Raw genomic sequence first — 114692 nt, 5'->3', positions numbered from 1 at the left:
GGGTGATGCACTGGATGCCGAGGGCCTTGGCGGCCTCCTTCGCGGCGGCAACGGTGTCGTCCTCGGCGGAAAGGCGGACCACTGCGCCCGCGACGGCGAACCCCTGCTGCTGCAAAATGCGGACCGCTGCCCGGCAGCCTCTGCCACTGCCGAGGCCCACCAAGACTTTATCCTGCTCTTCGTAGGTATCGAACCCGTTTCCGGGCAAAAATGTGTCGCTCATCGTCCTTGTCTCCCTCCGTGTGCTTGGCTCTGGGCCACGGCCAGTTGGTCGCAGCGCTCATTCTCCGGGTGGCCGGCGTGGCCCTTGACCCAGACGTAGGTGATCTTGTGGCGGGCTTCCTGCTCCAGCGCCTGTTCCCACAGGTCGGGGTTCAGGGCAGGGGAGCCATCGGATTTTTTCCAGCCCCGGCGCTTCCACCCTTTCGCCCAGCCCTTCTCCAGCCCGTTGATGACATACTGGCTGTCCGAGCAAAGGCGGACTTCGCAGGGCTCCTTGAGCTGGCGCAGCGCTTCGATGAAGGCCGTCAGCTCCATGCGGTTGTTGGTGGTGGAATCGTCCCCGCCGGAAAGCTCCTTTTCGTAGACCTTGCCGTGAAAGCGGTAGCGCAGCACCGCGCCCCAGCCGCCGGGGCCGGGGTTGCCGCTGCATGCGCCGTCGGTATAAACTTCAACTTGTTTCATGGGCTTCTCCTGAATGTGTGATACCTCTATTTAGAACTGTTTTTCCGTTTCTGTCAAGAGGGACACGCATAATTCGGCCCGGCACAGCCCAACCTTGGAATTGACAAAAAGGGTGAGAAATACTATACTGTTTGTAACAAAATGCGTATAGGGGCGCGCCGGAGGGGTGCGCTCAGGTGGCTGCACAGCCGCGCCGCGGTCGCATCGAACAGATGGACTGACTGGCTGCACAAGGCTTTGCAGCACCGACCCGGCAGTGTGAAAAACACGCTGGAATGCTGAATTCTATACGATGGTTTCGATGGAGGCGGCTGAGCTAGCCCGCTTCTTCAACAGGACAGGCCGCCCGGAAAAATGGGCGTGCCTGCGTTTTGTGATTGATTTTTTGGAGGTACGAATGGCACAGGCAAAAGAACAGAGTCAGGCAATGGCTCAGAGCAGAAACAACAACGCGAGCGAATCCACCGGCGAAAAGCGGCCCCGCACCCGCCGGCCTTATTATCAGCGGCGTCCCCGCCGCCCTCAGCAGCCCAAGGAGGCCGCTGTGCCCATCCACATCTACCCGCTGGGCGGCCTCGGTGAAGTGGGCAAGAACATGACCGTTTACGAGTGCTGCGGCGATATGATCATCGTGGACTGCGGCCTTGTCTTCCCGGACAGCGACATGTACGGCGTGGATCTGGTCATCCCGGACTTCGCCTTCGTGGTGCAGAATAAGGATAAGATCAAGGGTCTGCTCATCACCCACGGCCATGAGGACCACATCGGCAGCATCCCCTATCTGCTGCAGAAGTTCGACCTGCCCATCTACGGCACCCGCCTGACCTGCGGCCTGATCCGGAACAAGCTGGAAGAGTTCGGCCTTGCGGGCAAGACCAAGTTCGTGGAGATCACCCCGAAGCAGAAGATCAAGCTGGGCTGCTTCACCGTGGAACCCATCCATGTGAACCACTCCATCCCGGATTCGGTGGCCTTTGCCATCGACAGCCCCGCCGGCACCATCATCCAGACCGGCGACTTCAAGATCGATTATACCCCGCTGGCCTGCGGCGTCACCGATCTGACCACCCTTTCCGAGTACGGCCAGAAGGGCGTGCTGGCCCTGCTGAGCGACTCCACCAATGCGGAGCGCCCCGGCTTTACCGCCACCGAGCAGAAGGTGGCCGCCGGTGTGCGGAACCTGTTTGCCCGCGCCCGGAACAAGCGGATCATCATCGCGACCTTTGCGTCCAACATCTACCGTGTCCAGCAGATCATTGATCTGGCGGTGGAGGATGGCCGCAAGGTGGCCTTCAGCGGCCGCAGCATGGTCAACAACACGGCCATGGCGCAGGAGCTGGGCTATATGCACATCCCGGAGGGCACCCTCATCAGCGTGGAAGAGCTGAACCAGTACCCGCCGGAGCAGGTGGTCCTCATCACCACCGGCAGTCAGGGCGAGCCGCTGAGCGCCCTCTCCCGCATGGCATCCTGCAGCCACCGTCAGGTCCGCGTGGGCCCCGGTGACTTCATCATCATCTCCGCCAACCCCATCCCCGGCAACGAGAAGAGCGTGACCAAGATCGTCAACGGTCTGCTGCTGCTGGGCGCGGAAGTCATCTACGAGAGCATGTACGACGTCCACGTTTCGGGCCACGCCTGTCAGGAAGAGCAGAAGCTGATGCTCACCCTGACCAGACCCAAGTATTTCCTGCCGGTGCACGGCGAGTACAAGCAGTTGAAAAAGCACGCTTTGACCGCCGCCAGCCTCGGCATCCCCACCAGCAACATCCTCATTGCGGAGAACGGCTCCAACGTCATCCTGACCAAGGATGAGATCAAGCTGGGCGAGCCGGTCACCGCCGGTGCCGTCATGGTGGACGGCCTCGGTGTCGGCGATGTGGGCAATGTGGTCCTGCGGGACCGCAAGCACCTGTCCGAGGATGGTCTGGTCATCATCGTCGCCACCGTGGACAGCAAGACCGGCAAGGTGCTGGCAGGGCCGGACCTCGTCAGCCGCGGCTTCGTCTATGTGCGGGAGAACGAGAGCCTGATGGACGGTGCCCAGAGCATCGTCGAAAACGCGCTGGACCGCTGCGTGGACGAACACGTCCGCGACTGGAACAGCGTCAAGACCCGTGTGCGCGAGGCGCTGAGCAGCTATATCTACCGCCGCACCAAGCGCAGCCCGATGATCCTCCCCATTCTGATGGAGGTCTGACAAAGGCCGCCGGAGCGCGGCGGCAGATCAGGAGGCAGAAAATTTGATGAAACAAAAACCGAGATGGACTCTTGAAATGCTGACCGGTGCGCTGGCCGTCCTCTGCGCCTTGCTGACCTTGGTGCTGCTGGTTTACCGCCCGGCATGCTGGCCGGTGCTGGCTGTGCTGGTGGTGCTGTGGGGCATCGGTATGTGGGTGTTCCGCTGCCGGCTGCGCAACTGGCTGGCACGCTGGGTGGCGGGCGGAAGCTTCGAGAACTCCAAGACCCAATACAGCCTTGAATCCCTGTCCCAGCCGGCGGCGGTGCTCTCCGGCGAGACGGTGCTGTGGTACAACGCCGAATTCCGCCAGCGGCTGCTGGGCGGCGAGGATCGCTTGGCCAGCCGGGCGCAGAAGCTGCTGCCGGGGCTGGACCTCCAGCTCTGCCGGGAAAAGACCGGCCAGCAGCTCAACTTGGCGGACGGGGTGTGGAGCGTCCACAGCTCCACCGTGCCGGGCCAAAGCGAGAGCGTGACCCTGCTGGTCTTCAACGAGGAGACTGCGCTGCGCCGGGTGGAGGCTGAATACAAGGCCAGCCGCCCCGGCTATATGGTCTTCCTCGTGGACGGCTACGACGACGTTTTCAGCGATATGCTGGACAGCGAGCGTGCCCGCCTTTTGGAGGGCATCAACCGGGTGCTGGAAGAGATGATCGGCCGGGGCAGCGGCTTTCTGCGCCGAGTGGCCAGCGGCCGGTATATCGCCGTGGTGGAAGAGCGCCATCTGGAGCAGTATGCCAAGCGCGGCTACGATGTGCTGGATAAGATCCGCGCCCTCGACCCCAGCGTGAACCTCTCCATCTCCATCGGCATCGGCCGCGGGGCAAAGACCCTGCGGGAAGCGCAGGACATGGCCGTTCAGGCGCTGGATATGGCGCAGGGGCGCGGCGGCGACCAAGCCGCCGAGATGACCCCGGACGGCTTTACCTTCTACGGCGGCGTCAGCCACGGTGTTGAAAAGCGGAGCAAGGTCCGCAGCCGCATCGTGGCCGATCAACTGGTCAAACTCATCAAGGAGGCCGACCATGTGGTCATCATGGGCCACCGGATGAGCGACCTCGACGCCATCGGCGCGGCGGAGGGCGTGCTGCGCATCTGCAAGATCTGTGATGTCCCCGCCGTCATCGCGGTCCGCCGGGATGCGACGCTGGCGGGCAGCCTCATCGATGCCCTTGTGAAAGCGGGGCAGGAGGATGACTTCATCGACCCCAAGGGCGCTTTGCCCATCATCTCGAAAAAGACGCTCTGCATCGTGGTCGATACATACCAGACCGGCCTTGTGGAGAGCAAGGAGATCCTAGAAAAATGCGGCAAGATCGCCGTCATCGACCACCACCGCAAGGGCGTGGGCTATATCGAGGACGCGGCGCTGGTCTGCCACGAGCCCTATTCCTCCTCGGCCAGTGAGCTGGTCACGGAGCTGCTGCAATACGTGGGCACCCGCGACGACAAGCCCAACCGGGTGGAGGCCGAGGGCCTTCTCTCCGGCATCATGCTGGACACCCGCGACTTCACCCTGCACACCGGTGTGCGCACCTTTGAAGCCGCGGCGGCCCTCCGCCGCTACGGCGCGGAGACCGAGCGGGTCCGCCAGCTCTTCGATGTGACCATGGTGGAGTACAACACCAAGGCCGCGCTGGTGGAAGCTGCCCAGATGTACAAGAGCTGCGCCATCTCGGTGAGCGGCGAAGTTGCCCCCGAAGCCCGCGTGGCCGTGGCACAGGCCGCCAACGACCTGCTGACCATTCAGGGCGTGGATGCCAGCTTCGTGGCCGTTCAGGTGGGCGGCGGCGTGAACATCTCGGCCCGCAGTCTGGGGGCTGTGAATGTGCAGGTCATTATGGAATCCTTGGGCGGCGGCGGCCATCAGACCATGGCGGCGGCTCAGCTCAAGCACATCACCCCGGAGGCGGCGCGGGCACGCATCCAGACCGCCATCGACCAATACCGCGCGGCGCAGAAAAAGAGTGTGCCGGATACAGAAACCAAAAAATAAAAAGCGAGGAACGCTGATATGAAACAGTATGATTACCTGATCGTCGGTGCCGGTCTGTACGGCGCAGTGTTTGCCCACGAGGCCAAGAAGGCGGGCAAGCGCTGCCTCGTCATCGATAAACGAGATCACATCGCGGGTAACATCTACACGGAGCCGGTGGAGGGCATCAATGTCCACCGCTACGGTGCCCACATTTTCCACACCAACAACAAGGCGGTGTGGCAGTATGTGAGCCAGTTCGCGGAGTTCAACCGCTACACCAACAGCCCGGTGGCCAACTACCACGGCGAGATCTACAACATGCCCTTCAACATGAACACTTTCAACAAGATGTGGGGCGTGGTCACCCCGGCCGAAGCCAAGGCAAAGATCGAGCAGCAGAAGGCCGAAGCCGGCATCACGGAGCCGAAAAACCTCGAAGAACAGGCCATCAGCCTTGTGGGCACCGACATCTACGAGAAGCTGGTCAAGGGCTACACCGGCAAGCAGTGGGGCCGCCCCTGCACCGAGCTGCCCGCCTTCATCATCAAGCGTCTGCCCGTCCGCTTTACCTACGACAACAACTACTTCAACGCCCTCTATCAGGGCATCCCCAACGGCGGCTACACCGCCATGGTGGAAAAGATGCTGGACGGCGTGGAAGTCCGCCTGAATGTGGACTATCTGGCCGAGAAGGAGCAGCTGGACAAACTGGCCGACAAGGTCGTTTACACCGGCCCGGTGGACGCCTATTTCGGCTACAAGCTGGGGGCTTTGCAGTACCGCAGCGTCCGGTTCGAGACGGAAGTCCTCGACACCGACAACTATCAGGGCAACGCCGTCGTGAACTACACCGACGCCGAGACCCCCTACACCCGCATCATCGAGCACAAGCACTTCGAGTTCGGCACCCAGCCCAAGACGGTCATCAGCCGGGAGTACAGCGCCGAGTGGAAGAAGGGCGACGAGCCGTATTATCCCGTCAATGACGAGAAGAACGGTGCCCTCTACGCCGAGTACAAGAAGCTGGCCGACGCCGAACCGGGGGTCATCTTCGGCGGCCGTCTGGGCGAGTACAAGTACTACGACATGGATAAGGTCATCGAGGTGGCTCTGTCCGTGGCGGAAAAGGAACTGGCGTAAGTTGACGGAAGCGCTTAATTGCTGTATACTAAAACCATAAACTGCACCGGATTTCCGGTGAGAAGTGAGGGATACTATCATGAAAGTGATTCTGAAGCAGGACGTCAAGGGCATTGGCAAGAAGGACGAGATCCACGAGGTCTCCGACGGCTACGCCCGCAACTTTCTGTTCCCGCGCAAGCTGGCCGCTGTGGCCGACGCCAGCGCGGTGAATATCGCACGCGGCAAGGAGGCTGCTGCGGATTTCCATGAGGCCGAGAATGTGGCTGCTGCGCAGACGCTGGCCGCAAAGATCAACGGCAAGACCGTGACCATCAAGGCCAAGGGCGGCGCATCCGGCCGTCTGCACGGCAAGGTCACCGGCAAGGAAGTCGCCGAGGCGCTGGCTCAGCTGGCTGGTGCTCCCATCGACAAGAAGAAGATCGAGCTGGAGACCAAGGACATCAAGGACGCGGGCGTGTTCAACGCCAAGGTGCGTCTGCATGTCGGCGTCGTGGCTTCCTTCAAGATCATGGTGGAAGTCGAACAGGCCTGATTCTGGCTGCCTGTCAGCGCCCCCTCAAGGCAGGGGGCGCTTTTTGGGTTTTAAGAGGAAAACGATATCATGCCGAACGAACGACATTACAACGAACTGAATCTCGAAAGTGTGGGCATCAACCTGCCCTACAACATGCAGGCGGAGCAGAGCGTTCTGGGCGCGGTGCTGCTCAAGCCCGACGTCCTGACCGATCTGGTGGAGATCATCCGCCCGGAGATGTTCTACACCCGCCAGAACGCGCAGATCTACTCCGAAATGCTGCGCCTGTTCACCAGCGACCAGACCATCGACTTCGTCACCCTGCTGGACGCCGTCATCTCCGACGGCGTTTTCCCCAGCGCGGACGAGGCCAAGGTCTACCTGACCGGCCTTGCCGAGACGGTGCCCAGCATCTCCAACGTCAAGGCCTATGCCCAGATCGTGAACGAAAAATATCTGGTGCGGCAGCTCATGGGGGTAGCAAAGGATATTTTGCAGGACGCGGGGGACGAACCGGACGCCGACCTTTTGCTGGAAAACGCCGAGCAGCGCATTTATGAGATCCGCTCCGGCCGGGATTCCAGCGCTCTGACGCCCCTTTCTTCCAGCATGGTGGAAACGCTGACCAATTTGCAGAAGATCAGCGGCCCCGACGCCGACAAGTACAAGGGCATCCCCACCGGCTTCCGGCTGCTGGACACCGTCCTCACCGGCCTTGGCCGCGGCGACCTCATCATTCTGGCCGCCCGTCCCGGCATGGGCAAAACCAGCTTTGCACTGAACATCGCCACCCGCGTGGCCATGCAGCAGAAGGTGCCTGTGGCGATCTTCAGCCTCGAAATGACCAAGGAGCAGTTGACCAACCGCATTCTGTCCGCTGAGGCGGGCATCGACAGCCAAGCGTTCCGCACCGGTGCCCTCCGCGCTGAGGACTGGGAGTATCTGGCCCTCGCCACCGAGAAGCTCCACGATGCGCCCATCTATATGGACGACACTTCCGGTATCACCATCACCGAGATGAAGGCGAAGATCCGCCGGGTCAATCAGGACCCCACCCGCCCAAATGTGGGCCTCATCGTCATCGACTACTTGCAGTTGATGACCACCGGCCAGCGCAGCGAGAACCGCGTGCAGGAGATCAGCTCCATTACCCGAAACCTCAAGATCATGGCCAAGGAAATGAATGTGCCCATCATCGCCCTTTCCCAGCTCTCCCGTGCCGTGGAAAAGCAGGGCAACAACTCCTCCCACCGGCCCCAGTTGTCCGACCTGCGTGACTCCGGCTCCATCGAGCAGGACGCCGACTGCGTCCTGTTCCTCTACCGCGATTCCTACTACGCCAGCCAGAACCCCGACGGCGGCGAGGTGGACGCTGACACCGCCGAGTGCATCGTGGCGAAGAACCGCCACGGCGAGACCAGCACGGTGCCGCTGGGCTGGGATGGCGCCCATACCCGCTTCATGGATGTGGATTTTAAACGCTGATGAAACAAATTTTGAAAAAAGTTCGCACCTTTGCGCAGGAAAACGAGCTATTTGATCCGGGGCAGAAGCTCTGCGCCGCCGTCTCCGGCGGGGCCGACAGCATGGCGCTGCTGCGCATTTTGCTGGAATTGCAGCCGGAGTTCGGTTATCAGTTGACGGCGTGCCATGTGAACCACGGGCTGCGGGGCGCGTCCGCCGACCGGGACGAAGCCTTCGTCCGGGGGGAGTGCGGGCGGCTGGGCGTGCCGCTGCGGGTGTTTCACCCGGCGGACGTCGGCTTTGCCGTGCCGCCCCACGCCGGGGAGGACTGGGCCCGGAAACTGCGCTGCGCCTGTTTTGACGCCCTGCACGCCGAAGGGATAACCACCGTTGCTGCCGCCCATACTGCTACTGACCAAGCGGAAACGCTGCTGTTCCGGCTGGCGCGGGGCACCGGGCTCCACGGCGCGGCGGGCATCCGGCCAAAGCGGGAGGGTTTTTGCCACCCGCTGCTGTGCCTGACCCGCGGGGAGACAGAACGCTTCTGCACCGGCTGCGGCCAGCGCTGGGTGGAGGACGAGACCAACGACTCCGACGCCTACGCCCGGAACCGGCTGCGCCATGGGGCCCTCCCGGCGCTGCGGAGCGCCAACGCCGCCGCCGAGGAAAATCTTGCCCGCTTCTGCGAAAAGGCCGCCCGTGCGGACGCCTACTTCGCCCAAAAGGCGGAGGTCCTGCTGGAGGACGCCGAGGCCCTGCTGCCCCAACGGCTCCCGGCGGGGGCAGTGTACGCAATGCAAAAAGAAGAACCTGTCTGGGCGCTGGGACCCCTCCAAGAGGCGGACCCGCTGCTCTTGGAAGCGGCGCTGCACCGCTTGGTGAGCCCGGTGCGGGACGCCGAGGAAAAGTATGTCCGGCTGCTCTGCACCCTTGTAGAGCAGGGGAGCGGGGCCGTCCAACTGACCGAAGCGGTCCGCTTCTGGGCGGGCGGCGGCGTACTCTGGGTGGAGGAAGCAGTGGAAAAAGACCCTCTGCCGGAGGCCGGTGTGACCGCGCTGCCCCTTCCGTTTTCGCCTGAAAAAGCGCTGGAACTCCGGCTTCCGGGCGGCTGGATGCTGGAAACCCGGCGGATTCCGGGCGGTTTTCCAGAAAAAACACAGGGTGTTCATAAAAAAGACTTAAAAAATCAGGCGGATTATGCTAAAATAACAATGTTATATTCTGCGCTCGTATTGCGGCACCGCAGGCCGGGGGATACCTTCTGCCCGGCGGGGCGGGGCGTGCGCAAGGAGCTGCGCAAATGGATGAATGAAACGGGCATCCCGCCCGAAGAACGGGATCGTCTGCCGCTGCTTGCGGCGGGGAGCGAGGTCGTGTGGGTCTGCGGTGCAGGGTTCGCCGACGGGCTGGCTCCCACGGCGGACAGCGAAGTTGTCTTGCAGATGGAAGCGCAAAAAATGGAGGAAGAACAATGAGCATGCACGATGATATCGAGAAGGTTCTGGTCAGCGAGGAACAGCTGAAGGCCAAGGTGGCTGAGCTGGGTGCCCAGATCAGCAAAGACTATGAGGGCAGGAACCTCGTCCTCGTTTCCATCCTGAAGGGTTCGGTGGTCTTTATGGCCGACCTGATGCGTGCCGTGAGCATTCCGTGCAGCATCGACTTCATGGTGGTGTCCAGCTACGGCGGCAGCAACACCACCTCCAGCGGCCTCGTCAAGATCATCAAGGACCTCGACGGCGACCTCACCGGCAAAGATGTGCTGATCGTGGAGGACATCCTCGATACCGGCATCACCCTGTCCAATCTGGTGCCGATGCTCAAGATGCGCAACCCGAAGTCTGTCAAGATCTGCACCATCCTCGACAAGCCCAGCCGCCGCAAGGCCGACATCCAGCCCGATTACGAGGGCTTCCAAGTGCCGGACGAGTTCGTGGTGGGCTATGGTCTGGACTACGACGAAAAATACCGCAATCTGCCTTATGTCGGCGTGCTCAAGCCCGCTGTCTACGAAAAATAAGTAAGAAACAGAACTGGAGTTGATCCCTTTTGCAACCGAAACGACCTCGCTTTAACCCCCTGATCCTCGCGCTGGCCCTTGCGGCAGTGCTGATGATCTGGTCGGTGCTGGGCACCAGTGACAGCAGCACCAGCGGCTCGACCATGAGCTACTCCACTGTGGTGCACTACTTTGAACACAATCAGGTCACGGATTTCACCCTTGACCGGAATACCAGCATCATCACCCTGACGCTGAAAGAGGGCGACCTCGCCCTGCCGGATACCTCGGCGGCCAGCACCGCACAGGCCACTGGCGGCTTGCTCAGCGGTATGTTCTCCACTTCCTCGTCGGCCTCGGTCGGCGCGGTGAAGAACGACGACGGCACCGTGACCGTCCGTTATAAGCTGCCCTACGCCTACGTCTTCATCGAGAACGTGGATCAGTATATCGCGTCCTACGACGCGGTCAACCCCGACGCCCCGATGACCTACGACTACACCACCCTCAAGGAATCGATCCCTTGGATGGAGATCCTGTTCTACCTCGGTATGCTGGGGTGCACCGGCTTTTTGCTCTTCTCCATGATGCGGGGCGGTGCCGGTGGCGGCGGCATCATGAATGTCGGCAAAGCCAAGGTCAAGGACGAGCACGAGAACAAGAAGACCGCCACCTTCGCCGATGTGGCCGGTGAGGACGAGGAGAAGGAAGAGCTGAAGGAAGTCGTCGAGTTCCTCAAGAGCCCGGACAAGTTCAACTCCCTCGGTGCCCGCATCCCCCACGGCGTTCTGCTGGTGGGCCCTCCGGGTACCGGTAAGACCCTGCTGGCCCGCGCCTGTGCCGGTGAGGCGGGCGTGCCCTTCTACTCCATCTCCGGCTCGGATTTCGTGGAAATGTACGTGGGTGTCGGCGCCTCCCGTGTGCGCGACCTCTTCGACAAAGCCAAAAAGACCATGCCCTGCATCATCTTCATTGATGAGATCGACGCGGTGGGCCGCCAGCGCGGTGCCGGCCTCGGCGGCGGCCACGATGAACGGGAGCAGACCCTGAACCAGCTCCTCGTTGAGATGGACGGCTTTGAGGCCAACGACGGCGTCATCGTCATGGCGGCAACCAACCGTGCCGACATCCTCGATAAGGCCCTGCTCCGCCCCGGCCGCTTCGACCGTCAGGTCTATGTCGGTCTGCCGGACGTCAAGGGCCGCGAGGAGATCCTGAAGGTCCACACCAAGAACAAGCCCCTCGCCCCGGATGTGTCGCTGAAGGTCATTGCCCAGCGCACCGCCGGTTTTGCGGGTGCAGACCTTGAAAACCTTGTGAACGAGGCCGCCCTGCTGGCTGCCCGCCGCAGCCGCAAGGCCATCACGATGGAGGACATCGAGGAAGCATCCATGAAGGTCATGGCCGGCCCCGAAAAGAAGAGCCGTGTGGTGACCCCCGAAGAGAAAAAGCTCACGGCCTACCACGAGGCCGGTCACGCCGTGGCGGGCTTCTACTGCAAGCACCACCCCCGCGTGCATGAGATCACCATCATCCCCCGCGGTCAGGCGGGCGGATACACCATGTATCTGCCGGAAAAAGATCGCAGCTATGTGACCAAGGGCGAGATGTTCGAGGACATCGTGTCCAGCTTGGGCGGCCGTGTGGCCGAGCAGCTGATCTTGGAGGATATCTCCACCGGCGCCTCCAACGACCTGCAGCAAGCCACCAACATCGCCCGCCAGATGATCACCAAGTACGGCTTCTCCGAGCGGCTGGGCCCCGTGGTCTACGGCACCTCGCAGGAGGAGACCTTCCTTGGCCGCGATTTCGGTCAGGGCAAGGGCTACAGCGAGACCACCGCTGCCGAGATCGACAGCGAGATGCGGGATATCATCGACGAGGCGTACGAGACCTGCCGCCGCACCCTGACGGAGCACATCGACCAGCTGCATGCGCTGGCCAAGGCTCTGATGGAGCGCGAAAAGCTCAACGAGCAGGAGTTCAATACCGTGATGGCGGGCGGCACCCTGCCCCCCCGTGACGGCGACGAGCAGCCCAAGGCCGAGCCCGCAGCCCCGGTGGAAACGGCAGAACCCGCAGAACAGGCGGAAGCTGCGGAAAAGGCCGAGGATGCGACGCTGGGCGAAGTGTTTCAACCGGAGCAGGACGCTCCGGAGAAGCCAGAAGGCAATGAATAACCACGAAGGGAGCGAGTGTTGTGGAGGAAAATTTTGATCCGGTCGCCCGGACGCGGGCGAATTACTACACTCCCGGCAGCCCGGTGCAGTTCGTCTGCGTGGAGCTGCTCAAGGGCGAGGTCAGCGGCGACCACGCGGTCTGCCTGACCTTCAAGAACATTTCCCGTGTGACCTTGACCGCACTGGAGATCCACTTCAAGTGCAAGGGCGTGGATGGCGTCATCCTCTGTGAGGATCAGTTCGAGTACCGCGATATCGAGGTCAAGCCCGGCGAAAGCTTCGGCATGGACGATGCAGTGTTCGTGACCCAGAAGGCCATCACCAGCGTGGATGTGTCCTTGAAAAACGTATACAGCGGCAAAAAGGTCGTGCATCTGGACGCCATCAAGCGGGTCCGGCTGCCCGCCCCGCGCCGCCTGAGTCCCGAACTGCAGAAGGCGCTGGAAGCCCGGATGAACCGGCAGGGCATGAAGTATATGCCGCAGGTCTTCGAGAACGGCTGGTACTGCGCCTGTGGCTCCTTCCACCCGAAGGAGGAGGACACCGTTTACTGCAGCGAGTGCGGCTGCGACCGCATCCTGCTGCAGAACGCGCTGAACACCCTGCTGCAGCCGGAAAAGAAGGAACCTGCCCCGGCGGCTGAACCGGTGTGCCCGGCCCAGAGCGAAGCGGACGAGCGCACCCGTGTCATCGGGGCAGACCCGGTGCCGCCCGCCGCGCCCGTGCGGCCCGCTGCCCCCGTGCAGGAAGAGCCGACCCGCGTGGTCAGCAGCTTCAAGGCCGAGCCGGAGGCGGAGGCTACCCGTGTGATGCCCACCCCGAAGCTGGAAAAGCCCGCCTCCTTTGAGCCGGTGTTGGATCGCGCAGCCGACGACGAGGGCACCCGCGTCATCCCCTCCACCCGGAAGGAGCCGGTGCGCCCCGCCGAACCGGAGGACTACGAGGAGGATGAACCGAACGACGCCCGCGACAGCGTGGCCGAAACGCTCATCCGCTGGGTCCCGCCGCTGACGGCCATCGTCTGCGCCGCCATCGCACTGTGGGGCTTTGTGTACTATCAGTTTATGATGTAAGGGAAACCCGCTAAAGAGCATCTGCAACATGTAAGTGCAGATGCTTTTTTGATAAAGGAGTAAAAAGAATGCCAGACGAAACCTTACAGGCGGCTTTTGAAATCAAAACGACCTGCGATGAGATCAGCCGCAAGCTGCTGCGCTGGCACTGGGAGAAAAAGCCCGGTGCCCACAGCCTGAATGCGCTGCTGGAGCATATCGCCCAGCGCCAGCAGGAGAGCCCGGAATATTACGAGCGGATGCCTGACCTTTCGGGCAAAACAAGCTGGTCCCAGCTGGACACTACCCTCTGTATGCGGGTGCTGCTGGACCCGGAAAAGGACGCCGCCCGCCCGCTGGACCTGCTGGGCAACACCGAGCACCCCGGCGCGGCCCGCCGCGCGTGCAACGCCGTGCGCACGGCCCGCAACGAGGCTGCTCACGCCTCGGACCGCACCGCCGGGACACAGGCGGCCATCCTCTTCAACGAGGCCGTGGAGGCGCTGGAAGAGGGCTACGCGGGCACAGCTCTGCGCACCACGGAGCTGGAGCAGTATTACCGGATGGCCGAAGACTTTCTGGACCGCTGCGGCGCGAAAAAGCCCCTTGCAAGCGCGGCACCGGAAGGGCAGAAGGCTGCCCCGCGCAGCGCGAGACCCCGCAGCGAGGGGCAGCGCAAAACTTCTGGTTCCGGCAGCACGAGCCGGAGCCGCAGCGCTTCGAATGGACGGCGGAACACCGGCGGCGCGGGCCGCAAGGACGCCAACAGCCGCCGCAAGGGGAGCGGCAAGCGCACAAAAAAGCCCCGCACCAATTACGCGGTGCTGGGCTTGCTGGCGGTGCTGCTGGCCGTGGGGCTGCTGCTGCGCTGGTTTGGGATGAAAGGCTGAGGAAAAACAATGAAGCAAAAACTGATTTTTCTGGATATTGACGGCACGTTGCTGCCGCCGGGCGAAATGATCGTCCCGGAAAGCGCGGTGGACGCCATCCATCGCGCCCGCGCCAACGGCCACAAGGTCTTCCTCTGCACCGGGCGGAACCTGCGGATGACCCAGCCGCTCTTCCATTACGGTTTCGATGGCTTTGTCTGCTCAGCGGGCGGCTATGTGGGCTGCGATGGGAAGATCTTGGTGGATATCCCCATGGAGCCGGAACAGGTCAGCGGCTTGCGAGCCGCGCTGGAACGCGCCGGGGCCGAATGTACGCTGGAAGTGCGGGACGAGACCTACGGCGGCATCAAGATGATCGAGCGGTTCGCCAACCTCTTCCCCAAAACGCCGGGCAAGGTCAACAGTGAGGCCGAGCGCTGGCGCAAAATGATGGAGTTCGGCATGACCATCTGCCCCATCGAGAAGTACCACGGCGAACCGGTGTATAAAATCGTCTTCATTGCGCCGAACGAGGAGTGCCTTACCGAGGTCAAGCGGCAGTACGAGAGCCAGTTCGTCTTCTGCGAATCCCGCCTCGGCGACGAGGGCGGCGGCATCGTGAACGGCGAGCTCATCAACCGCAAGTTCGATAAGGGCACCGGCATCAAGGCCATCTGCAGCTTCCTCGGCTGTTCGCTAGCCGACACCATCGGCTTCGGCGACAGCGACAACGACCTGCAGATGACCGACGTTGTGGGCATCAGCGTCTGCATGGCCAACGGCTCCGACCACCTGAAACAGTGCTGCGACCGCATCTGCCCCGCCGTCTCCGAGGACGGTGTCGCCAAGGAATTCGCGGAGCTGGGGTTGATCTGAAGAACAAGATCCGAGAAACAAAAAATGGAGTGATTCCGGCAGGAATCACTCCATTTTTGCAGTTTGATGGGTTAGTAGTGCAGCTCGTCCGCAGTCAAACCTTCCAGTACAGGCAGCATGGCGGCGGCCTCGGCCTTAGCGGCGGGGAGGTCCATATCGCGGTAGTTGCCGCACTCCACCTCGCTGGCACCGGGGACGGCACCCTCAAAGGCGGCCATGAAGCGGAAGGATTCCACGATCAGCGCCAGCGCCTCGGCGGGGGTCAGGCCCCGCGTCAGCAGGTAGAAGCCGGTGCGGCAGCCCATAGGGCCGACGTAGATGACGCCGTCCTTGTAGGCGCTGTTCCGCGCGTAGGTGGCGAACAGGTGCTCCAGCGTGTGCGCGGCACCGGTGGAAAGGTAATCGCCGTGGTTCGGTTTCTTCATCCGAATGTCCCAAGTCAGCACGTCACCGTCCTGACGGCTCAGGTACATGCCGCGGTCGAGCTTGGTGTGGTCTACGCAAAAGCTTGCGATCCGTTCCATCTCGCTCACCTCTTACGCCTGAAGGCGCTGGACGCTGCCGTGTGCGCAGTCCACCGCGATGTCCAGACCGTCGCGGATGTGGCTGCAAGCGCCGACGGCACCCACGATAGTGGGCTTGAGCAGGGCCTTGCCGGCAATGGCGGCGTGGCTGTTCAGGCCGGCTTCCTCGACCACCAGAGCGGCGGCGTCGCGGACGTACTCCAGCATCTCGTTGGTGGTGGAGGGAACGACCAGAACCATGCCGGGCTTGAACTTGGCGCGGATCTCGTCCAGCGTGCGGCAGACGCAAGCCTTGCCGGAAGCGCTGGTCAGAGCGGCGCTCTCGCGGCCCACGCCCACACCGGTGGACAGGCAGTTGCCGACCATGTGGATCTTGATCATGTTGGTGGTGCCGGAAACGCCCACGGGGACGCCGGCGGTGACGACGGCCAGCTCACCGTTGTGGAGGTAGCCGTTCTTCTGGGCCAGTGCGGTGGACATCTCGATCAGCTCGTCGGTGCTGCGGGCGGGGCCCATCAGCAGGGAGGTGATGCCCCAGCTCAGGGAGAGCTGACGCTGCACCTGCTCGTCCATGACGCAGGCGATGATGGGCTGGGTGGGGCGGTACTTGCTCAGCAGGCGGGCCGTGTTGCCGGACTCGGACACGGTGACGATGGCGGCGGCGTTGACGTCCTTGGCGGTCAGGCAGGCGGCGTGAGCCGTTGCGTCGCTGACGCTGATCTGGCCGTGGGCCTCCTTGAAGCGCTCGTCACGGTAGTGGGGCTCGTTCTCGGTGCGCTCGGCGATGGCGGACATGGTCTTCAGGGCCTCGACCGGGTATGCGCCCGCAGCGGTCTCGCCGGAGAGCATGATGGCAGAGGTGCCGTCATAGATGGCGTTGGCCACGTCGGAGATCTCGGCGCGGGTGGGGCGGGGGTTGACCATCATGCTGTCCAGCATCTGCGTGGCGGTCACGATGGGCTTGCCGAAGGAGAAGGAGCGGTCGATGATGCTCTTCTGGATGCCGGGCAGCTCGGTGAAGTCGATCTCGACGCCCAGATCGCCGCGGGCCACCATGACGGCGTCGGCGGCAGCGAGGATGCTGTCGATGTTGTTGACGCCCTCGCGGTTCTCGATCTTGGCGATGATGCGGATGTTGGAGTCGTACTCGTTCAGCAGGTTGCGGATGTCGTAGACGTCCTGTGCGGTGCGCACGAAGGAAGCGGCGATGAAGTCAAAGCCGTTCTGGATGCCGAAGATGATGTCCTCGCGATCCTTCTGGCTCAGGTACGGCATGGACAGGTGGACACCGGGGACATTGACGCCCTTCTTGGTCTTGATCTTGCCGTTGTTCAGCACGGTGCAGGTGATGTCGGTGTCGGTGACCTTCTCGATGCGCAGCATGATCAGGCCGTCGTCCAGCATGATGGTGCCGCCCTCGTGGACATCCTGCGGCAGGTCCTTATAGGTAATGGAGCAGATCTCCTTGGTGCCCTCCACCTCGCGGGTGGTCAGGGTAAAGGTCTGGCCGGCTTCCAGCATCTCGACGCCGTTCTTGAACTCCTTCAGGCGGATCTCCGGGCCCTTGGTGTCCAGCAGGGCGGCGACGGGCTTGCCCAGCTCCTCGCGCAGAGCCTTCAGCTTGGCCAGACGGCCGCCGTGCTCCTCGTAAGAGCCGTGGGAAAAGTTAAAACGGGCCACGTTCATGCCGTTGGCGATCAGGTCGCGCAGGACGTCGCCTTTGTCGGTGGAAGGGCCAAGGGTGCAGATGATCTTCGTTTTTCTCATTTCAGTACCTCCAACTTTCTCAATACTACTCTCTATCTTAACGCAGCAGCCCAAACGGCTGCATTTGGCAAAGGACGGGATCCCCGGCCTTTTGCCGCGGCGAAAGACGCCTTGGTGGCTTTGGTTCAAAACCACACCACTCTATATTATAAACGGTTGGATACAATAGGGCAAGAGGAAGATTGCAAAGATTTGGTTAAAATTTCGTAAGGTGCTGCAGCGCGGGGAAAGCCCTTGCATCCGGGGGAAGATTTGCTTATAATGGAGCCAGAAATAAGTCTCACTTTCCCGTGGGACACCGACAAAGACGAAATGGAGAACCATCTATGGAAAAACGTGTCTTTCTGATCGTTCTGGACAGCTTTGGCATCGGCGCAGAGCCGGACGCCCCCGCTTTTGGCGATGCGGGCACCAACACCCTCGGCGCAATCGCGAAGCACCCGAATTTCAACTGCCCCAACCTGCAAAAGCTGGGCCTGTTCAACATCGACGGCGTGACGACGGGGGAGAAGTCCGACGCTCCGGTGGGTGCCTTTGCCCGGCTGCAGGAGCAGAGCATGGGCAAGGATACCACCATCGGCCATTGGGAGATCGCCGGTGTCGTCAGCCCGAAACCGCTGCCCACCTTCCCGAATGGCTTCCCGGAGGAGCTGATCCATGCGTTCGAGGAAAAGACCGGCCACAAGGTGCTCTGCAACAAGCCCTATTCCGGCACGCAGGTGCTCAAGGACTACGGTGAACAGGCGATGCAGGAGAACGCCCTCATCGTCTACACCAGCGCCGACAGCGTCTTCCAAGTGGCGGCCAACGAGGAGCTGGTGCCGGTACACGAGTTGTACCGCTACTGCGAGATCGCCCGCGAGATGCTGAAAGGCGAGTACGGCGTGGGCCGCGTCATCGCCCGGCCCTTCCTCGGCCGCACGGCGGATACCTTCTACCGCACCACCAACCGCCACGACCTGAGCCTGAAGCCGCCCCGCGCCACCATGCTGGACCTGCTGAAAGATGCGGGCAGGGACGTCATCGCCGTGGGCAAGATCTTCGACATCTTCGACGGCGAGGGCGTGACGGAAAAGATCAAAACCACCGGCAACACCAACGGCATCGCCTTCACCAAGGCGCTGCAGACCCGCGATTTTGAGGGCCTCGCCTTTGTGAACCTCGTGGATTTCGACATGCTCTACGGCCACCGCCGCGACGTGGCAGGCTATGCCGCCGCCGCCACCGAGTTCGACCGCTTCCTCGCCGACTTCGTCCCCGGTATGCGGGAGGGCGATCTGCTGATGATCACTGCCGACCACGGCTGCGACCCCTCCTATACCAAGACCACCGACCACACCCGTGAGTATGTGCCTTACCTGATCTGCGGCAAGGGCGTCAAGCCCGGCGTGGACCTCGGCACCAAGCGCTGCTTCGGCACCATCGCCCACACCATCTGCGATTACCTCGGCGTGGATGCCTCCACCCTCGACGGCCAGAGCATTCTGCCGGAAATCCTGAAGTAAAAGTCACAGAATGGCAACAAAATCCACGAAAATGCTTGAAGTGTGGCTTCCATTGTGGTAGACTGATTCTTGCCTGTCCGTGAGGAAAGAGCAGATCAGCTCTTTGTGGGCGGGCAAATGTAGGATTGGAACAAACAAAGGAGTTCATACAATGAAACTGAATCGTGCGATGGGCGTTGCACTGGCTGCTGCTGTGCTGGCCCTGTCCATGGCGGGCTGCTCCGGCAGCGCCTCCTCTACCACTGCTTCTTCCGCTGCTGCATCCTCCGAGGCTGCCTCTTCTGTGGCCGCTTCCGAGAGCGCTTCCAGCGAAGCCGCTGCGGCCAGCGTGGTCAGCACCGAGCAGATGGAAGTGAACGGCAAGACCTACGACGCCGACTGCTACGGCGAGTTCACCCTCTCCAACGGCGATACCATGAAGCTGTGGAAGCTGAATGGCGCTTACGAGGACCTGAGCGCTGAGCCCATGAAGGGCATGGTCGAGGAGTTCCCCATCGAGGCTGAGGAGAACACCGTGTATGTGGCAGACGTGACCTCCAACGGCGAGACCACCCGCCAGTATCTGCGTGCCGACAAGGTCGGCCGCAACGGCACCGCTTCCGTCAAGACCTTCGAGCTGGGCGACGCGGAATAAACGAATCTAAGGCGAAAAAAATTCCCGAACCAAACGGTTCGGGAATTTTTTGTTGCGGCTATTTACTGCCCGGAGCTGGAACCAAACAGGGCATCCAGCACGGTGGAAGCGGCCTGATGGAGGGAGGAAGCCGCCTGTTCCACTTGCTCCTGCGTAGGCAGGGAGATGGACGGTGCCTCGGTGGAACCGTCGCCAGAATCGCTCTCGGCGGGGGCCTCCTCCGCCGGGGCTTCGGTGGAAGCGGATTGCTCACCGTCAGCCGGGGGTTCCGGGGTCGTTTCCGCGGGGGGCTCGTCGGCGGGCACTTCCTCCTCCGGGATGCTCTCCGCCGGTTCCTCCACGATCACGCTGTCGGCCGGGGTCTCCGGCACGGAAACGGCGGCGTTGGGGTCGGCGGTCGGGGTGTGGACGTCGGTCTTCTCTGGGGTCTGCTGGGTGTCGCTGACGGTACCCTCGCCGCCCAGAACAGAGGCAATCAGCTCCTTGGCCTTGCTGACGGAGCTTTCATCGGGCTTCATGACGTAGAGGCTCTGGCCCTTGGCGGAGTAGCACTGGCTGCTCTTGCCGCTGGAACCGGTCACGGAGCAACTCTCGATGTCCCAGTTGGCGAGGTCCCCCAGCTGCATCCGGACCAGCGCGGAGATCTGCTCCTGCGAAAGGCTGGTCACGAAGCAGTTGGAAACGGCGTCCATCAGCTTGGAAAAACTCATCAGAACGGTGGGGGACTTGAGCTTGTTCGCCATGGCGTCGATGACCTTCATCTGGTTGATGCCGCGCTGGATGTCGCCGGAAGCGAAAGCGTGGCGCTCCCGCGCAAAGGCCAGCGCGCTCTTGCCGTCCAGATGGTTCCAGCCCTCGGCGAAGGTGGTGGGGTCATAGTAGCCGGGGCTGCCCACCGAGGTAAAGGCCTGATCGGAGTAGACGTCCACGCCGCCTACGGCATCGATGATGCTGATGAAGCCCGAAAAGTCGATGCGGATGTAGTGGTCCACTTGGATGCCGTACAGGTTGCCCAGCGTGGCCATGCTGGTCTCCACACCGTACAGGCCGGCATGGGTCAGCTTATCCTTGCTGTCAGTGCCCGCCAGATCCACGTAGTAATCGCGGGGAGTGTTGATGAGGGCGACCCGCTTGGTGGTGGGGTTGACCACAGCGAGGATGTTCACGTCACTGCGGGCTTTTTCGGTCAGCTCACCGCGGTTGTCCACGCCGCTGAGGTAGAGCACAAAAGGCTCCTTGGTGATCTTGTTGGCCTCTGCGCCGGAGATCAGGCCGGAGGTGACGTTATCCAACGCGGCAAGGCCCTGCTGCGCCCAGACGCAGCCGACGGCCAGCATGGCGCACAGAAAGACCGAGAACACGCGGGAAACGGTGCCGGGGGCCTTGTATTCCTGACAGCGCTTGACCAGCAGCCAGAACAGCACCAGCAGCGCCGCAATGATGACGAGGTAGAGGGTGGGCAGCATCTGGGTGCGGCAGAGTTGGATGAACGCCGCCACGCTGAGGATGGCTTGTACGATCAGCAAAACGGAACCTCGCTTCGGGGGCTTGTAGTCATTTCCGGAAGAGCGGCGGGGCGGCTGCGGGGCCGGGGCGCTGCTCTTTTTCGGGGGCTTCTTGGCGGGCGGAGGCGGCGTCGGCTGGGCCGTTTCGGGCGCAAAGAACGCCGAGCTGTCTACCACCACCGTTTTGTCCGGGTCGTTCCGGGCACCCCGGTGCACATGCCGGGAAGTATCTTTTTCATCGAACATCGAAAAACTCCTTTCGACTGGTCCCTCAGGACAGCGGGACGATGGTCAGCACCGCACGGGCGGGCAGACAGGTGGCCGACTGATCCTCTGCCGAGAGCCAGCCGTAGCCTTCGCAGATGTGGTCGGGGCAGGGCGAGTCTACAAAGCGGGCCGCGCCGTCCTTGACCTCGATGTGGACGGTGTAGGTACCGGTGTCCACGTCATACGTCGCATCCTTGTCCAGAGAAAACTTCTGCACGGTGTTGGCGTCGCCGTAGATCAGCTCCGCCTCCAAAGTGCTGCCGGGGGTGGTGTGGGCGGCACGCAGGGCGAACAGAATGCCCGCAGCGGCCAGAATCACCGCGGCAAAGATCAGGTTGACGAAAAGTTTGGAATGTTGTTTCATGGGTCATCCTTCGTGGGGGAAAAGTTGTTCCAGCTCGGCCAGCCAGAGCGCCGCCGCCGCGTCGCTGGGCATCCGCCAGTCGCCGCGGGGGGAGAGGGTCACGCTGCCGATCTTGGGGCCGTCGGGGAGGCAGCTGCGCTTGAACTGCTGGGCGAAGAACCGCCAGTAGAAATTGCGCAGCCACTTGTACAGCACTTCGTCCGGGTACTCGGCACGGCCCGCAAAGGCCGCCTTGGCCAAGCGGAAGATCTTCGCCGGGCCGAAGCCGAAGCGGAGCACGTAATAAAGGTAAAAGTCGTGCAGCTCATAGGGGCCCACGAGATCCTCCGTCTTCTGCGCGATCTCGCCGTCCTTGGCGGGGAGCAGTTCGGGGGAAACGGGGGTGTCGAGGATGTCCAGCAGGACGTTCTTGAGCTCTGCTGTGGCGGCAATGTCGGCTTCGTACCGGACGAGATGGCGCACCAGCGTTTTGGGTACGCCTGCGTTCACGCCGTACATGCTCATGTGGTCGCCGTTGTAGGTGGCCCAGCCCAGCGCCAGTTCGGAAAGGTCGCCGGTGCCCACCACGAGGCCGCCGGTGCGGTTGGCAGTGTCCATCAGCTCCAGTGTCCGGACGCGGGCCTGACCGTTCTCGAACGTCACGTCCAGCACGCTTTCATCCTGCCCGATGTCGGCAAAATGGCTGTGGACGGTGTTGGCGATGTCGATTTCGGTGAAGCTGACGTGCAGTTCGTCGCACAAAATTTCCGCATTGCTGCGGGTGCGCTTGGTGGTGCCGAAGCAGGGCATGGTCACGGCCAGCACATCGGTGGTGGGGCGGCCCAGCTGCTTCATGGCGCGGACGGCCACCAGCAAAGCAAGGCAGCTGTCCAGCCCGCCGGAGATGCCGATGACCGCCGTTTTGGCGTGGGCGTGTTCCAGCCGCTTGGCAAGGCCGTCGGCCTGCATCTTCAGGATCAGTTCGCAGCGCTCGGCGCGGCGCTTGGGGTCGCCGGGGACGAAGGGGGTGGGGTCCACCCAGCGGGTCAGCACGGCGTCGGCGGGGGTCAGGCTGAACTCCACCGTCACATAGCCGTCGGCAGAGGGCTCAAAGCTGGTGTTGCGGGCCCGCTCGGCCTCCAGCCGCTGACAATCCAGCTCGGTCTCGGCGCGGCCGCCCGCGAAGGGAGCCGCCTCGGCCAGCAGGGTGCCGTTTTCAGCAATGAGGTCGTGGCCCGCAAAGACCATGTCCTGCGTGCTCTCGCCGTGCCCGGCGGAAGCGTACAGGTAACCGCAGAGCAGACGGGCGGACTGGTTCTCCACCAATGCTCGGCGGTATTCCGCCTTGCCGACGGTCTCGTCGCTGGCCGAAAGGTTCGCGATGACGGTGGCCCCGGCGAGGGCGTGGAAGGTGGAGGGCGGCAGAGCGCTCCACAGATCCTCGCAGATCTCGACGCCCAACACGAAGCTCGGCATCTCCCGGCAGCGGAAGAGCAGCGAGGTGCCGAAGGGCACCTGCTGGCCGCAGACCGTGATGGTCTCCACCTCGGTGGAGCCGGGGGTGAACTGGCGCTTTTCGTAGAACTCGCCGTAGTTGGGCAGGTAGGTCTTGGGCACAAGACCCAGCAGCTGCCCGCGGCAGAGGACGGCAGCGCAGTTGTACAGCTTGCCCCGCGCCAGCAGCGGCAGCCCCACCAGCGCCACCACGTCCAGCTCCCGGCTGGCGTCCAAGATCGTCTGCAAGCCGGTCAGCGCACCCTGCTGCAAGGTGCGCTGCAAAAACAGGTCGCCGCAGGTGTAGCCGGTCAGGCAGAACTCCGGGAAGACCGCGAGCTTGACCCCGCGCCCGGCAGCCTCGCGCAGCTGCTGGATGATCTGGGCGGTGTTATAGGTGCAGTCCGCCACCCGCAGTGCGGGCGAGAGAGCTGCTGCTTTCAAAAATCCATCTTTCATCGGAGGATTTCACATCCTGTCTGTTGTGTTTGGCCACGGCGGACAGATGGGCCGCTGTGGTGCACATAGTATACCACACTCTGCGCCAAACGAAAAGTGACAGAGCGGTAAAAATTGCGTGAATAAAGCGGGAGCAAACAAAAAGAGCCGCCGCAGACAGGCTGCGGCAGCTCCGAACGAACACAAAATGGAAAACGAGATAGACCGTAAGCCGGGTTCTGTATTAAACGACGATCTGTCTCGACCTGCCATTGCTGACAGGCTCATGCCACCATCGGGACACGCGAGCAGCGCTATCCGTCCCATATAGGTGTTGCTTCCGGTAGGGTTTACAAAGCCGCATCGTCACCGGTGCGCTGGTGAGCTCTTACCTCGCCCTTTCATCCTTACCGCATTGCTGCGGCGGTTTCCTTTCTGTTGCACTTTCCCTGAGGTCGCCCTCGGCTGCCGTTAGCAGTTACCGTGCTCTGTGAGGCCCGGACTTTCCTCAGGGCGGTCAAAGCCGCCCCGCCGCCGTATGTTCCACTCGTTTTCCGTCCCTCATGATACCATAAAAAAACAAGAATTGCAAGTACAGCCGAAATTTGATATAATAAACTTATCTATCGCGTGCAATTTTTGGGGGGAGGGAAGAACGGATGAAGCTGATCTTTTCCGTCCCGCCCGAAGCGGATGGCGCGCTGCTGCGCAATTTTCTGCGGATGTGTGCCGTCTCCACCGAGCTTGCCCGCGCGGTGAAATTCCACGGCAGCGGCTTTTTTGCGGAGGGGGAACCCATCCTTGCCAACCGCCGGGTGGCCGCCGGGCAGGACATCTCCTTCGAGCTGCCCGAAGACGGCGCGGGCGTGGCCCCCCAGCCAGAGATCCCGGTGAAGGTCGTCTACGAGGATGCGTTCGCCATCGTGCTGGAAAAGCCGCCCCACCTTGCGGTGCACCCCACGCTGAACTACCCGCTGGGTACGCTGGCCAACGGCTATGCTGCCTTGATGGAAGCGCGGGGCGAAAGCCCGGTCTTCCGCCCGGTGAACCGGATCGACAAAGACACCAGCGGCCTTGTGCTGGCGGCGAAGAATGCCTACGCGGCCCCGCTGCTGGCCCGGAATGTGGAAAAGCGCTACGACGCCATCGCAGAAGGGGAGCTTCCCCTCGGCGAAGGGGTCATCGACGCCCCCATCGGCCGACAGGCGGAGAGCATCATCGGCCGGTGCGTGACGCCGGAGGGCAAGCCCAGCCGCACGGAGTATACCGTATTAGAAGCGGATCACGGCCTCAGCCTTGCCGCCTGTGTACCGGTGACGGGCCGGACCCATCAAATTCGGGTCCACTTCGCCTCCATCGGGCACCCGCTGGCCGGGGATGACCTCTACGGCGGCAGCCGGGAGAAGATCGGGCGTCAGGCGCTCCACTGCGCAAGCCAGACCTTCCGGGTGCCGCGGCATACCGTGACGCCGGAGGGCATCCGGGTGCAGGTGCCCGGCCGGGACGAGGCGTGGCAGACCGTCACCGTCGAAAGCCCGCTGCCGCCGGATATGAAGGCCCTTCTGGGATAAAAATCCTTTTCAAATATGAAAAGGAAGTGAAAAGTCCGTGAAAGGTCTGCCCAAATTCTGTGAGGAACCTTGTTTCGGTGCGGACAGAGTGTATAATAAGACTGAATGAGTCATTTTTGGACTTGATTTTTGATCCTTGTCAGGAAGGAGCAACCCCTTTTGATCGACGAAAAGACAAATGAACCGCGGCAGGAGACCCCGTCAGCGCCGCCGGTGAAGCACAAGCGGACGCTGCGCTCGTTGTGGGCCCAGCTCCAGTGCAGCCGGCTGCTGCGGAGACACCACTTCCGCCGCAAGACACAGCACCGCATGAACAACCTGTCGCAGAAGCTGCGGGGGAGCGCCATGGTGCTGACGGTGGGCGAAGAGCTTTACGCACTGGGCTTTGCTGCCGAATATACGCTGGTGCGTGTGGGCCGCGGCCTTGCCGCCGGGTGGCTGTGGCTGTGGCACGGCATCTGCGATGTGCTGCATGAGGTGGCCGTCACCGCTTTCCCCGGCGCGGCCCAGATGTTCCGGGAGCTGTTCGGCCCCATTCTGCTCTTCTTCCGGGGCATCGGCTCTTTGCTGGTGCACGCCTACGATGTCCGGAAAAAGCAGGGCTTCGGCGCGGCGCTCAAGGCCAGCGCCCACTACTTTGCCAGCGGCATCCGGCGCAACCGCGAATTGCTGCCCCGGATGGCCATGTACATCCTGCCGGTCTGTATGCTGGCGGTGTTCTTGTCCGTCTTCAACCACACCATCCGCCAGCCCTATGCGCTGGCGGTGCAGGTCAACGGCCAGACCGTCGGCTATGTGGCCAACGAAACGGTCTTCAACCTCGCCCGTGACGACGTGATGCAGCGTATCAATTACGCGGGCACCGATAAGACCGATTGGACCATTGAGCCGACCTACACCATCTCCATCGCCCATCAGGTGATGGACGAGAGCGAGACCGCCGACGCCATTCTGAAGAGCGCCAGCGACGAGATCAGCGAGGGCACGGCCCTGTATCTGGACGGCGAGCTCACCGCAGTCTGCTCCGATGGCGACGCGCTGCGCACCTACCTGAACAATATGGTCAGCCCCTACGAAGAGGAGTACAAGGACGACGAGAACGTGACGGTCGGCTTCAACAAGACCGTCACGCTGGAAGACGGCATCTACTTCAACGACAGCTTCGAGGATGACAACTCCATCGAGGATCTGATCTCCGGTGTCCGCCAGCAGGAACAGACCTACACGGTCCAGACCGGCGACACCCTGTGGTCCATCGCCCAGAAAAATGACCTGACCTTCCGCGAACTGTGTGCCCTGAACACCAACTTCAAGGGGGCACCCCTGACCGAGACATCGAACATTCAGGAAGGCGATACCCTCATCGTGACCAAGGAAGAAGCGACGCTGGAGGTGCGGATCACCAAGGTGGAGGCCCGGCAGGAGGAGATCCCCTTCAGCACCGAGACCACTAAGTCCAGCGATTATACCAAGGGCACCACCAAGACCCTGCAGGAGGGCGAGAACGGCATCCGCCTCGTGACGCTGCAGAATGTTTATGATACCAACGGCACCCTGCTGGAGCAGACGGTCCTCTCGACCCAGACCATCAAGGAGGCCGTGAACAAGAAGGTCGTCGTCGGCACCAAGAAGGTGACCAACAAAACCCAGTACATTACCGGCAGCGGCCAGTTCATCTGGCCTGTACCCAACTACCGCTACTGCTCGCGCTGGTACGGCAGCGGCCACAAGGGCGTGGATATCTGCGCCCCGGCGGGCACGCCCATCTACGCCTCCGCCGGCGGCACCGTCACCAAGGCGGGCTACAATAAGGCGGGCGCGGGCACCGGCTACGGCTACTCGGTCATCATCAGCCACTCCGGCGGCTACACCACGGTCTATGCGCACTGCCTGTCCCTGACCGTCAGTGCGGGCCAGAGCGTCCGCCAAGGCCAGCTCATCGGCTATGTGGGCAGCACTGGCCGTTCCAGCGGCAACCACTGCCACTTTGAGATCCGTCGCAGCGGTTCCTATCTGGCCCCACAGAATTTCTTCCCCGGTAAGAAATAAAAATAAAATAAAGGAGATCAAGACTATGGCAACCCCTCACATCAGCGCTGAAAAAGGCGACTTCGCAAAAACCGTTCTGATGCCCGGCGATCCGCTGCGGGCAAAATTCATTGCAGACACCTTCCTCAAGGATGTCCGTCAGGTCACGGCTGTCCGCGGGATGCTGGGCTTTACCGGCACCTATGAGGGCCACCCCATCAGCGTGATGGGCAGCGGCATGGGGATGCCCTCCATCGGCATCTACTCCTACGAGTTGTTCAAGTTCTACGATGTGGATAACATCATCCGCATCGGCTCTGCGGGCAGCTACACCGACAAGGCCAAGCTCTTTGACGTTGTGCTGGCCACCGGTGCCGTCAGCGAGTCCAACTATGCCCGCGTCCAGAGCGGCTTCGAGGGGGACATCACCCTGCCCAGCGAGAGCCTGAACGAGAAGCTCCGCGCTTCCGCCGCAAAGCAGGGCATCCCTCTCATCGAGGGCAGCATCCACTCCTCCGATGTCTTCTACCGCCAGCCCTCCGACGCAAAGCCGACCTATTGGGAAAAGCTGCGGGACGAGCGCGGCTGCCTCTGCGTGGAGATGGAGAGCTACGCCCTCTTCGCCAATGCACAGGTTCTGGGCAAGAACGCCGCCTGCCTGCTGACCATCTCCGACAGCTTCGTCTCCCCGGAGATCACCACCGCCGAGCAGCGTCAGAACAGCTTCACCAGTATGATGAAGGTCGCCTTGGGGGCAGAATACTGATTATGGTTTGAAAAGAAAGAGGGGACGGCTACCACACGGCAGCTGCCCCCTCTTTTCAGGTGTCATCATAATGTCCGAAGCAGGACGCGATGATGATATTTCCGTCCTGCTCCTTATAAACGATTCGGTGCGTGTCGTCGATTCGGCGACTCCACCAGCCGCTCAAATCGCCCTTTAAGGCTTCGGGTTTGCCGATGCCCTCATAGGTGTTCCGTTGAATATCCTTTAGGAGGGCATTGATCCGCTTCAGCAGCTTTTTGTCTCGTGTCTGCCAAAGACAATAATCTTCCCACGCTTCCTCTTCCCAAAGCAATCTCATTTAATCTACCTCGATCAAGTCGTGCTCGGTGAGCTTGGCCTTACCGGTGTCGATGTCGTGCACGATCTGACGCAGGTGATTGATGTTGCTCTCTGCGTAGAACGGGTCAGCAGAGACCTCAAATGGAATGCGGTGCTCGCGCGAGACCTTTTTCGCAAAAATCGTGAAAGCAGTCGTCATGGAAAGCCCCATCTCAGCACAGACTTCCTCCATGTTGCGTTTCAGGTCTGGGTCCATCCGGAAGTTCACATTGACTGCATTTGCCATTCTAATACACCTCTTTCTTGATTCTATTATATGCGTCTGTAATGAAAAATGCAAGAACTTTCATTACATAATAAATGAATAACGAGAAATCTCTTGAAGAATTTGAGAACACGCCGTATAATTGAAGTGCAAAAGAGGGGATGAAAGATGAACGACTTTCAACCAAATCAGGATATCCGCCTTGTACCTTATTACCCAGCCTATGAAATTGCCCTTCCGTGGTATCAGGACGCAGAACTGTGCCATCATGTAGATAATCAGAATCGCATTTATGACCTGTCTATCCTGAAAAATATGTACCAGTATCTGAGTAGTCATGGTGATTTGTTCTACATTGAATATAAGGGCATTCTGTGCGGAGATGTATGCTTGCAGACAAGCGGAGAAATTTCGATTGTGGTCTGCAAAGGGTATCAGAATCGGCACATTGGGAGAACAGTGATTGGAAAGATTCTTGCACTGGCAAAAGAGAAGAAGTATCCGCGATGCTATGCAGAAATTTATTCTTTCAACAAGCAGTCCCGCAAAATGTTTGAAAGTATAGGATTTGTTCAGAAAGACGCAGAAACGTTTGTTTATACTTTAGAATGAAAAGGAGGCCCCTATGACCAATCTGACTTTAGACGAAAAGAAAGAGCTGATCCGAATGGCGCTGAAGGCCCGCGAGGGAGCCTATGTGCCGTATTCCGATTTTATGGTGGGCGCGGCGCTGCGGGCCGAGGATGGCCGCATCTTCACCGGCTGCAACGTGGAGAATGCCGCCTTCACCCCCACCAGCTGTGCCGAGCGCACGGCGCTGTTCAAGGCCGTCAGCGAGGGCGTGACCAAGTTTACCGATATCGCCATCGTGGGTGCCCGCCGGGGCGAGGTGAACAAGCAGATCACCTCCCCCTGCGGCGTCTGCCGTCAGGCACTGTTCGAGTTCGGCGGGCCGGAGCTGAACGTCATCATGGCGAAGACGCCGGACGACTTCATCGAGCGCAGCATGGACGAGCTGCTGCCCTTCGGCTTCGGGCCCTCCAATGTGGCGGGCAACAAGGCCGTGGAAGAATAACGGCCCCGGAAGCGGGAAAACACGCGAAATTGGCTAAAAGGTATTACTTTTACGCGAATTTTACAAAAAATCTGTAAAGATTTTGTAATCGGAATTTCCTTGCTTTCCTCACATCTCCCGGCTATACTTGAACCAGTAAATGTGCGAGTGTGCACATTTGGTCGTAAAACGAAAGTTTTTGTACACATAAAAGGAGATTTTACTTATGATGATTTCTCGTCGTAACTTTATGGCTGTGGCTGGTGCCGCTGCCGCTGCTGCTGCTCTGACCGCTTGCGGCGGTTCTTCCTCTTCCACCAGCACCGCTTCTTCTGCTGCTGCATCCTCTTCCGCTGCATCTGCAGCCGGCTCTGAGGCTGCTGGCAAGATCGTAAAGGTCGCTCTGACCTGCGATACCGGCACCATCGATGACGAGAGCTTCAATCAGGCTTGCTGGAGCGCCGTCTCTGCCTACATGGGCGATGACTGCCAGTACTACATCCCCGAAGCAGACGCTTCCGATGAGGACCGCGAGACCATGATCCGTCAGGCTGTCAACGATGGCGCTGAGGTCATCGTCTGCGTCGGCTACCTGTACGGCGCTTCTCTGGCATGGGCTGCTGAGCAGTATCCCGATGTCAAGTTCATCGCCATCGATGTGACGCAGGGCGATATCGGCACCGACAGCATCCCCACCAACTGCTACTGCATCACCTTCAAGGAGGAGCAGGCAGGTTATTTGGCTGGTTACGCCATCACGAAGGACGGCAAGACCAAGCTGGGCTTCCTCGGCGGCATGGCTGTTCCCGCAGTTATCCGTTACGGTTATGGCTTCGTGCAGGGCGCTGACGCTGCTGCTCAGGAGCTGGGCCAGAACATCGAGGTCAACTACTTCTACGGCGGCCAGTTCTACGGCGACGCAAACATCACCTCCCGTATGGAGGGCTGGTACTCCAACGGCACGCAGGTTGTCTTCGCTTGCGGCGGCGGCATCTACACCTCCGCTGTCGAGGCTGCTCTGAAGAACAACGGCTACGTCATCGGTGTTGACGTTGACCAGAACTACATCGGCGTCAACGGCGTGGCAGATGGTTCCTACGCTTACAACCCGTTCATCACCTCTGCTATGAAGGGCCTGTCCGCTGCTGTCGAGACCGCTCTGTCCGACATCGAGGCTGGCGAGTGGGGCGAGATCTCCGGTTCCAACGGCAACTTCGGTCTGGAAGACGGCGACTACATTGGTCTGCCCACCGATGAGGACAGCTGGAACTTCGACACCTTCACCGTGGAGGACTATGAGTCCCTCAAGGAGAAGATCGCTTCCGGCGAGATCACTGTTGACAACAGCTCCGACGACGCTACCAAGCCCACCGTCAGCGAGTTCACCACCGTCAACTACATCCAGTAATTGCTCCTATAAAACCCCAAAGGAGGGGCACCCCGCATGGGTGCCCCTCCTTTTTTTGCAGCCCTTGATCGAAAGATGACTTCGGAAAAAACTGGAGAAGTTGCACAAAAGTCATACTTTTGATATGGTGATTCCTTAAAAATTCAAAAAGAAGTGTGCAAAACGGCAAAAATACGGTATAATGGGAGATAGAATAGTATAGGTGTCGAACCGGCACGAAAGGAGAGTGAGCAGATTGGCAGAGGATTTTGTGATCGAGATGCTCCACATTACCAAGGAATTCCCCGGTATCAAGGCAAACGATGATATCACCCTGCAGCTGCGCAAAGGCGAGGTACACGCCCTGTTGGGCGAAAACGGTGCGGGCAAAAGTACGCTGATGAGCGTTCTGTTTGGCCTGTATCAGCCGGAGGAGGGCAAGATCCTCAAAAACGGCAAGGAGGTCGCCATCCGCAACCCCAACGACGCAAACGCACTGGGCATCGGCATGGTGCACCAGCACTTCAAGCTGGTGGAGTGCTTCAGCGTTCTGGACAACATCATTCTGGGCGTGGAACCCAATAAGCTGGGCTTTTTGCAGAAGGCCGAGGCCCGCAAGAAGGTCATGGCGCTGAGCGAGAAGTACGGCCTCCGTGTGGACCCGGATGCGCTCATCAGCGATATCTCGGTCGGTATGCAGCAGCGCGTTGAGATCCTGAAGATGCTCTACCGCGACAACGAGATCCTGATTTTCGACGAACCCACCGCCGTCCTGACCCCGCAGGAGATCGACGAGTTGATGGAGATCATGCGCGGGTTCAAGAAGGAGGGCAAGTCCATCCTCTTCATCACCCACAAGCTCAACGAGATCATGGCGGTCGCCGACCGCTGCACCGTCCTGCGCAAGGGCAAGTATATGGGAACCGTGGATATCAAGGACACCACCAAGGAGGAGCTCTCCCGCATGATGGTCGGCCGTGATGTCCAGCTTCAGGTCGATAAAAAGCCCGCAAAGCCGGGCAAGGTGGTGCTGGACGTGGAGAACGTCACCATGCAAAGCCCCCAGCACAAGAAGGATGCCGTCAGGAACGTCTCGTTCCAAGTCCACGCCGGGGAGATCGTCTGCTTGGCCGGTATCGAGGGCAACGGCCAGACCGAGTTCATCTATGGCCTGACCGGCCTCGAAAAGATCAACGGCGGCAAGATCATGCTGGACGGCAAGGACATCACCAGTGAGAGCATCCGCCAGCGCTCCAAGGACGGCATGAGCCATATCCCCGAAGACCGCCACAAGCACGGTCTGGTGCTGGATTACAGCCTTGAGAACAACATCGTGCTCCAGCGCTACTGGCAGCCGGAGTTCCAGAAGAACGGCTTCATCCGCAGCGATAAGGTGCGCGAGTATTCCGATCGGCTGATCCAGCAGTACGACGTGCGCAGCGGTCAGGGCAGCTCCACCATCGTGCGCAGCATGTCCGGCGGCAACCAGCAGAAGGCCATCATCGCCCGTGAGATCGATAAGGATCCCACGCTCTTGGTCGCTGTCCAGCCCACCCGCGGCTTGGATGTGGGTGCGATCGAATACATCCACCGTCAGATCGTGGCGGAGCGCGACAAGGGCAAGGCTGTCCTTCTGGTCAGCTTGGAGCTGGACGAAGTTATGAACCTGTCCGACCGCATCCTTGTCATGTATGAGGGTGAGATCGTGGGCGAATTTGATCCCAAGACCACCACGGTGCAGGAGCTGGGCCTCTACATGGCCGGCGCCCGCAAACAGGGAAAAGGGGAGTAAGCAGGAATGAAGAACAACAAACTTTCCCACAGAGTCCTCCAGAGTTCCATCACCAGCGTTCTGGCGGCACTGCTGTGTATCGTGATCGGCATGGCCGTCGGCTTCCTTGTGCTGCTGGCCATCAACCCGGCCCACGCATGGGGCGACGGCTTTGTCCGCATCCTCAAGGGCGGCTTCTATGATGCCCCCTACGGCGTCGGCAAGATGCTGGCCAATGCCGCGCCGCTCGTCATGACCGGCCTTTCCGTGGGCTTTGCCTTCAAGACCGGCCTGTTCAACATCGGTGCGGCCGGCCAGTATACGCTGGGCGCTTACGGTGCCCTCTACTGCGCTATCATGCTCAAGCTGCCTTGGTTCGTCTGCCTGTTGGTGGCGGCCATTCTGGGCGGCATCTGGGGCGCGATCCCCGGCTTCTTCAAGGCCTACTTCAACATCAACGAGGTCATCACCTCCATCATGTTCAACTGGATCGGCCTGTACCTCGTCAATGAGCTGGTCTACCAGAACGGCACCGGCCCCATGTACGACGTGCGCAACACCCGCACCCTGAATCTGGGCAAGAGCGCGGACTACGCCCAGTCCATCATCCCGGACTTCGGCCTGAACAAGCTGTTCCAGACCAACAGCACTACCATTGCCATCTTCTTGGCGGCCATCGTGGCCGTCCTGATCTGGGTCGTGCTGAACAAGACCACCTTCGGCTATGAGCTGAAGGCCGTCGGTCTGAACAAGAGCGCAGCCCGCTACGCCGGCATCAACGAGAAGAAGAACATCATCCTCTCCATGGCCATCGCCGGTGCGCTGTCCGGCTTCGGCGCGGGCCTGTTCTACCTGTCCAACGTGGGCCAGTGGAACCCGCTGAACTCCACCAGCCTCCCGGCCATGGGCTTCAACGGCATCTCCGTTGCCCTGCTGGCAAGCTCCAACCCCATCGGCACCATCTTCTCGGCCATCTTCATCTCCCACATCTCGGTGGGCGGCACCTTCCTTTCCACCAAGTATTACCCCACGGAGATCGCCGACCTCATCAGCGGTATCATCATCTATCTGTGCGCATTCTCGATGCTCTTCCGCGGCAAGATCCAGAAGATGCTGTTCAAGAACGCGGACAAGACCAACGTAAATGCAGAGCCTGCCCCGGCGGAAAAGGCCAACGCAAAGAAGGAGGGCAAGTAAGATGCTGCTTTTGATCAAATATACCCTGCTGTATGGCATCGTCCTGATGCTGGTGGCACTGGGCGGTATGTTCAGTGAGCACTCCGGCATCATCAATATCGCGCTGGAAGGCATCATGGTCATCGGCGGCGTGGCGGGTGTCCTCACCCTGACCATGCTTCCCTCCAGCATGTCCCCGGCGCTGGTGGTCCTCATCTCCATCCTTGTGGCGGCGCTGGCCGGTGTGGTCTACAGCTTGCTGCTGGCCTTCGCCTCCATCAACCTGAAGGCAGACCAGACCATCGGCGGCACGGCACTGAACCTGCTGGCGACCGCCATTGCAGTCGTCATCGCCAAATATTTCAGCGACAGCGGCAGCGCCAAGCTGAACTATTCCAATAAGGCGTTCCTGTTCAGCATCGGCGGTTTGGAGCTGAGCGTCTTTGTCCCGCTGGGCATCGTCCTGCTCGTCATCAGCTATATCGTGCTGTATAAGACCCGCTTCGGTCTGCGGCTGCGTGCCTGCGGCGAGCACCCGCAGGCAGCGGACTCCGTGGGCATCAACGTCTACAAGATGCGCTATGCGGGCGTGCTGATCTCCGGTGCGCTGGGTGCCATCGGCGGCATGGCCTACATCGTGCCTCCGGTCCAGACGTGGAACTTCGAAGTCGGCGTGGCCGGTGCGGGCTTCCTCGCCATGGCCGTTATGATCTTCGGCCAGTGGAAACCCTTCAACATCTGCGCGGCGGCAATGTTCTTCGCCGTCTTCAAGAGTCTGGCCAACATCGCCGACTCCACCTTCCTTGCGCAGTTCCATTGGTCCAGCAACATCTATAACATGATGCCGTTCATCGCTTCGATGATCATTCTGGCCTTCACCTCCAAGAACAGCATGGCCCCCAAGGCCGAGGGCATCCCTTACGACAAGGGTTCCCGCTGATTCGGACGCAAGGTTTACCGGGCGCAGCTGCTTTCGGGCGGCTGCGCCCGTTTTCGTGTAAAACGTCTAAAATGTGCCTTGATTTTGTGCCAAGATTTGATATACTGGAACCAGAAACTAGGAAAACAGGAGCGTGACTTTATGCGTATTTATGACCTGATCGCGAAAAAGCGGGACGGCGGCACCCACACCCGTGAGGAGCTGGAAGCCATCGTCAACGGGTTCGTCAGCGGGGAAGTGGCCGATTACCAGATGGCCGCTTGGATGATGGCCGTCTACCTGCGCGGCATGACCGACGCGGAGACCGCCGAGCTGACCGACGTGATGGCCCACAGCGGCGTCATGGTGGATCTTTCGCCCATCCCCGGCATCAAGGTGGACAAGCACTCCACCGGCGGCGTCGGCGATAAGACCACCCTCGTCATCGCGCCCGTGGTGGCGGCGTGCGGCGTGAAGATCGCCAAGATGAGCGGCCGCGGCCTCGGCCACACCGGCGGCACCATCGACAAGATGGAGAGCGTGCCCGGCACCCGGACCGCCCTCTCGCAGGAGGATTTCTTCGCGCAGGTGAACAAGATCGGCCTGTCGGTCATCGGCCAGAGCGAGGGCATCGCCGTGGCGGATAAAAAGATGTACGCCCTGCGGGACGTGACGGCCACCGTCAGCTGCATCCCGCTCATCGCGTCGTCCATCATGTCCAAGAAGCTGGCCTCCGGCTCGGACGCCATCCTGCTGGATGTCACCACCGGCACCGGTGCCTTCATGAAGACCGTGGATCAGAGCATTGAGCTGGCCAAGCTCATGGTCTCCATCGGCACCCACCACGGCCGCCGGGTGGCCGCCATGATCACCGATATGGACACCCCGCTGGGCCGCAACATCGGCAACAGCCTTGAGGTGATGGAGAGCATGGAGGTGCTCAAGGGCAAAGGCCCCGCCGACCTGACCGAGGTCTGCCTCCAACTGGCGACGAATATGCTGGTGCTGGCCGATAAGGGCACCCCCGCCGCGTGCCGCGCCATGGCCGAGGCCGTCATCGCAGACGGCTCCGCCTTCGCCAAGTGTAAGGAGATGTTCGCGGCGCAGGGCGGCGATACCCGCGTGCTGGACGACTACAGCCTCTTCGAAAAGCCCGCTGCCAGCTATGAGCTGCTGGCCGAGCAGGACGGCTACATCGTCGCCAATGACGCCGAGAAGATCGGCTCCGCCAGCGTCCTGCTGGGTGCCGGCCGCCAGAAGAAGGGCGACCCGCTGGACTTTGCCGCCGGCATCACCCTGCACAAAAAGCGCGGCGACTACGTCCACAAGGGCGAAAGCCTCGCCACCTTCTACGGCGCAGCGGAGAAGTTCGCCGCCGCCGCCGAAGAGTACCGCAGCGGCCTCGTCTACGGTCCCGAAAAGCCCGACGAAGCCCCGCTGGTCTACGCCCTCGTCACAAAAGACGGTGTGGAACGGTATTAAGAGATCAAACAAAAGGCAGGGCCGGGATTTTTCGGCTCTGCCTTTTGTGTCAGTTCTGCTTTTGTACGATCAGCCCACTGAGGGCAACGGCAAGCCCCAGAAGAACGAGTCCGGCCCCGGCCTGCCCGAAAATGTCCCCGATTGCACCCACGAGCGGGCTGGCGGGAATCATCAGCAGACTGTAGGCTATGTTGTCCATGCTGATGAGAGTGGCCCGCTGGTCACTGGGGATGGCATCGTTCAACAGTCGGTTCTCGTGCAGGAGCCAGGCACCCAATACGCCTTCGGCCAGCATACAACCCAAAATGCCCACCAGTGCAGGCGCGGCACCCACGCAGAGGCATCCGATGCCGCAGAGCAGGGCACAGAGGGTATAAAACCGCCGGAAACTGTGCAGGTGGATTCGACGACCCCATTCCGTACCCAGCATAGCAGCCAGATTGCTGAACAGTAACGGAAGAAACAGCAGCGAAGTGGGATATCCCAGTTCTACCAGACGCTGTTGAAAGAACATGATGCTCAGATAGTTGGAGCCGCTGATGACGGCGCTGGACAGAATGAGTCTCCCGACTGACGGGCAGGAGCGGAGGACCCGCAGACTGTCCTGGATCAGCTGAGCAAATTGGGCGGGCAGCTCCCGCAGAGGATGCTGCTTCCGGCTGGCCTGCGTTTCGGTGACGATGGGTTCCTCTAAACGTGTGATGGCAAGGGCAGAAATGCTCTCAAAAGCGGCGCTCAGAAGATAAAATCCGGAAAAGCCCAGAAATTTGTGCAGAAGACTGGTCAGTGAACCGAGGGCATTGGTAACATTTGTGATCTGGTACTCATTGGCCGATACTTGAATGTAATCTTGTTCGCGGCCCGCTTGCTTCAAGCTGTCGTAGGTCAGTGCAGAACTGGTGCCGGAGAACAGGGCGTTGGACAGTGCGTTCAACGCCATAGCAAGGCAGATGACAAACAGGTTCGGGGCAAAGGCTATCAATAAGTTGTAGGCCACGACCAGGACACCGCCCAAGACGAGGGCGCGCTTACGGCCGAACAGGTCAGCGGCCATCCCGCTGGGAATCTCGGCCAGCAGACTGACCGTATAATAGATGCTTTTGGCAAGACCGATCTCCAGCAGTGAGAAGCCCCGCGCGGCCAGCAGGGCCACCCAGACCGCATCCGTGATGCGCAGGCCGGAGAAAAAATCGGAAAGATAAATACAACGGAGCTGTCTTTTCAGGTTGAGCGGATGGTTCATGGGAACACCCTTTCTATTGAACAAATCGATTTCAAAATAGAAAGTGCGCCTTTTTGATGATCCTTCGTACAACCTCTCAGTCTCGCTCACGCTCGACGGCTCTCCTGGTAGGAGAGTCTCTGGCGAAACCGGACACGCGGTGTGGACTGCCAAGGCCTCTCCTACAAGGAGAGGTGGCAATGCGAAGCATTGACGGAGAGGTTGTATCAAAACTGCGTTTGGAAAAGAAAAAACGCACAGCAAAGCTGTGCAGCACAAAATTCATGCTCCACGCTTTGCTGGAAGAAATATCTGCCAATGAGGACAAGGCCCGCACGTTCACGCAAAAAAGACCTGTGTGTTCCGCAGGGCCTACCCGGTATGCCAATGACTTCCCCTTCGGGGGAGCTGGCTACACAGCAGACGGAGAGGGATATCCCCTAAAAATGGGCGCACTTCGAGCCGGAAACGCTTAATCTACGACGCGGGATTTCGAGTAAACCGCGCAGCAGTTCCGACCATTCAGGTGCACCCTCCTTCCAGTAAATCGTTGAATCGACTATACCACATTTCCACACAAAATGCAAGAACGGTTGGAAAACCTCAGAAAACCGCATAAACAGTGGAACTATCCGTCGAACTGTGCTATACTAAAACTGTATTTTCGCTTGGCAATACACTTCCCACAGGGGAAGAAAAAGAAAGGATTTTTTTCTATGAGGATCATTCTGGTGGGCGGCGGCAAGGTCGGCACAGCGCTGGCGCGGCAGCTCAGCGAGGAAGACCACAGCGTGACGGTCATCGACACGAACAAGGCCCGCGTGGAGCACCTGAGCGAGTCGTATGACGTGATGGGCATCGTAGGCAACGGTTCGTCCATCACCACCCTGTCCGAAGCCGGAATCGAAGAAGCCGATGTGTTCATCGCGGTCACCGGTTCCGACGAGCTGAACCTGCTGTGCTGCATGTTCGCGAAGAAGGCGGGCCACTGCCACGCCATCGCCCGCGTGCGCAACCCGTCCTACAGTCACGAGCTGGACTTCATCAAAAAGCAGATCGGCATCTCGGCCATCATCAACCCGGAGATGGCGGCGGCGCGGGAAATTTCCCACCTGCTGCGGTTCCCCGGCGCAAGCAAGATCGATACCTTTGCGGGGGGCCGCGTCCGGCTGATCAAGTTCACCCTGACCGACCAGCAGGAGCTGGACGGCACGGCCATCCACGAGATCCCCACCCGGCTCAAGAGCGATATCCTCGTCTGCGCCGTCGAGCGGGCGGGGGACGTCATCATCCCCAACGGCAACTTCGTGCTGCGCAGCGGCGATCAGGTCACCTTCCTTGCCACGCAGGAAAAGGCCCACGAGTTCTTCCAGCGCATCCATCTGGCGGTCCGCCCGGTGCGCAATGCGCTGATCGTGGGTGGCGGTGCCATCGGCTTCTACCTCAGTCAGGAGCTGCTGGAAAACCATGTCCGCGTCCGCATCGTGGAGCGGGACCCGGAGCGCTGCAATGTGCTGGCCGAGTCCCTGCCGGAAGCACAGATCCTGTGCGAGGATGGCTCGAACCGCGAGTTTCTGCTCTCTGAGGGGTTGGAGTCTACCGAAGCCTTCGTGGCTCTGACCAACATCGACGAGGAGAACGTTCTGCTGACCCTGTTTGCCAAAAAGCACTCCCACGGCAAGCTGGTCACCAAGGTCAACCGGCTGGAGTTCGACGACATTCTGGCCGGGCTGGATCTGGGCAGCATCGTCTACCCTAAGTACATGACCTGCGATTACATCGTGCAGTATGTCCGTGCCTTGCAGAATGAAGCGGGCAGCAACATCAAGACTCTGTACCGCATTCTGGACGACCGTGTGGAAGCGCTGGAATTCACGGTCCACGAGGAGAGCCGGGCCACCGGTGTGCCGCTGAGCCGTCTGCACCTGAAAAAGAATACCCTGCTGTGCTGCATCACCCGCGGCAATGAGATCAAGATCCCCCGCGGCGGCGACCAGATCCAAGTGGGCGACAGCGTCATCGTCGTCACGCTGGAGCATGGTCTGCACGATCTGCGGGACATCGTGGAAGAGTGACGGAGGCGCAGCATGAATTATGCGATCGTTTTACGGCTGCTGAGCTACATCCTGCTGACGGAGGGCGCTCTGCTGCTGCTGCCCGCCGTCGCCAGCCTGTGCTACGGCGAGTGGTTCGTGATGGGCGTGTTCCTGTTCACGGCGGCCCTCAGCGCGCTGGCGGGGGCGTTGTTCCACCGCGTCAAGGCCAAGAGCCAGATCTTCTATATGCGGGAAGGCTTTGTGACCACGGCGCTGTGCTGGCTGCTCATCAGTGTGGTGGGTGCCGTGCCCTTTGTGCTGACCGGCTGCATCCCGAACCCGGTGGATGCGCTGTTTGAGACCGTTTCCGGCTTTACCACCACCGGCGCGTCCATCCTGCCCGCTGTGGCGGACCTGCCCAAGGGCATTCTGTTCTGGCGCAGCTTCACCCACTGGGTCGGCGGCATGGGCGTTTTGGTGTTTCTGCTGTCCCTGCTGCCCCTGACCGGCGGTTCCCACGTCAACCTGATGAAGGCGGAAAGCCCCGGCCCGCAGGTGGATAAGCTGGTGCCCAAGGTCCAGTCCACCGCCAAGATTTTGTACGGCATCTATCTTGCCCTGACCGTGATCGAGTTCATCTTCCTGCTGTTTGGCCGGATGTCGGTCTTCGATGCCATGCTTACGGCTTTCGGCACGGCGGGCACCGGCGGCTTCGGCTTCCTCAATGACAGCTTCGCCAGCTTTTCGCCCTACATCCAGTGGGTCGTGACCATTTTCATGATCCTCTTCGGCGTCAACTTCAACGCCTACTTCCTGCTGCTGATGCGCCGGTTCCGCCGCGCCGCAGCCAGCGAGGAAGTGCGGGCCTACTTCCTCATCATCGCGGTGGCGGTGGGCATCATCACCTGCAACATCTACAGCATGTACAACGGCCTCGGCGAGGCGCTGCGCCATGCGGCCTTCCAAGTGGGTTCCATCATCACGACCACCGGCTTTTCCAGCTGCGATTTTGACCTCTGGCCGACCCTTTCCAAGGAGATCCTCGTGATGCTGATGTTTGTGGGTGCCTGTGCGGGCAGCACGGGCGGCGGCATAAAGGTCAGCCGCCTCCTGCTGCTGGGCAAGAGCCTGAAAAAGGAGCTGAAACAGGCGCTCCACCCGCAGGTGGTGGCCCCGGTCCGGATGGACGGCAAGCTGGTCAACCACGAGACCATCCGTGCAACGAATGTCTATGTGGCGGCCTACATCTTCATTTTTGCGGCGTCGTTCCTCCTCATCAGCCTTGACGGCTTCGATATGGTGACGAACTTCACCGCCATTGCCGCAACGCTGAACAATATCGGCCCCGGCCTGAATCAGGTCGGCCCCATGATGAATTTCGGCGGCTACTCGAACCCCGCCAAGCTCGTCATGATCTTCGACATGCTCGCGGGCCGCTTGGAAATTTTCCCCATGCTCGTTTTGTTCCTGCCCGATACATGGCGGAGGTTCTGATGAAAATGGGTTGAATTCGACTGTGGTTCGTGATATACTGAAGGCGTAGAAGAGGTGATTTTCATGAGCGTTCGGGAACAACTGAATCAATTGACGGCAACGCTGCCGGATTACAAGCTGGCTTATGTGCTGGCTTATGTTCAAGGGCTGGTTGCAGAGGACATGGCGGAAAAAGAAGATGATGCTTACTGCGAACAGCTTTTGAAAGACTACCAAAATGACCCTGACCCGCACAAGACAGATACGATTCCGCTGGAGCAGCTTGCGCGGGAATTGGGAGTTGCGCTATGAAGTATCAAATAGTCATCGAAAAACGGGCAGCTAAATTTATCCGGAAGCAGCAGCCTACACAACAAAAAAGAATCCTTGCTGCATTGGCGCAGTTGCCGTTTGCAGGTGATATTAAACCAATGGCGGGACAGAGCGGTTTCTATCGGCTGCGCGTTGGGGACTATCGTATTTTGTATACCGTGGAAGAGGAAATCATCACAGTTCGCGTAACGGACGCTGGGAACCGCGGAGATGTTTACAAGTAAGAAAAAGGACTGTCGTTCGTTTTGAGCGGCAGTCCTTTTTTATGCAAAATTATTCTATGATATCCTTCCGAAGAAGAGTCCTTCGGTGAGGTTCACGAAAACCTCCGGTTGTTTCAGAACATGCTGTTTCCCGTTGTAGAAGACGGTTTCGTTATTGGCGGCCACGACAAGTTCCGAGCCGTTCTTTTGATGAAATATGTAAGTGACAAGCGGTGCGGAATCATCTTCGGATTTGACGAAAATGTTATATTTCAGTAGATTCAGCATGGCGGTGCACCTTTTAAGGTCGTCTGAGTCGGAAATTTCTTTTGCGTCCGGGGACAAACTGGAATAAGTAATGGTGACGGATTCGACCTGTTCATCAATGGGAAGAAAAATCAACCAGCAGCCGTCCACGGCGATTTTGATGCCAGTTACGAGGAACATCGTTGCAAGGATGGAAAGCAGAAATTTGCCGACTGCTTTGAGCAATTTATTCATAGTACACCCCGTTCATTCGGAAGGCCGATCGGCGGACGGACATTTATCATTCTGGAAAGATCACTTTTTCCGAAAATATTTGATAAATGCCAGCGTCCCGGTAACAAAAAAGACAAGTTGTGCCGTATTGAGCGCGACGGTAAGAAAAACACTCACACTGACAAGGGACATACGATAATTCCTTTCTTTTATGCTCTTACTCTGATGCGATATCGTCCAAAACTTGCTTTACCTCTTCAAGAAACGCTTCCTCGCCGAGGGTGTTGACCTTGAAGAAAACAGCCTGACTGCCGCCGGCGGTGATAGCCGAAAGGCGGAGGGGACTGTCACTGTTCTGGAACAAGGTCAGCGTCAGGCTGAGGCGATTGCCGCCCATCATGCTGTAGCGCTCGAACACCCGGACGCTGCACCGGGCGGAACCTTCGCGGAAGTCGCTGGAAGCTTCGAGATTCGCCGACCAACTGCCGCTTACGATCTCCTGCTCCAAGCGGTGAAGAAGTGCATCGAAGTTCTGATTGCGGATGGTACGTTCCAAAATTGCCATAGCGGTTCCTCCTGTATAACAAAATCCCGTCGTCCTTTTACTTGGAATACGAAGGAACGGCGGGAAAAATTGCAGGGAAGCGGCGGAGTTTTTCAGAACGTCAGTTCGGCCTTTTCCTGTGCGCGGTATTGCAGAGCTTCCAGCAGGGCGTCCTCGTCGAGGAGGGCTTTTCCGGCGAGGTCGGCGACGGTGCGGGCCACCCGGAGGATGCGGTCGTGGGCGCGGGCGGAAAGGCCCAGCGTGTCGTAGGAGGTGCGGAGGAGCTGCTCGGCACCGGGGGTCATCCGGCAGACGCGGCGCACCTGCCCGGCGGTGAGCTGGGCGTTGCAGCGGACACCTTCGTAGCCGGGGGCGGCGTAGCGCTTGGCCTGAACTTGGCGGGCGCGCAGCACCTGCTGGCGCAGTGCGGCGCTGCTCTCGGAGGGGGAAGCCGCGTGGAGTTCGTCAAAGGCGATGGGGTCCATCTCGACGCAGAGGTCGATGCGGTCCAGCAGCGGGCCGGAAACCCGGCTGCGGTACTGCCGCACGGCGCTGGGCGAGCAGGTGCAGGGATGGGTCGGGTGGCCGTAATAGCCGCACTTGCAGGGGTTCATGGCCGCGACCAATTGGAACCGGCTGGGGTAGGTGGCGCTGCCCGCCGCGCGGCTGACCGTGATCTGGCCGTCCTCCAGCGGCTGCCGCAGCACTTCGAGACTTTCGCGGGAAAATTCCGGCAGTTCGTCCAAAAACAGAACGCCGCAGTCGGCAAGGCTGCACTCGCCGGGGCGGAAGGTGGCGCCGCCGCCCGCCAGCGAAACGGCGCTGGCGGAGTGATGGGGGCTGCGGAAGGGGCGGCTCGTGATAAGCCCGCGCCCCTTGGGCAGCTGCCCGGCGATGGAATAGATCTTCGTCGTCTCCACGGCCTCGTCCCGGCTCAGCGGCGGCAGGATGCCGGGCAGACGCTTGGCCAGCATGGATTTGCCGGTGCCGGGTGCGCCGATCAACAGCACATTGTGGCCGCCTGCCGCCGCGATGACCATGGCCCGGCGGGCGAGGGGCTGCCCCATGACGTCCGCGAAATCGGGGGCGCTGTTCCAACTGTCGGCGGGGTCGAAGGGGAGGGGAACCGTCGGAACGATGGGCGTGACTCCGCGCAGTGCGTCCACCACCTCCCGCGCGGTGCGGGCCGGGTAGACCTTCATGGCAGTGCCGCCCGCCTCGGCGGCTTCGGCGGCGTTTTCGGCGGGGACGTAGAGGGCTTTGATGCCGTCTGCCGCCGCGGCCAGCGCCATAGGAAGCACACCGGACACTGGCCGCAGGGCCCCATCCAGCGCCAGTTCGCCGAGGAAGGCGGTATCGGCGGGCAGCGCCTCCAACTGGCCGGAGGAAGCCAGCACGGCCAGCAGCAGGGGCAGGTCGTAAACCGGGCCGGTCTTGCGGACGTCAGCGGGGGCCAGATTGACCGTGATGTGGCGGTCCGGCCACTTGAAGCCCAGATTTTTGACGGCGGCACGGACGCGGTCGCCGCTTTCGCGCACGGCGGAGTCCGGCAGACCCACCAGCGAAAAGGCGGGCAGCCCGCCGGATACATCCGCCTCGACCGCAACAGCAAAGCCGTTCAGGCCGTTCAGACCGTAGCTTTTCAGGACAGAGTACATAAAATCTCCTTGCAGCACTCCCTGTTGGAGGCATTTTTGTTTTTTGCGGTTAAGAAGCGGCTAAGATTCTGGAAAATCTGCATTTCGACAGATTTCCATCTTGCTTTTCATTATAGTTTGGGGTATTGATAAAGTCAATGTGTGAAATCAATAGGAGGGAAGAAGTATGATCGTTAAGGAATCCTGTCGGTATGTCCGCTCTTACTCAGAGCTGGAAGGGTTGCAGCGGGCCCATACCCTGTGCTATTCTGCCCGCCGCACCGAAACGGGCATCGTGCTGGAATTGGCACTGGAAGAGGGCGGCGTGCGCTCGGCTCACAGGGCGCTGTGCCCCTCGGAAAATTTCCCACGGGCCATGCGGCTGATGAAATACCTGTACGAAAACGGCGTCGGGGCGGAGCAGTGGCTCGATGTGCTGAGCGACTACGGCCAGCAGTTCGTCAAACTGCCCACATTAAAAACGACCCAGACAGCCCAAATTGCGGAACCGGGCTGCCGATTTGTGGCATTTGTATGATTTGTGCGGCAAAACTTCTTACATAATATGGAATTGACACAGCCCGGACAAGAGTTTATAGTATAAGTAGGTTTGGAAAAACTACCCTTTGGCAAAATCAATAAAGGTAAGGTGTGCAATATGTATCTGGATGAATATAAGCGCTGGCTGGCAGCGGATCTTGAGGACGCTGACCTGAAGCCCGAACTGGCGAAGATCGAGGGGAATGATGAGGAGATCAAGGACCGCTTTGCGGTGGCGCTGAAGTTTGGCACCGCTGGTCTGCGCGGCGTTCTGGGCGCCGGCACCAACCGGATGAACATTTACGTTGTCCGTCAGGCAACGCAGGGTCTGGCAAACTGGGTCAAGACGCAGGGCGGCAGCCAGACCGTCGCCATCAGCTACGACAGCCGCTTGAAGAGCGACATCTTCGCAAAGACCGCCGCCGGTGTTCTGGCCGCCAACGGCATCAAGGTCCGCATCTATGACGCCCTGATGCCCGTGCCCGCCCTGAGCTTTGCCACCCGTTACTACGAGTGCAACGCCGGCATCATGGTCACGGCTTCCCACAACCCTGCCAAGTACAACGGCTACAAGGCCTACGGCCCGGACGGCTGCCAGATGACCGATGACGCCGCCGCCATCGTCTACGACGAGATCCAGAAGACCGATGTGCTGACCGGGGCCAAGTACATCTCCTTCGCCGAGGGCGTGGAGAACGGCCTGATCCGCTTTGTGGGCGACGACTGCAAGAAGGCCCTGTATGACGCCATCGAGGCCCGTCAGGTGCGGCCCGGCCTGTGCAAGACCGCTGGCCTGAAGCTGGTCTACAGCCCGCTGAACGGCTCCGGCCTCGTGCCCGTCACCCATGTGCTGAACGACATGGGCATCACCGATATCACCATCGTGCCGGAGCAGGAGTACCCCAACGGCTACTTCACCACCTGCTCCTACCCGAACCCTGAAATCTTCGCCGCCCTGAAGCTGGGCCTCGACCTCGCCACCGAGACCGGTGCCGACCTGATGCTGGCCACCGACCCCGACGCCGACCGTGTGGGCATCGCCATGAAGTGCCCGGACGGCAGCTATGAGCTGGTCTCCGGCAACGAGATGGGCGTTCTGCTGCTGGATTACATCTGCGCAGGCCGCATCGAGAAGGGTACCATGCCGAAGAATCCCGTGGCCGTCAAGTCCATCGTTTCCACCCCGCTGGCCGACGCTGTGGCCAAGCACTACGGCGTGGAGATGCGCAACGTGCTGACCGGCTTCAAGTGGATCGGCGACCAGATCGCCAATCTGGAAGCAGCCGGAGAAGTGGACCGCTTCATCTTCGGCTTCGAGGAGAGCTACGGCTATCTGGCCGGCCCCTATGTCCGCGATAAGGACGCCGTCATCGGCTCCATGCTGATCTGCGAGATGGCCGCTTACTACCGCAGCATCGGTTCCTCCATCAAGCAGCGTCTGGAAGAGATCTATGCTCAGTACGGCCGCTACCTGAACAAGGTGGACAGCTTCGAGTTCCCCGGCCTGACCGGCATGGAGAAGATGGCTTCCATCATGCAGAAGCTGCGTGACGAGCCGCTGACCGAGCTGGCTGGCCACAAGGTCGTCAAGGTCACCGACTACAAGAAGCCCGAAGAGACCGGTCTGCCCGCGGCCAACGTCCTGATCTACACGCTGGAGAACGGTGCCACCGTCGTGGTCCGCCCCTCCGGCACCGAGCCGAAAATCAAGACCTACTTCACCACGCTGGGCAAGGATCTGGCCGAAGCACAGGCCCAGAAGGATGCACTGGCTGCTGCCATTGAGCCCATCCTGAAGTAAACGAAATCCATCAAGAGGAGCTGTTGAATGACTCCTTCCCACATCGCCTGCGCGAGGCCCCCTCCCAGAGGGGGCTGGCACAGCAGCGTTGTGACGGGGGGAGTGGTTCGGCAGCTCCATTTTTATTGCTCTGCGTGGTTGCAGTTTGTGGCGCAATACGTTATAATATTCAATGTATCAGTCTGCGCTTTGCAATGGGCGCAGAAAAACGGAAGACAGGTAGGTGTCAGAAGTGAAAAAACGTGTGACGGCGGTTCTGGTGGCCGCAGGTTCCTCCACCCGGATGGGGTTCGACAAGCTCAGCTTTGATCTGGGCGGGGAGACGGTGGTGCAGCGGAGCATCCGCGCCTTTGCCGAATGCCCCCTCGTGGACGAGATCGTGCTGGTGGCGGGCAAAAACCGGGAGTTTCTGGAGCAGCAGGCGGCCGCGTGCCAAAAGCCGGTGCAGGTCGTGCCCGGCGGGGCGACCCGCGCCGAGAGCGCGAAGAACGGCGTGCTGGCGGCGAGCGGCGAGATCGTGGCCGTCCACGATGCGGCCCGCCCCTTTGTGAGCGAGGCGGTCATCGAAGCCGCGCTGAACGCTGCCGCCCTGTGCGGGGCCGCGGCCCCGGCGGTGCCGGTGAAGGATACCGTCAAAACGGCAAAGCGGGGCGACGGCAAGACCGTGCCGGAAGGCTGCAGCGTCACCGAAACGCCCGACCGCAGCACCCTGTATGCGGTGCAGACGCCCCAGTGCTTCGACCGGGCCGCTTACCTCGCCGCGCTGGACGAACTGGACGAAGAAAAGGCCCGCCTCGTCACCGACGATTGCAGCCTGTTTGAGCTGACCGGCCGCCCGGTGCAGCTGACGCAGGGCGACTACGCCAACCTGAAGATCACCACGCGGGAGGATCTGCCCCGCCCGGAACAGAAAGAAGGAACAAATATGCGCATTGGTCATGGTTACGATGTACACCGCCTTGTGGAGGGCCGCAAGCTGATCCTTGGCGGCGTGGAAGTGCCCTTTGAAAAGGGTCTGCTGGGCCATTCGGATGCCGATGTGCTGGCCCACGCCGTTATGGACGCCGTGCTGGGCGCGGCGGCGCTGGGGGATATCGGCAAGCACTTCCCGGACACCGACCCGGAGTATTCCGGCGCCGACAGCCTCAAGCTGGCCCGCCGCGTGGCCGAGATCCTGCACGAGAATGGCTGGAAGATCGAGAACATCGACTCCACCATCCTCTGCCAGCGGCCCAAGCTGGCGGCCTACATCCCCGCCATGCGCGAAAAGCTGGCCGAGGCCTTCGGGCTGCCTGTGGACGCTGTGAGCGTCAAAGCCACCACCGAGGAGCATCTGGGCTTCACCGGCGAGGGGCTGGGCATCGCGGCGCACGCGGTGGCCCTGATCGAAAAGCTGTAAGCGGGAGAAAACATCGATGACTCTGAACTCGATCATAGCAAACTTCCAGACCTTCAAGCTGGCGGATCTGCTGGATATCATCATCATCGCGTTCCTGATCTATCAACTGCTGGGCATCATCAACCGCACCCGCGCCGGGCAGCTGGCCAAGGGCGCGCTGCTGGTGCTGGCGGTCTACTTGGTGGCAAACGTGCTGAACATGCGCACGGTGACGTGGCTGCTGAACTCCCTATTGCAGGTCGGCTTGCTGACGCTGGTCGTCCTGTTCCAGCCGGAGATCCGGCGTGCCTTGGAGCGGATGGGCCAGACCGACCAATGGGCCTCGAAGCTGTTTAACGTCAAGGGCCGCTACAATGACCCCAGCTTCAAGGGCGCATGGCGCAGTGCCATCATCGCCATCTGCGACGCCGCTGAACGCTTTTCCGAGACCAAGACCGGCGCGCTCATCGTGCTGGAGCGCAGCACCAACCTTTCCGAGATCGTCCGCACCGGCACGCCGGTGAACAGCGCGGTCAATCTGGAAGTGCTGGGCACCATCTTCTACGAGGGCACCCCCCTGCACGACGGCGCTGCCATCATCGAGAATGGCCGCATCAAGGCGGCGGGCTGCGTGCTGCCGCTTTCCAATAACCTTGACCTCGGCAAGGATATGGGCACCCGCCACCGCGCGTGCCTCGGCATTGCCGAAAACTCCGACGCCATCGCCATCGTCGTCAGTGAGGAGACGGGCATCATCTCCATGGCGAAGAACGGCGTCCTCATCCGCCACTTTGACCGCCAGACCCTGTACACCCGGCTCGTGGATGAGATGATCCCCAAGGAGACCGCCAGCGAGAAGACGGACAACAGCTGGAAGGGCCGTGTCCAGCGTCTGCTGAGCTGGGTCAACCAGAAAGAGGAGGAGCAGCCATGAGCAAGGAGCTGAACACGAACGGCACAAAGCCCGCCATCCAGCACACCAAGAGTCTGTTGGATGACCGCCGCATCCGCCTTCTGCTGGCCATCGTGGGTGCCATCGTGGCATGGATGGTCGTCACCATCGTGGTGCAGCCCGGCACCACCAAGACCATCGCCAATGTGCCGGTGGATTTCACTTACGATTCCGCCGCCTATACTTCGCGGGGCCTCAGCATTGTCAGCGCCCCGGAAAAATACGTCAACCTGAAAGTTTCCGGCGACGGCTACACCATCGGCAGTCTCTCGGCCTCCGATTTCGTGGTCTACCCGGATTGGTCCAGCGTCCGCGACAGCGGCGCGAAGACCCTGCACCTGCAAGTGCGGGGGGTCAACGGGCTGCTGAACGGAGTCACTGTCTCCATCGAGGGCGGGGACAACAGCGTGGATGTCGTCTTCGACGTGGTGGAGGAAAAGACCGTCCCCATCACCGTGACCACCAACTACCTGACCATCGCGGACGGGTATATCCTGTACGGCACCGAGCTTTCGAAGGAGACGGTCACCCTCTCCGGCCCCAGCACCGAGATCGATAAGGTCACCACCTGCACCGCCGAAGTTACCCACAACGGCGAACTGACCGAATCCGTCACGCTGGATACGGCCCTGCGGTTTTACACCAACAGCGGCAGCGAGGTGAAGTTCGAGTACACCACGAAGGAAGAGGAGAGCGTGGAGGTGACGCTGCAGGTCTACAAGATGGCGACGCTGCCCGTGGAGGTCAGCTTCGTCAACGCCCCGCGGGACTTCGACTCCTCTGTGCTGACCTACTCGCTGAGCAAGCAGACCCTGAACGTGGCGGGCCCGGCTTCCCGGATCGACAAGCTTTCCACCCTGTCGGTGGGCACCATCGACCTGTCTACCTTCTCGCTGAACAAGGTGTACGAGATGCCCATCGAGCTGCCCAGCGATATCCGTCTGCTGGACAACATTACGAGCATCACCGTCAGCTTCGACTCCTCCAAGCTGGAAACGAAGACGATGAATCTGCCCTCCGAATGCGTGCAGGTGGTGAACCTGCCGTCTACCTACACCCTGACGGTGGAGACCGAGCGGTTGATGAACGTGACCCTCTGCGGCCCGGCCGGTGCGCTGGAAACGCTGACGCCGGAACAGGTCGTCATTGAGATCGACGCCGACGATTTCTCGGTGGCCATCGGCCAGCAGAACATCGCGTGCCGGCTGTATGTGCCCTCCAACGGCAAGATCTTCGCGCTGGGCAGCTATGTCATCCAGTGCAAGATCGAGAGTAACTAAAGAAAGCAAATGATATGATCTTAGTTCGTGATATCCGCCTACCCCTCTCCGCCGGGGAGGAGCAGGCCTTTGAAAAAGCGCTGCATCTGGCGCGCATCCCCCGCGCAAAAGTCGGCCGCTTCGGCGTGTCGAAACTGTCGGTGGATGCCCGCCACGGGCAGCCGAAGCTGGTTTATACGGTCGCTGTAACGCTCAAAGACGAGGGTGAGGAATCTGCATTTGCAGGGGCCTCGCCCTGCGTTGCTATCCGCGGCAAGACCGATTTTTCCGTCGAGAACGGCGCGGAGCCCTTGGCCCACCGGCCCATTGTCTGCGGCCTCGGCCCGGCGGGGCTGTTCGCGGCGCTGCTGCTGGCCCGGCAGGGCTACCGGCCCATCGTGCTGGAGCGCGGCCCCGCGCTGGACGAGCGGGTGAAGGCGGTGGAGCATTTCTCCGCCAGCGGTGAGTTGGACGAAAACGCCAACATCCAGTTTGGCGAGGGCGGCGCGGGCACCTTTTCGGACGGCAAGCTGACCACCCGCATCGGCGACGCGCTCTGCGGCTTCGTCACCGAGGTGTTTTTGGAGCATGGTGCCCCGGCGGAGATCGCATGGAAGCAGAAACCCCACGTCGGCACCGACCTGCTGCGGGGCGTCATCACCTCCATCCGCCGGGAGATCGAATCGCTGGGGGGCGAGGTGCACTTCAACACGGCCCTCACCGGCTTTGAGCGGCGGGACGGCAAGCTGACCGGCATCCAGACCACGCAGGGCAGCTTCCCCTGCGAGGCGCTGGTCTTCGCGGTAGGGCACTCGGCGCGGGATACCTTCGGGATGCTGATGGACAGCGGCCTTGTGCTGGAGTGCAAGCCCTTCAGTGTCGGTTTCCGGGCCGAGCACCTGCAAAGTGAGATCGAAAAAAGCCTTTACCACGAGGCGGCGGGCCACCCGGCCCTGCCGCGGGGCGAATACCAGCTCTCGCAGCATGTGGGCAGACGGTGCGTTTACACTTTCTGCATGTGCCCCGGCGGTCAGGTCGTGGCGTCGGCCAGCGAGAAGGGCCGGGTCGTGACCAACGGCATGAGCTATCACGCCCGCAATGGCAGGAACGCCAACGCGGCGGTGGTGGTCAGCGTGGGGGCCGAGGATTTCGGGGCCGACCCGCGCCGGGCCATCGCATTCCAGCGGGAGCTGGAAGCCAAGGCCTACGCCGCCGGGCGGGCGGGCGGAGAATACGCCGCCCCGGCGGAAAATGTCCAGAGCTTCCTTGAGGGCCGGGGTCAACTGACCATCGGCCGGGTGGAGCCCACCTACGACCGCGGCGTGGTCGCGGCGGACTTGGGGGCCTTGCTGCCCGGCGAGCTGGCCGATACCCTGCGGGCCGGTCTGCGGGCGTATGAACGGAAAATTGCCGGTTACACCGCCCCGGAAGCGGTCCTCACCGGCCTTGAGACCCGCACCAGCAGCCCCGTGCGGCTGAAACGGGAAGAAAATTTTGAATCTGCCCAGCTTGCGGGATTGTATCCCTGCGGAGAAGGCGCGGGTTATGCGGGCGGCATCATGAGCGCCGCCGTGGACGGCCTACGGGTCGCCCGTGCGATCATCGGCCGGTATCGTCCGGCAGAAGGGTGAGAAAAATTTGATGAACGATCGTGAAAACGATAAAATGAGGGAAACAGAGGGCCGGCAGATCCAGCAGGAGCTGGAAAACCAGATGCGTGCCTTCGGCGATACCGTGTCGGACGCCTTCGCCCACGGCTTTGAGGGCCGGGGCATGGAGATCGGTGACCGGGCATGGGGCGTAGGAAAGGCTGCAGTCCATGCGGCAAAGCATATCTTTGGCCTGAAAAACGAACAGACCCCGGTGGAGCTTCTGCGTGCCGACGGCAAAAAGCGCTCCGACGCCGGGGTGGCCCTGCTGGTGGTGGGCATCACGTTCACCGTGATCTTTGGGCTGGGGATGCTGGGCTGCCTCATCGGGCTGGGCACTATTTCGCCGGCTGCTTTGGGTGACGTTGTGGTGTCGGCTGCTGAGGGCGGCGGCATCCTGATGACGGGCACAGACTACGTTATGAACACCGCCTACAACGTGCTGGGCATCGTCAGCAGCGTGCTGGGCCTTGCCACGGCGGGCTTTGGCTGGATGACGGCCTGTGGTGCAGCCCGAATGAAGGCGGGTAGGCAGATGGGCCAGTTTGCCGACTACGCCGACAGCGTGGACTACCATAAGGGTCTGCCTGTTTCGATGCTGGCCGACCTGACCCACCAGAAACCGAAAAAAGTGCACAAGCGGCTGCAAAAATACATCCGCAAAGGCTGGCTGAACGCATGGCTGGACGACAAAACGGATACACTCTACCTGACCGCCGAGGATTACCGCGCGGCACAGGAGGCCCTCGCCGCCCAGCGCGCCCGCCCGGCCCCGCAGCCGGAGCAGGAGGCCGCGCCGGAAACGCCCCTCAACCTCGAAACGGCCCGCCGCTTTGCCAAGGTGCTGGAGCAGGAGCAGCAGCTCATGCAGGACGCACAGGGCGCAGAGGAGCTGGCCCATATGCAGAAGACCACCGAGGCCATCTGCGACTGGCTGGAGACTCACCCGGAAAGCCTCCCGAAAGCGCGGCGGTTCGCGGAATATTATATTCCTACCACCCTGAAGCTGCTCCACACCTACAACGATGTGCAGGGCCAGAAGGGGGACAACGCCGAGAGCATCCGCCGGGATATCGCGGGCATCCTGCACACGCTGAATCAGGCCTACAGCAACCTCTATGACAACCTGCTGTCCGATGTGGCGCTGGATGTTTCCAGCGAGATCGCGGCATTGCAGGGAATGCTGGCCAACGACGGCCTGACCGGGGAGGGACTGCAATGACCTACCGGGCATGGACCTTAAAACAATTTGACCGCGCCGCTCTCAAGGATCTGACCGCCGCCATCGCGGAGCAGAACACCGAAGAGCTGGAAATGAACGCCATGGACGACGAACCGTGGAGCGAGCAGAAGTACGCCGCCACGCTGGCCGCCCAGCAAAAGGAAGTGGGTTTGCTGGCGGGCATCCTTGCCGCCCGCGGCATCACCGACCCCACCGAGGCGCTGACCCTGCTGGCGGGGGAGGAAGAACTCAGCGACCCCATGCTTCTGACCGACATGGACAAAGCATGTGCCCGCATCCTCGAAGCCATCGACAAGGAACAGACCATCGTTGTTTACGGCGACTACGACGTGGACGGCGTGACCGCCACCGCCCTGCTCTACCAGCACCTCAAGGGGATGGGTGCCAGCGTCAAATGTATGCTGCCCAGCCGGGAGGGCGACGGCTACGGCCTTTCGAAAAACGCCATCCAGTCCATCCACGACAAGGGCTGCCAGCTCATCGTGACCGTGGACAACGGCATCTCCGCGCTGGAAGAGGCCGAGTTTGCGGCTTCGCTGGGCGTGGACCTGATCGTGACGGACCACCATCTGCCCCACGACGCCCTGCCCAAGGCGGTGGCCGTGGTGGACCCCCGCCGCGCCGACGACCACAGCCCCTTCAAGGGTTTGTGCGGTGCCGGGGTAGCCTTCAAGCTCTGCGCGGCGCTGGACGGCTGCCCGCCGGAGGAGATGCTGGATTATTGCGGCGACCTTGCCGCTGTGGGCACCGTCGCGGATGTGATGCCCCTGACGGGCGAGAACCGCACCCTCGTCAAGGCGGGCCTGAAATTGCTGCAGCAGACCGACCGGCCGGGCATCTCGGCCCTGCTGGAGGAAGTCGGCCTTGAGGGCAAGCCCATCACGGCCGAAAATGTCAGCTATGCCATCGCCCCCCGCATCAACGCGGCGGGCCGGATGGACAACGCTGTGACGGCATTGCAGCTGGTGCTCTGTGAGGACGAGGAACGCGCCGCGGAGCTGGCACATAAGCTGAACGAGATCAATGTCACCCGGCAGGAGACCGAGCAGGAGATCGTCAAGGCGGCGCAGGAGCAGCTGGACGCTGAGCCCGCCATCCTCGAAGACCGGGTCATCCTCATCTGGGGGCGGGACTGGCACCCCGGCGTCATCGGCATCGTGGCTTCACGCTTGGTGGAAAAGACCGGCCGCCCCGTCATCGTGGTGTCCGTGGACGAACACGGCGAGGGCAAGGGCAGCGGCCGCAGCGTGCAGGGCTTCAACCTCCACGAGTGCATCGCCTCCTGTGAGGACATCCTGCTCCGCTTCGGCGGGCACGCCATGGCGGCGGGCCTTTCGGTGCGGGAGGAAAATCTGCCCGAACTGCGCCGCCGCCTGAACGAGTGGGCCGCGCGGGAATGCGCGGTGCTCTTCACGCCGCCGCTGGAATGTGACCTGTCCATCCACCTCGACCGCATCACGGTGGAGTCGGTGCGCCGGCTGGAGCAGCTGGCCCCCTATGGGGCGGAGAACCCGACCCCGGTCTTCGTGCTGGAAAAGGCCGTCATCGACGGCATTTTCTCCGTCTCCGAGGGCAAGCACTGCCGCCTCCGTCTGCGGCAGGGGAACGCCAGCATCTACGCGGTCTGGTTCGGGATGCCCCCGGAGCAGCTGCCCTACACCATGGGCGATGTGGTGGATGCGGCAGTGAACCTCTCGGTCTACGAATCGCTCCGTGGGGCCCAGCTTTCGGGCCGGATCTTGGAGCTGCACCCGGCGGGTTTCGGCAACGCTGCCGCCGAGCAGACGGCGCTGGTCCAAGCGCTGCGCCGCGGCACCCCGCTTTCGGCAGAACAAAAAGCAAGGATCGCCCCGGAACGGAGCGATATCATCACGGTGTATCGCGAATTACAGGCCCGGCGCTGGCACGCCGAGGACCTGCAGCCCCTGTTCGCAAAACTGGGAGAGGAAAACACCGGTAAAATTCTAGTCGCGATCACGGCCCTCGAACAGGTGGGGCTCATCGCGGTCCGCGAGCGCAGCGGGGCAAAGTTCTGGGAGCTGGTGCCCGCCGAGGGCAAGAAGAACCTTGCCGATGCGCCCATCTTGAAATGTCTGGAGGAACGATAAGATGCCAGAGGGAAAAAGTATGCTGGACCCGGTCAAGCCGGAGGATTCCTATTCTGCAAAGACCCATCTGCACCAGCCAGTGCCGGAAATGGCCACGGTAGCGGCCACGGCTCTGCCCGCCGACGCGCCGGAGGCTGCCCTGCCCAGTGAGGTGCGCCCGGAGATCATCACGTGGGAAAAGCTGGTGGAGGCGATCCATGCCAGCGGCAAAGCCTACAACATGGAGATGATCGAAAAGGCATATGACCTTGCCAACGAGGCCCACAAGGGCGTCTGCCGCCGCAGCGGCGAGCCTTATATCTGCCATCCGCTTGCGGTGGCCCGCTTGGTGCTGGACCTCGGCATGGATACCGAGAGCATCGCGGCGGCTCTGCTGCACGATGTGGTGGAGGATACCCCCACCACGCTGGACGACCTGAAAGCCGCTTTCGGCGAGGAAGTGGCTCTACTGGTGGACGGCGTTACCAAGCTGACCAAGATCCAATTCTCCAACATCGAGGAGTTACAGGCCGAGAACCTGCGCAAGATGCTGCTGGCCATGAGCCGGGATGTCCGGGTCATGATCATCAAACTCTGCGACCGGCTGCACAATATGCGCACCGGCGACGCTTGGCCGGAGCAGAAGCGCCGGGATAAGGCTCGCGAGACCATGGAGGTCTACGCTCCCATCGCCAACCGCTTGGGCATCCTGAACGTGAAGGAGGAGCTGGAAGACCGCAGCCTCCATTACCTCGACCCCGTGGGCTACAACGAGATCAGCAAGATGCTGAGCGAGCGGGCGGGCGAGGAGTTCCTTGCCGGGGTGTCGGGTGTCATTGAGCGCCGCTTGGAGGAAAGCGGCATCGAAGGGGCCACCATCAAGCGCCGCGTCAAGAGCATTTACGGCATCTACCGCAAGACCATCATGCAGAACAAGTCCTTCGACGAGATCTATGATATCTATGCGGTCCGCATCATTCTGGATACGCTGGCCGAGTGCTACAGCACCTTGGGCCTGATCCACGATATGTACCACCCGCTTCCCAACCGCTTCAAAGACTATATTTCCACCCCCAAGCCCAACGGCTACCAAAGCCTTCACACCACCGTCATCGGCCACGAGGGCATCCCCTTTGAGGTGCAGATCCGCACCCGCAAGATGGACGAACAGGCCGAGTACGGCGTGGCGGCTCACTGGAAGTACAAAGAGGGCCTTGACGGCCACGACAAGCTGGACGAGCGGCTGGCGTGGGTCAGTCAGCTGCTGGAAAACCAGCGCGTCAGCGAGGATTCCGGTAACCTGCTGCATGATCTGAAGAGCGACCTGCTGCCCGAAGAGGTCTTCGCCTTCACCCCGAAGGGCGATGTCATCAACCTGCCCGCCGGGGCCACCTGCATCGATTTCGCCTATGCTATCCACTCAGCCGTCGGCAACCGGATGGTGGGCTGCAAGGTCAACAACCGGATGGTCCCCATCGACCACATCGTGTCCACCGGCGAGATCATCGAGGTCATCCTCGGCTCGGCGGACAAGGGCCCCAGCCGCGACTGGCTCAAGATCGTGCGCACCAGCGAGGCCAAGAGCAAGATCCGCAACTGGTTCAAGAAGATGCGCCGGGAGGAGAACATCCAGCAGGGCCGCGATGCGCTGGCCCGCGAGCTGCGCCGGGAAATGATCTTCATCCCGGACGACGAGCTGGATGAATTTATCAGCAGCTGCTGCCGCCGCCTGCGCCAGAACAACGCCGAGGAGCTGTATGCGGCCATCGGCTACGGCGGCATCACCATCGCCAACTGTCTGCCCAAGCTGAAAGAGGAGTGGCAGAAGCGCAAGAGCGAGGAAGACAAGAGCGAACAACTGGCCAAGGTGGACCTGAGCCGTGTCCACGCCACGGACGGTGTGGTGGTGGAGGGCTTCGACAACACCCCCATCAAGTTTGCCAAGTGCTGCTCGCCGCTGCCCGGCGACCCCATCGTGGGCTTCATCACCCGTGGCTTCGGTGTCTCCATCCACAAGCAGAGCTGCGTGAACGCCATCGCCAGCATGAAGGACCCCTCCAACGCCCCCCGCTGGGTCAAGGCTTACTGGGCCGACAGCGTGAAGGACAGCTACAAGGCCGGCCTTGAGATCGTGGCGCTGGACCGCAATGAGCTGCTGCGGGATGTGCTGAGCGCACTGGCCGATATCCGGGTGCCCATTTACACGATGAACGCCCGTCAGGTGGAAAACAACTGTGCCGTGGTCAGCCTGACCATCGGCATCAACAACACCGAGCACCTCAACCGGGTGGTGGCCCGCCTTTCCAAGATCAAGGATGTGCTCAAGGTTACAAGGAGTTAATATGCGTGCAGTCATTCAGGCCGTTTCGTCGGCCAGTGTCCGGGTCAACGGGGGTGAACCCCGTGCCATCGGCCCCGGCCTCGTCATCCTGCTGGGCGTCCGGGATACCGACACGCTGGACATCGTGCCCAAGCTGGCCGAAAAATGCGCGGGGCTGCGCATCTTCAAGGATGAAAACGACAAGCTGAACCTCAGCGCCAAGGATCTTGGGTATTCGGCGCTGGTGGTCAGCCAGTTCACCCTTTACGGCGACACCAAGAAGGGCTTCCGGCCCAGCTTCATCCACGCGGCCAAAGCCCCGCTGGCGGTGGATGCCTACGAGCTGTTCCTCGCCGAGATGGGTCGGCAGGGGCTGAAGGAAGTCCGGCACGGAGAGTTCGGGGCCGACATGCAGGTGGCGCTGGTGAACGAGGGCCCCTGTACCATCGTCATCGACACCGACGAGTGGAAAAAGAAGGAGTAAAAGGAGCGTATCATGCAGGCATTTCATCTGATCGGCGCTGCGCCGTTTTATACCAACAGCTTCCTGCTCATCACCGAGGCAGATCACGCGGTCATCATCGACCCCGCCGCCGAGGTGCAGGAGTATGATAAGATCCTGCGGGAGAAGGGCGCGGTGCTGACCCATATCCTGTGCACCCACGGCCACTACGACCATGTGGGCAGCGCGGGCGGCCTCAGCCGCGAGTGGGGCGCAAAGGTCTGGTGCGAGCCCGCCGACTGCGGCGGCACCCAGTTCTTCCCCCTGAAAGGTGCCGATTTTGGCTACGAGGAGGGCGGCAACCTCACGGTGGATGAACTGACCTTCACCGTGTGGCACACCCCCGGCCACACCGAGGGCAGCGTCGTGCTGCTGTGCGACACGTATCTCTTCGTGGGGGATACGGTCTTTCAGGGCAGCATCGGCCGCACCGACCTTGAAGGCGGCAGCAGCCGCAAAATGGACGAGAGTCTGCGCAAGTTCGCGGCCCTGCCCATCCCCAAGGAGACCCAGCTTCTGCCCGGCCACGGGGATTTCTCTACCTACGGCGAGGAGCTCAAGACCAATTTCTATATCCGAAATGCACTGCGGAACGCATAAAAAGGCGGAATAACATGAAAATTTATATCACAGGGCTGGCATCTGGGTACGAGGTCGAGCACCTTGTCCGGCTGTTTTACCCCATGGCTCCCCTTACGCTGACCCCGCCGGAGGACGGCGAGGACTGCGTCTGGGCGGAACGCAGGGCGGACGGCCTCTTCGCGCGGGTGCACGAGCACGGCGGGGAGAAGGCAGCATCCGCCCCGCTGCCGGGGCCGGACGGCGAGACCGAAGCCTTTGCCCTTGCCAGCCTGACCTATGACCTGCTGCGGGCTTGGACGGGCATCCGCCCGCCGTGGGGCAAGATGACCGGCGTGCGGCCGGTCCGCCTCGTCCACGACAAGCGGGCGGCGGGGTGGAGCCAAGCGGAGATCGACCGCTTCTTCCTTGACCGGTTCGACTGCTCGGAGCAGAAGTATCGGATGGCCAAGGCCATTGCCGATCTACAGGAGCCCATCCTGCGCCTCGGCAGCGAGCCCAAGACCTACAGCCTTTACCTCGGCATCCCGTTCTGCCCCTCCCGGTGCAGCTATTGCAGCTTCGTGAGCTGCAACCTTGACCGGGACCGCGAGCTGGTGCAGCCCTATGTGGACTGCCTCTGCCGCGAGGTGCAGGAGATCCGGGCTCAGGCCGAAAAGGCGGGGCTGCGGCTGTGCAGCATCTACATCGGCGGCGGCACCCCCACCAGCCTTTCGGCAGATCAACTGCGGCAGCTCATGGGCACCGTGCGGGAGAATTTCGACCTCTCCAAGGTGGTGGAATACACCGTGGAAGCGGGCCGCCCCGACTGCACCGACGCCGAAAAACTGGCGGTCATCAAGGAGTACGGGGCTACCCGGATCTCCATCAACCCCCAGACCTTCTCGGACGAGGTACTGGCGAACATCGGCCGGAAGCACTCGGCGCAGGACATTCTGGACTGCTACGCCGACGCCCGGCGGGCGGGCCACGACGACATCAACATGGACCTCATCGCGGGTTTGCCCGGCGACACGGTGGAAGGCTTTGAGCACAGTCTCCGTCAGGCCATCGCGCTGGACCCGGAGAACATCACCGTCCATACCCTGACCCTCAAGCGGGCTTCCCGCATCGTCATCGAGGACCAGAAAGAGAACGACTACGCCGACGTCGCCGCTATGCTGGAAAAATGTCATCTGCTGGCGGAGGCGGGCTACCGGCCCTACTACCTCTACCGCCAGAAGAACACCCTGCAGAACCTCGAAAACGTGGGCTGGTGCAAGCCGGGCCACGAAGGGTATTACAACATCTATATCATGGAGGAAGTCCAGACCATCCTTTCCGCGGGCGCGGGCGGCAGCACCAAGCTGGTGGCCGACGGCGGGAAACGGATGCAGCGCATCTTCAACTTTAAGTATCCGACCGAATACATCCAGCGCTTTGCGGAGGTTCTGGAACGGAAAAAAGGAGTGGCTGATTTTTATGATCACGATTTGGGTCCCGAAACGTCTGGTAGAGATTGACCTGTACAACATCGCTGCCCGCAGCCCGGAGCAGCTTGCCGAAATGAGCGAGCGCAGTTACCGCGAGCGGGTGCGCTACGCGGCGGAGAAGGTCCGCTTTTCCGGCACCAAGATCGTCATGCTCACCGGCCCGTCGGCCAGCGGCAAGACCACTTCTGCGCACAAGCTGGCCGAGGAACTCGTCCGGCAGGGAACACCGGCCCATGTGGTCAGCCTCGACAACTTTTTCCGGGGCGCGGAGTTCTACCCCCGGCTGCCCGACGGCACGCTGGACTACGAGAACCCCGATACCATGGATCTGCCCCTCATCAAGCAGTGTCTGCATGAGCTGAGCGAGACGGGGAAGACCAGCCTACCCATCTACGATTTCACGCAGGAAAAGCGCTCGGACGAGACGGAAGCCGTCGATCTGCAGGGCGGCGTCTGCATCGTGGAGGGCATCCACGCCCTCAACCCGGAGCTGACCAGCCTCGTCCCCGGCGAGGAAGTGTACCGCATCTATGCCGGACTGCGGGAGGAATACTGCATCGACGGCCGCCGGGTCATCAACACGCAGGACATCCGCCTGTGCCGCCGCACCCTGCGGGACGCTGCCGCCCGCGGCCGCAGCCCCGAAAAGACCCTTGCCATGTGGGACCGGGTGATGGACGGCGAGACGCGGTATATCAAGGGCTTCAAGACCACGGCGGACTTTTTGCTGGACACTTCCTTCACCTACGAGCTGGGCCTCATCGCCCAGCTTTTGCAGAAGGTGCGCCGCCAGTTCGTGCTGGAGGGCCATAACGCCGAGCTGTGGGACGAGACGGCCCGCCGCTTCGAGCATGTGGCACCCCTGCCGCTGGACCTGCTGCCCGCCGATAGTATGCTGCGGGAGTTCTACGGCGGTGAAGTAAACTGACGACCCTTCGTCCGCCTTTTGTGCAAATGCGAAAAAACTGTTTCCAAATCCGCACGAAACTGTAAAACTTGCGGCAGATTCGTTGCAATCAGCGGTGGAGTGCGCTATAATGGGGCCATCATCCGGAAAGCACAGGAGGGGAAGACCCTCCGCTGAGAGAGGTGTCTATTATGGATTTTAATAAGCTCAAGGAAATGGGTCTGGAATACGCCGAAAAAGGCAGGAATGCAGCCATGGATCTGGCTGAGCGCGGCAAAACGCAGGCAAAGATCGTGAACGAGCAGACCAAGCTCGCCAAGGCGCAGCGCCAACTGGGCGCACTGGTCTACAGCCTCGCCAAGGGCAATGAGGAAAACCAGCCCCTCGTCGATAAGTACATCGAGATGATCGATGCCATCGAGAAGGACTTGGCCGACCTGCGTGCCAGCCTCGACACCCCGGCGGCGGAAGCTGCCGCAGAGCCGGAGGCCCCCGCTGCGGCCGAGAGCACCACCATCGAGTTCCCCATCGAGCCGGAGCAGAAAGCAGAAAAGAAGACCTGCCCCCAGTGCGGTGCTCCCGTTTCGGAGGATGCGCTGTTCTGCAACAAGTGCGGCGCACAACTGTGACCAAAACCGGAAAATCAAAGCCCAGACCGGGCGGTGTCCCCGTGGGATGCCGCCCGTTTTTGTGCCAAAGTGTGAAAAATCTGGAAACATTTCGGGCGAATGGTCGGAAAATGGGCTTGTCCCCTTGAAAAAAGGCGGATTCTGCGATACAATAAAGCCCTACTTTTGGAGCAGAAAGGAACACCACCCATGCAGGATTGGCCGGAGCGCGAACACTATACGGCGGAAGACCTCATCCAGATCATCCGCATCCTGCGGGACCCGGAAGCGGGCTGCCCGTGGGACAAGGTGCAGACGCATCAGTCCATTCGGAAGAACTTTCTGGAGGAGACCTGCGAGGCGCTGGAAGCCATCGATGCCGACGACGCGGCCATGCTGCGGGAAGAGCTGGGTGATGTGCTGATGCAGGTGGCGTTCCACACCGTCATGGAGGAGGAGCGGGGCCGGTTCGATTTCGAGCAGGTCTGCCGCGAAGTGTGCGAGAAGCTGGTCTTCCGCCACCCCAACATCTTCACCTCCTCGGCGGCGGAAAACGCCGGAATAAATGGCTGGGATGCGCTCAAAAATAAGGAAAAGGGCCGCCGCACGCTGGCCGATGAGCTGGACACCGTGCCCGCGACCCTGCCCGCCTTGATGCGCGCCCAGAAGCTGCAGAAGCGGGCGGCGGGCCGGGGCCTTGGCATCACGACCGCCGAGGACGCAGCGGCTGCCCTGAAACAGGCCGAGCAGGACTGGGACGCGGCACCGGCCCCGAACGCCGAACAGGCGGGGGAGCTGCTCTTTGCTGCCGTCAACGCCATCCGGCTGGCAGGGCTGGACGCCGAAGAGGCGCTGACCTTTGCCTCCAAGCGGTTCCGGGACGAGCTGCTGGCAGACCAAACGTGATCGAACGGGTATCAGGCCGAAACGCCTGCTCCGATAGATAGAAAATGACGAGTACAATTTTGTGGAGGTTTACTATTATGACCAAGACTGATCTGATCGCACAGGTTGCGGCAAACACCGAGATGAGCAAGAAGAGCGCAGAACTGGCTGTCAACGCCGCATTCGACGCCCTGAGCAAGGCAATGGCAGAGGGTGAGAAGATCACCATTTCCGGCTTCGGCACCTTCGAAGTCCGTGAGCGCGCAGAGCGTCAGGGCATCAACCCCCGCACCCGCGAGCCCATCACCATCGCTGCTTCCCGCAGCATCGTGTTCAAGCCGGGCAAGGCTCTGAAGGACACCCTGTAAGTTCGATTTTTGCCGCCGGGGCCGCAGATGGTTCCGGCGGTTTTTCTTTGGAGGAACCTATGAGATTAGACAAATACCTGAAAGTTTCGCGGCTGATCAAGCGCCGCACCGTGGCAAACGAGGTGGCCGACGCGGGCCGCATCCTCATCAACGGCAAGATCGCCAAGGCCAGCCAAGCCGTCAAGGAAGGGGACATCATCGAGGTCACCTTCGGCAACCGGCCCATCAAGGTGAAGGTGCTCTCCGACATCGAGCCCCGCACCAAGGACGTGGCGCGGGAGATGTACGAAATCATTTCCGAATAAAGCGCGGCCTTTGGGAGAGCCGGCACGCGCAGCGTGATGGAGAGGGCAAGCCTGTCACAGGACACATACTCGCTTCGGGATCTGCATACGCTGGATTCAGAAGGAGAACTGCGCCATGACAAAAACGACCGAAAAGACCCCCGCCGTGCCCCATGATCTGATCTTGGAGAGCCGCAGCAAGCTGACCCTGACCGGGGTGAAGCGGGTGCTGCGGTGCGACGCCGACAGCGCCGCCATCGAGACGAGCAAAGGGGTGCTCCACCTTGCCGGGGCTGAGCTGAGCGTGACCAGCCTGAACCTCGAAAGCGGGGAAGTGCGGCTCACCGGCCACATCGACGCGCTGGAGTATACCGCTGAGCGCACGCCGGGCGGCTTCCTGCGCCGTCTGCTCCGCTGATGGCCCCGGCGCTGGACATCACCCTTGTCGGGCAGGAAATGGCCGCCTGTGCGGCGCTGGGGGCAGCCCTCGGCGGGGCGCGGGCCCTGTTCCCCGAAAAGGGGCGGGCTGCGTTCCTGCCGGATGTGCTGTTGGTGGGGGCGCTGCTGCTGGGGCTGCAAAGCTACGCGGCGGCCTTGAGCGCGGGCGGGGTGCTGCGGTGGTATCAGCTGGCGGCGGCGGTTCTGGCCGCAGCGGCGGTGCACAAGCTGCTGCGCGGGCCGATGCAGTTTGCCCGGAAGATGCTGTGGGCACCGGTGCATTTGCTTGCTGCCCGGTGGGCGGCTGGGCGCGCGGCACGGAAAAACCGAGCCCGTGAGCGCAAACGCGCAAAACAGGCCGCAAAAAACCCAAAAAAGAACTTGCCAAGACCACAGCGGATGTTGTATAATTCTAACGTATCAAAGTAAGAGTACAGGCGCATCGGGCCTGCTGATTTCAGGGGGCACTGAGTTATGACGAATCCCGGCCGCAAAAAACGCAAGAAGAATACCGTGCTGCGCACGGTGTTCCGGCTGTTCTTTTTCTTGCTGCTGCTCAGTATGCTGGCAGCGTACATCTCCAATCAGGTAGCCATCAGCTCCAAACGCGCAGAGCTGCAGACCCTGAACGAGCAGATCGAACAGCAGCAGACCAAAAACGAGGAGCTGCAGCGCATCCTCAGCGGCGACGCGGACGATGTGACCGAATGGGTCGCCCGTGATTCTTACAATTATGCGGCCCCCAACGAGCGCATCTTCGTGGATGTGACCGGCAACTGAGAAACGGGGCCGGACGGCTCCGGGCGGCTTTGCGGCCAACACCGGGGCAGCCACCAAAAAAGAGAGCAAGGAGTATTGAGTTTTGGCGATTGAGGTAGGGAACGTATTTGAAGGCCGTGTCACCGGCGTAAAGCCTTTCGGCGCTTTTGTTGCGCTGCCGGAGGGCCGGGTGGGCATGGTCCACATTTCCGAAGTGTCCAATGAATATGTGCAGGACATCGCAACCGTTCTGCACGACGGCGATACCGTGAAGGTGCAGGTCATCAATGTGGCACCGGACGGCAAAATTGCGCTGTCCATCAAGCGGCTGCTGCCGCCCCCGCTGCGTCCGGCTGGCCGTGACCGCGGCCCCCGCCCCGGCGGCGCACGCCCGAACGGCCCCCGCGAGGGCGGCCATTTTGGCGGACAGCGGGGTGGACGCCCCCCGCGGGAAGGTGGGCGCGGCCCGGCCCGTGAGGCAGCTCCCCGCGTGTGGCAGCCCAAGGCCCCGGCCAAGAGCGACAACCTGAGCTTTGAGGATATGATGAGCCGCTTCAAGAGCCAGAGCGAAGAGAAGATGGCCGACCTCGACCACGAGACCAACAACCGCCGCGGCGGCGGTTATGCACCGCGCTCCCGCCGCGGCCGCTGAAAGGAAACCCAAGAATGTCTGCAAAATTTGAACTGATCGCGCCCTGCTTCTTTGGCTGCGAGGCGACGGCGAACTTTGAGCTGCGCCGCATCGGCGCGGAAAATATCCGGGTCAGCGACGGTCGCCTGACCTTTTCCGGCGGGCCGGAGATGATCGCAGCGGCGAACCTGAACCTGCGCACGGTGGAGCGGGTGATGCTGCTGCTCAACACCTACCCGGCTTCCACCTTCGATGAACTGTTCGACGGCGTGTATGCAATCCCGTGGGAGGAGTTCCTGCCCGCAGATGCGGCCTTCCCGGTCACCGGTTCGTCCCTGAACAGCCAGCTCACCAGCGTGCCCGCGTGCCAGAGCATCATCAAAAAGGCCGTGGTCAAGCGGCTGATGACCAAGCACCACACCTCCGTTCTGCCGGAGACCGGCGCGGAGTATAAGATCCGCTTCATGCTGCGGAAAAATGTCTGCGAGATCATGCTGGATACCACCGGCGGCGGGCTGCACAAGCGCGGCTACCGGCGCAATGCCATGGAGGCCCCCATCCGGGAGACGCTGGCGGCTACCATCGCCGACCTTGGCCGGGTCCGCCGCGACAGCCTTGTGGAAGACCCCTTCTGCGGCAGCGGCACATTGCTGATCGAAGCAGCCCAGAAAGCCATGAACATCGCCCCCGGCCTGAAGCGCCGCTTCGCCGCCGAGCGCTACAGCTTCGTTCCGGCGGCCATCTGGGCCCAGCAGCGCCAGAAGGCGCTGGCCGAGTCCAAGCTGGATGTGGGCTTCGAAGCCTTTGGCTATGACATCGACCCCGCCGCCGTGGCGCTGGCCAACGCCAACGCCAAGCTGGCCGGTGTGGAAAAGCGCTGCCACTTCGAGGTGGCGGATGTGTCGGACTTCGAGGCAAAAGCCGAAGCCATCGTCCTGACGAATCCTCCCTACGGCGAGCGGATGAGCACCATCGAAGGTGCCGCCAAGCTGGCCCGGACGCTGGGCCGCCAGATGGAGGCACACCCCTGCGCGGGCGTGTATGCCATCACCGCCGATATGGAGTTCGAGAGCCACTACGGCAAGCGGGCCAACAAGCGCCGCAAGATGTACAACGGCATGATCCCCTGCCAGCTGTATATGTACTACGAGGCCCCCAAGTTTGAGCACAAGGCAAAGCCCATGCCCAAGCAGGGCTTCGACGGCAAGCGCACCCATTTTGAGAAAAAATAAGCAAAAGTAATACTTTACAGCCGCACTGGACCGAAAAGTTTGGTGCGGCTGCTGTTTTTCCGGGGCGGACGGGAGGCGAATCTTTTACAATTCGTCAGTTGAATAAAGTGACGAAAAAGGGTATACTTGTACCACTGTAAGAATGTGCAGCACTTTGGCTGCGGGAAAGGGAGAACGGCAATGGAAGGACGCATGAGACCCTATCTTCCGGAGCTTACCATCCGCGATTACAATACCTATTTATGGTATCTGCGGGGGGTGCGCTGGCAGATGTACCGGAGCTACGGGCTCTACTCGTGCCGGCTGCAGCAGCACAATGGCGTTCTGTTCGCCCTCTTGGCGGACAGCTTGGCGGGCCGCCCCGCCACCTGCAAGGCCCAGCGGCTGCCCGGCAACCTCTGCCGTAAGCAGATGATGTGCCAGACGCAGGGCATCCGGCTGGCGGCACAGGTGGAAGTCATGCTGGGGTGGCATAAACTGCAGGACCGCCGGTGGGACGAGCTGCCCCTTCGGGGCCGGCTGCGCCGCGCCGTGGACCGCGCCCTTCTGCGCGGAGCTTATGAAAAGGCGGTCAAGGAAAATCCTGCGCTGGAACGCTTGTTCGGGCAGGAACAGGAGCAGGCGGTGGTCCAGATGAACCTGAATGCCAACAACTACACCGTCGCCGCCGAACCTATGAGCAACATCTACGGCGCGCTCTACTCCACCCTCGCCACCGATGACCCCAGCCAGCGCAAGAGTATGCGCTACATCGGCAGCTGCATCGGCCGGGTGTTCTATCTGCTGGAAAAGGCTGCCCGCGTGGAGGACGACCGCAAGGTGGGCCGCTACAACGTCTTTCTGGTCAACGGCATCAACGGAAAGGAAGAGGCGCTGGAAAATGCGCGGCGTCAGGCGCTGGCCGCAGCAAACGACCTTGTCCGTGCCTACAGTATGTTAGATGTAAAGTTGAACAAATCGCTCATCGACAACATCATGATCCTCGGTCTGCGCCACGCGGTCGATCCGCTGGACGCCGAGAACCAGCCGGTGCGCTGGGAGCTGCCGTGAAGGGCCGCAAGAGCTGGGCTATGGCCTACTGCGGCATGGCAGCGGCCCTTTGCGTGGCGCTGATGCTGCTGGGGGCAGTGGTGCCGGTGCTGATGTTCATCGCGCCCGCCGTGGCAAGTCTGCTGATCGCGACGGTCTGTATGGAGTGCGGGATGAAGATGGCGCTGACGGCCTACGGCGCGGTGAGTCTGCTCAGTCTGCTCTTCGTGCCGGACAAGGAAGTGGCCCTCGTCTTCGTCTTCCTGCTGGGATACTATCCGCTGGTCAAACCGAAGCTGGAGCGCATCCGCCCCAAGCTCCTGCGGGAGACGTGCAAGCTGCTGCTCTGCAACGGGGCCGTGCTGGCCATGTACGGGCTGGTGCTGCTGCTGGTCCCGGCGGGCAGCATCTCGCAGGAGCTGCGCACCACGGCGCTGGCGGTCTCGCTGGCGACGCTGGCCATGGGCAATGTGGCTTTTTTGCTGTATGACCGCGCGATCCATAATTTATTGCAGCTCTACCGCCTCGTCTGGCAGCCGAAGCTGCATAAGATGCTGGGGAAGTAACTCCTTCCGTCATTGCTGGGCAATGCCACCTCCCTCTGAGAGGGAGGCTTTTAAGGCCCCCTCTCAGAGGGGGCTGACGCGGCATAGCCGCGGCTGGGGGAGTTGAATTTGCTTGAAAGAAGGAATGCTGCTTTTCGTTGACGCCAAGCGCCGGGCCACGCGGGTGACAGCCGCGAGGGTGACGAGGAGAGGAATCATCGAAAGTTTCGGCGGATGTTTCTCCGGTTGAATGGGCTATACCAGCCGCAAAGAGGGGCAAAAAACGGCAGTGATACCGCAACAGATCCCCTTGAACGAAAGCCATACAAAAACATAAAATGAACTAGGAAAGCTGACAGCCGCACTGTGCGCATTCTGCGCCGGGCTGTCGGTCTGGAGGTATTTTGTATGTGTGGCATTGTTGGTTATGTGGGCAAGCGCAACGCGCAGAATGTTCTGCTGGACGGCTTGGAGAAGCTGGAATACCGCGGGTATGACTCCGCCGGCGTCGCTTTGGCGCTGGAGGGCGGCATCCGGGTGGTCAAGAGCAAGGGCCGCCTTGCCGAGCTGCGGAAAAAGCTGGAGCTTCAGGCGCTGGCCGAAAGCCGCTGCGGCATCGGGCACACCCGCTGGGCCACCCATGGCGAGCCCAGCGACGTGAACAGCCACCCCCACTCTACCCCGCGGGTGAGCATCGTCCACAACGGCATCATTGAAAATTACGGCATCCTGAAAGAGCGGCTCATAGCGAAGGGCTACACCTTCGAGAGTGAGACGGATACGGAAGTGCTCGTCAAACTCATCGACAACTGCTATGAGGGCGAACCGCTGAAAGCGCTTCACGAAGCGCTGGGCATGGTGCGGGGCAGCTACGCGCTGGCCGTGCTGTTCAAGGATTTCCCCGATACCGTCTTTGCCGTCAAGCGGGAGAGTCCCCTCATCGTCGGCTGGGGCGAGGGCGAAAACTTTGTGGCGTCGGATATCCCGGCTCTGCTGAAGTATACTCGGAAGTACAGCGTCCTCGAAGAGGGCGATCTGGCCGTGGTGACCGCTGGGAGCATCCAATTCTACAACGAGTTCGCCGAGCCGGTGGAGCGGGAAGTGCTGACCGCCGACTGGGACATGGAAGCGGCTGAAAAGGGCGGCTACCCGCACTTTATGCTCAAGGAGATCAACGAGCAGCCCGCCGCGATCACGGCGACGGTCAGCCCCCGCGTGGAGAACGGTCTGCCGGATCTGCGCATTCCGGAATTGTCGGACGAGGTGCTGCGGGGCATCGGCACCATCCATCTGGTCGCCTGCGGCACCGCCATGCACGCGGGCATGGTGGGCAAGGCGGCCATCGAAGCGCTGGCCCGTGTCCCCGCCGAGGTGGACATCGCCAGCGAGTTCCGCTACCGGAACCCGATCCTGCGGCCCAACGATCTGGTCATCATCATCAGCCAGTCCGGCGAGACCAGCGACACGCTGGCCGCCCTCAAGCTGGCCAAGAGCCGGGGCGTGCCGGTGCTGGCCATCGTTAACGTAGTGGGCAGCTCCATCGCCCGCGCGGCGGATCATGTGCTCTACACCTATGCGGGGCCGGAGATCGCTGTGGCATCCACCAAGGCCTACACGGTGCAGATGTGCGTGCTTTACCTGTTTGCCTTCCGGCTGGCGCTGGCCCGCGGGGAGCAGACGGAAGCTGAGATCCGCCGCCTGACCGCCGAGCTGCTCCGCGCCAGCGAGGTCATCAAGCCCCGTCTGGCCGACTGTGAGCAGATCAAGTACCTCGCCAGCCGGTTCGTCAACACCCAGAGCTGCTTCTTCATCGGGCGCGGGTTCGATTACTCCCTCTCGCTGGAGGGCAGCCTGAAGCTGAAGGAGATCAGCTACGTCCACTCGGACGCCTACGCCGCCGGAGAACTCAAGCACGGCACCATCAGCCTCATCACCGAGGGGGTGCCGGTCATCGCGCTGGCGACCCAGAAGCAGGTCTACGAAAAGACCATCTCCAACGCCAAGGAGACCAAGAGCCGGGGCGCAAAGGTCCTGCTCTTCACGACGAAGGATGCCGTAGTGCCGGAGGGTGTGGCGGATTATGTGGTGCGGCTGGATGACTACGACGACCTGCTCATGCCGCTGCAGCTCATCGTGCCGCTGCAGCTCTTTGCCTACTATATGGCGGTCCTGCGCGGCTGCGACGTCGATAAGCCCCGCAACCTTGCCAAGAGCGTGACCGTGGAATAAGGATAAGAATACAGCGCCCGGAAGGCGGCAAAACCTTCCGGGCGCTGTTTGCATGTCTGCGTTTGCCTCAGCCGAGGGCGACGTCAAGAAAGAAAAATTTTCGGGGATGCCACGGAAGCAGAAGTGCTGCTTTTTGAAACTTCCCAGCCAGATGCTTGACAAACTCGGAAAAAAGAGGTAAACTAATCAAGTCATCCGACATACATTCATCAATATGGGCCTATAGCTCAGTTGGGAGAGCGTTCGGTTCGCATCCGAGAGGTCAAGGGTTCGAATCCCTCTAGGTCCACTTTTAGCAGCAGCGTAATTTTAACGCTGCTGCTTTTCTTTTGTATACACATAAGTCACGCGCTGGCTTTGGGACCTAGAGGGATTCGAACAGCACGGCCCTGCCGCAGGCAGGGCAAGCAATCAGCCCAGTGCAACGGCGACGACCGCAGCCAGTGGCTGAAACAGGGAGGAGCTGTTGGGGCCGCGTTCTGATTTTTCAAAGCCCCGCCAAGGGGTTGCGGAAAAATCAGCTAACGCAACTCGTCGCTGTTGCTTCGTGCGCGGGTCCCGACCAGTAGGAATGTCTACCGGGGACGCTGCTGCTGCCGTGTCCCGGCAGGGCGTTTTTTGCTAGTTTTTCGTTTCAACGCACTGTCTTAGAACATCACAGAACGCCATATCATCATCTACAGCAGCAATTGCAGCGTTGATCAAAGTTTCCCGGTCCGTGTTGCCCCAGTTAATATCCGGGTAGCAGTACATGGACTGTACTGTGGTGTAGACATCATACTTTGAGAACATAATCAGCCCTTCTTTGCGTACTTTGCGCGCAGTTCATTCACGACCTGTTGATAGCTGGCTTGACCGTTGCCAATGCGATCAAGGTTGCTGCGTGTATCTTTGCTGATGGTCATTCCCTCAATGGAAAAGGTGCCATACACATTGCGGAGGTTGCTCTTGTGCTGGGCAGGGGTAGTGTACTTGACGCTCATGGTTTGGCCTCCTTCTGATTTACATGATACTATATAAAGTTTATCGTGTATGAGTCCTATTGTCAATCTACAACTTGTTGTCAAATGTAAAAAGCGCAGCTTCCATTCATTCAAAGTTGAAGTTGCGCTTTTACGGTACATCGTATTTTATTGCAAATTAGGATGTGATACATCTGAACCCCATGTGAGTACCATCTCAAGGGCCTGTAGCTCACTTGTACGCCAACCATATTACGCCCCAAATTGCTTCACCTTGAAAATCAACGGCGTGGAGACCATACTTGCGACCAAGAAAGGCCGCCAGCATGGCTGCACCTTTTATATGAACGAATACACGTTGATTTTTCTTTTCTCATGGTGCATAAGGTGTGCACAAAAGCGAGACTGTTGGGAGAGCGTTCGGTTCGCATCCGAGAGGTCAAGGGTTCGAATCCCTCTAGGTCCACTTTTAGCAGCAGCGTAATTTTAACGCTGCTGCTTTTCTTTTGTATACACATAAGTCACGCGCTGGCTTTGGGACCTAGAGGGATTCGAACAGCACGGCCCTGCCGTAGGCAGGTCAAGCAATCAGCCCAGTGCAACGGCGACGACCGCAGCCAGTGGCTGAAACAGGGAGGAGCTGTTGGGGCCGCGTTCTGATTTTTCAAAGCCCCGTCAAGGGGCTGCGGAAAAATCAGCTAACGCAACTCGTCGCTGTTGCTTAGTGCGCGGGCTCCGAACCCTGAAGTCGGATGCGAACCGGGCGGGGGCATCAATATATTTTTTGAAAATCCATTGGTTTCACGCTTCTTTCTTTGCGTTTTGCAGAGTTCTGCGGGTAAGCACATCGCTTTTATGCCCCCTTCTCGGAAATTTCTTCAAAAATTTCCGCACCATCGTAGGTTGACACAGCCTTGAGCTGTTCCACTTGGTTGAAGCTGGCGTTCAGGGTGATCGAGATTTCATATAAAAATAGAGGGAGCTGTAAGCTTTGTACTGAACGCAGGCGGTGCAAAGTATTGCAGTAAACCCCGTAAGGCATCATAAAAAGACACCGGAGGCTTTGCATCAGCTTCCGGTGTTTTTTATGCGCCGCCGGGCTATCTTTTGCTGCACGGTTATGCTACAATAGAAAAAAACGCGAATTGCAGGAGGAATTATGGATTTTTACGGAACCATCGGCCCTGCCTGTGCCGATGTAAAGCTTTTGCAGCAGATGGTGGAAGCCGGCATGACCGGCATCCGCATGAACCTTTCTCATGGCCCACTGGCAGTGCACAAGGACTGGCTGGCGCTGCTGCGCAAAGCCGGGGTCAAAAAGCTGCTCATTGATTTGCAGGGGCCGGAATTGCGCATTGGTCGTCTGCCGCAGCCGCTGTCCCTGACCGCCGGGCAGACCGTGCGTCTGGGCGCGCAGGGTATCCACTGCCCTGCCGCGCTGGTGCACAGCGTGCAGCCCGGGCAGACGCTGCTGCTGGATGACGGCAAGCTGCTGGCACGGGTGGACACCGCAGAGCCGGAAGCACTCGTGTGCACCGTAGTGCGGGGCGGGGTGCTACAAAGCCGCAAAAGTCTGGCCGCACCGGGGGCGGATATCCAGATGCCCACCCTGACCGCCGAGGACAAGGAGAACCTTGCCATCGCCGCCAATTGCGGCGTTACGGGGGTCATGCTGCCCTTTGTGCGCGGCGCTGAGGATATCCGCAGCCTGCGGCAGGCGCTGGCAGAGGCCGGTGCGCCGCAGCTGAAGATCCTTGCCAAAATTGAAAACCTTGCGGGCGTGCAGGCGCTGCCGGAGTTTTTGCCGCTGGTGGACGAGGTGGTCATTGCCCGGGGCGACCTTGGCAACGCGATGCCCCTGTGGGAGCTGCCCCGCTGCCAGAAACAGCTTTCTGCCGCCTGCCGGGCAGCCGGGGTGCCCTTTATGGTGGTGACCCAGATGCTGGACAGCATGCACACCCGGGCTGTACCCACCCGCGCCGAGGTGAGCGACATCTACAATGCCGTACTGGACGGCGCATCCAGCCTGATGCTCACCGGCGAGACCGCCGCCGGGCAGTATCCGGTGCAGGCCATGGAGTATCTGGTGCGCACCGCCCGCACGGCGATGTGACAGGCGCAGACGGCGCTGCTTTTGCCGGATTCATCCCCGGGCGTCCTGCCGGGTGGTGTGGAAGTACTCCTTGGGGGTCATGCCGTACTCCTTTTTGAAGGCGCGGAAAAAGTGGTTGTAACCGCCAAAGCCGCTGGTCTTGTACACCTCGGTGATGGGCAGCCCCTGCTCGATGAGGGTGCAGCAGCGGTCTAACCGCGCCTTTACGATATAGCGGTGCACCGTCTGCCCGGTCTGGCGTTTGAATTCCCGGGCAATATGTTCCCGGGAGACGAAAAACTCCTTTTCCAGCCGCTCCAGCGTCAGTTCCTCGGTAAGGTGCGCCTGAATAAACAAAAACACCTCGTCCAGCATCAGGTGGTGGCGGCTGACCAATGCGGTGTGGAACTCCGCATGGATGCAGGCACGCAGAGCCAGCACCACAAACATTTGCAAAATACCGTGCTCGAACACCGCTGCACCGAACTGGGTGCGCTCCTGCGGGAGCATCAGCAGCTTCCGGGCAAGGTTTTTCAGCAGCATATAGATCTGGCTGTCCGGGCGCACAGCTACCTGCCGGAAGGGCACCACGTTGAAGCTTTTTTCAAGGTCGGTATCTGCGTCCGAAAGCTGCGCCAGCGTCTGGGGGGACAGCTGCACCCGAATAAGTTCCAGCGGGCCGTAAGCACCGGCGTATTCCAGTCTGCCGCCCTGACCGGGCTTGAAGATGATGAGATTCTGCTGCTGTGCGGGCAGCACCACCTCGCTGCACCGGAACACACCGCTGCCCCGCATGACCAGAAACAAATCATAATACGCGCCGGAATAAAATTCCCGGACGGCGCTCTGCTTAAAAAGATAACGCTTGGCTGTATAATTCACCAAAAAGTCCTCCATGAAACTGTCATGTGTAACAGATTGTTGTACACAACAGAAAAGTACAACTGTTATAATTGCATAATACATCAATTTGCGATAGTTTTCAATCATTTTTTGGATATGTATTGATGAAAAATTAACGTATAATGAAAACGTAGAAAAGAGACTTGTGCGAAAAGTCTCGTGGTTTCACTGTTTTTAAGGAGGATAAAACACAATGGACCAGAAAAAGACCATCCGACCCTTCTCCATGAAGGACAAGATCGGTTATACACTGGGCGATCTGGGCTGCTGCTTCACCGAGCAGTACCGCGCCATGTATCTGTCGATCTTCTACACCCTGATCCTGCAGGTCAACCCCTTCCACGTGGGTATCCTGCTGCTGATCACCAAGATCTGGGACGCCGTGAATGACCCCATCATCGGCGCCATGGTGGACTCCCGCAAGGCCACCAAGGGCGGCAAGTTCATCCCGTGGATCCGCGCCTTCTCCTTCCCCATGGCAGTGCTGTGCGTACTTGGCTTTGTCAATGTAGGCAATATCAACTACGGCCTGCGTCTGGCCTACATGTTCGTCACCTACGTTCTGTACGAGGCGCTGTACACCTGCGTCAACGTGCCCTTCGGTACTCTGTCCAGCGTGATGACCGATGATGTCAGCCAGCGCACCGCACTGTCCCGCTACCGCAGCCTTGGCGGCACCATCTTCATGACCGTTATGGTCATGATCGGCCCCCTGTTCCTGTATGTGGACAACAAGCCCGTGGCTGGCCGCTTCCTGATGCTGGCCTGCATCTGCGCTATGCTGGGTCTGCTGTGCCTGCAGATCACCTGCGTATGGTGCAAGGAGCGCGTGGAAGTGCCTGAGCGTCCGCAGGGCGAAAAGCTGAACTACCTGCATGTGCTCAAGGAGATCTCTCACAATAAGGCTCTGCTGGGCGTTATGTTCTTCAGCCTGACCGGCATGATCGGTGCTTCCGTGGTCAACGGTCTGAACACCTACCTGTATAAGGACTTCTTCGGCAACGTTAAAATTCAGGCTGTCTCCGGTATGCTGAGCGTGCTGTACGCTGTGCTGTCCTTTGCCATCACCCAGCCTCTGGCCAACAAGTTCGGCAAGAAGGAGTGGTGCTGCATGGGCGCTGGCTTTGCCGCCATCGTGTTCGGCATCCTGTTCTTCTTCCCCGTCCACAACCCTGTGGCCTTCATCGTCATCAACGGTATCTGCTATCTGGGTGCTTCCGGCATGCAGGTGCTGATCTGGGCTATGGTCAACGACGCCATCGACTACCACGAGCTGCAGACCGGCGAGCGCAACGAGGGCATCGTTTACTCCACCTACTCCTTCTTCCGCAAGCTTGCAAGCGCCATTTCCGGCAGCCTGTCCAGCTTTGTGCTGGGTGCCATCGGCTACAACGTTACCGCTGGCGCTGTGCAGACCGCTGGCGTTGTAAACGCTATCTGGAAGAGCTACACCGGCGTCTACTTCCTTGGCTACGGCATTGCAGTTGCCATCCTGTTCTTCGTCTACCCCCTGACCAAGCAGAAGACTGCTGAGATGCTGACCGAGCTGAAGGCTCGCCGCGCCGCAAAGGAGAGCAAGTAAACCATGAAGATCTTACAGGTTCAGTTTAAAAACCGCAATGGCCACACCCTGCGCGGCATCGTGACCCTGCCCGACACCGAGGGCAAGGTACCCTTTGTGGTGCATCTGCACGGCTTTGCCGGCAGCTGCAGCGGCTACAAGTCCATGTACACCCACCTGTCCCGCGCTCTGGCAGCGCAGGGCATCGGCAGCGCCCGGTTCGATTTCTACGGCAACGGCGAGAGCGACGGCGAGTTTGAGGATATGAGCTTCGACGGCCTGCACACCGATGCACAGGATATCTTTGCATGGGCCGCTGAGCAGCCCTATGTGGACAGCGAAAAGCTGTTCCTCTCCGGCCAGAGCATGGGCGGCTACATTGCCGCCTCCTGCGCACCGGTCATCCAGCCCCACGGCCTGATTTTGCTGTGCCCGGGCGCCGGGATGTGGTTTGGCTGCGCACAGCGCGCCGACGGCGTTGTGCAGACCGGCAAGGACTACACCGACATGGAGGGTCTGTGCTACAAGATGGCCTTTAACTACGAGATGGCCAAGCACCCCGACCCCTTTACCGAGGCCAAGGGCTACAACGGCCCGGTGCTGCTGCTGCGCGCCGATGATGACCGTCTGGTGGACGAGGGCACCTGCAACCGTTACGCACAGGTGTACACCGCACCCGAGGTGGACACCATTGCAGGCGGCGGCCACAACTTTGCCACGCTGGCAGCCCGTGCCGCCGTGGAGGAAAAGACCGCAGCATTCATCAAAGCAAATCTGTAAAGCAAAGCATATCTGCAAGGAGGCTTTTATATGCAAAACGTGCTTCTGCAGCCCATCGAGGTGGGCGGACAGACCTTTAAAAACCGCATCATGTTCCCCCCGCTGACCACCGGCTACGAGAAAAACGGCATGATCAGTGAGCAGGACATGGGCTTCTACACCCGTCTGGCAAAGGGCGGCGTGGGCTACATCGTTATGGGCGATGTGGCACCCATCAACAGCTTTTCTCCCACCCCCAAGCTGTTTGACGACAGCCAGATCCCTGCCTTCAAGGCACTGGCCGACAGCGTACACGCCTACGGCACCAAGCTGGGCGTCCAGCTCTTCCACCCGGAGTACGACGTAGACGCCATCAACAGTCTGTTTATGCAGAAAAAGTTTGATGAGATGCGTCAGCGCCTGCATCACGACATGATGTTCTTCACCGATGAGGTCAGCGAGGAGATGCTGATGGCCATCATCGATAAGATGTGCGCCTGCGCAGTGCGTGCACAGAAGGCCGGTGTGGACGTCATCCAGATCCACGGCGACCGCCTGAACGGCTGCCTGTGCTCCACCCGCATGAACCACCGCACCGATAAGTTCGGCGGCAGTCTGGAGAACCGCGTCCGCTTTGCCCGCATGCTGACCCGCGCCATCCGCAAGGCTGTGCCGGATATGGTCATCGACTACAAGCTGTCCATCGTCACCCCGCAGCGCGGCAAGGGCGGCATTGACGAAGCCGACGCCGTGCAGTTTGCCCAGTGGCTGGTAGAGGACGGCGTGGATATGTTCCACGTTGCACAGGCCAACCACACCGGCAACATGGCCGACACCATTCCTCCCATGGGCGTACAGCCCTACGGCTTCTTCGTCAAAATCGCCGGGGACATCAAAAAGGCCGTCAATGTGCCGGTCAGCGCCGTGGGTCGTATCGTGGATGCCGAAATGGCTGCGCGTGTCATCGAGAGCGGCATGGCCGACATGGTTGCCATGGGTCGCCCGCTGCTGGCAGACCCCGACTGGGGCACCAAGATCGCTGCCGGGAAGGCTTGCGATATCCGCCGCTGCATCAGCTGCAACAAGGGCTGCACCGATGCCATCCAGAACCGTCAGTTCCTCTCCTGCGTGCTGAACGCGGAGAACGGCTACGAGAACACCCGCAGCATCCAGCCCGCAGCGCAGAAAAAGAAGATCGCCGTCCTCGGCGGCGGCCCTGCCGGTCTGGAAGCCGCCCGTGTGGCAGCGCTGCGCGGCCATGACGTGACCCTGTTTGAAAAGACCACCACTCTGGGCGGCCAGCTGAACATTGCCTGCGTACCTCCCCGCAAGGAGGAGATGCGCCGCGCCGCACAGGACCTGATCCACGCGGTCTGCAACGCCGGTGTGCACCTGTGCATGGGTCAGACCCGCACCGCAGAGCAGCTGAAGGATGCCGGTTTCGAGGCCGTCATCAACGCTGTGGGCGCACACAGCGCCGCACCCCGCATCCCCGGCATCGACAGCGTGAACGTGGCCGATGCATGGAAGGTTCTGGCCGGTGAGCAGCAGGTGTACGGCACGGTTGCCGTCATCGGCGGCGGCATGGTGGGCTGCGAGACCGCAGAGTATCTGGCTGCCCGCGGCTGCAAGGTGTCCGTTATCGAGATGATGGACAAGATCGCCGCAGGCGAGAGCACCACCATTCTGCCCACCCTGCTGGAAAACTATAAGACCTACGGCGTGGAGCAGTACCCCAGCCACAAGGTCAAGGAGTTCCGCATGGACGCCGTCGTCTGCGAGAACAAGGACGGCGCAGAGGTGACCATCCCCTGCGATTACATCGTGCTGGCTATGGGCGCACGCTCCAACGAATTTGACGCTGCTGCGCTGGAAGCTGCCAGCATCCCGGTGTATTCCATTGGCGATGCCGCCGGCAAGGCTGCGGATATCTCCAACGCCATCCGCACCGGCTACGATACCGCCTGCCAGCTGTAAAACAAAAATATCGTTCTATTTGTGGGTCAGAAACGCCTGTGGGCGCTTCTGACCCACTTTTTTTTACCCTCTCAGGCAAAGCCGTCGGGGTTTTGCCTCGCCCTCTCAGGCGCTCCCGTGTCCGCTCTCCCGAAGGGGTAGCCAAGGTTTAAAGCCCATTGCTAAAGTATTAGGCATCATGAGGAGACTTTCGGCAGTGCTCTTGGCTCTCCCTTTGAGGAAAGACTTCCACCCGCTCCGGGGGAAGATATCGCGGAGCGCATTCAAAATCATCCCACATAAAAAGGCTGCTGCACAAAACCCTGTGCAGCAGCCTTAAATATTTTACGTTTACAACAGATCAGATGCTGAACTGCACGGCGCAGAAGGCGGCATAGATGCACAGCAGTGCAATGCCCTGCGGGCGGCTCAGCTTGCCCTTGATCAGAGCGGGCAGGGTGAGCAGCAGCATCACGGCAAACATGACCGGGATATCCATCACCAGCGAGGCGTTCATGCCTGCGATGGTGGAGTTCTGCGGGATGCTGAAGGGTGCCAGCGTGACAGACACGCCGCTGACCAGCACTAGATTGAACACGTTTGCACCGATGACGTTGCCCAGCGACAGCGCGCCGTGACCCTTGACCAGCGAGGTGATGGCGGTGACCAGCTCCGGCAGCGAGGTGCCCAGTGCCACAAAGGTCAGCGCAATGACCGACTCCGGCACGCCCAGCGCCTGTGCGATGAGGGTGCCGTTGTCCACCAGCAGGTCAGCGCCCACAGCAATGAGCACTGCGCCGATGGCCAGCAGCCCCAACTCCTTGGCAAAGGAGCCTTCCTCAGCCTGCTCTTCCTCTTCCGGGGCGGGGGCATTTTTCATAGCCAGCACGTTGCACACGATGTAAGCCACGAACATGGCCAGCAGGATCAGGCCCACCGGGCGAGTGAAGGAGCCGGTGGTGTAGGCCACACCGGCATAGAAAGCGGCAGCCACAAAGAAGAAGGCCACCGGGGTGCGCAGGCTCTTGGGGTCAACCTTGCCCGGGCGCACCGCAATGGTGATGGCGGCGATCAGTGCAGCGTTGCAGATGACCGAGCCGATGGCGTTGCCGTAGGCGATCTCGCCGTGACCGGTGAGGGCAGAGGTGGTGGACACCATGACCTCCGGCAGGGTGGTACCGATGGACACCACCGTGGCACCGATGAGCAGCTCCGGCACATGGAAGCGGCGGGCGATGCCGGTGGCACCGTCCACAAACCAGTCGCCGCCCTTGATCAGGCACAGCAGACCCACGATAAATAACAGAACAGGGATCAGCATAATATCTCTCCTTTTTAATAATAGCGGCAGAGGCACAAAAAAAGACCTTTATCACATCCAGCCCAAAACGGGAAAATGTGATAAAAGTCTCAAGCATCCGGTACTGCATCGGGCATTTCTGCCGGGGGTGTCGCTGCAGCACAGCGCACCCGTTTTTCAACTAAAGTACGCCCCTTACTCCCTTTTATCCAGAGAATATTATACCTGTTTTCCAGCAAAAGCGCAAGGGGAAATGTGGGATTTATTCTGCCTTGGTCACTTTTTTGGCGTTGGGGTAAATATGCTCCATGCGGGCGTTGTCGAAATGCTCGTCAAGGAACACTTCCAGCTGGCCGTTGGGCGCATCGCCGCTGGTGCGGGCATCGTACCGCGCCAGTGCCAGCGCGCTGGTAAGCATATTCACCGCCATGAATAGCTGTTGATGGTGCTGGGGGCGTTGAACAGCATGGCCCGCAGGTATTGCTTGATGTTACGGACTTTGGTGGTGTTATCCCACAGGCAGTCCATGACGAACTCGATGTGATGGCTGTCCAGTTTCAGGAACTTGGCCTTGACCAACTCTGCCGGGTAATCGTCCCCGGCCACCCGGATGGGCTTACGGTTGGTGCAGACGGTTTCCAGCAGGATGTCCACGATCTCGTCCAGCTGCTCCCGGTCTATCCGGGGATTCTGGATGAGGGTGTCATACTCGATGTTCTCCAAAATCAGGTCCCGGTAGATTTGATAGGCCGCTTCCTTTCGGCTTCCTGTCCGTTCCGGCGGCGGTGCCGCTGCCTCGTTCTCGTTCAAAGGCAAGGGGTTTGGGGAATGGATAGGAATGGAATCGGTATTTAATCCCTCTTTCTTTTGTATTTCTGTAATTACTTTATCTTTATTTAATTGCATTGGATTTTCCAACGTAGGGTTTTCCTGCGTGGGATTCTCCAATGTAGGTGAAACCGATGCAGGAACAGGCTGCGGCAGCTCGAAGATCACATAGTCTGCACCACGCAGCCGCCCTTTCTCGTCCCGTTCTCTGGAACGCTGGATGTAGCCTGCCTGTTCCAGTTCCCGGATGGCCTGCCGTATCGCGTCGATGCTTTCCCGGTTGATACGGGCCAGTCCTTGCAGGGTGTAGTCCCAATCTTCCGGTAGGGAGAGCATTTGGGAGAGTAAGCCTTTGGCTTTCAGGGACAAGGCCCGGTTCCGCAGGTGATGGTTCGACATGACCGTGTAGCCGCTGTTCTTTTCTACCCGAAAAACTGCCATTTCACGGATGCCTCCTTTCTGTTTTTGGACAAAGAAAAAGCCGCAGGCTTTTTGTGAAAGTCTGCGGCTATGCCGATTGTTAGATATTCAATTCTTTGTGTTTCCGCACTCCATATCAATTACCACCGAAACGGTGATGTGATTTTCAATGCGTTTATTGCGGAGTTTATCGCCCTCGCCATCGAACACAACGTGACGAGAAAATAACGTAAAACGGAGGATTTCTACTAGATTTCTCTTTGTAGTGAAACTATCGCTTCGACGTGCTTCGTCCTCGGAAACAGATCGACCGGCTGCACCTTTTCCGCATGATATCCCTTTTCTTCCAGCCACTTCGCGTCCCGCGCGGCGGTGGAGGGGTTGCAGCTGACGTAGACGACCCGGCGGGGGGACATCTGGACGACGGCGGAGAGGGTGGCCTCGTCGCAGCCCTTGCGGGGCGGGTCGAGGACGATGACGTCCGGGTGGAGGCCCTCGGCGGCGAGCTGGGACGCGGCTTTGCCCGCATCGGCGCAGAAGAAGCGGCTTTTGGCGGCAACAGCGCTGCCCATGCGGGCGGCGTTGGCCTTGGCGCTCTCAATGGCTTCGGGGACGATCTCCACGCCGATGAGCTCGCGGCAGCGGTCTGCCATCGAGAGGCCGATGGTGCCCATGCCGCAGTAGAGGTCGAGCAGGAGGTCCTCCGGCTGGAGCTGGGCATAGTCGGCGGCGATGCCGTACAGCCGCTCGGCGGCGAGGGTGTTGACCTGATAGAACGACAGGGGGCCGAGCCGGACCGGGACGCCGCAGAGGGTGTCCTCGATGAAGCCGGGGCCGGAAAGGGTGTGGGTCTCGGTGCCAAGGATGACGTTGGTGTTTTTGGCGTTGACGTTCACGAGGATGGTCGCGATGGCCGGGAACTGCGCTTGCAGCTGGGCGGCCAGCTCCGCGCTGTGGGGGAGCTTCGGGCGGGTGCAGACGATACAGACCATGATCTGCCCGCTGTGGGCACCGCGCCGCAGGAAGATGTGGCGCACAAGGCCCTTGCCGGTGGCCTCATCGTAGGGCTGGATGTGGTTGGCCGCAAAAAAGGCGCAGAGTGCGTTGCCGATGTCGTTCAGGACGCCGGGCTGCAGCTTGCAGTCCGGGCAGGGGACGATGCGGTGGGTGCGCCCGGCGTAAAAGCCGATGCAGGGGGCACCGTTTTTGTCCCGGCCCACCGGGAACTGCACCTTGTTGCGATAGCGGTCCACTTCGGGGGAGGGCAGGGCGTCCAGAACCGGCACATCCAGCCCGCCGATGCGGCGGAAGGCGTCGGTCACGCTCTCCTGCTTGGCCCGCAGCTCGGCGGCGTAGTCCAGATGCCGCAGACTGCACCCGCCGCAGGGGCCGGCCACGGCGCAGTCCACCGGGATGCGGTCGGGCGAGGGGGTGCGCAGACTGTCCAGAATGCCGAAGGCATAGCGGCCGCAGTCCTTGACGATGCGGACATCGGCCTCGTCGCCGGGGGCGGTGCCGGGCACGAACACGGCCTCACCGTCCGGCGAGTGTGCCACGCCGTTGCCATCATTGGAAAGCCGCTCGATGGTCAGCGTCAACACCTGATTTTTCTGTAAGGGCATGGGTGATCTCCTTTTGTGTTATTCGGCGTCCGGCGTCTCGGCGGCGTCGGTCTGGGACGCGAGGTACTTGCTGGGCGGCACGCCCTTGGCGCGCTTGAAGACCCGCGAGAAGTAGAACTGGTCAAAGAAGCCCACCGAGACGGCGACCTCGGCGATGGACAGATTGCCCGCCCGCAGCAGCTTGCAGGCCTCGTTGATCCGGTAGTCGGTCAGATAATCAATGGGGCTCTTGCCGACGTTCAGCATGAACACCCGGTACAGATGGCTGCGGGAGACGCCCACGCTCTTGGCGACATCGTCGATGGAGATATCGTGCGAATAATTGAACTGGATGTACTTGATGGCGTTGAGCACATACTGGCTGGAGGACGAGGTGCTGTGGGGCTTGGCCTCGCTGGTCTCCTTCATCAGGGCGGAGATGAACAGGTACAGGTAGCCCACCATGGCGGCTTCGTTCTGCGGCTGGAGCCCGCGGGAGGAGTAGATGTTGGTCAGGGCTGTGCGCATCCCGTCGGGGTCGCTGGTGTGGTGGACGGGCTGCTCGTCGGTAAAGGGGAGCTGCGCGGCTAATTTGTGCGCACATGCGCCATTAAAGCCCACCCAACTGTACTCCCACGGCTGCTGCTCGTCGGCGGAGTAGCGGATGAGCTGGCTCGGCCGGGCAAAGAACAGATCACCGGGGGCGACGGCAAAGGTGCGCCCGCCCACTTCAAAGGTGCCCCTGCCCGAAACGACAAGGTGGATCAGGTAGTGGTCCCGGATGCCGGGGCCCCATGTCTGGCCCGGAGCGCACCGCTCCAAGCCGCAGTTGAAGATGGACAATTCGATGTTGTTGGTGTAATTCTGTTTGAAGGACTGCTTGTAAACGTCTGGCATAGGAATCTCCTCCCATCAGCGGCATTGTTAAGTTCAGTATAACATATTTGCCCCTGCAAATTCAACAAAAGTACATCCGATTCTTTGACTTTCGTGCCAAAATTTGATTTTTTGCCCGATCAAATCGCCAAATAAATTGAAAACTGCGTCTGCATCGATTACAATAGAGTTATCTTTTCCGAACAGGCTTTCCGGTGTTCTTGGGGGAGGAACGGCTATGGCGACCAGTACACAGCTCAGACAGCAGATCTTGGCAGGGGAGCAGGACGCGGCCCTTGCCGCGCTGTATGGCACAGACCCGGCAGTGTTGGCCCGGCAGCGGCAGCGATACGCCGCCGCGCTGGAACAGTTCGAACTCTATTTCGGGCCGGGGCGGCAGGTGCATCTCTACTCCGCGCCGGGGCGGGCGGAGCTTGGCGGCAACCACACCGACCACCAGCACGGCTACGGGCTGGCGGCGGCGGTGATGCTCGACCTTGTGGCCGTGGCGTCGCCCAGCGATGACGGCTTCATCCGGGTAAAATCCCGCGGGTTCAACAAGCTGGACGTCATCGACCTGAGTGAGGCCGAGCCGCAGGACGGCGAGAGCACCCACTCCGCCAGCCTCATCCGGGGCATTGCGGAGGGCTTCCGGGCCAAGGGCAAGGCCGTCAGCGGCTTCGACGCCTACACCGCCAGCGATGTGCTGCGGGGGTCCGGCCTGTCCAGCTCGGCGGCGTTCGAGATGGGGATGGCGGTGATCCTGAACGGAGAATATCACTGCGGCCTGTCGGCTCCGGAGCTGGCAAAGATCTGCCAGTATGCGGAGAACACCTACTTCGGCAAGCCCAGCGGCTTGCTGGATCAACTGACCAGCGCGGTGGGCGGCGTCATCTTTGCGGACTTTGCCGACCCGGCTTCCCCTAAGATCGAGAAGATCCATGCGGCGGGGCTGCTGCCAGCCGGAATGACCCTCTGCGTGACCGACACGCGGGGCAGCCACAGCGAGCTGACCGGCGAGTTTGCGGCCATCCGGAAGGAGATGGAGGCTGTGGCGGCGCAGCTGGGGGCAAAGGTTCTCGGTCAGGTGCAGGCGGCGGATCTCTGGGCCGCCCTGCCCCGGCTGCGGCAGACGTGCGGAGACCGCGCCGTGCTGCGGGCCATTCACTATTTTGAGGAGAATGCCCGCACCCTCGCCGAGCGGGATGCGCTGCGGGCGGGGAACTTCCCGGCCTTTCTTCGGCTGATCGAGGCCAGCGGACACGCATCCTTCACCCTCTGCCAGAACGTCTACTGCGCCGCCGATGTGCGGCATCAGGGACTCTCCTCGGCGCTGGCGTTGAGCCAGCATCTGCTGGCCGGGCGGGGCGGTGCGTGGCGGATGCAGGGCGGCGGCTTTGCGGGCACCATCCAAGCCTTCGTCCCACAGGCGCTGGTGCAGAGCTACCATGACGCCATCGAAGCCGTGTTCGGCTTCGGCAGCTGTTACCGCCTCCGTCTGCGGGAGCAGGGTGCGATCCGAGTACTATAAACGGAAAAAATCTCCCCGGCCGATGCCGGGGAGATTTTTTCGGATCAAGTTATACGCCGCGCTCCTGCCGCTTCTGGCGCATCTCGTCCGTGTAGGACTGGAGCGCCGACAGGGTGTCGTCGTGGAAGCCGAACTGGTTGGAGAGCTTGACGTAAACATTCTCTGCCAACCGGTAGGCGGAGCCGACCACACGGAACAGCAGCATGGGCACGAAGGTGAAGGAAAGCGAAAGGATGCCGCCGCTGAAGAAGAAATCGTCCAGACGGAGCTGATCGGTGAAACGATCCCATGCGTCGGACAGCTCACCGCCGCCGCCGATCTGGATCTGCTCCTCTGCCGGAATGGCCGCGTAGGAAGAAGGCATCTGCAGCTCTTTCATAAAAAAGCTCCTTTCTGCATCAAGATCAAGTTCAAACGCAGGGGGCCGTAGGCATCAGGCCGCCGTCAGTGCCGCAGTGGCCGCTGTGGTGGGGTCGGAGGAAGCCGCCGCCGTGGTGTCGGTGGTGGTCTGGTCCGCGCCGGTGATGCTGTTCTTGGCGCTGGTGTAGAGGTTGAGGACATTGTTCACGAGGGAGACGCAGTAGATGTACACCGCATAGCCCGCAAAGCCCGTGAAGACGACGGTCGCCACCTTGCCCATGGTGTTCTGGCGGTTCCAGTAATGGGCGATGGCACCGCCGGTGGTCAGGCCGTCGTTGCGCATGTTGGACAGGCCGTTGAGGGCGCCACTAAAGGCTGCCTGACCCATCAGGCGGATGAGGTTGGTGACGAGGTTAAAGGTAAACTGCTGGGGCGAAATGGCATCGCCGCCATCAAGATAGATCATTTCATCTTCGGAGATGGGGGCATACGCTGCGGGAAAGTGCAGCGCAGACTGACTGGTATATTCCATGGCAAGAGAACTCCTTTCGTATCGGGGCCGGACGCAGCATGTCCGCCATAAGTTGAGAAAATTATAGCATACTCTCCCAAAAACAACAAGAGACGAAAGTGGAAAACGGCGTGCCGGTTTTGTGAAAAATAAAGGATGAAATTTCAAAAAATAACAGGAATGCGAAGAAAAACGCAAAAAGGCGGGAGACGGCACCGCTGAAAAAATGTTGTGTGAAATTTACACAAAACAAACGAAAGCGGCGGGCCGGACGGGCGTTTTCCACAAAACGCTGCACGGCTCGCCGCTCAACTGGGGAGAAATATCAGAAGAGGAGAAATGCTTATTCTGCCGCCGGAGCGCGGTCATACAGAACGGTCAGGTCGGCGATGTGGTCGGCCAGCAGCCCGGTCAGCGGGGTGGCAAGACGCCACTGCCAGTTGGCCCCTTGGGTGCTGGGGGTGTTGATGCGGGCCTCTGCGCCCAGATGCAGCCAGTCCGCCATGGGGACGATGGCCATATCCGACACACAGGACAGGCACGCCGCGATCATTGCTTCGGTCAGGTCGTCCGGCTCACAGCGGAGGTACCGGCACGCATAGTGGACGTCTTCCGGGCTGGCGCTTTCCTTCCAGCCCTCGGTGGTCACATTGTCGTGGGTGCCGGTGTAGACGACGCTGTTCTTGGTGTAGGTGTAGGGCAGGTAGTTGCCCGGCTCCCGGCGATCAAAGGCGAACTGCATGATCTTCATGCCCGGATAGCCGCTGGCGGCCAGCATGGTCTTGACCTCCGGCGTCAGGTAGCCGAGATCCTCGGCAATGATGCCGCCTTGGCCCAGCGTCTCGTGCATTGCATCGATGAAGGCTTGGTCGGGGCCTTTTTCCCAGTGGCCGCCCGCCGCCGTGGTGTTCCCGGCGGGGATGGAGTAGTAGCTCTCGAAGCCGCGGAAGTGGTCGATGCGCACCACGTCATAAATGGAAGTGGCGTGCTTCATCCGGCGCTTCCACCACGCAAAGTGTTCGGCTTCGTGGCGGGGCCAGTCGTACAGCGGGTTGCCCCAGAGCTGACCGTCGGCAGCGAAAGCGTCCGGCGGGCACCCGGCCACATGGGTCAGATGGACCTGACCATCGGTCTGGAACAGCTCCGGGCGGGTCCACAGGTCACTGGAATCGGGGCTGACGTAGATGGGGATATCGCCCACCAGCAGGATGCCCTTGCCGTTGGCGTAAGCCTTGAGGGCGTTCCACTGGGTGAAGAAGAAGAACTGCACGGCCTTGTAGTAGTCCACCGCGTCGGCCAGCCGCACGCGGGCGGCGGCGAGGGCGGAGGGATCGCGGGTGCGCAGCGCGTCCGGCCAGTCGGCCAGCCCCGCCTGACCCTGCTGGGCCTTGATGGCCATGAACAGGGCGTAGTCGTCCAGCCAGAAGTCCTGCGCAGTGCAAAACTCGGCGTAGGCGGCGGTGGGGGCGGCCAGCAGCCGGGCGGCGGCTTTTTGCAGGATCACCGGGCGCTGGTTGTAAAGCGCGCCGTAATCGATGCTGCCGACCGGGGCTGCAGCGGGCACCTCGCCGGGCAGCAGCCAGCCTTCGTCTGCCAAGGCGCGGAAATCGATGAAATAAGGGTTCCCGGCAAAGGCGGAAAAGCTCTGGTAGGGGCTGTCGCCGTAGCCGGTGGGGCCGATGGGTAAGATCTGCCAATAGGTCTGCTTGGCGCGGGCCAGAAAATCCACAAATGCAAAGGCCTCTTGCCCCAGCGTGCCGATGCCGAAGGGGCCGGGCAGACTGAATACGGGCATCAGGATGCCGCTTGCTCGCATGGTGAAACTCCTCCTCGCTTAGCCCTTGACAGCGCCGGCCACGACGCCTTCAATGATGTATTTCTGGCAGGTGATGTACAGCAGGATGATGGGGATGATGGCGATGATGATGCAGGCCATCATGGGGGCCAGCTCCACGCGGCCATAGCCGCCGCGGAAGTACTGGATGGCCATGGGGATGGTGCGGTACTTCTTGATGTCCAGCACCAGCGTGGGCAGCAGGTAGTCGTTCCAGACCCACATGGTCTCCAGAATGGCGGTGGAGATCATGGTCGGCTTCAGGATGGGGAAGACGACCTTGAAGAAGATCTGCAGCGGGTTGCAGCCGTCGATCATGGCCGCCTCCTCGATCTCGATGGGCACGCTCTTCATGAAGCCAGTGAACATGAACACGGCCAGACCGGCGCCGAAGCCGAGGTAGATGATGCAGATGTTCCACGGGGTGTTCAGATTGAGGGTGTCGGCGGTCTTGGACAGGGTGAACATGACCATCTGGAAGGGCACGACCATGGAGAAGACGATGAGCAGGTTCATGAACTTGCTGAGCTTGTTGTTCACGCGGGTCAGATACCAGCCGGTCATCGAGCAGCACAGCAGGATGAGTACGACGCTGGACACCGTGATGAGCAGACTGTAGCCGAGGCTGGACAGGAAGTTCATCTTGAAGATGCCGTAGGTGTAGTTTTCAAGGCCCACGAAGGTCTCCTTGGTGGGCAGCGCGAAGACGGTGGAGGTGGTGAAGGTGCCCTCCCTCTTCAGGCTGTTGATGAGGATCAGGGCAATGGGGTAGACCCACAACAGGCAAAGCAGGGTCATGATGACCGTGAGCACATTGTCCCACATTTGTTTCCGTTTAATCATTACTGCTGTACCTCCTTGGAACGAGTGAAGTGGAGCTGGATCAGAGAAATGACGACCACGATCAGGAAGAAGACGACGGCCTTTGCCTGACCGATGCCCTTCCACTGGGCACCGGAGCGGCCGTAGAAGGTGTTGTAGATGTTCAGAGCCAGCATTTCGCTCGCGTTGGCGGGCTCACCGGCGGTCAGGGCGACGTTCTGGTCAAAGAGCTTGAAGCTGTTGGTCAGGGTCAGGAAGGTGCAGATGGTGATGCTGGGCATGACCATGGGCAGCTTGATCTTGAACAGGATCTCGCGATCCGACGCGCCGTCGATCTTGGCGGCCTCGATCAGGTCGCCGGGCACGCTCTGCAGACCGGCAACGTAGATGATCATCATGTAGCCGATCTGCTGCCAGCACATCAGAATGACCAGACCGACGAAACCGGCCTTGGCATCCAGTGCCAGCAGGGGCTTTTGCAGGTTTGCCAGCACGCCGTTGAGCAGGATCTGCCAGATGTAGCCCAGCAGGATGCCGCCGATCAGGTTGGGCATAAAGTAGACGGTACGGAAGATGTTGGTGCCCTTGATGCCGCGGGTCAGCACGATTGCAATGGCAAAGGCGCAGACATTGATGAGCACGGTGGAGACCACAGTGAACACTGCCGTAAAGCCGAAGGCATGCAGGAAGGTGGAGTCTTGGAAGACGGAGATGTAGTTCTGGATGCCGACGAAGGTGGTCTTGGAGACCGTTGTGAACCGCTGGAAGGACAGATAAGTGCCCCAGATGAAGGGCCAGATGAAGCCGATGATGAACGCGATGAGGGTAGGCAGCACGAACACCGGCCAATATTTGCTGATGGCCTTTTGCATGATATACCTCCAAAAAAAGAGGGGGGCGGGCGAACCATTCGCCCGCCTCCCTTTTGCAAGTCAGGTGTTAAGAATGATGGGGGAGCTTAGCCGTTGGCCAGCTTGTACTCCTTGGCCCAGCCATCAACGAAGGCAGTGACAACGGCGTTCCAATCGCCGGTGCCTGCTGCGTAAGCGGTCAGAGCGGAACCAACGCCATTCTTCCACTCCTCGGAAGGCATGGTGGAGAAGCACCAGTCAACACTGGTCTTGCCAGCTGCAACGTAGTCGTTTGCAATGGCGATCAGGGGGTTGGTGGATTCCTTTGCCTTCTTGAAGGGGATGACAAAGCCCATATCGTCGGACATAGCGGAAGTGCCCTTGTCGGAAGTGACACACCAGTACAGGAAGTCCAGAGTAGCCTGAATGTCCTCGTCAGAAGAGGTGTTGTTCACGCACCAGTAGTTCTCAGAACCGGTGCACAGGCCCTGATTCTCTTCGCCGTCCACACCGATGTAGATGGGCAGCATACCGAGGTTGTCGTCGCCCAGATCCTTCACGTCGCTGTAAGCCCAAGTGCCGTTCTGATAGAAGACAGCCTTTTTGCCCACGAACTCGGCCACAGCGTCGTTGCCGGTCTTGGAAGCCAGCAACGTGGGATCGCAGGTGGAATCGGTGATGTACAGATCCCAGATCTGCTTGTAGTTGTCGAGGTAGGTGCCCTTGATGGCGTCGGTGGAGCTGATGCCGTCAGCCTTGTACTCGTAGTAGATGGGCAGGTTTGCCAGATGGGTCTTGAAGCGCCAGTCGGAAGAACCGTCCATGCCGGCGGAGGTGAAAGCGCCATCGACGCCCAGCTCAGCCTTGCGGGCCTGAATGTCATCGGCGACCTTCTTCAGATCGTCAAAGCCCTTGATATCGTCCTGGGTGTAGCCAGCAGCAGTCAGCAGCTCCTTGTTGTAGATGATGCCGTAGGTCTCAATGACGTATGCGATGCTGGTGACAGCGTCGCCGTCCTTCAGGGCGAAGGAGTCGCTGGTCAGCTCGCCGTACAGCTTGCTGCCGGACAGGTCGTAGCAGTAATCCTTCCAGTTGGCCAGACCCACAGGACCGTTGACCTGGAACAGGGTGGGAGCCTCGCTCTTCTCCATCTCGCTCATCAGGGTGGTCTCGTACTGGCCGGAAGCAGCGGTCACGACGGTGACGGGCACGCCGGTCTCTTCGGTGTAAACCTTAGCCAGATTCTGCCAAGCCTCATCCTGTTCGGGCTTGAAGTTCAGGAAGTAGACCTTGCCGTTGGCACCGGAAGCTGCGGTAGAGGAAGCAGCGGTAGAACCGGCAGCGGAGGAAGCGGTGGAGGTGGAGCTGGAAGAGCCTCCACAGGCAGCCAGCCCCAGAGCAGCGGCAGAAGCGCCTGCGACCTTCAGAAAGTTACGACGAGAGATCATCTTTTTCATAGTAGTACTCCTTCTTCTGATTGTTTTTTATCAGCACCGCCCGGTGAAAGCGGGCGGGGTTAGACGGATTCAAACCGGCGGCGGCAGGGGCAGACACTTTCGCCCTGCTGCAATTCCGGCTGGAGGGTAACGGTCTGTGCCGGGGCACCGTGCTCGATCTGCCGCACCAGCAGCTCAATGCTCTGAAGTGCGATCTGTTCGCTGGGCTGGACGATGGTGGTCATCACCGGCACGCAGTAACGGGACATCGTGATGCCGTCAAAGCCGATGACGGAGACATCCTCCGGCACCCGGCACCCGGCGCTGACCAGCGCCCGGATGGCACCGAACGCGATCACGTCGCTCATGGCGAACAGGGCGGTAAACTCGGCCCGGCGGGCCAGCAGACTGTTCATGGCGTGGTAGGCGGACTCGAAATCGTAGTTCGACAGGCCGTAGAGCTTGTCGTCGAAGGTGAGCCCGGCGTTCTCCATGGCGTCCTGTGCGCCGAGGCGGCGCATCCGGCTGGGATAGCTGGTGGCTGGGCCGCCCAGCACAGCGATCTTGCTGTGGCCCTGCGCGATGAGGTGGGCGACGGCGGTGCGGGCAGCGGCCCGGTCGTCTACGCCGACCATCGACAGATTGGGGAAGTTCAGCTCATTGGAGACCAGCGTAGCCAGCACAGAAGGGACTGTGATGTTGGCAAAACCGTTCTGGAAGTTGCTCACGCTGCCGCCGAGGAAGATGATGCCTTTGGGCTTGATCTCCCGCAGGATCTTTTCGGCTGCGTCGATCTCGTTGGCGTTCTCGTCCAGATAGGAGACGATGCCGTTGTATCCGTACAGGGTAGCGGCCCGCTGCAATTGAACGAGGAAGTCCGAAAAGAAGAGGTTGCGTGCGCCCTTGACCACGAACACCAAGCTCCGGGACTGCTGAATCTTCAACTGCCGGGCGTTGGTGTTGGGGGTGAACCCCGCTTCCCGCATGACCTTCAGAACGTGCTCTTTCGTTTCCGGCCGCACATCGGGCCGGTCGTTGATCACACGGGAGATGGTGCTGACGGAACAGCCGCTGATGCGGGCGATGTCCTTGATCGTCATATCGCATCTCCTCGCTTTCTGCCGATTCATCGGGAACGTTGTCGGGAACGTTTCCAGTGGCTATAGTATGGCACATTTTGTTCAAAAAATCAATCATGTGGAACCACTTTCGTAAAAAGTGTACAAGGAATTGACCTGCCTTTGTGCAGGTTGTTTTGCGCATGAGTCAAAACTCCGGTTCGTTTCAGAAAATACCGGGAACAATGCAAAAAGAACCGGGAAAACCGTACCGGTTTGTAACTTTTTGACCGTTCAATGCACATTCCCGGATGACTGTGCTGCGCGCCAAAGTGTCGCGTGCGATGCTGGAAAACAAAAAGCGCCTTCCCCTTGTCATCGGGGAAGGCGCTTTGCTGATTGCTGATTTATTTTGAATTGGGTTGATAAAGTAGTTCTGAAAAATTAGTCGCTGACGTAGGGCATCAGAGCAACGTGACGAGCACGCTTGATGGCGGTGGTCAGTGCGCGCTGATGATAAGCGCAAGTGCCGGTCACACGGCGGGGAATGATCTTTGCACGCTCAGAGACGTACTTACGCAGACGGGGCACGTCCTTGTAATCGATGGTGTCGATGCGATCGACACAGAAGCTGCAAACCTTCTTGCGGCCGCGGCGGATGGGGCGCGCGGGGCGAGAGCCTTCGGTTCTTTCAAAAGCCATTGCTTATTACCTCCTATAAGATTTTAACGGAATAGACCGTTTCGGATCAGAACGGCAGATCGTCGCTGTCATCGATGACGGCGAAATCATCTGCACTGCCGGCGGAATAGCTGGGAGCTGCCTCCACAGCAGCCGGGCGGGCAGGAGCTGCGTTCTGGTAGGACGGAGCGGAATTCTGATAATTCGCTCCGCCGCCTTGATTGCTGCTCTTGGGGCCTGCAAAGTTGATGTTGTTGGCCACGACCTCAACGGCAGTGCGGTTGTTTCCCTGCTTGTCCTGATACTGGCGGGTCTGAAGCGAGCCTTCGATGGCGATCAGACTGCCCTTCTGGAAATACTTCGAAACAAACTCTGCCTGCTGACGCCATGCGACGATGTCGATGAAATCAGCCTGACGCTGTTCACCCTGACGGGCAAAATTGCGGTCACACGCGATCCGGAAGCTGCACACGTTGGTGCCGCTCTGGGTGGTGCGGAGTTCCGGGTCAGCCACAAGGCGGCCCATGATGGCTACAACATTCAACATAAAACGGACTCCTTTTTGATCACGGAGAGATTACTCCTCGTGGGCAACGATCAGGCTGCGCATAACGCCTTCGGTGATCTTGTACACACGATCCAGCTCAGCAGGGAAGCTGGGCTCGCTGGTGAAGTTGATCACGGTGTAGACGCCTTCCTCCTCGTCGTTGATGGGGTAGGCCAGACGGCGCTTGCCCCACTCGTCGATGGAATCGATCGTACCGTTAGCCTCGATCAGGGACTTGAACTTACCGACCAGAGCGGTGGTAGCCTCCTCGTCGAGAGCGGCGCTGGTAATCAGCATGGTTTCGTACTTTGCCATTTTGTAGCACCTCCTTTTGGACTTGAGGGCCTCAAGGTTATGAGGCCAAGGTACACGGTCCGTGCGGCTTCGCCCGGCCCGTGCGGTGTGTCTGTTCAGACAGCAATTTATTATAGCAAGTGATTTTTGCTTTGTCAAGCCCTGCAACGCAAAATTCTGTACAAAAAATAAAACGGAAACAGAGCGAAATTTTGGCCAAATCTTAATCGAAATCGTTTTGCTTTTAACAAGCGGCTGCGCTATAATATGGTACGGTACGGGAGACGGCGCGCGGCCGCCCCCGTCGGGAAAACAAAATATGAGAATAAACGAAAGAAGGTACTTTTATGTATTCGGTCTTCCGGAATCTCGCCATCATCATGCTCACGGCCAAGTTCTTCGGGCTGGTGGCCCGCAAGTGCAAGGCCCCGCAGGTGGTGGGCGAGATCATCGCGGGTCTGCTGATCGGCCCGTGTCTGCTGAACCTCGTGCACATCAGCGATACCATCTCCGTCTTCGCGGAGATCGGCGTGGTGCTGCTGATGTTCTCCACCGGCCTTGGCACCAACCTGAAGGAGCTGATGCGGGCGGGCCCCATCGCGACGCTGATCGCCTGTGTGGGCGTGGCGGTGCCGCTGGTAGGCGGCACTCTCCTTTATAGTGTATTCTACGGTTTTTCAGCCGTGGGCAGCCCGGAATTCTACCGGGCGCTCTTCATCGGCACCATCATGACTGCCACCAGCGTGTCCATCACGGTGGCGACGCTGCAGGAGCTGGGCCACCTGAAGAGCTTCCTCGGCACCACCATCGTCAGCGCGGCGGTCATCGATGACGTCATCGGCATCGTGGTGCTGACCTGCGTGCTGGGTGCCAGCTCCGGCACCGGCACGGGGCTGGGCAAGGTGCTGTTCAACACCGTCCTCTTCTTTGCCACGGCCATCGGCGTGGGCCTTATCGTCCACTTCGCGATGAAGTGGCTGGACAAGCGCAATCCCCACACCCAGCGCATCACCATCGTCAGCATGGTGTTCTGCTTTGCCATGGCCTACATCGCCGAGGAATACTTCGGCATCGCGGATATCACGGGCGCTTACATCGCGGGCATCGTGCTCTGCTCGATGAATGACGCTTCCTATGTGGAGCGCCGGGTGGACATCAGCAACTATGTGATGTTCGCGCCAGTCTTCTTCGCCAGCATCGGCCTGAAGACCGACATCAGCGGCCTGACCCCCAGCATCCTGCTGTTCAGTGTCTGCTTCGTGATCGTGGCCCTCATCACCAAGATCATCGGCTGCGGTCTGGCCGCCAAGATCTGCCGCTTCAGCTGGGAGGATTCCCTCAAAGTCGGCGTGGGCATGATGACCCGCGGCGAGGTGGCGCTGATCGTGGCCCAGAAGGGCCTCGATGTGGGCGTGGTGGATCCCGTTTACTTCACAGCGGTCATCCTGCTGATCGTGGTCTCCTCGGTGGCAACGCCGCTGGTGCTGAAGCTCCTCTTCACCAAGCACCCGCCGAAGCCCCATCCCAGTCAGGCGGAAGCTTGATCGTATCACAAAGGACCCCCGGCCATTCGACCGGGGGTCTTTTGCTGTAATGGGGGAAGGTCGGTGCCGACGGCGGGGTCAAAGGCCCAAAAATCGGAAAATAGATGGATTCCGGCCCGGAAATCGTGTATAATGAAGTTAAAATCAAGGTAAAAATCCGGGAAAGGAATTTTTTTATGGGAATTGTAGTGATCGGTGCCGTTTTTGTGGACATCAAAGGTTATCCGCTCTCCACCTACATCCCCGGCGGGCGCAACGCTGGGCGGGTGGAGCAGGTGCACGGCGGTGTGAGCCGCAATGTGGCGGAGGATATCGCCAACGTGGAACTGCGCCCGACCTTCGTGGGTCTGGTGGACGATACGGGCATGGGGCAGGACGTCATTGATAAGCTGTCCAACCACAAGGTGAACACCAAGTTCATCCAGCGGGTGCCGGACGGCATGGGCACATGGCTGGCCATTTTCGACAACGATGGCGACGTCTGTGCGGCCATCTCCAAGCGCCCGGATACCGCCCCCCTGACCAAGCTCTTGGAGGAGCAGGGCGATGAGATCTTCACGGACTGCGACAGCATCGCGCTGGAACTGGACCTCGAAAAGGAGACCGTGAAGCAGACCCTGCGCTACGCCAAGAAGTACGGCAAAAAGGTATTCGCCGCAGTCTCCAACATGAGCATTGCCATGGAGCGCCGGGACTTTTTGCAGCAGATCGATTGTTTTGTCTGCAACCAGCAGGAGGCCGGGCTGCTCTTCTCGGACGATTACGGCCACTTGGAACCCGCTGAGATGTGCAAGGTGCTGGCCGCTAATGTCAAGAGCGCGAACATCCCCTGCATGGTGGTCACGATGGGCGACAAGGGCGCGGTCTATGCCCATGCCAACGGCGACTGCGGCATCGTTCCCGCCAAGAAGGTGGACGTCATCGACACCACCGGCGCGGGTGACGCGTTCTTCGCCGGAACGGTCATCGGCCTGACCTATGGCAAGACGCTGGCCGAATCCTGTGAGATCGGCAGCCGCCTCGCCGCCTCGGTCATCTGCATCACCGAGAATGTCTGCCCCCGTTTCCGCCCACTGGAATTCGGGCTGGATGTGCCGGTAGTGGACTGATCCAATCAAATACACAAAGCAGAATCCCTTTTCGAAACTGGTTTCGGGAAGGGATTTTTGTGATAAAACCATATTGACGCGCCTATGAAATTAGTGTAGAATTTTTGTGAAAATAGGATGTGAGCGAAAAGCGGTCTGCGGCGGGAATTGCGGAATCTTCCGTCCGGGCGGTTTATTGGGGCGCTTTGAATCAAAATAGATGGGGAAATCAGAATGATACAATGTGTGCTGCGCTGGAACAACGAGCGGCTTTACAAAGTCGAGTTGGAAAACGGCAAAAGCTTTACGGTCGGCAGCGGCAAGAACGACACGCTCTTTGTGGAGGAACTGCTGCCCGGCCAACTCAAGTTTACCTATAAAAAGGGCGCGTTATATGCGTCCGGCAAAAAGCTGCGGGACCTTTACACTGAGGCCATCAGGGGAAGTGCGACCCTGCAGCGGATCACCGACGAGCTGCCGCTGACGATCTGCTGGCAGGAGGCGGGAGAAGCTGCTGGGCAGAAATATACGCTGCCCTACCGCGGGGTCGTGACCATCGGCCGGAAGGACGAAAACAACATCGTGCTGGACGAGGGCACCGTCTCTGGCTACCAGATGACGCTGCGGTGCGAGGAGGGCATGGCCTACCTCGAAGATGGCGGCCACAACCGCCAGAGCACCAACGGCACCTACCTGAACGGCCACCGCATCCAAAAGGCAAAGCTCAAGTCCGGCGACATCATCGATCTGCTCCACCTGCGCATCGAGGTGAAAAACTCGGAACTCATCTTCGTGGATGCAGGGCGGCGGCTGCACTTCAATACCTCCGGTGTGGGGCTGGGCACCACCCAGAACAGCCGCAAGCATCTGCGCTACCGGCGCTCGCCGCGCCAGCGGGAGCGGCTGCCCGCAGAGCCGATCGTGCTGCAACGCCCGCCCACAAAGGCGCGGCTGTTTGAAAAGCGGCGCGGCTTCCTTGCATCGCTGTTGGGCAGCGGTGCCATGGTGGGCGCTTCGCTGGCCATGGGCGCGGCGTCGCCCGCGCTGATCGCCGCCCGCGCGGCCAGCCTCGTTTCGCCCGTGAGCAGTGTCGTCATGGGCAAGAGCGACAACAAGCGCGACCTCAAAAAATATCAGGAATACGAACAGAAACGCCGCGAGAAGTACGGCGCATATATAGAATCCCAACAGGCGGTCATTCAGCAGACGGCCGAAAAGCAGCGTGAGATCCTGACGCGGGAGAACCCCGCCCCGGAGACCTGCACCGAGGGTCTGGCCGACCTGAAGCTCTCGTTGTGGGAGCGCAGCCCCAAAGATGAGGACTTTTTGCAGCTCCGCGTCGGCATGGGCTACGAGCCCCTCTGCGTGCCCATCAAGGAGCCGATGGACAGTTCCGGCATCCAGATGGAGGACGACGATGTAGCCGAACTGGCCAAGGAGATCATCGAGGAGAACCGCATCGTGGACCATGTGCCCACCCGCATCGACCTGCGGAAATACCGTGCGTGCGGCTTGATCGGTGACCACCGCCGGGTCGTCTCCCTGCTGAAAAATATCATCGTAGCCATGACCTATTCCCACTTCTACACCGAAGTGAAGCTGGTGGGCATCTTCGACGAAGACGAAAAAGAACTCTGGCAGGCGCTGCGCTGGCTGCCCCATATCTGGGACGCCGAGGAGCAGACCCGCTACCTTGCCTTTGACGAGAAGAGCGCAAACAGTCTGAGCGACTTGTTCCACGACCTGTTCCGGGGCGAGGGCAAAAGCGACTCGACCCACTACGTCTTCCTTATGGGGTCCTACCGGATGGCCGAGCGGCTCAAGGTCGTGAGCGACATCCTGAACGGCGGGCCGGGCGTAAATGCCTCCATCCTCTTCGCCTACGATCTGGGAAACATCTCCGCCGACGAACAGCTGGGCTATCTGCCGCAGCAGTGTCAGTTCGTTGTGAACCTCGATTTCCCGCCGGAACCCTGCTGCTACGACGTGACCCAGACCGAGAAAAAGGCCCTCTTCACCCCGGACCCGGAGATCAAGGCCGACGCCTTCGACCGCTACTGCCGCACGCTGTCGGCGGTGGAGGTCAGCGGCGGCGCGGCCCATCTGGAGATCCCTTCCGCCATTACGTTCTTACAAGGGATGAACGTGAACACGGTGGAGGAGCTGGACGCATGGGACCGCTGGACGCAGGAGCGGAAGAACATGAGCACCCCCATCGGTGCGATGGCGGGCGGCAAGCCCTTCTACCTCGATGTCGTCAACGACGGCCCGCACGGTCTGGTGGCCGGTACGTCCGGCTCCGGCAAGAGCGAACTGCTGACGACATGGCTGCTCTCGCTGGCGGTGAATTATCATCCCTACGACGTTTCCTTTGTCATCATCGACTACAAGGGCGGCGGTCTGGCCAACACGCTGGAAGGGCTGCCCCACATGGTCGGCAAGATCACGAATATCGGCAACAACATCCAGCGCTCCATGGTCTCGCTGCACAGCGAGCTGCTCCGCCGCCAGAAAATTTTTGCGAAGTGCGGCGTTTCCAAGTTCAGCGACTACAGCAAGGGGTTCCACGCGGGCAAGTTCCGGGAACCGATGCCCCGGCTGCTGATCGTGGCCGACGAGTTCCGCGAACTGCGCAGTCAGGAGCCGGAGTTCATGCAGTCGCTGGTCAGTGCGGCCACCATCGGCCGTTCGCTGGGCATCAATCTGGTGCTGGCCACCCAGAACCCTTCGGGCATCGTGGACGACCAGATCCGCGCCAACACCAACTTCGCCATCTGCCTCAAGGTGCAGAACGCTTCGGCCAGCCGCGATATGCTGGGCACATCGGACGCGGCGCACCTGTCGCAGGCGGGCCGTGCCTACGTCAAGGTCGGCGACAATGACGTGTACGAACAGATTCAGTCCTATTGGTGCGGCGCACCCTATCTGGGGGATCGGAAAGCGACCGCCAGCGTGGGCAATCAGGTCCGCGTGGTGGAGCTGAACGGTGAGCGCATCAAGACCGTTCACGAGGAGCGCACCCGCTTCCAGTCCGATTTGGACGAGCTGGCCGCCGTCTCGAAGTATCTGACCAAGGTGGCGAACGAACACCACCTTGATAAAATGCCTTGTCCGTGGCTGCCGGAGCTGCCCGACGCCATCCCGCTGGACGAGCTGGGCGTGCCCGGCGCCTTCGAGGGCGGGGACTGGCCCGGCGCGCTGCCGTGGCTGCAGATCCCCGTGGGCCGCTACGACCGCCCGGAACTGCAGGAGCAGGGTGTGCTCTGCCTCGACCTCGAAGCCGAGGGCCATTATGGCATCTACGGCTGCGCGGGCAGCGGCAAGACCATGCTGCTCAAGGCGATCCTGTGCAGTCTGGGCCGGTGGTACCGCCCGAAGGACATCTCCATCTACATCATCGACCTTGGCAGCTGGAGCCTGAAGACCATGGAGCAGATGCCCCATGTCGGCGGCGTGGTGCTGAGCAGCGAAGAGGAAAAATTCGACAAGCTGGCCTACATCCTGCGGGAAGAGTTCGCCAAGCGGAAGAAGGCCTTCTCGAAGCACGGCATCAGCTCCCTCAAGGATTACCGCGAGAATGTCTCGGATGACATTCCCGCCGTGGTGCTGGCCATCGACAACATCCAGCCCATCTTTGAACTCTGCCCCGCTTACGAGGAACTGCTGACCACCATTGCACAGGAAGGTGCCAGCTACGGCATCTACCTGATCTACACGGCCAGCACCCAGACGGGCATCCGCTACAAGATCACCCAGAATACCTCCGGTGCCATCGCCTTTGAGATGAACGATGATACGATGTACGGTCAGCTCGTGGGCGGCAGCCGGGCTTCGCACCGGCTGGTGGCCGGGGCCAAGGGCCGCGCCCTCATCAAGAAGACCGGCGGCCCGGTGGTGTTCCAGACCGCGCTTTACGTGCCCGGCGAGAACGAAAAGGAGCGGGTCGCAGCCCTGAAGGAATCGCTGGAGTGGATGGACCGGAGCTGGCACGGTGCCCGCCCGGAGCCTATCCCGGTGATGCCGGAATCGGTGAGCGTGGACGAGACCAGCAGCCTCTACCAGCAGCGGGATCAACTGCCCATCGGCAACAGCACCAAGAGCTTTGCCCCCGTCAGCTTGGACCTTGCGGCCAGCGGCACCGTGCTGCTGACCGGCCCCTCCGGCTGCGGCAAGAGCCGGATGCTGCAGACCGTTGCCAAACTGCTGACCAGCCGGGAGGACAACGAGCTGATTATTCTGGACAGCAGCCGCAGGGGCCTTGCGGAACTGGAACCGCTGGGCCGTTATGTGGACACCCAAGACGCCGAGCTGCTGAGCCGCACGATGCGGAAGTTCATCGAAGAACTGGTCAGCCGCGAAGCGGAGTGCCGCGACGCCGCAACCGATGCGGAACGTCAGGCTCTGCTGACCCAGATGCCGCAGATCTGTGTTCTCATTGACGACCTGAAGGAGATGACCGACTCGGAGGATGAAGCCATGCTCCGGCAGCTGCTCAACGGCATCAAGTTCGCGAAAAAACTGGGGGCCGTCATCCTTGCGGCGGAACGCACCGAGGACGCCAACGCGGGCTCGGCCATGGACCCCATCGTGAGCAAGATGACGGCTTCACCCAATGTGCTGCTGCTGGGCGGCACGGTGCAGTCGGTCACCTTCCACATCTGCGGCGACCTTGGCCCGGAGGAGAAAATCCAATCGCTCGACGAGGGCTACGGCTACCTGCTGGGGCCGGAGCAGACCGAAAAAATCAAACTGGTCGAAGCGTGAGGTGAGCACAGATGAATCATTTGATCGTGACCGTGGGCGACAGCTTTTCGGGCCGGAAGTTCGACCTTGAAGTGCCGAAGGACGTGGAAAGCGAAAAGCTGCTGGACGACATTCTGGAAACGTTGCGCGGCTATGCGCCGGAACTGCAGTGGCGGATCTCGGAGGTCGCCTTATGGGACCGCCGCCTTGGCCGGATGCTGAAACCCGGCGAAACGCTGGAAGAAGCGGGCGTCTGGAACGGCGATATCCTGTACTTGGCCCAGAAATAACCTTGTTTCACCCTCTTTTTGGGGTTGAAAAATAATCCACCTTTATAAAAAAGAAAGAAGGAATCTATTATGGCAATTCGCGTGGATGCGGACACTCTTCACAGCAAGGCAAATGAGCTGCGTACTCTGCTGAGCAACCACAACGACAACATGGGCAGAATGCGTACTCTGGTCAACAACCTGAGCGGCGAGTTCACCGGTGCTGCTGCAACTGCTTACATCGAGAAGTTCAACGGCATGGAGTCTACCTTCACTCAGTTCGCTGAGATGATCGAGAGCTTTGCCACCAATCTGGACACCGTTGCCAACAGCTTCACCGAGCAGGACAACTCTCTGGCCGGCAGCCTGAAGGGCTAACCCGCGGGGTGCTTGTTCCGCTCAAAGCCAATTTGAGGAACAAGCGCCTCTCCGTGCACCCGACGCCGATGCGGGGGCAGGGACAGGCGCTTGTACGCAAAGCGAGGAGGAATGAACATGGAATTGACGCTCAGGATGCAGGAAATTTATTTTCTGGGCAAACGACTGAACGGCGATCATCTGAATTACAGCTACATTGCGGCCATGCCGGAGATCAGCCAGCGCCGCGCCGTGATCGAGCAGGAATGCGAAGAGGCGCTGGAAAAGTGCGGCGCGGTGGAAGAAAACCTGCTGGGCGAGCTTACGGTCCGCCCGGAGGCTGCGGCCTTTCTGCACCCGCTCTTTTTCGGGGACTATGAGTCCGAGCTGATGCTGGAAAATACTTCGACCCATGATAACATCCATTGGATGTTCCACCGGGAAATGACCGAGGACGGCCCCCGCTGGCTGGCAGCGGAGTGGAACGGCGAGACCGTCCGCTTCACCTCCGACATGGAGCGGGTCGAGGCAAAGCTGCAGCCGCTTCTGCGGCCGGGCAGCGGCGCGGGCACCGAGCTGAGCGATGCGGAGATCACCGACCAGATCTCGGAGGTGCTGCTGCTGAAGAATCTGGACGCGGACGGCGAGCCGCTGGTGATCCTGTATATGATGGTGAACGGCTGCTGGTACGAGCAGACCGAAAATGAGAAAAACCGCCCCGTGCCGCCGGAGGAATTCCGGCAGGAGGCGTGGAATCTGCTGCAAGGAGGGGAAAACGGATGGCATACCGTGATATGAATGGTAAAGTCATGATCGACGAAGCTGCCGCGCAGGCCGATATCCGGCAGGAGCGGCAGGCGGAGCAGATCCTGCGCCGGGCGGCGAATGCGCTGCAGGCGGTGCAGAACGAGTCCAACAGTTTTCAGGGGGAGACGGCTGCGGCCATCGGCGAACGGGCTGAGCAGCTCCGCCGCCAGATCCTGAATCTTATCAGCGACCTCGAAGATACCCAGAACTACACCCAGCGCGTCGTCCGCCGCTACTGGCTGCTGGACCAGAAATGGAAGCAGATCTTCGAGAGTTCGCGGTAAGAAAAGGGGGAGTGTGAGATGGCAAAGATCAAAGTCAATGTGGACACCCTGCGGGACAATGCCAATCAGGTGACCCGGCAGATTCAGGCACTGGAATCCCTGAACAGCCGGTTGGATCAGCTGCTGAACCAGATCGAGGGAAGCTGGACCGGCAACGCCAGCGAGCAGTATCTGGCGACCATGCGCCAGCACAAACAGAAGACACAGGCCATGGTCAAGGTGCTGGAGACCTTCCGGGACTACATGCAGCGGGCGGCGGCGCGGTTCGAAGGCGTCGATCACGACGGTGCGACCCGCATCCGCAACAGTTAATGGGGTGAAGAAATGATCAATTTGGATACCGAACAACTGAAAAGCCTTTTGGCCCAGTTGGAAAGCGCGAACAACCAGATCGATGAAGCCATGGCGTGCCTTCAGCGGGTGACCACCCACAGCAGCTGGGGCTGCGCCGAGCGCAACACGATCAACGAGCACATCCTAGAAAACCGCCAGCAGATGCAGCGGGTCCAGCAGGAGAGCGAAAGCTTCCTGACCGCCACCCGCGCCGTGGCCGACGATTTCTGTACCACGGAGAACGATATCTCCAACTGGTTCGCTTCGGTGGACGAGGCTATTGCACGGGTCAACGGCATCCGGGTGGGCAGTATCGCGTCCATTGCGGCGGCTGCAAAAAAAGCGTTCGAAAATATCAAATGGAAAACGACCTGCCCCCATATGGATCCGCGCATAGGTGTGATCGGGAAGATCGTTTCGTCGAGGGTGTCGGTGAGCTATATGAGTCAGACCAAGCTCAGCGACATGGACCTGTAACCGAATGGAGTGAGGATAGAGAATGAAACAAATTCAGATCACGCCCGCTGAGCTGCGGACTCAGGCGGCGGAGTTGAACTCGCTCCGGGCGGAGTACGAGAGCCTGTTCTCCAACCTGAACAGCGTGCTGAACCGGACGAACGATGCGTGGAGCGAGAACCTCTCCCACAACTTCGTGGGCAAGATCAGTTCCACCCAGAAAAGCTGCTCCAGCATCCTTGAAGCGCTCCAGTGGGGCTCCACCGCCGCCACCAAGAGCGCCGAAAGCTTCGAGACCATCGATAATACGCTGGCCAATGGGCTGAATGGGAGCGCTGCTTCGGATGGCGGTTCCAGCGCCGGTGGCAGTAATGGCGGCGGTTTCCGCGGCGGCCGGATCAAAGAGGGCGAAACGGCCCCCGGCAGCAGTGGCGGCGGTTTCCGCGGCGAGGAATCTACTGGCGATACCAAGGCTTCTTGGTGGGACAAGATCAAGGAAAAAGTCAACACTGGCAAGGAGATAATCTCCACCGGTGTGGCAAATGCTGTGGACTGGACCAAGGGTGCGGTCTCTACAGTCGTCAATGACTATAAGAACAAGGGCGTTTCGTGGAAGATCGTCAAGACGGCAGGGGCTGTGGCTTCCGGTATTGGTGCAGTTGTTTCGGCAGCGGCAGCGTGGGGCGTTACGGGCGGCAGTGCCGGTCTGGCGGCCCCGGCGGCGGTGCTGGTCACTGCGCATTCGGTCAATACCTTGACCAGCAGCTTTTCGGATATCTACAACTGCTGGTTCGGCGATAAAGAACAGGTGGGCAACGTCAATGTCCTGAAATCGCTGGATCAGAAGATTCTGGGCGAGACGGCGGGCAGCATTGCCTACAATGTCGGTTCGCTGACCGCGACCATTGCGTCCATCTCGGCGCTGGTGGGCAAGGTCAAACAGGCCCCCGACCTCTGGAAGGCCATCAAGGGCACCGGCAAGGAACTCAAAGAGGGTGCTTCGAACCTCTGGGGCCTTGCGGGCGATGTGGTGAAGGGCAATATCCCGCTGAGCCATCTGGGCGCACAGTTGAGCTTGCTGAACATGAACATGGAAAACGTGAACGATGTCTCCAAATGTTTCGGCATCATCACGACGGCGGGCAAGACGACCAAGAAGCTCGCCGATGCCGTTGCTGAGCCCATCGCAAAGGCCATCAACCCCGATACCAATTATGGTGCCTCCTTCGTGGAGAAAATCTTTGGCAAGGACAGCACGGCGGCAAAAGCCTATAAGGACGTCAAGGGTGCGGCCTCGCTGTTTGAAAAAGAAAATTATAAGACGCTGGGCGACGCCTACAAGGCCGATCAGCTGCAAACCGGAAATAACTGAGAAATAAGGAGTTAAGATTATGAACGTCGGAAATCTGTTTCCCATCGGCACGGTCGTTACGGTCAAGGATGCCAACAAATCAATGATGATCATCGGTGTCCTGCCGGAGAACGACGGCAAGCGTTACGATTACATTGCAGTCCTGTACCCGGAAGGTTACCTGACCGAAAAGCAGATCTACCTGTTCAACCATGATGATGTGGTGAAGGTGGAGTACCTCGGTTATATGAACGCGGAGTATCAGGTCTTCCGTCAGGATCTGGAGCAGATCATGAAGGAAGTGGATGCGGAGAAGAAATAAGAAGACAGCCTGAGTGGTTCAGGCGGAGGATTTTCATGGAATGCAGACTATCCGCCGCGTGCCTGTGCAATATGGGCCGGGTGCGCGGCAACAACGAGGACAATTTTTATTTTGATGGCCGGACGATGCCGCTGGACCACACCAGCCTCGACAAGCCCCTTTTGCAGGATGTTTCCACCAGCCCCTTTGCGGCCTTTGGCGTGTTCGACGGTATGGGCGGCGAGGAAAACGGCGAAGTGGCGTCATTTGTAGCGGCAGAGACCTTCAAGGATAAGTGCCGCTGGCTGCGGGAGTATGTGGCCCCGCCGCAGCAGTTTCTGGCTGAGGCGTCCGCTGCAATGAACGACGCCGTTGCCGCCGAGGCGCGGAAGGTCCCCGGCCGGGTGGGCACCACGGGTGTGATGCTCTGTTTCAGCGAGGACGAGGTGTACTGCGGCAATGTGGGTGACAGCCGGGCCTACCGGTTCCACAAGAGCGCGCTGTTCCAGCTTTCCACTGACCACAACGATGCCAAGTTCCTGCGGGATCACGGCGTTGTGGGGCGCAAGCCGCGGCTGACCCAGTATATCGGGCTGGATCCGGAAGAGATGATGATCGAACCCTCCTATGCAAAGGAAAAATTGCAGCAGGGCGACCGGTATCTGCTGTGCAGCGACGGCCTGACCGATATGCTGGACAACCTCACCCTCTGCAGCATCCTCAAAAACAGCGCCACCGTCCAGCAGGGCGTGGAAGCGCTGATGGATGCGGCACTGGAACGCGGCGGCCGGGATAACATCACGATCATTCTGGTTGAAGTCGAGGAGGTGCGGGCATAACCATGGCAGAACTGAATACATTGCCGGGCTGGAAATGCGTCCGGCAGATCGGCGCGGGCAGCTTCGGCAAGGTGTATGAGATCCAGCACACGGAATACGGCAAGGTGTATAAGGCGGCGCTGAAGGTCGTGCGCATCCCGCAGGACCCCTCCGACCTGAAGCGGGCCTACAGCGAGGGCATGGACCGGGAAGGGGCGACCACCTACTTCCGCAGCTTCGTGGAGAACCTGACCGACGAATTTGCCATCATGGACGAGATCAAGGGCTTCACGAACATCGTCTCCTACGAGGATCACATGGTCATCGAGCACCCGGACGAGATCGCGTGGGATATCCTGATCCGGATGGAGCTGCTGACCTCCCTGCCCGACTACTGCACCACCCGCACCATGAGCGAAAAGCAGGTCATCCAGCTGGGCATGGATATCTGCAACGCGCTGGAGATCTGCGAGGAAAAGAAGATCATCCACCGTGATATCAAGCCGGATAACATCTTCGTGAACGACCGCGGCGACTTCAAGCTGGGCGATTTCGGCATCGCCCGCACCGTGGAAAAAACCATGTCCGGCATGTCCAAGAAGGGTACCTACGATTACATGGCCCCGGAGGTCTACCTCTGTCGGCCCTACGGCCAGACCGTTGACTTGTACTCGCTGGGCACTATGCTCTACCGCTTCCTGAACAAGAACCGTCTGCCGTTCCTGCCCTTCGGCAACCTGCGGCCGGACGACCGCACCAACGCGCTGGAACAGCGGATGAGCGGGGCCATGCCTCAGCCGCCGGTGAACGGCAGTGAGCAGCTCAAGGCTGTGGTCATGAAGTCCATCGCCTTTGACGCCAAGGAGCGCTACCAGACCGCCGCCGAGTTCCGTCAGGCATTGAAGGACTGCATCCCCTTCATCGTGTACGAGGGGGTGGAGGACGCAAAGCCCATCGACCCCGACGATTCGGATGCCGGTTCGCTGTCCCTGCGTCCGGGTGACTACACCATGCCGCCCATCGTGGACACGACGCCCTATTATGAAGAGGACGGCGGCACCCAAGGCGGCGACACCGCGCCCGGCGGTACCATCTGGGGCGGCACCGACAACGGCCCCCAAGGCGGGGGAGCGCAGGACACCGGCACGCAGGGCGAAGCTTACCCAGAAGGCAAGACCGTCTATGGCGACAAGGAGACCCTCCTCGTCAACAAGAAAAAGCACCTGCCCAAGCAGTATATCGCCATCGCGGCGGTGGTGGCGGCTGCGGCCATCGGCGGTGGCGTGCTGCTTTCCCGCCCGAAGCCCGCGCCCGCCCCGGTCTCCTCGGTGAGCGCAGCGGCCAAGACCCTGACCTACGCGGTCAAGGGCAAGGGCGGCACGCTGAAGACCAGTGAGGAGAGCGGTGCGGATTCCATCAAGTTCGAGGATGACGACGAGCTGCTTCAGGTCACAGCCGTTCCGGATAAGGGGTACAAGTTTGACCGCTGGAGCGACGGCTACACCCGCGCCGAGCGCACCGACAAGCCCGGCGAAAAGACCGGCACTCTGTACGCGATTTTCGTCGAGGACAGCGCGTCCAGCGCGTCCGAAGAAGTGACGTATACCCTGAGATATCGCGTCAGCGGCGAAGGCGGCTCAGTGATGGCAGTGGACGATGCCACTTCGGGGCGGCAGACTGGTGTCATTTATAATCTTTCGGAAAATGCTGACCCCGTTACGGTCAAAGCCGTTGCAGATGATGGCTATCACTTCGTCAAATGGAGCGACGGCGTGACGGATGCGACCCGCACAGACAATGACGGAGAATTCATGCACGATGTGGATGTTTCGGCCATCTTTGAGAAAGATGCCGACTCGGATTCGACGCCGAGTTCGAAACCGAAAAAGGTCGATCCGACGCCGTCTCCCTCTCCGTCGCCTTCGCCCTCGCCGTCCCCGTCTCCCGCTCCGTCTCCGCAACCCACCCCGGCTCCCACCCCGGCTCCGGCCGCGGAAAACTGGAGCATGTCGGCTGCGTCCGTGGGCGGCGGTTCGGTGAGCATTACGATCAACAGCAGTTCGGCGGTGGCCGTCAAGGCGGTGCTGGTCTACAAGGCCAACACGTCCTTGCAGTATTCGGCGGGTACCATCGGCAACTGGGCGTCCGGCACCTATACGTGGACGGCCAGCCGCCAAGGGCCTCCGGGTGACTACACCATCCGCTTTTATAGCGCCAGCGGTCAGCAGATGGCCTCTGTAGACGTTACGCTGTAAGGGAGGTGCGGCAGCCGAACGGACTTTTTTGAGGATTGTTTTACAAAAAAGAAAGGAAGAATCAACGATGAAACTGAAAAATGTACTGAAATACGGTGTTGCTGCGGCAGCGCTCAGCATGGTGCTCCTGTGCGCCCCGGCGGCTTATGCGGAGGGCCCGGAGGCGGAGGCTGCCCCGGCTGACCCCGCTGTGGCTGCGGAATCCGTGGAGGATGAGAACGCCCTCTTCACCGGAATGCACCTGAGCCAGAGCTCCATGACCCTGACCGTGCGCAGCAACAACCAGAACCCGTCCTCTTCCCTGAGCGTGCGCCGCACCGATGAGGAGTATTCCAGCGTGCGCTGGACCAGCTCCAACGGCTCGGTGGCCTCGGTGGACAGCTATGGCACCGTGACCGCACGCGGCGTGGGCTACGCCACCATCACCGCCACCACCAACAAGGGCGAGTCCGCTACCTGCCGCGTGACCGTGGAGCGCGCCACCGCAGAGCTGGACCACTCCTACCTGTCCCTGAATATCACCTACGATAATGCACACCCCACCAGCCAGCTGAACCTGCAGGATTCCTACTACGGTTCCAGCTATGAGCGCTGGAGCAGCAGCAACACCAATGTCGTCACCGTTTCCGACGGCGGCATGGTCACTGCACAGGGCGTGGGCACCGCTACCGTTACCGCCCGCACCTCCAACGGCGAGTCCGCAAGCTGCCGCGTCACCGTCAGCAACAGCGTGGGCGATGTCTCTGTGAGCCAGACCGTTCTGCTGATGCCGGACGTCGGTTCCGTCCAGCAGTTGAGCGCGACCATCGCCGCCGCAGGTGGTGAGGGCATGGCCCGCACTTGGGTCAGCATGAACCCCGCCGTCGCCACCGTCAGCGAGTCCGGCTACGTCACCGCTGTGGGCAATGGCGAGACCAAGATCATCGTTTCCTCTCCCGACGGTAAGTACGCCGAGTGCACCTGCTACGTCGGCGATGCAGCCCGCCAGTACCAGTCTCAGCAGCAGATGCAGGCTGCGCTGGGCGTTGTGGTCCTCGTGGTCGTCGCAGGTGTTATCATCCTCGTGATGATGGGCAGCGCAGCCTAAACAGCGGCTTCCCGGTCTCCAAATCGTAAAAGCAAAGGGACTGTTGCAAAACTCCTTCCGTCATCGCTTACGCGATGCCGGAGAGAGCTGTTTGCAGCGGTCCCTTTTTTGCGCGGTCCAGAGAGAAAAATTACGGTTTGTTCGATGCGAAAAGCCCGGCGGCAAGGCCGCTGGCGAGGATCGCGGCACCCAGCGCCGCAAGGCCCGCCCCGGCCTGACCAAAGGCGTCTCCCAGCGCACCCACGAGGGGGCTGGCGGGGATCATGAGCAGACTGTAGGCCATGCTGTCCACGCTGATGAGGGTGGCCCGCTGGTCGCTGGGAATGGCATCGTTCAGCTTCTGTCTTTCATGCAAAAGGTACACTTCCAGTGCGCCCTGCACCAGCATCATGCCGAACAGACCGCCCCACGCGGGGGCAAGGCCCACCAGCAGCGTGCCGACGCCGCAGAGCAGGGCGCAGACGGAGTAAAACCGCCGCATGGAGCGGAACCGGACCCGGCGGCCCACTTCAGCGCCCAGCACACAGGCAGCACCGCCCAGCAGCAGGGGAAGAAAGAGGAGCTCTGTGGGCCAGCCCAGCTCAATGAGCCGCTGCTGCAAGAACATTTTGGTCAGGTAGCTGGGCACCGAGACGACGGCGCTGGAAACGATGAGCTTGGCCGCCAGCGGCGTGGTGCGCAGGATGCTCAGGCTGTTGCGCGCCAGTTTGGTGAACTGGCCGGGCAGCGCGCGGAGGGTCTGCCTTCCCCGGCTGGCCTGTGCCTTGGTGACGATGGGCTCCTCCATCAGCGCAAGGGCGGCGGTGGAAACGCCCTCGAACGCAGCGCTCAGCAGGTAAAAGCCCGCAAAGCCGAGGAAGCGCTTCAAAAGGCTGGCCAGCGAACCCACGGCGTTGGCCAGCATGGAAATCTGGGAACTGTTGGCGGAGACTTGGATGTACTCGTCCTCGCGGCCCTCGGTCTTCAGGCTGTCGTAGACAAGGGCTGTGAAGGTGCCGGAAAACATGGTCATAGCCAGCGCGTTCAGCCCCATGGCAAGGCAGATGGTGAACAGGTTCGGCGCAAAAGCCATCAACAGATTGCAGGTCACGGTCAAGACTCCGCCGGACAGGAGGGTTTTCCGGCGGCCCAGCAGGTCTGCCGCCATGCCGCTGGGCACTTCGCAGAAGAGGCTGACGATGTGGTACACGCTTTCGGCTAGGCCGATCTCCCACAGCGAAAAGCCCCGCGCCGCCAAAAGCGCCACCCATACGGCGTCGGTGATGCGCAGACCGGAGAAAAAGTCGGAGGTGTAAATGCAGCGAAGCTGCTGTTTCAAGTTGAGATTCTGATTCATGGGGAGCACCCTTTCTATTACAATGGATAGAACTGTGTGCCCATTTTCAGGCAAAATAAAAACGCCCCATAGCAAAGCTACGCGGCGCAAATAATCATGCTCCACGCATTACAAAAAAGATCCCTCGGAAGCTCTCCCTTTGGGAAAACTGTCTGCGAAGCAGACTGAGAGGGCCTCGTCGGCCTAAAAATGGGCGCACTTCGAGCCGGAAAAGCTTAAGGGTTTCCTTTTTTGAAGAAAACGCAGCCGTTCCAACGCATCTTGGTGCACCCTCCTTTCTGTAAAGCGTTGCGTTCAGCATATCACACTCCGGCACAAAACACAAGCAAAACCGGGGAAAAGTTACAAAATCCTTTCCCACGCTTGCAAACGAGGTGAAAATGTGGTAAGATGACTCTTGGTTATTGAAACCTGAATCTGCAAAAACGCAGCGACGGAGAAAGTACACACAAGGCGTCCGGCAAAGAGAGGCGCTTCACCGGCTGAAAGGGTGCCCAAGTGGGGCCTGTGTGGAAGTTCGCTCCTGAGCGGCCCGCGTGAACGGCTTTTCCGAAAGCCTTTTAGTGCGGGACGGCACGCCCCGTTACGGCGTTTGAGCGCCGCTCTTTTGAGGGAGCGGAAACCGGGTGGTACCGCGGAGTAGATGTTACAGCTTCGTCCCCTTTGCCGAAAGGCAGGGCGGGACGGAGCTTTTTTGTTACCCGCTGAACAAGAAGAAAACCGAGAAGGAGAGAATTTCCATGCAAGCAATGATCGACGAGCTGGCCAAACAGGCCGAAGAGAGCCTCGGTCAGGTCTCTTCCAAGGAGACACTGGCCTCGTTCTGGCAGGAATATCTGAGCAAAAACGGCAAGATTCCCGCGCTGATGAAGAATCTGCGCTCCGTCGCGCCGGAAGAACGCCCCGCCATGGGCAAGATCATCAACGAATTAAAGCAGAAGGTGCAGGCAGACTATGATGCCGCTGCCGCCAAGGTGAAGGAAGCGGAGCTTGCTGCCCGCAACGCCGCCGAGACCGTGGACATCACCCTGCCCGCCAAGACCCGTGCGGTGGGTGGTCTGCACCCGCTGACGCTGGTCACCAACCAGATCATCGATGTCTTCTCCGGCATGGGCTTTGCTGTGGCCGATGCCCCGGAGATCGAGGACGACGACCACAACTTCACCCGCCTGAATGTGCCGAAGGATCACCCCGCCCGCGATATGCAGGATACCTTCTACCTGTCCGACGAGTTCCTGCTCCGCACCCAGACTTCCGGCGGCCAGATCCGCACCATGGATTCCCAGAAGCCGCCCATCAAGGTGCTCATCCCCGGCCGTGTCTTCCGTTCCGACTCCGACGCGACCCACAGCCCGATGTTTCACCAGATGGAAGGTCTGGTCGTCGATAAGGGCATCACGCTGGGCGATCTGCAGGGCGCGCTGAACACCTTCGTCCAGAAGCTGTTCGGTGCCGACACCCGCACCCGTCTGCGTCCGTCCTACTTCCCGTTCACCGAGCCCAGCGTCGAAGTGGATGTCAGCTGCTTCGAGTGCCACGGCAAGGGCTGCCCCCTGTGCAAGCACACCGGCTGGATCGAGGTCCTCGGCGGCGGTGTCGTCAACCGCAAGGTGCTGGAGAACTGCAACATCGACCCGGACCAGTATTCCGGTTTCGCTTTCGGTATCGGCATTGAGCGCATCGCCATGCTCAAGTATGGCATCAACAACATCGGCCTGATGTTCGAGAACAATCTGGAGTTCCTCAAGCAGTTCCATGAATAAGAGGGGAGAGACGAGACAATGAAAGTACCTTTCAGTTGGTTAAAAGAATTGGTTGATATCGACGTGACTGCGCAGGAATTGGAGGAAAAGCTCTTCTCCTGCGGCTTTGAGGTCGAGGAACTGATCCCGCTGGATGCGGGCATCAGCAAGGTGGTCGTCGGTAAGATCGTGGAGATGGAGAAGCAGGAGGGCACCCACCTGACCAAGTGTGTGGTGGACTGCGGCGACTACGGCCACGAGATCCGCATCAGCACCGGTGCCTCCAATATGAAGGTGGGCGACTGCGTGCCCGCCGCTCTGGATGGCTCCACCCTGCCCGGCGGCATCAAGATCAAGGCCCGCAAGATGCAGGGCGTGGAGTCCAACGGTATGCTCTGCTCCGGCGAGGAGCTGGGCCTGAACGAGGATCTTTTCCCCGGTTCCGAGGTCTACGGTCTGCTCATCCTGCCCGAAGACAGCGTGCCCGGCACCGATATCGCTCCCGTGGTCGGTCTGGATGACTATATCTTCGATATCTCCATCACCGCCAACCGCCCGGACTGCCAGTCCGTTCTGGGCATCGCCCGCGAGGTCTCTGCCATCCTCGGCAAGCCCCTGCACATGCCCGCCATGGATTACAAGGCCGTCTGTGACGCCGACGAGCCCATTACCGTCAAGGTGGAAGCCCCGGACCTCTGCCCCCGCTATATGGCTCACTACGTCCGCAACATCCGCATGGGCGAATCTCCCCGCTGGATGAGGCGCCATCTGGCTCTGTGCGGTCTGCGCTCCATCAGCAACGTGGTGGATATCACCAACCACACCCTGCTGGAGATGGGCCAGCCCATGCACGCCTTTGACCTGAATAAGGTCGCGGGCCGCACCATCGACGTCCGCCGTGCCCACGAGGGCGAGAAGATCACCACCCTCGATGAGAAGGAGTTCACCCTGAACCCCAACAACCTCGTCATCTGCGATGCTGAGAAGCCGGTGGCTCTGGCCGGCATCATGGGCGGCGCCAACTCCGGCATGGACGACACCACCACCAGCCTTCTGTTCGAGTGCGCCACCTTCGCCCGCGACAGCGTCCGTAAGACCAGCCGCGCACTGGGTCAGAACAGCGACTCCTCCGCCCGCTATGAAAAGGGCGTGGACCGCCACTCTCCCGAACTGGGCCTTGCCCGCGCTCTGCACCTGATTCAGGAGCTGGACTGCGGTGATATCACCACGCTGGAGTATGACCTGACCGATGGCCGCCCGCTGGAGCGCAAGCACATCGTCACCACCCCGGCCAAGATCTGCGGCGTGCTGGGCATCACCGTGCCCGATCAGACCATGATCGACATCCTCAAGCGTCTGGAATTCACCGTGGACGTTCAGGCCGACGGCAGCTGGGATGTGTCCGCACCTCTGTATCGTGAGGACGTGGAGAGCTTCCCCGATCTGGCTGAGGAAGTCATCCGTGAGTACGGCTACGACCACATCGTGCCCACCTTCCTGAACACTGCCTCCGTCACCAACGGCGGCCTGAACTACGACCAGAAGCAGCAGCTCAAGACCAAGCGTCTGCTGGCTGCGCAGGGCTTCTATGAGGCTTCCACGCTGGCGTTCTACTCTGCCGCTGAGCTGGATATGCTTCACATCCCCGCCGATGATGCCGCCCGCAAGGCCATCCGCATCCTGAACCCCATCAGCGAGAACCTGTCCATCATGCGCACCCTGCTGACCCCGTCCATGCTGAACGTCATCGTGGATAACCTGAAGAAGGGCAACGCCGAGGGCCGTCTGTTCGAGATGGCACCGGTCTATCTGGCCAAGGAACTGCCCATCAACGAGCATCCCCATGAGCGCCAGACCCTTTGCATCGGCGCTTTCGGCCCCGGCGAGGACTTCTTCACCGTCAAAGGTGCCATGGAGGCACTGGCTGCCGGTTTCGGCCTCCACTTCACCTACGAGCGCGAGACGGCGCCTTGGCTCCACCCCGGCATCAGCGCCGCAGTCTACTGCGAGGGCAAGCGTCTGGGTGTCTTCGGCAAGCTCTCCAATGAGATCAACGGTGAGCTGGAGATCGCAAAGGATCAGAAGGACAGCCAGAACATCTATCTGGGCGAACTGGACTACGAAGCTCTGATGAGCTGCGTGGATGGCGAACTCCGCTATCAGCCGCTCAGCCCCTACGCATCCGTCAAGCGCGATCTGGCCCTCGTCTGCGAGGAAAAGGTCACCTGCGGCGAGATCGAGGATACCATCAAGAAGGCAAGCCCGCTCATCACCGACGTCAAGCTGTTCGATATCTATCGCGGCGCAAACCTCGGTGAGGGCAAGAAGAGCATGGCCTTCTCCCTGACGCTGGCCGACCCCAATGCAGAAGTTTCTGCTGAGCAGGTCGAGCGTGCCGTCAAGAAGGTGCTGGGTAACCTGAAGTTCAAGCTCGGCATCGAGATCCGCTGAGTTTCATTCTATAAATAAGGAAGGCCGTCTGTGCAGCTGCATGGGCGGCCTTTTTGCGCGGAAAGAAGAACACCCGCACGGCGGGCATTGAATGAAGACAGTTTCAGTTTTACAGGAAAAACTTGAAAAAACTTGCAAAAAAGTGTTGACATTCCTCCGAGGGTATGGTATTATACTTGAGCGCCAAGCGCTGAGACAAAAGAATGACTTCCGAAGCCTCAGTGAGAAGCCAAAGAAAAGAACCAATAGACGTTAAGAAACACCAAAGAGATTTGAGAGGTTTCGAGATGCTCCAAGTTCAGAAAGTTCGACAGCTTCGAAAAAAAGGCTTGACAAAAAATCACTTCTGTGATAAAATAATCAAGTCGTCAGCCGAAAGGCTGAGGCGCTCACAGGACCTTGAAAATTGAACAATATCGAAAAACTTGTAACGGAACCTATTTTCGTGTTGGAAAAACACGGTAAACA

The 114692-nt window shown here is 60.4% G+C and carries 106 protein-coding genes, 1 tRNA gene, 1 other RNA gene and 1 other annotated feature (1 of these 109 running past the window's edge); of the genes, 75 read left to right on the top strand and 33 right to left on the bottom strand.

Features of this window, described 5'->3' with window-relative positions; genetic code table 11:
- Both C4N23_RS04170 and rnhA read right to left on the bottom strand, forming a co-directional pair.
- Window positions 1-223, bottom strand: partial view of an adenine nucleotide alpha hydrolase family protein gene (locus C4N23_RS04170; protein WP_112144262.1) — the 5' portion only. Its footprint begins 302 nt before the window's first position; 223 of the gene's 525 nt are visible here — the first part of the coding sequence; it begins with the start codon at window positions 221-223; its stop codon lies off the left edge, out of view.
- Complete coding sequence (gene rnhA / locus C4N23_RS04165; protein ID WP_112144260.1) at window positions 220-684, bottom strand: ribonuclease HI; 465 nt, start codon at window positions 682-684, stop codon at window positions 220-222. The genes C4N23_RS04170 and rnhA overlap by 4 nt, the downstream gene beginning before the upstream one ends.
- 397 nt (window positions 685-1081) lie before the next feature.
- On the opposite strand from rnhA, the gene C4N23_RS04155 reads away from it, so the two are divergent.
- The 11 genes from C4N23_RS04155 (at window position 1082) to C4N23_RS04105 (ending at window position 14998) form a co-directional block, all read left to right on the top strand.
- Window positions 1082-2884 (top strand): ribonuclease J, encoded by a 1803-nt coding sequence (locus C4N23_RS04155; RefSeq protein WP_112144256.1) that lies wholly within the window; start codon window positions 1082-1084, stop codon window positions 2882-2884.
- Between the two features lie 46 nt (window positions 2885-2930).
- Entirely contained in the window at window positions 2931-4919 is a 1989-nt protein-coding gene (locus C4N23_RS04150; RefSeq protein ID WP_242983719.1) for a DHH family phosphoesterase, read from the top strand.
- An 18-nt stretch (window positions 4920-4937) separates the two neighbouring features.
- Window positions 4938-6041, top strand: a complete 1104-nt coding sequence (gene glf, locus C4N23_RS04145) for a UDP-galactopyranose mutase (RefSeq protein WP_112144254.1) — start codon at window positions 4938-4940, stop codon at window positions 6039-6041.
- A gap of 79 nt (window positions 6042-6120) precedes the next feature.
- Entirely contained in the window at window positions 6121-6576 is a 456-nt protein-coding gene (gene rplI / locus C4N23_RS04140) for a 50S ribosomal protein L9 (protein WP_097839283.1), read from the top strand.
- Between the two features lie 69 nt (window positions 6577-6645).
- The gene (gene dnaB / locus C4N23_RS04135; protein WP_055189331.1) at window positions 6646-8043 is read left to right on the top strand and encodes a replicative DNA helicase; all 1398 of its coding nucleotides are present in this window, start codon (window positions 6646-6648) and stop codon (window positions 8041-8043) included.
- A gap of 11 nt (window positions 8044-8054) precedes the next feature.
- On the top strand, window positions 8055-9497 hold the full coding sequence (tilS, locus tag C4N23_RS04130) for a tRNA lysidine(34) synthetase TilS (RefSeq protein ID WP_242983718.1): 1443 nt from the start codon (window positions 8055-8057) through the stop codon (window positions 9495-9497).
- Window positions 9494-10042, top strand: coding sequence for a hypoxanthine phosphoribosyltransferase (gene hpt / locus C4N23_RS04125; protein ID WP_112144249.1), 549 nt, complete (start codon window positions 9494-9496; stop codon window positions 10040-10042). Before tilS ends, hpt begins: the two co-directional genes overlap by 4 nt.
- A gap of 92 nt (window positions 10043-10134) precedes the next feature.
- On the top strand, window positions 10135-12201 hold the full coding sequence (gene ftsH, locus C4N23_RS04120; protein ID WP_112144247.1) for an ATP-dependent zinc metalloprotease FtsH: 2067 nt from the start codon (window positions 10135-10137) through the stop codon (window positions 12199-12201).
- 20 nt (window positions 12202-12221) lie between these two features.
- Complete coding sequence (locus C4N23_RS04115; protein ID WP_112144245.1) at window positions 12222-13274, top strand: hypothetical protein; 1053 nt, start codon at window positions 12222-12224, stop codon at window positions 13272-13274.
- A gap of 68 nt (window positions 13275-13342) precedes the next feature.
- Window positions 13343-14143, top strand: a complete 801-nt coding sequence (locus tag C4N23_RS04110) for a hypothetical protein (protein ID WP_112144243.1) — start codon at window positions 13343-13345, stop codon at window positions 14141-14143.
- 9 nt (window positions 14144-14152) lie between these two features.
- Window positions 14153-14998, top strand: a complete 846-nt coding sequence (locus tag C4N23_RS04105) for an HAD family hydrolase (protein ID WP_112144241.1) — start codon at window positions 14153-14155, stop codon at window positions 14996-14998.
- Window positions 14999-15069: 71 nt separating this feature from the next.
- On the opposite strand, the gene C4N23_RS04100 is transcribed toward C4N23_RS04105, so the two are convergent.
- Window positions 15070-15522, bottom strand: a complete 453-nt coding sequence (locus C4N23_RS04100) for an S-ribosylhomocysteine lyase (RefSeq protein WP_112144238.1) — start codon at window positions 15520-15522, stop codon at window positions 15070-15072.
- Window positions 15523-15534: 12 nt separating this feature from the next.
- Entirely contained in the window at window positions 15535-17289 is a 1755-nt protein-coding gene (gene pyk, locus C4N23_RS04095; RefSeq protein WP_055189314.1) for a pyruvate kinase, read from the bottom strand.
- Between the two features lie 326 nt (window positions 17290-17615).
- Here pyk (C4N23_RS04095) and C4N23_RS04090 point away from each other — a divergent pair, with 326 nt between their 5' ends.
- On the top strand, window positions 17616-18794 hold the full coding sequence (locus C4N23_RS04090; RefSeq protein WP_112144236.1) for a phosphopentomutase: 1179 nt from the start codon (window positions 17616-17618) through the stop codon (window positions 18792-18794).
- Window positions 18795-18945: 151 nt separating this feature from the next.
- Window positions 18946-19428 (top strand): hypothetical protein, encoded by a 483-nt coding sequence (locus C4N23_RS13965; RefSeq protein ID WP_181567067.1) that lies wholly within the window; start codon window positions 18946-18948, stop codon window positions 19426-19428.
- Between the two features lie 62 nt (window positions 19429-19490).
- On the opposite strand, the gene C4N23_RS04080 is transcribed toward C4N23_RS13965, so the two are convergent.
- The 4 genes from C4N23_RS04080 to rnpB all read right to left on the bottom strand — a co-directional run bounded on the left by C4N23_RS04080 (window position 19491) and on the right by rnpB (window position 24025).
- Window positions 19491-21179 carry an LCP family protein gene (locus C4N23_RS04080; RefSeq protein ID WP_112144235.1) on the bottom strand — a complete coding sequence of 563 codons (1689 nt, stop codon included), beginning with the start codon at window positions 21177-21179 and terminating at the stop codon, window positions 19491-19493.
- A 25-nt stretch (window positions 21180-21204) separates the two neighbouring features.
- On the bottom strand, window positions 21205-21564 hold the full coding sequence (locus C4N23_RS04075) for a NusG domain II-containing protein (RefSeq protein ID WP_112144234.1): 360 nt from the start codon (window positions 21562-21564) through the stop codon (window positions 21205-21207).
- Window positions 21565-21567: 3 nt separating this feature from the next.
- Window positions 21568-23496 carry an NAD(+) synthase gene (locus C4N23_RS04070; protein WP_112144233.1) on the bottom strand — a complete coding sequence of 643 codons (1929 nt, stop codon included), beginning with the start codon at window positions 23494-23496 and terminating at the stop codon, window positions 21568-21570.
- 191 nt (window positions 23497-23687) lie between these two features.
- Window positions 23688-24025, bottom strand: an RNA gene (gene rnpB / locus C4N23_RS04065) — RNase P RNA component class A.
- Window positions 24026-24134: 109 nt separating this feature from the next.
- On the opposite strand from rnpB, the gene C4N23_RS04060 reads away from it, so the two are divergent.
- The 3 genes from C4N23_RS04060 (at window position 24135) to deoD (ending at window position 27840) form a co-directional block, all read left to right on the top strand.
- Complete coding sequence (locus tag C4N23_RS04060) at window positions 24135-25046, top strand: RluA family pseudouridine synthase (RefSeq protein WP_112144232.1); 912 nt, start codon at window positions 24135-24137, stop codon at window positions 25044-25046.
- 159 nt (window positions 25047-25205) lie between these two features.
- Complete coding sequence (locus C4N23_RS04055) at window positions 25206-27095, top strand: peptidoglycan DD-metalloendopeptidase family protein (protein WP_112144231.1); 1890 nt, start codon at window positions 25206-25208, stop codon at window positions 27093-27095.
- A gap of 25 nt (window positions 27096-27120) precedes the next feature.
- Window positions 27121-27840 (top strand): purine-nucleoside phosphorylase, encoded by a 720-nt coding sequence (gene deoD / locus C4N23_RS04050; RefSeq protein ID WP_112144230.1) that lies wholly within the window; start codon window positions 27121-27123, stop codon window positions 27838-27840.
- Between the two features lie 55 nt (window positions 27841-27895).
- Here deoD and C4N23_RS04045 read toward each other — a convergent pair whose 3' ends face one another.
- Both C4N23_RS04045 and C4N23_RS04040 read right to left on the bottom strand, forming a co-directional pair.
- The gene (locus C4N23_RS04045; RefSeq protein WP_112144229.1) at window positions 27896-28159 is read right to left on the bottom strand and encodes a Txe/YoeB family addiction module toxin; all 264 of its coding nucleotides are present in this window, start codon (window positions 28157-28159) and stop codon (window positions 27896-27898) included.
- A complete protein-coding gene (locus C4N23_RS04040) occupies window positions 28160-28426 on the bottom strand; it encodes a type II toxin-antitoxin system RelB/DinJ family antitoxin (protein WP_097839298.1) in 267 nt (88 codons plus the stop codon).
- Between the two features lie 147 nt (window positions 28427-28573).
- Between C4N23_RS04040 and C4N23_RS04035 the strand changes: the two genes are divergently transcribed.
- From C4N23_RS04035 to C4N23_RS04005, 7 genes are all read left to right on the top strand, one after another.
- A complete protein-coding gene (locus tag C4N23_RS04035) occupies window positions 28574-29017 on the top strand; it encodes a GNAT family N-acetyltransferase (RefSeq protein ID WP_112144226.1) in 444 nt (147 codons plus the stop codon).
- Window positions 29018-29030: 13 nt separating this feature from the next.
- Window positions 29031-29480 (top strand): cytidine deaminase, encoded by a 450-nt coding sequence (locus tag C4N23_RS04030; RefSeq protein WP_055189296.1) that lies wholly within the window; start codon window positions 29031-29033, stop codon window positions 29478-29480.
- Between the two features lie 205 nt (window positions 29481-29685).
- The gene (locus tag C4N23_RS04025; RefSeq protein ID WP_112144223.1) at window positions 29686-30867 is read left to right on the top strand and encodes a BMP family lipoprotein; all 1182 of its coding nucleotides are present in this window, start codon (window positions 29686-29688) and stop codon (window positions 30865-30867) included.
- Window positions 30868-31126: 259 nt separating this feature from the next.
- Window positions 31127-32638: an ABC transporter ATP-binding protein gene (locus C4N23_RS04020; protein WP_097839381.1), complete on the top strand. Its 1512-nt coding sequence runs from the start codon at window positions 31127-31129 to the stop codon at window positions 32636-32638.
- Window positions 32639-32644: 6 nt separating this feature from the next.
- A complete protein-coding gene (locus tag C4N23_RS04015) occupies window positions 32645-33814 on the top strand; it encodes an ABC transporter permease (protein ID WP_112144221.1) in 1170 nt (389 codons plus the stop codon).
- 1 nt (window position 33815) lies between these two features.
- Window positions 33816-34733 carry an ABC transporter permease gene (locus C4N23_RS04010; RefSeq protein WP_112144219.1) on the top strand — a complete coding sequence of 306 codons (918 nt, stop codon included), beginning with the start codon at window positions 33816-33818 and terminating at the stop codon, window positions 34731-34733.
- Window positions 34734-34874: 141 nt separating this feature from the next.
- The gene (locus C4N23_RS04005; protein WP_112144217.1) at window positions 34875-36194 is read left to right on the top strand and encodes a thymidine phosphorylase; all 1320 of its coding nucleotides are present in this window, start codon (window positions 34875-34877) and stop codon (window positions 36192-36194) included.
- Window positions 36195-36243: 49 nt separating this feature from the next.
- Here C4N23_RS04005 and C4N23_RS04000 read toward each other — a convergent pair whose 3' ends face one another.
- The gene (locus C4N23_RS04000) at window positions 36244-37437 is read right to left on the bottom strand and encodes an MFS transporter (protein ID WP_112144215.1); all 1194 of its coding nucleotides are present in this window, start codon (window positions 37435-37437) and stop codon (window positions 36244-36246) included.
- A gap of 179 nt (window positions 37438-37616) precedes the next feature.
- Between C4N23_RS04000 and C4N23_RS03995 the strand changes: the two genes are divergently transcribed.
- From C4N23_RS03995 to C4N23_RS03975, 5 genes are all read left to right on the top strand, one after another.
- Window positions 37617-37892 (top strand): hypothetical protein, encoded by a 276-nt coding sequence (locus C4N23_RS03995; protein ID WP_055189284.1) that lies wholly within the window; start codon window positions 37617-37619, stop codon window positions 37890-37892.
- Between the two features lie 240 nt (window positions 37893-38132).
- Window positions 38133-39491, top strand: a complete 1359-nt coding sequence (trkA, locus tag C4N23_RS03990; RefSeq protein WP_055189282.1) for a Trk system potassium transporter TrkA — start codon at window positions 38133-38135, stop codon at window positions 39489-39491.
- A 12-nt stretch (window positions 39492-39503) separates the two neighbouring features.
- A complete protein-coding gene (locus C4N23_RS03985; RefSeq protein WP_112144213.1) occupies window positions 39504-40946 on the top strand; it encodes a TrkH family potassium uptake protein in 1443 nt (480 codons plus the stop codon).
- Between the two features lie 63 nt (window positions 40947-41009).
- On the top strand, window positions 41010-41237 hold the full coding sequence (locus C4N23_RS03980; protein ID WP_112144211.1) for a hypothetical protein: 228 nt from the start codon (window positions 41010-41012) through the stop codon (window positions 41235-41237).
- Complete coding sequence (locus C4N23_RS03975; RefSeq protein WP_112144209.1) at window positions 41234-41482, top strand: type II toxin-antitoxin system RelE family toxin; 249 nt, start codon at window positions 41234-41236, stop codon at window positions 41480-41482. Before C4N23_RS03980 ends, C4N23_RS03975 begins: the two co-directional genes overlap by 4 nt.
- Before the next feature lie 54 nt (window positions 41483-41536).
- Here the strand turns inward: C4N23_RS03975 and C4N23_RS03970 are convergent, their stop codons facing one another.
- The 3 genes from C4N23_RS03970 to C4N23_RS03960 all read right to left on the bottom strand — a co-directional run bounded on the left by C4N23_RS03970 (window position 41537) and on the right by C4N23_RS03960 (window position 44143).
- Window positions 41537-41962, bottom strand: coding sequence for a hypothetical protein (locus C4N23_RS03970; RefSeq protein WP_112144207.1), 426 nt, complete (start codon window positions 41960-41962; stop codon window positions 41537-41539).
- Between the two features lie 196 nt (window positions 41963-42158).
- Complete coding sequence (locus C4N23_RS03965; protein ID WP_112144205.1) at window positions 42159-42506, bottom strand: DUF6054 family protein; 348 nt, start codon at window positions 42504-42506, stop codon at window positions 42159-42161.
- Window positions 42507-42598: 92 nt separating this feature from the next.
- Entirely contained in the window at window positions 42599-44143 is a 1545-nt protein-coding gene (locus C4N23_RS03960; protein ID WP_112144203.1) for a YifB family Mg chelatase-like AAA ATPase, read from the bottom strand.
- A 166-nt stretch (window positions 44144-44309) separates the two neighbouring features.
- Here C4N23_RS03960 and C4N23_RS03955 point away from each other — a divergent pair, with 166 nt between their 5' ends.
- The 26 genes from C4N23_RS03955 (at window position 44310) to C4N23_RS03830 (ending at window position 70108) form a co-directional block, all read left to right on the top strand.
- On the top strand, window positions 44310-44660 hold the full coding sequence (locus C4N23_RS03955; protein ID WP_055189276.1) for a hypothetical protein: 351 nt from the start codon (window positions 44310-44312) through the stop codon (window positions 44658-44660).
- Between the two features lie 120 nt (window positions 44661-44780).
- A complete protein-coding gene (locus tag C4N23_RS03950) occupies window positions 44781-46463 on the top strand; it encodes a phospho-sugar mutase (protein ID WP_097839310.1) in 1683 nt (560 codons plus the stop codon).
- A 223-nt stretch (window positions 46464-46686) separates the two neighbouring features.
- Entirely contained in the window at window positions 46687-47862 is a 1176-nt protein-coding gene (gene ispF, locus C4N23_RS03945) for a 2-C-methyl-D-erythritol 2,4-cyclodiphosphate synthase (RefSeq protein ID WP_242983717.1), read from the top strand.
- A 16-nt stretch (window positions 47863-47878) separates the two neighbouring features.
- The gene (gene cdaA, locus C4N23_RS03940; RefSeq protein WP_055189272.1) at window positions 47879-48775 is read left to right on the top strand and encodes a diadenylate cyclase CdaA; all 897 of its coding nucleotides are present in this window, start codon (window positions 47879-47881) and stop codon (window positions 48773-48775) included.
- Window positions 48772-50073: a CdaR family protein gene (locus C4N23_RS03935; RefSeq protein ID WP_112144200.1), complete on the top strand. Its 1302-nt coding sequence runs from the start codon at window positions 48772-48774 to the stop codon at window positions 50071-50073. Before cdaA ends, C4N23_RS03935 begins: the two co-directional genes overlap by 4 nt.
- A 14-nt stretch (window positions 50074-50087) precedes the next feature.
- The gene (locus C4N23_RS03930) at window positions 50088-51683 is read left to right on the top strand and encodes an NAD(P)/FAD-dependent oxidoreductase (protein ID WP_112144198.1); all 1596 of its coding nucleotides are present in this window, start codon (window positions 50088-50090) and stop codon (window positions 51681-51683) included.
- A gap of 10 nt (window positions 51684-51693) precedes the next feature.
- Complete coding sequence (locus C4N23_RS03925) at window positions 51694-52923, top strand: 5-bromo-4-chloroindolyl phosphate hydrolysis family protein (RefSeq protein ID WP_242983716.1); 1230 nt, start codon at window positions 51694-51696, stop codon at window positions 52921-52923.
- The gene (gene recJ / locus C4N23_RS03920) at window positions 52920-55052 is read left to right on the top strand and encodes a single-stranded-DNA-specific exonuclease RecJ (protein ID WP_112144196.1); all 2133 of its coding nucleotides are present in this window, start codon (window positions 52920-52922) and stop codon (window positions 55050-55052) included. The genes C4N23_RS03925 and recJ overlap by 4 nt, the downstream gene beginning before the upstream one ends.
- Before the next feature lies 1 nt (window position 55053).
- Window positions 55054-57372: a RelA/SpoT family protein gene (locus tag C4N23_RS03915; protein WP_097839314.1), complete on the top strand. Its 2319-nt coding sequence runs from the start codon at window positions 55054-55056 to the stop codon at window positions 57370-57372.
- Between the two features lies 1 nt (window position 57373).
- Window positions 57374-57835, top strand: a complete 462-nt coding sequence (gene dtd, locus C4N23_RS03910; RefSeq protein WP_055189263.1) for a D-aminoacyl-tRNA deacylase — start codon at window positions 57374-57376, stop codon at window positions 57833-57835.
- Between the two features lie 12 nt (window positions 57836-57847).
- Window positions 57848-58453 carry an MBL fold metallo-hydrolase gene (locus C4N23_RS03905; protein WP_112144194.1) on the top strand — a complete coding sequence of 202 codons (606 nt, stop codon included), beginning with the start codon at window positions 57848-57850 and terminating at the stop codon, window positions 58451-58453.
- 14 nt (window positions 58454-58467) lie between these two features.
- Window positions 58468-59934, top strand: coding sequence for a coproporphyrinogen dehydrogenase HemZ (gene hemZ, locus C4N23_RS03900; protein WP_112144192.1), 1467 nt, complete (start codon window positions 58468-58470; stop codon window positions 59932-59934).
- Window positions 59894-60832 (top strand): uridine kinase family protein, encoded by a 939-nt coding sequence (locus C4N23_RS03895; RefSeq protein WP_112144190.1) that lies wholly within the window; start codon window positions 59894-59896, stop codon window positions 60830-60832. Before hemZ ends, C4N23_RS03895 begins: the two co-directional genes overlap by 41 nt.
- A 170-nt stretch (window positions 60833-61002) precedes the next feature.
- Window positions 61003-61440, top strand: coding sequence for a zinc ribbon domain-containing protein (locus tag C4N23_RS03890; protein ID WP_097839318.1), 438 nt, complete (start codon window positions 61003-61005; stop codon window positions 61438-61440).
- Window positions 61441-61629: 189 nt separating this feature from the next.
- Complete coding sequence (locus tag C4N23_RS03885; protein ID WP_112144188.1) at window positions 61630-62325, top strand: MazG family protein; 696 nt, start codon at window positions 61630-61632, stop codon at window positions 62323-62325.
- Window positions 62326-62402: 77 nt separating this feature from the next.
- Window positions 62403-62672 carry an HU family DNA-binding protein gene (locus tag C4N23_RS03880; RefSeq protein WP_055189250.1) on the top strand — a complete coding sequence of 90 codons (270 nt, stop codon included), beginning with the start codon at window positions 62403-62405 and terminating at the stop codon, window positions 62670-62672.
- Between the two features lie 59 nt (window positions 62673-62731).
- Complete coding sequence (locus tag C4N23_RS03875) at window positions 62732-62977, top strand: RNA-binding S4 domain-containing protein (RefSeq protein WP_055189248.1); 246 nt, start codon at window positions 62732-62734, stop codon at window positions 62975-62977.
- A gap of 115 nt (window positions 62978-63092) precedes the next feature.
- Window positions 63093-63374, top strand: a complete 282-nt coding sequence (locus C4N23_RS03870; protein ID WP_112144186.1) for a YabP/YqfC family sporulation protein — start codon at window positions 63093-63095, stop codon at window positions 63372-63374.
- Window positions 63374-63823, top strand: a complete 450-nt coding sequence (locus C4N23_RS03865; RefSeq protein WP_055189244.1) for a hypothetical protein — start codon at window positions 63374-63376, stop codon at window positions 63821-63823. Before C4N23_RS03870 ends, C4N23_RS03865 begins: the two co-directional genes overlap by 1 nt.
- 45 nt (window positions 63824-63868) lie before the next feature.
- Window positions 63869-64174, top strand: coding sequence for a septum formation initiator family protein (locus C4N23_RS03860; RefSeq protein ID WP_055189241.1), 306 nt, complete (start codon window positions 63869-63871; stop codon window positions 64172-64174).
- Between the two features lie 82 nt (window positions 64175-64256).
- Window positions 64257-64805 carry a S1 RNA-binding domain-containing protein gene (locus C4N23_RS03855; protein ID WP_112144184.1) on the top strand — a complete coding sequence of 183 codons (549 nt, stop codon included), beginning with the start codon at window positions 64257-64259 and terminating at the stop codon, window positions 64803-64805.
- Window positions 64806-64819: 14 nt separating this feature from the next.
- Window positions 64820-66016, top strand: a complete 1197-nt coding sequence (locus C4N23_RS03850) for a THUMP domain-containing class I SAM-dependent RNA methyltransferase (RefSeq protein WP_112144182.1) — start codon at window positions 64820-64822, stop codon at window positions 66014-66016.
- A 192-nt stretch (window positions 66017-66208) separates the two neighbouring features.
- On the top strand, window positions 66209-67066 hold the full coding sequence (locus tag C4N23_RS03845) for a DUF5685 family protein (protein WP_242983715.1): 858 nt from the start codon (window positions 66209-66211) through the stop codon (window positions 67064-67066).
- The gene (locus tag C4N23_RS03840; RefSeq protein WP_112144176.1) at window positions 67063-67611 is read left to right on the top strand and encodes a hypothetical protein; all 549 of its coding nucleotides are present in this window, start codon (window positions 67063-67065) and stop codon (window positions 67609-67611) included. Before C4N23_RS03845 ends, C4N23_RS03840 begins: the two co-directional genes overlap by 4 nt.
- Before the next feature lie 387 nt (window positions 67612-67998).
- Entirely contained in the window at window positions 67999-69819 is a 1821-nt protein-coding gene (gene glmS, locus C4N23_RS03835; RefSeq protein WP_112144174.1) for a glutamine--fructose-6-phosphate transaminase (isomerizing), read from the top strand.
- Between the two features lie 216 nt (window positions 69820-70035).
- Window positions 70036-70108: transfer RNA gene (locus C4N23_RS03830), tRNA-Ala, on the top strand.
- Between the two features lie 505 nt (window positions 70109-70613).
- Here the strand turns inward: C4N23_RS03830 and C4N23_RS03825 are convergent.
- Window positions 70614-70802 (bottom strand): antitoxin VbhA family protein, encoded by a 189-nt coding sequence (locus C4N23_RS03825; RefSeq protein WP_112144172.1) that lies wholly within the window; start codon window positions 70800-70802, stop codon window positions 70614-70616.
- Between the two features lie 832 nt (window positions 70803-71634).
- The gene (locus C4N23_RS13960; RefSeq protein ID WP_181567066.1) at window positions 71635-71826 is read right to left on the bottom strand and encodes a hypothetical protein; all 192 of its coding nucleotides are present in this window, start codon (window positions 71824-71826) and stop codon (window positions 71635-71637) included.
- A gap of 114 nt (window positions 71827-71940) precedes the next feature.
- Between C4N23_RS13960 and pyk (C4N23_RS03815) the strand changes: the two genes are divergently transcribed.
- Window positions 71941-72894: a pyruvate kinase gene (pyk, locus tag C4N23_RS03815; protein ID WP_112144166.1), complete on the top strand. Its 954-nt coding sequence runs from the start codon at window positions 71941-71943 to the stop codon at window positions 72892-72894.
- A gap of 30 nt (window positions 72895-72924) precedes the next feature.
- On the opposite strand, the gene C4N23_RS03810 is transcribed toward pyk (C4N23_RS03815), so the two are convergent.
- Window positions 72925-73755, bottom strand: coding sequence for a helix-turn-helix domain-containing protein (locus C4N23_RS03810; protein WP_242983714.1), 831 nt, complete (start codon window positions 73753-73755; stop codon window positions 72925-72927).
- 214 nt (window positions 73756-73969) lie between these two features.
- Between C4N23_RS03810 and C4N23_RS03805 the strand changes: the two genes are divergently transcribed.
- The 3 genes from C4N23_RS03805 to bilR are packed head-to-tail and all read left to right on the top strand — an operon-like array spanning window position 73970 to window position 78073.
- On the top strand, window positions 73970-75358 hold the full coding sequence (locus C4N23_RS03805) for an MFS transporter (protein WP_055189227.1): 1389 nt from the start codon (window positions 73970-73972) through the stop codon (window positions 75356-75358).
- Between the two features lie 3 nt (window positions 75359-75361).
- Window positions 75362-76117, top strand: a complete 756-nt coding sequence (locus C4N23_RS03800; RefSeq protein WP_055189225.1) for an alpha/beta hydrolase family protein — start codon at window positions 75362-75364, stop codon at window positions 76115-76117.
- 30 nt (window positions 76118-76147) lie between these two features.
- Window positions 76148-78073 carry a bilirubin reductase, long form gene (gene bilR / locus C4N23_RS03795; RefSeq protein WP_112144162.1) on the top strand — a complete coding sequence of 642 codons (1926 nt, stop codon included), beginning with the start codon at window positions 76148-76150 and terminating at the stop codon, window positions 78071-78073.
- A 340-nt stretch (window positions 78074-78413) separates the two neighbouring features.
- Here bilR and C4N23_RS03790 read toward each other — a convergent pair whose 3' ends face one another.
- The 5 genes from C4N23_RS03790 to C4N23_RS03775 form a co-directional block, all read right to left on the bottom strand.
- A complete protein-coding gene (locus tag C4N23_RS03790) occupies window positions 78414-79373 on the bottom strand; it encodes a calcium/sodium antiporter (RefSeq protein WP_112144159.1) in 960 nt (319 codons plus the stop codon).
- Between the two features lie 241 nt (window positions 79374-79614).
- Window positions 79615-79770, bottom strand: coding sequence for a hypothetical protein (locus C4N23_RS13955; protein ID WP_181567065.1), 156 nt, complete (start codon window positions 79768-79770; stop codon window positions 79615-79617).
- Between the two features lie 2 nt (window positions 79771-79772).
- On the bottom strand, window positions 79773-80621 hold the full coding sequence (locus C4N23_RS03785) for a DUF6017 domain-containing protein (protein WP_112144157.1): 849 nt from the start codon (window positions 80619-80621) through the stop codon (window positions 79773-79775).
- A gap of 227 nt (window positions 80622-80848) precedes the next feature.
- A complete protein-coding gene (rlmD, locus tag C4N23_RS03780) occupies window positions 80849-82222 on the bottom strand; it encodes a 23S rRNA (uracil(1939)-C(5))-methyltransferase RlmD (protein ID WP_112144154.1) in 1374 nt (457 codons plus the stop codon).
- Window positions 82223-82240: 18 nt separating this feature from the next.
- Window positions 82241-83098 carry an AraC family transcriptional regulator gene (locus tag C4N23_RS03775; RefSeq protein ID WP_112144151.1) on the bottom strand — a complete coding sequence of 286 codons (858 nt, stop codon included), beginning with the start codon at window positions 83096-83098 and terminating at the stop codon, window positions 82241-82243.
- A 217-nt stretch (window positions 83099-83315) separates the two neighbouring features.
- On the opposite strand from C4N23_RS03775, the gene C4N23_RS03770 reads away from it, so the two are divergent.
- The gene (locus C4N23_RS03770) at window positions 83316-84608 is read left to right on the top strand and encodes a galactokinase (RefSeq protein ID WP_055189185.1); all 1293 of its coding nucleotides are present in this window, start codon (window positions 83316-83318) and stop codon (window positions 84606-84608) included.
- 49 nt (window positions 84609-84657) lie between these two features.
- On the opposite strand, the gene C4N23_RS03765 is transcribed toward C4N23_RS03770, so the two are convergent.
- The 10 genes from C4N23_RS03765 to rpsF all read right to left on the bottom strand — a co-directional run bounded on the left by C4N23_RS03765 (window position 84658) and on the right by rpsF (window position 93023).
- Window positions 84658-84987 (bottom strand): hypothetical protein, encoded by a 330-nt coding sequence (locus tag C4N23_RS03765; protein ID WP_055189184.1) that lies wholly within the window; start codon window positions 84985-84987, stop codon window positions 84658-84660.
- Window positions 84988-85041: 54 nt separating this feature from the next.
- A complete protein-coding gene (locus C4N23_RS03760; protein ID WP_112144148.1) occupies window positions 85042-85500 on the bottom strand; it encodes a hypothetical protein in 459 nt (152 codons plus the stop codon).
- 322 nt (window positions 85501-85822) lie between these two features.
- Entirely contained in the window at window positions 85823-87295 is a 1473-nt protein-coding gene (gene malQ, locus C4N23_RS03755) for a 4-alpha-glucanotransferase (protein WP_112144146.1), read from the bottom strand.
- Window positions 87296-87313: 18 nt separating this feature from the next.
- Entirely contained in the window at window positions 87314-88156 is an 843-nt protein-coding gene (locus C4N23_RS03750; protein ID WP_097839357.1) for a carbohydrate ABC transporter permease, read from the bottom strand.
- Window positions 88156-89007: a carbohydrate ABC transporter permease gene (locus C4N23_RS03745; RefSeq protein WP_055189176.1), complete on the bottom strand. Its 852-nt coding sequence runs from the start codon at window positions 89005-89007 to the stop codon at window positions 88156-88158. The genes C4N23_RS03750 and C4N23_RS03745 overlap by 1 nt, the downstream gene beginning before the upstream one ends.
- Window positions 89008-89093: 86 nt before the next feature.
- Window positions 89094-90443, bottom strand: a complete 1350-nt coding sequence (locus C4N23_RS03740) for an ABC transporter substrate-binding protein (RefSeq protein ID WP_112144144.1) — start codon at window positions 90441-90443, stop codon at window positions 89094-89096.
- A 59-nt stretch (window positions 90444-90502) separates the two neighbouring features.
- Complete coding sequence (locus C4N23_RS03735) at window positions 90503-91522, bottom strand: LacI family DNA-binding transcriptional regulator (RefSeq protein WP_112144142.1); 1020 nt, start codon at window positions 91520-91522, stop codon at window positions 90503-90505.
- A 402-nt stretch (window positions 91523-91924) separates the two neighbouring features.
- Complete coding sequence (rpsR, locus tag C4N23_RS03730) at window positions 91925-92182, bottom strand: 30S ribosomal protein S18 (RefSeq protein WP_055189171.1); 258 nt, start codon at window positions 92180-92182, stop codon at window positions 91925-91927.
- Window positions 92183-92228: 46 nt separating this feature from the next.
- Window positions 92229-92708, bottom strand: a complete 480-nt coding sequence (locus C4N23_RS03725; protein WP_055189169.1) for a single-stranded DNA-binding protein — start codon at window positions 92706-92708, stop codon at window positions 92229-92231.
- 30 nt (window positions 92709-92738) lie between these two features.
- The gene (rpsF, locus tag C4N23_RS03720; RefSeq protein WP_055189167.1) at window positions 92739-93023 is read right to left on the bottom strand and encodes a 30S ribosomal protein S6; all 285 of its coding nucleotides are present in this window, start codon (window positions 93021-93023) and stop codon (window positions 92739-92741) included.
- A 326-nt stretch (window positions 93024-93349) separates the two neighbouring features.
- On the opposite strand from rpsF, the gene C4N23_RS03715 reads away from it, so the two are divergent.
- The 14 genes from C4N23_RS03715 (at window position 93350) to C4N23_RS03650 (ending at window position 108695) form a co-directional block, all read left to right on the top strand.
- A complete protein-coding gene (locus C4N23_RS03715) occupies window positions 93350-94546 on the top strand; it encodes a cation:proton antiporter (protein WP_112144140.1) in 1197 nt (398 codons plus the stop codon).
- Window positions 94547-94722: 176 nt separating this feature from the next.
- Window positions 94723-95655, top strand: a complete 933-nt coding sequence (locus C4N23_RS03710; RefSeq protein ID WP_112144345.1) for a carbohydrate kinase family protein — start codon at window positions 94723-94725, stop codon at window positions 95653-95655.
- 213 nt (window positions 95656-95868) lie between these two features.
- Complete coding sequence (gene essC, locus C4N23_RS03705; protein WP_112144138.1) at window positions 95869-100398, top strand: type VII secretion protein EssC; 4530 nt, start codon at window positions 95869-95871, stop codon at window positions 100396-100398.
- An 11-nt stretch (window positions 100399-100409) separates the two neighbouring features.
- Entirely contained in the window at window positions 100410-100667 is a 258-nt protein-coding gene (locus C4N23_RS03700; RefSeq protein ID WP_097839363.1) for an EsaB/YukD family protein, read from the top strand.
- A 69-nt stretch (window positions 100668-100736) separates the two neighbouring features.
- Entirely contained in the window at window positions 100737-101024 is a 288-nt protein-coding gene (locus tag C4N23_RS03695) for a WXG100 family type VII secretion target (RefSeq protein ID WP_112144136.1), read from the top strand.
- A gap of 117 nt (window positions 101025-101141) precedes the next feature.
- Window positions 101142-101801 carry a hypothetical protein gene (locus C4N23_RS03690; protein WP_055189155.1) on the top strand — a complete coding sequence of 220 codons (660 nt, stop codon included), beginning with the start codon at window positions 101142-101144 and terminating at the stop codon, window positions 101799-101801.
- Complete coding sequence (locus tag C4N23_RS03685) at window positions 101783-102094, top strand: hypothetical protein (protein ID WP_055189153.1); 312 nt, start codon at window positions 101783-101785, stop codon at window positions 102092-102094. The genes C4N23_RS03690 and C4N23_RS03685 overlap by 19 nt, the downstream gene beginning before the upstream one ends.
- Before the next feature lie 18 nt (window positions 102095-102112).
- Window positions 102113-102406, top strand: coding sequence for a WXG100 family type VII secretion target (locus C4N23_RS03680; RefSeq protein ID WP_112144133.1), 294 nt, complete (start codon window positions 102113-102115; stop codon window positions 102404-102406).
- 12 nt (window positions 102407-102418) lie between these two features.
- Window positions 102419-102904, top strand: coding sequence for a hypothetical protein (locus tag C4N23_RS03675; protein WP_112144131.1), 486 nt, complete (start codon window positions 102419-102421; stop codon window positions 102902-102904).
- Window positions 102905-102926: 22 nt separating this feature from the next.
- Window positions 102927-104255, top strand: a complete 1329-nt coding sequence (locus tag C4N23_RS03670) for a WXG100 family type VII secretion target (RefSeq protein ID WP_112144128.1) — start codon at window positions 102927-102929, stop codon at window positions 104253-104255.
- Window positions 104256-104274: 19 nt separating this feature from the next.
- Entirely contained in the window at window positions 104275-104556 is a 282-nt protein-coding gene (locus C4N23_RS03665; protein ID WP_055189144.1) for a DUF4176 domain-containing protein, read from the top strand.
- Between the two features lie 35 nt (window positions 104557-104591).
- On the top strand, window positions 104592-105374 hold the full coding sequence (locus C4N23_RS03660) for a PP2C family protein-serine/threonine phosphatase (protein ID WP_055189142.1): 783 nt from the start codon (window positions 104592-104594) through the stop codon (window positions 105372-105374).
- A 2-nt stretch (window positions 105375-105376) separates the two neighbouring features.
- On the top strand, window positions 105377-107608 hold the full coding sequence (locus C4N23_RS03655) for a protein kinase domain-containing protein (protein WP_112144126.1): 2232 nt from the start codon (window positions 105377-105379) through the stop codon (window positions 107606-107608).
- Between the two features lie 67 nt (window positions 107609-107675).
- Entirely contained in the window at window positions 107676-108695 is a 1020-nt protein-coding gene (locus C4N23_RS03650; RefSeq protein ID WP_112144123.1) for an Ig-like domain-containing protein, read from the top strand.
- Window positions 108696-108825: 130 nt separating this feature from the next.
- Here the strand turns inward: C4N23_RS03650 and C4N23_RS03645 are convergent, their stop codons facing one another.
- Entirely contained in the window at window positions 108826-110031 is a 1206-nt protein-coding gene (locus tag C4N23_RS03645) for an MFS transporter (RefSeq protein ID WP_112144121.1), read from the bottom strand.
- A gap of 421 nt (window positions 110032-110452) precedes the next feature.
- Window positions 110453-110696 (top strand) — a binding site (T-box leader).
- Window positions 110697-110771: 75 nt separating this feature from the next.
- On the opposite strand from C4N23_RS03645, the gene pheS reads away from it, so the two are divergent.
- Together pheS and pheT are read left to right on the top strand one after the other, a co-directional pair.
- Entirely contained in the window at window positions 110772-111794 is a 1023-nt protein-coding gene (gene pheS / locus C4N23_RS03640) for a phenylalanine--tRNA ligase subunit alpha (RefSeq protein WP_112144120.1), read from the top strand.
- Window positions 111795-111812: 18 nt separating this feature from the next.
- Entirely contained in the window at window positions 111813-114224 is a 2412-nt protein-coding gene (gene pheT, locus C4N23_RS03635; RefSeq protein WP_112144118.1) for a phenylalanine--tRNA ligase subunit beta, read from the top strand.
- Window positions 114225-114692: the final 468 nt, after the last annotated feature.

This window comes from Faecalibacterium hattorii (assembly GCF_003287455.1).
GTDB lineage: Bacteria > Bacillota > Clostridia > Oscillospirales > Ruminococcaceae > Faecalibacterium > Faecalibacterium hattorii.
This window is presented reverse-complemented; position numbering and strand designations above follow the sequence as displayed.

Bases quoted from the DNA above. Each gene is read 5' to 3' on its own strand.
- C4N23_RS03845 (WP_242983715.1), top strand. From the start codon at position 66,209: ATGAGACCCTATCTTCCGGAGCTTACCATCCGCGATTACAATACCTAT.
- C4N23_RS04075 (WP_112144234.1), bottom strand. From the start codon at position 21,564: ATGAAACAACATTCCAAACTTTTCGTCAACCTGATCTTTGCCGCGGTG.
- C4N23_RS04045 (WP_112144229.1), bottom strand. From the start codon at position 28,159: ATGAGATTGCTTTGGGAAGAGGAAGCGTGGGAAGATTATTGTCTTTGG.
- C4N23_RS03770 (WP_055189185.1), top strand. From the start codon at position 83,316: ATGGCGACCAGTACACAGCTCAGACAGCAGATCTTGGCAGGGGAGCAG.
- C4N23_RS03880 (WP_055189250.1), top strand. From the start codon at position 62,403: ATGACCAAGACTGATCTGATCGCACAGGTTGCGGCAAACACCGAGATG.
- C4N23_RS03760 (WP_112144148.1), bottom strand. From the start codon at position 85,500: ATGGAATATACCAGTCAGTCTGCGCTGCACTTTCCCGCAGCGTATGCC.
- C4N23_RS03870 (WP_112144186.1), top strand. From the start codon at position 63,093: ATGACAAAAACGACCGAAAAGACCCCCGCCGTGCCCCATGATCTGATC.
- hemZ (WP_112144192.1), top strand. From the start codon at position 58,468: ATGAAAATTTATATCACAGGGCTGGCATCTGGGTACGAGGTCGAGCAC.
- C4N23_RS03740 (WP_112144144.1), bottom strand. From the start codon at position 90,443: ATGAAAAAGATGATCTCTCGTCGTAACTTTCTGAAGGTCGCAGGCGCT.
- trkA (WP_055189282.1), top strand. From the start codon at position 38,133: ATGAGGATCATTCTGGTGGGCGGCGGCAAGGTCGGCACAGCGCTGGCG.
- C4N23_RS03995 (WP_055189284.1), top strand. From the start codon at position 37,617: ATGCGAAGCATTGACGGAGAGGTTGTATCAAAACTGCGTTTGGAAAAG.
- C4N23_RS03655 (WP_112144126.1), top strand. From the start codon at position 105,377: ATGGCAGAACTGAATACATTGCCGGGCTGGAAATGCGTCCGGCAGATC.
- C4N23_RS03925 (WP_242983716.1), top strand. From the start codon at position 51,694: ATGAACGATCGTGAAAACGATAAAATGAGGGAAACAGAGGGCCGGCAG.
- C4N23_RS03725 (WP_055189169.1), bottom strand. From the start codon at position 92,708: ATGTTGAATGTTGTAGCCATCATGGGCCGCCTTGTGGCTGACCCGGAA.
- pyk (WP_055189314.1), bottom strand. From the start codon at position 17,289: ATGAGAAAAACGAAGATCATCTGCACCCTTGGCCCTTCCACCGACAAA.
- C4N23_RS03980 (WP_112144211.1), top strand. From the start codon at position 41,010: ATGAGCGTTCGGGAACAACTGAATCAATTGACGGCAACGCTGCCGGAT.
- C4N23_RS04040 (WP_097839298.1), bottom strand. From the start codon at position 28,426: ATGGCAAATGCAGTCAATGTGAACTTCCGGATGGACCCAGACCTGAAA.
- C4N23_RS13955 (WP_181567065.1), bottom strand. From the start codon at position 79,770: ATGCTTACCAGCGCGCTGGCACTGGCGCGGTACGATGCCCGCACCAGC.
- bilR (WP_112144162.1), top strand. From the start codon at position 76,148: ATGCAAAACGTGCTTCTGCAGCCCATCGAGGTGGGCGGACAGACCTTT.
- C4N23_RS03765 (WP_055189184.1), bottom strand. From the start codon at position 84,987: ATGAAAGAGCTGCAGATGCCTTCTTCCTACGCGGCCATTCCGGCAGAG.
- C4N23_RS03735 (WP_112144142.1), bottom strand. From the start codon at position 91,522: ATGACGATCAAGGACATCGCCCGCATCAGCGGCTGTTCCGTCAGCACC.
- C4N23_RS03680 (WP_112144133.1), top strand. From the start codon at position 102,113: ATGGCAAAGATCAAAGTCAATGTGGACACCCTGCGGGACAATGCCAAT.
- C4N23_RS04090 (WP_112144236.1), top strand. From the start codon at position 17,616: ATGGAAAAACGTGTCTTTCTGATCGTTCTGGACAGCTTTGGCATCGGC.
- C4N23_RS03825 (WP_112144172.1), bottom strand. From the start codon at position 70,802: ATGAGCGTCAAGTACACTACCCCTGCCCAGCACAAGAGCAACCTCCGC.
- C4N23_RS03905 (WP_112144194.1), top strand. From the start codon at position 57,848: ATGCAGGCATTTCATCTGATCGGCGCTGCGCCGTTTTATACCAACAGC.
- C4N23_RS03745 (WP_055189176.1), bottom strand. From the start codon at position 89,007: ATGCAAAAGGCCATCAGCAAATATTGGCCGGTGTTCGTGCTGCCTACC.
- C4N23_RS03850 (WP_112144182.1), top strand. From the start codon at position 64,820: ATGTCTGCAAAATTTGAACTGATCGCGCCCTGCTTCTTTGGCTGCGAG.
- C4N23_RS03975 (WP_112144209.1), top strand. From the start codon at position 41,234: ATGAAGTATCAAATAGTCATCGAAAAACGGGCAGCTAAATTTATCCGG.
- C4N23_RS03660 (WP_055189142.1), top strand. From the start codon at position 104,592: ATGGAATGCAGACTATCCGCCGCGTGCCTGTGCAATATGGGCCGGGTG.
- C4N23_RS04005 (WP_112144217.1), top strand. From the start codon at position 34,875: ATGCGTATTTATGACCTGATCGCGAAAAAGCGGGACGGCGGCACCCAC.
- malQ (WP_112144146.1), bottom strand. From the start codon at position 87,295: ATGCGAGCAAGCGGCATCCTGATGCCCGTATTCAGTCTGCCCGGCCCC.
- C4N23_RS03865 (WP_055189244.1), top strand. From the start codon at position 63,374: ATGGCCCCGGCGCTGGACATCACCCTTGTCGGGCAGGAAATGGCCGCC.
- C4N23_RS04010 (WP_112144219.1), top strand. From the start codon at position 33,816: ATGCTGCTTTTGATCAAATATACCCTGCTGTATGGCATCGTCCTGATG.
- C4N23_RS13965 (WP_181567067.1), top strand. From the start codon at position 18,946: ATGAAACTGAATCGTGCGATGGGCGTTGCACTGGCTGCTGCTGTGCTG.
- C4N23_RS03985 (WP_112144213.1), top strand. From the start codon at position 39,504: ATGAATTATGCGATCGTTTTACGGCTGCTGAGCTACATCCTGCTGACG.
- C4N23_RS03890 (WP_097839318.1), top strand. From the start codon at position 61,003: ATGGATTTTAATAAGCTCAAGGAAATGGGTCTGGAATACGCCGAAAAA.
- recJ (WP_112144196.1), top strand. From the start codon at position 52,920: ATGACCTACCGGGCATGGACCTTAAAACAATTTGACCGCGCCGCTCTC.
- rnhA (WP_112144260.1), bottom strand. From the start codon at position 684: ATGAAACAAGTTGAAGTTTATACCGACGGCGCATGCAGCGGCAACCCC.
- cdaA (WP_055189272.1), top strand. From the start codon at position 47,879: ATGACTCTGAACTCGATCATAGCAAACTTCCAGACCTTCAAGCTGGCG.
- rplI (WP_097839283.1), top strand. From the start codon at position 6,121: ATGAAAGTGATTCTGAAGCAGGACGTCAAGGGCATTGGCAAGAAGGAC.
- C4N23_RS03935 (WP_112144200.1), top strand. From the start codon at position 48,772: ATGAGCAAGGAGCTGAACACGAACGGCACAAAGCCCGCCATCCAGCAC.
- C4N23_RS03685 (WP_055189153.1), top strand. From the start codon at position 101,783: ATGGCATACCGTGATATGAATGGTAAAGTCATGATCGACGAAGCTGCC.
- C4N23_RS03950 (WP_097839310.1), top strand. From the start codon at position 44,781: ATGTATCTGGATGAATATAAGCGCTGGCTGGCAGCGGATCTTGAGGAC.
- rlmD (WP_112144154.1), bottom strand. From the start codon at position 82,222: ATGCCCTTACAGAAAAATCAGGTGTTGACGCTGACCATCGAGCGGCTT.
- C4N23_RS04020 (WP_097839381.1), top strand. From the start codon at position 31,127: ATGCTCCACATTACCAAGGAATTCCCCGGTATCAAGGCAAACGATGAT.
- C4N23_RS03785 (WP_112144157.1), bottom strand. From the start codon at position 80,621: ATGGCAGTTTTTCGGGTAGAAAAGAACAGCGGCTACACGGTCATGTCG.
- dtd (WP_055189263.1), top strand. From the start codon at position 57,374: ATGCGTGCAGTCATTCAGGCCGTTTCGTCGGCCAGTGTCCGGGTCAAC.
- C4N23_RS03650 (WP_112144123.1), top strand. From the start codon at position 107,676: ATGAAACTGAAAAATGTACTGAAATACGGTGTTGCTGCGGCAGCGCTC.
- C4N23_RS03715 (WP_112144140.1), top strand. From the start codon at position 93,350: ATGTATTCGGTCTTCCGGAATCTCGCCATCATCATGCTCACGGCCAAG.
- C4N23_RS04110 (WP_112144243.1), top strand. From the start codon at position 13,343: ATGCCAGACGAAACCTTACAGGCGGCTTTTGAAATCAAAACGACCTGC.
- C4N23_RS03955 (WP_055189276.1), top strand. From the start codon at position 44,310: ATGATCGTTAAGGAATCCTGTCGGTATGTCCGCTCTTACTCAGAGCTG.
- C4N23_RS03790 (WP_112144159.1), bottom strand. From the start codon at position 79,373: ATGCTGATCCCTGTTCTGTTATTTATCGTGGGTCTGCTGTGCCTGATC.
- deoD (WP_112144230.1), top strand. From the start codon at position 27,121: ATGGCAACCCCTCACATCAGCGCTGAAAAAGGCGACTTCGCAAAAACC.
- C4N23_RS03645 (WP_112144121.1), bottom strand. From the start codon at position 110,031: ATGAATCAGAATCTCAACTTGAAACAGCAGCTTCGCTGCATTTACACC.
- glf (WP_112144254.1), top strand. From the start codon at position 4,938: ATGAAACAGTATGATTACCTGATCGTCGGTGCCGGTCTGTACGGCGCA.
- pyk (WP_112144166.1), top strand. From the start codon at position 71,941: ATGGATTTTTACGGAACCATCGGCCCTGCCTGTGCCGATGTAAAGCTT.
- C4N23_RS04105 (WP_112144241.1), top strand. From the start codon at position 14,153: ATGAAGCAAAAACTGATTTTTCTGGATATTGACGGCACGTTGCTGCCG.
- pheS (WP_112144120.1), top strand. From the start codon at position 110,772: ATGCAAGCAATGATCGACGAGCTGGCCAAACAGGCCGAAGAGAGCCTC.
- C4N23_RS04155 (WP_112144256.1), top strand. From the start codon at position 1,082: ATGGCACAGGCAAAAGAACAGAGTCAGGCAATGGCTCAGAGCAGAAAC.
- C4N23_RS04035 (WP_112144226.1), top strand. From the start codon at position 28,574: ATGAACGACTTTCAACCAAATCAGGATATCCGCCTTGTACCTTATTAC.
- C4N23_RS03805 (WP_055189227.1), top strand. From the start codon at position 73,970: ATGGACCAGAAAAAGACCATCCGACCCTTCTCCATGAAGGACAAGATC.
- C4N23_RS04000 (WP_112144215.1), bottom strand. From the start codon at position 37,437: ATGAACCATCCGCTCAACCTGAAAAGACAGCTCCGTTGTATTTATCTT.
- C4N23_RS03690 (WP_055189155.1), top strand. From the start codon at position 101,142: ATGGAATTGACGCTCAGGATGCAGGAAATTTATTTTCTGGGCAAACGA.
- C4N23_RS03960 (WP_112144203.1), bottom strand. From the start codon at position 44,143: ATGTACTCTGTCCTGAAAAGCTACGGTCTGAACGGCCTGAACGGCTTT.
- C4N23_RS04080 (WP_112144235.1), bottom strand. From the start codon at position 21,179: ATGTTCGATGAAAAAGATACTTCCCGGCATGTGCACCGGGGTGCCCGG.
- C4N23_RS04060 (WP_112144232.1), top strand. From the start codon at position 24,135: ATGAAGCTGATCTTTTCCGTCCCGCCCGAAGCGGATGGCGCGCTGCTG.
- C4N23_RS04030 (WP_055189296.1), top strand. From the start codon at position 29,031: ATGACCAATCTGACTTTAGACGAAAAGAAAGAGCTGATCCGAATGGCG.
- C4N23_RS03670 (WP_112144128.1), top strand. From the start codon at position 102,927: ATGAAACAAATTCAGATCACGCCCGCTGAGCTGCGGACTCAGGCGGCG.
- essC (WP_112144138.1), top strand. From the start codon at position 95,869: ATGATACAATGTGTGCTGCGCTGGAACAACGAGCGGCTTTACAAAGTC.
- C4N23_RS03800 (WP_055189225.1), top strand. From the start codon at position 75,362: ATGAAGATCTTACAGGTTCAGTTTAAAAACCGCAATGGCCACACCCTG.
- glmS (WP_112144174.1), top strand. From the start codon at position 67,999: ATGTGTGGCATTGTTGGTTATGTGGGCAAGCGCAACGCGCAGAATGTT.
- C4N23_RS03885 (WP_112144188.1), top strand. From the start codon at position 61,630: ATGCAGGATTGGCCGGAGCGCGAACACTATACGGCGGAAGACCTCATC.
- ftsH (WP_112144247.1), top strand. From the start codon at position 10,135: ATGATCTGGTCGGTGCTGGGCACCAGTGACAGCAGCACCAGCGGCTCG.
- pheT (WP_112144118.1), top strand. From the start codon at position 111,813: ATGAAAGTACCTTTCAGTTGGTTAAAAGAATTGGTTGATATCGACGTG.
- C4N23_RS03665 (WP_055189144.1), top strand. From the start codon at position 104,275: ATGAACGTCGGAAATCTGTTTCCCATCGGCACGGTCGTTACGGTCAAG.
- C4N23_RS03875 (WP_055189248.1), top strand. From the start codon at position 62,732: ATGAGATTAGACAAATACCTGAAAGTTTCGCGGCTGATCAAGCGCCGC.
- C4N23_RS03775 (WP_112144151.1), bottom strand. From the start codon at position 83,098: ATGCCAGACGTTTACAAGCAGTCCTTCAAACAGAATTACACCAACAAC.
- C4N23_RS03895 (WP_112144190.1), top strand. From the start codon at position 59,894: ATGATCACGATTTGGGTCCCGAAACGTCTGGTAGAGATTGACCTGTAC.
- C4N23_RS13960 (WP_181567066.1), bottom strand. From the start codon at position 71,826: ATGATGCCTTACGGGGTTTACTGCAATACTTTGCACCGCCTGCGTTCA.
- C4N23_RS03930 (WP_112144198.1), top strand. From the start codon at position 50,088: ATGATCTTAGTTCGTGATATCCGCCTACCCCTCTCCGCCGGGGAGGAG.
- C4N23_RS04150 (WP_242983719.1), top strand. From the start codon at position 2,931: ATGAAACAAAAACCGAGATGGACTCTTGAAATGCTGACCGGTGCGCTG.
- C4N23_RS03695 (WP_112144136.1), top strand. From the start codon at position 100,737: ATGGCAATTCGCGTGGATGCGGACACTCTTCACAGCAAGGCAAATGAG.
- C4N23_RS03915 (WP_097839314.1), top strand. From the start codon at position 55,054: ATGCCAGAGGGAAAAAGTATGCTGGACCCGGTCAAGCCGGAGGATTCC.
- C4N23_RS03700 (WP_097839363.1), top strand. From the start codon at position 100,410: ATGAATCATTTGATCGTGACCGTGGGCGACAGCTTTTCGGGCCGGAAG.
- C4N23_RS03675 (WP_112144131.1), top strand. From the start codon at position 102,419: ATGATCAATTTGGATACCGAACAACTGAAAAGCCTTTTGGCCCAGTTG.
- rpsR (WP_055189171.1), bottom strand. From the start codon at position 92,182: ATGGCTTTTGAAAGAACCGAAGGCTCTCGCCCCGCGCGCCCCATCCGC.
- C4N23_RS04100 (WP_112144238.1), bottom strand. From the start codon at position 15,522: ATGGAACGGATCGCAAGCTTTTGCGTAGACCACACCAAGCTCGACCGC.
- hpt (WP_112144249.1), top strand. From the start codon at position 9,494: ATGAGCATGCACGATGATATCGAGAAGGTTCTGGTCAGCGAGGAACAG.
- C4N23_RS04025 (WP_112144223.1), top strand. From the start codon at position 29,686: ATGATGATTTCTCGTCGTAACTTTATGGCTGTGGCTGGTGCCGCTGCC.
- C4N23_RS03970 (WP_112144207.1), bottom strand. From the start codon at position 41,962: ATGAATAAATTGCTCAAAGCAGTCGGCAAATTTCTGCTTTCCATCCTT.
- C4N23_RS03860 (WP_055189241.1), top strand. From the start codon at position 63,869: ATGACGAATCCCGGCCGCAAAAAACGCAAGAAGAATACCGTGCTGCGC.
- C4N23_RS03750 (WP_097839357.1), bottom strand. From the start codon at position 88,156: ATGATTAAACGGAAACAAATGTGGGACAATGTGCTCACGGTCATCATG.
- C4N23_RS04070 (WP_112144233.1), bottom strand. From the start codon at position 23,496: ATGAAAGATGGATTTTTGAAAGCAGCAGCTCTCTCGCCCGCACTGCGG.
- dnaB (WP_055189331.1), top strand. From the start codon at position 6,646: ATGCCGAACGAACGACATTACAACGAACTGAATCTCGAAAGTGTGGGC.
- C4N23_RS04015 (WP_112144221.1), top strand. From the start codon at position 32,645: ATGAAGAACAACAAACTTTCCCACAGAGTCCTCCAGAGTTCCATCACC.
- rpsF (WP_055189167.1), bottom strand. From the start codon at position 93,023: ATGGCAAAGTACGAAACCATGCTGATTACCAGCGCCGCTCTCGACGAG.
- C4N23_RS03710 (WP_112144345.1), top strand. From the start codon at position 94,723: ATGGGAATTGTAGTGATCGGTGCCGTTTTTGTGGACATCAAAGGTTAT.
- C4N23_RS03965 (WP_112144205.1), bottom strand. From the start codon at position 42,506: ATGGCAATTTTGGAACGTACCATCCGCAATCAGAACTTCGATGCACTT.